At 67.2% G+C, this 101,565-nt stretch carries 95 protein-coding genes, 1 tRNA gene and 1 riboswitch; of the genes, 62 read left to right on the top strand and 34 right to left on the bottom strand.

Annotation, left to right across the window (positions count from 1 at the left end):
- The first annotated feature begins 136 nt into the window (after positions 1–136).
- The 3 genes from IAE58_RS01535 to IAE58_RS01525 all read left to right on the top strand — a co-directional run bounded on the left by IAE58_RS01535 (position 137) and on the right by IAE58_RS01525 (position 2,603).
- Entirely contained in the window at positions 137–454 is a 318-nt protein-coding gene (locus tag IAE58_RS01535; protein ID WP_087921159.1) for a DUF4156 domain-containing protein, read from the top strand.
- Between the two features lie 102 nt (positions 455–556).
- Entirely contained in the window at positions 557–1,573 is a 1,017-nt protein-coding gene (locus IAE58_RS01530) for a 3-oxoacyl-ACP synthase III (protein WP_108748081.1), read from the top strand.
- A gap of 139 nt (positions 1,574–1,712) precedes the next feature.
- Positions 1,713–2,603 (top strand): alpha/beta fold hydrolase, encoded by an 891-nt coding sequence (locus IAE58_RS01525; protein ID WP_164274184.1) that lies wholly within the window; start codon positions 1,713–1,715, stop codon positions 2,601–2,603.
- A 51-nt stretch (positions 2,604–2,654) separates the two neighbouring features.
- Here IAE58_RS01525 and IAE58_RS01520 read toward each other — a convergent pair whose 3' ends face one another.
- Positions 2,655–3,026 (bottom strand): YkgJ family cysteine cluster protein, encoded by a 372-nt coding sequence (locus IAE58_RS01520; RefSeq protein ID WP_199933841.1) that lies wholly within the window; start codon positions 3,024–3,026, stop codon positions 2,655–2,657.
- Between the two features lie 104 nt (positions 3,027–3,130).
- On the opposite strand from IAE58_RS01520, the gene oleC reads away from it, so the two are divergent.
- From oleC to IAE58_RS01505, 3 genes are all read left to right on the top strand, one after another.
- Positions 3,131–4,789 carry an olefin beta-lactone synthetase gene (gene oleC / locus IAE58_RS01515; RefSeq protein ID WP_199933842.1) on the top strand — a complete coding sequence of 553 codons (1,659 nt, stop codon included), beginning with the start codon at positions 3,131–3,133 and terminating at the stop codon, positions 4,787–4,789.
- Positions 4,786–5,772, top strand: a complete 987-nt coding sequence (oleD, locus tag IAE58_RS01510; protein ID WP_199933843.1) for a 2-alkyl-3-oxoalkanoate reductase — start codon at positions 4,786–4,788, stop codon at positions 5,770–5,772. The genes oleC and oleD overlap by 4 nt, the downstream gene beginning before the upstream one ends.
- 121 nt (positions 5,773–5,893) lie before the next feature.
- Entirely contained in the window at positions 5,894–6,049 is a 156-nt protein-coding gene (locus IAE58_RS01505; protein ID WP_107231440.1) for a DUF1328 domain-containing protein, read from the top strand.
- A gap of 139 nt (positions 6,050–6,188) precedes the next feature.
- On the opposite strand, the gene ddlA is transcribed toward IAE58_RS01505, so the two are convergent.
- The gene (gene ddlA / locus IAE58_RS01500) at positions 6,189–7,274 is read right to left on the bottom strand and encodes a D-alanine--D-alanine ligase (RefSeq protein WP_108751816.1); all 1,086 of its coding nucleotides are present in this window, start codon (positions 7,272–7,274) and stop codon (positions 6,189–6,191) included.
- Positions 7,275–7,453: 179 nt separating this feature from the next.
- Here ddlA and IAE58_RS01495 point away from each other — a divergent pair, with 179 nt between their 5' ends.
- Both IAE58_RS01495 and ubiB read left to right on the top strand, forming a co-directional pair.
- Entirely contained in the window at positions 7,454–8,089 is a 636-nt protein-coding gene (locus IAE58_RS01495) for an SCP2 sterol-binding domain-containing protein (RefSeq protein WP_199933844.1), read from the top strand.
- Positions 8,086–9,741, top strand: a complete 1,656-nt coding sequence (gene ubiB / locus IAE58_RS01490) for a ubiquinone biosynthesis regulatory protein kinase UbiB (RefSeq protein ID WP_199933845.1) — start codon at positions 8,086–8,088, stop codon at positions 9,739–9,741. Before IAE58_RS01495 ends, ubiB begins: the two co-directional genes overlap by 4 nt.
- A gap of 51 nt (positions 9,742–9,792) precedes the next feature.
- Here the strand turns inward: ubiB and IAE58_RS01485 are convergent, their stop codons facing one another.
- The 4 genes from IAE58_RS01485 to IAE58_RS01470 are packed head-to-tail and all read right to left on the bottom strand — an operon-like array spanning position 9,793 to position 12,926.
- On the bottom strand, positions 9,793–10,578 hold the full coding sequence (locus IAE58_RS01485; protein WP_199933846.1) for a YaiO family outer membrane beta-barrel protein: 786 nt from the start codon (positions 10,576–10,578) through the stop codon (positions 9,793–9,795).
- 5 nt (positions 10,579–10,583) lie between these two features.
- Positions 10,584–11,189, bottom strand: a complete 606-nt coding sequence (locus IAE58_RS01480) for an acetyltransferase (RefSeq protein ID WP_199933847.1) — start codon at positions 11,187–11,189, stop codon at positions 10,584–10,586.
- Positions 11,176–12,315 (bottom strand): glycosyltransferase family 2 protein, encoded by a 1,140-nt coding sequence (locus IAE58_RS01475; RefSeq protein WP_199933848.1) that lies wholly within the window; start codon positions 12,313–12,315, stop codon positions 11,176–11,178. The genes IAE58_RS01480 and IAE58_RS01475 overlap by 14 nt, the downstream gene beginning before the upstream one ends.
- On the bottom strand, positions 12,315–12,926 hold the full coding sequence (locus IAE58_RS01470) for a PIG-L deacetylase family protein (protein WP_199933849.1): 612 nt from the start codon (positions 12,924–12,926) through the stop codon (positions 12,315–12,317). The genes IAE58_RS01475 and IAE58_RS01470 overlap by 1 nt, the downstream gene beginning before the upstream one ends.
- 231 nt (positions 12,927–13,157) lie before the next feature.
- Here IAE58_RS01470 and IAE58_RS01465 point away from each other — a divergent pair, with 231 nt between their 5' ends.
- On the top strand, positions 13,158–13,739 hold the full coding sequence (locus tag IAE58_RS01465) for a class I SAM-dependent methyltransferase (protein WP_199933850.1): 582 nt from the start codon (positions 13,158–13,160) through the stop codon (positions 13,737–13,739).
- A gap of 89 nt (positions 13,740–13,828) precedes the next feature.
- Positions 13,829–14,554, top strand: coding sequence for a pseudouridine synthase (locus IAE58_RS01460; RefSeq protein ID WP_199933851.1), 726 nt, complete (start codon positions 13,829–13,831; stop codon positions 14,552–14,554).
- A 58-nt stretch (positions 14,555–14,612) separates the two neighbouring features.
- Here IAE58_RS01460 and IAE58_RS01455 read toward each other — a convergent pair whose 3' ends face one another.
- Entirely contained in the window at positions 14,613–15,140 is a 528-nt protein-coding gene (locus IAE58_RS01455) for a DUF2059 domain-containing protein (protein WP_199933852.1), read from the bottom strand.
- Positions 15,141–15,274: 134 nt separating this feature from the next.
- On the opposite strand from IAE58_RS01455, the gene arfB reads away from it, so the two are divergent.
- The 5 genes from arfB (at position 15,275) to IAE58_RS01430 (ending at position 20,717) form a co-directional block, all read left to right on the top strand.
- A complete protein-coding gene (gene arfB / locus IAE58_RS01450) occupies positions 15,275–15,706 on the top strand; it encodes an alternative ribosome rescue aminoacyl-tRNA hydrolase ArfB (RefSeq protein WP_108748096.1) in 432 nt (143 codons plus the stop codon).
- Between the two features lie 46 nt (positions 15,707–15,752).
- A complete protein-coding gene (locus tag IAE58_RS01445; RefSeq protein ID WP_233614934.1) occupies positions 15,753–16,313 on the top strand; it encodes a lysophospholipid acyltransferase family protein in 561 nt (186 codons plus the stop codon).
- 111 nt (positions 16,314–16,424) lie between these two features.
- A complete protein-coding gene (dcp, locus tag IAE58_RS01440; protein WP_199933853.1) occupies positions 16,425–18,581 on the top strand; it encodes a peptidyl-dipeptidase Dcp in 2,157 nt (718 codons plus the stop codon).
- 133 nt (positions 18,582–18,714) lie between these two features.
- Positions 18,715–19,341 (top strand): signal peptidase I, encoded by a 627-nt coding sequence (gene lepB, locus IAE58_RS01435; protein WP_199933854.1) that lies wholly within the window; start codon positions 18,715–18,717, stop codon positions 19,339–19,341.
- A gap of 119 nt (positions 19,342–19,460) precedes the next feature.
- Positions 19,461–20,717, top strand: a complete 1,257-nt coding sequence (locus IAE58_RS01430) for an MFS transporter (RefSeq protein ID WP_199933855.1) — start codon at positions 19,461–19,463, stop codon at positions 20,715–20,717.
- Positions 20,718–20,848: 131 nt separating this feature from the next.
- Here IAE58_RS01430 and IAE58_RS01425 read toward each other — a convergent pair whose 3' ends face one another.
- Positions 20,849–21,757 carry a LysR family transcriptional regulator gene (locus tag IAE58_RS01425; RefSeq protein ID WP_199932510.1) on the bottom strand — a complete coding sequence of 303 codons (909 nt, stop codon included), beginning with the start codon at positions 21,755–21,757 and terminating at the stop codon, positions 20,849–20,851.
- A 130-nt stretch (positions 21,758–21,887) separates the two neighbouring features.
- Positions 21,888–22,856: a LysR family transcriptional regulator gene (locus tag IAE58_RS01420; RefSeq protein ID WP_199932511.1), complete on the bottom strand. Its 969-nt coding sequence runs from the start codon at positions 22,854–22,856 to the stop codon at positions 21,888–21,890.
- A gap of 110 nt (positions 22,857–22,966) precedes the next feature.
- On the opposite strand from IAE58_RS01420, the gene aceB reads away from it, so the two are divergent.
- The 4 genes from aceB to IAE58_RS01400 all read left to right on the top strand — a co-directional run bounded on the left by aceB (position 22,967) and on the right by IAE58_RS01400 (position 29,859).
- A complete protein-coding gene (gene aceB, locus IAE58_RS01415; RefSeq protein WP_199932512.1) occupies positions 22,967–24,589 on the top strand; it encodes a malate synthase A in 1,623 nt (540 codons plus the stop codon).
- A gap of 70 nt (positions 24,590–24,659) precedes the next feature.
- Positions 24,660–25,961 (top strand): isocitrate lyase, encoded by a 1,302-nt coding sequence (gene aceA / locus IAE58_RS01410; RefSeq protein WP_108748104.1) that lies wholly within the window; start codon positions 24,660–24,662, stop codon positions 25,959–25,961.
- Between the two features lie 313 nt (positions 25,962–26,274).
- Complete coding sequence (locus tag IAE58_RS01405) at positions 26,275–27,315, top strand: GGDEF domain-containing protein (protein ID WP_199932513.1); 1,041 nt, start codon at positions 26,275–26,277, stop codon at positions 27,313–27,315.
- Between the two features lie 15 nt (positions 27,316–27,330).
- Positions 27,331–29,859 (top strand): putative peptide modification system cyclase, encoded by a 2,529-nt coding sequence (locus tag IAE58_RS01400; protein ID WP_199932514.1) that lies wholly within the window; start codon positions 27,331–27,333, stop codon positions 29,857–29,859.
- Between the two features lie 6 nt (positions 29,860–29,865).
- Here IAE58_RS01400 and IAE58_RS01395 read toward each other — a convergent pair whose 3' ends face one another.
- Complete coding sequence (locus tag IAE58_RS01395) at positions 29,866–30,177, bottom strand: NHLP-related RiPP peptide (RefSeq protein WP_199932515.1); 312 nt, start codon at positions 30,175–30,177, stop codon at positions 29,866–29,868.
- Positions 30,178–30,310: 133 nt separating this feature from the next.
- On the opposite strand from IAE58_RS01395, the gene IAE58_RS01390 reads away from it, so the two are divergent.
- Positions 30,311–31,486: a putative peptide maturation dehydrogenase gene (locus IAE58_RS01390; protein ID WP_199932516.1), complete on the top strand. Its 1,176-nt coding sequence runs from the start codon at positions 30,311–30,313 to the stop codon at positions 31,484–31,486.
- Between the two features lie 155 nt (positions 31,487–31,641).
- Complete coding sequence (locus tag IAE58_RS01385) at positions 31,642–32,799, top strand: putative peptide maturation dehydrogenase (protein WP_199932517.1); 1,158 nt, start codon at positions 31,642–31,644, stop codon at positions 32,797–32,799.
- Positions 32,800–33,846: 1,047 nt separating this feature from the next.
- Here the strand turns inward: IAE58_RS01385 and IAE58_RS01375 are convergent.
- Positions 33,847–34,185 (bottom strand): NHLP-related RiPP peptide, encoded by a 339-nt coding sequence (locus IAE58_RS01375; protein ID WP_199932519.1) that lies wholly within the window; start codon positions 34,183–34,185, stop codon positions 33,847–33,849.
- A 92-nt stretch (positions 34,186–34,277) separates the two neighbouring features.
- Here IAE58_RS01375 and IAE58_RS01370 point away from each other — a divergent pair, with 92 nt between their 5' ends.
- Entirely contained in the window at positions 34,278–35,456 is a 1,179-nt protein-coding gene (locus IAE58_RS01370; RefSeq protein WP_199932520.1) for a putative peptide maturation dehydrogenase, read from the top strand.
- Positions 35,457–35,494: 38 nt separating this feature from the next.
- Here the strand turns inward: IAE58_RS01370 and IAE58_RS01365 are convergent, their stop codons facing one another.
- The 4 genes from IAE58_RS01365 to IAE58_RS01350 all read right to left on the bottom strand — a co-directional run bounded on the left by IAE58_RS01365 (position 35,495) and on the right by IAE58_RS01350 (position 40,790).
- Positions 35,495–35,827 (bottom strand): NHLP-related RiPP peptide, encoded by a 333-nt coding sequence (locus IAE58_RS01365; protein ID WP_199932521.1) that lies wholly within the window; start codon positions 35,825–35,827, stop codon positions 35,495–35,497.
- A gap of 154 nt (positions 35,828–35,981) precedes the next feature.
- On the bottom strand, positions 35,982–37,964 hold the full coding sequence (locus IAE58_RS01360; RefSeq protein ID WP_199932522.1) for an acetyl/propionyl/methylcrotonyl-CoA carboxylase subunit alpha: 1,983 nt from the start codon (positions 37,962–37,964) through the stop codon (positions 35,982–35,984).
- 41 nt (positions 37,965–38,005) lie between these two features.
- Positions 38,006–39,616 carry a carboxyl transferase domain-containing protein gene (locus tag IAE58_RS01355; RefSeq protein WP_199932523.1) on the bottom strand — a complete coding sequence of 537 codons (1,611 nt, stop codon included), beginning with the start codon at positions 39,614–39,616 and terminating at the stop codon, positions 38,006–38,008.
- Between the two features lie 10 nt (positions 39,617–39,626).
- Positions 39,627–40,790: an isovaleryl-CoA dehydrogenase gene (locus tag IAE58_RS01350; protein ID WP_199932524.1), complete on the bottom strand. Its 1,164-nt coding sequence runs from the start codon at positions 40,788–40,790 to the stop codon at positions 39,627–39,629.
- A gap of 158 nt (positions 40,791–40,948) precedes the next feature.
- Between IAE58_RS01350 and IAE58_RS01345 the strand changes: the two genes are divergently transcribed.
- From IAE58_RS01345 to IAE58_RS01335, 3 genes are all read left to right on the top strand, one after another.
- Positions 40,949–41,563 carry a TetR/AcrR family transcriptional regulator gene (locus IAE58_RS01345; RefSeq protein WP_164274120.1) on the top strand — a complete coding sequence of 205 codons (615 nt, stop codon included), beginning with the start codon at positions 40,949–40,951 and terminating at the stop codon, positions 41,561–41,563.
- 181 nt (positions 41,564–41,744) lie between these two features.
- Positions 41,745–42,263, top strand: coding sequence for a c-type cytochrome (locus IAE58_RS01340; protein ID WP_108751833.1), 519 nt, complete (start codon positions 41,745–41,747; stop codon positions 42,261–42,263).
- Between the two features lie 269 nt (positions 42,264–42,532).
- The gene (locus IAE58_RS01335; RefSeq protein ID WP_199932525.1) at positions 42,533–43,978 is read left to right on the top strand and encodes an ExeM/NucH family extracellular endonuclease; all 1,446 of its coding nucleotides are present in this window, start codon (positions 42,533–42,535) and stop codon (positions 43,976–43,978) included.
- Between the two features lie 118 nt (positions 43,979–44,096).
- On the opposite strand, the gene IAE58_RS01330 is transcribed toward IAE58_RS01335, so the two are convergent.
- Positions 44,097–44,954, bottom strand: coding sequence for an EamA/RhaT family transporter (locus IAE58_RS01330; protein WP_199932526.1), 858 nt, complete (start codon positions 44,952–44,954; stop codon positions 44,097–44,099).
- A gap of 43 nt (positions 44,955–44,997) precedes the next feature.
- Here IAE58_RS01330 and IAE58_RS01325 point away from each other — a divergent pair, with 43 nt between their 5' ends.
- The 7 genes from IAE58_RS01325 (at position 44,998) to IAE58_RS01295 (ending at position 53,718) form a co-directional block, all read left to right on the top strand.
- On the top strand, positions 44,998–45,669 hold the full coding sequence (locus tag IAE58_RS01325; RefSeq protein WP_199932527.1) for a CocE/NonD family hydrolase: 672 nt from the start codon (positions 44,998–45,000) through the stop codon (positions 45,667–45,669).
- Positions 45,666–46,766: a cell division protein ZapE gene (gene zapE / locus IAE58_RS01320; protein ID WP_199932528.1), complete on the top strand. Its 1,101-nt coding sequence runs from the start codon at positions 45,666–45,668 to the stop codon at positions 46,764–46,766. The genes IAE58_RS01325 and zapE overlap by 4 nt, the downstream gene beginning before the upstream one ends.
- Positions 46,767–47,320: 554 nt before the next feature.
- Positions 47,321–49,705, top strand: coding sequence for a ribonucleoside-diphosphate reductase subunit alpha (locus tag IAE58_RS01315; protein ID WP_108751839.1), 2,385 nt, complete (start codon positions 47,321–47,323; stop codon positions 49,703–49,705).
- 131 nt (positions 49,706–49,836) lie between these two features.
- On the top strand, positions 49,837–50,856 hold the full coding sequence (locus tag IAE58_RS01310; protein ID WP_049433139.1) for a ribonucleotide-diphosphate reductase subunit beta: 1,020 nt from the start codon (positions 49,837–49,839) through the stop codon (positions 50,854–50,856).
- A 109-nt stretch (positions 50,857–50,965) separates the two neighbouring features.
- Positions 50,966–51,370, top strand: a complete 405-nt coding sequence (locus IAE58_RS01305) for an acyl-CoA thioesterase (protein WP_049433141.1) — start codon at positions 50,966–50,968, stop codon at positions 51,368–51,370.
- A gap of 43 nt (positions 51,371–51,413) precedes the next feature.
- A complete protein-coding gene (locus tag IAE58_RS01300; RefSeq protein WP_199932529.1) occupies positions 51,414–52,232 on the top strand; it encodes an NAD-dependent protein deacetylase in 819 nt (272 codons plus the stop codon).
- 382 nt (positions 52,233–52,614) lie between these two features.
- Complete coding sequence (locus IAE58_RS01295; RefSeq protein WP_108751842.1) at positions 52,615–53,718, top strand: NADH:flavin oxidoreductase/NADH oxidase; 1,104 nt, start codon at positions 52,615–52,617, stop codon at positions 53,716–53,718.
- Between the two features lie 6 nt (positions 53,719–53,724).
- On the opposite strand, the gene IAE58_RS01290 is transcribed toward IAE58_RS01295, so the two are convergent.
- Positions 53,725–54,636, bottom strand: coding sequence for a LysR family transcriptional regulator (locus IAE58_RS01290; RefSeq protein ID WP_199932530.1), 912 nt, complete (start codon positions 54,634–54,636; stop codon positions 53,725–53,727).
- A 122-nt stretch (positions 54,637–54,758) separates the two neighbouring features.
- On the opposite strand from IAE58_RS01290, the gene IAE58_RS01285 reads away from it, so the two are divergent.
- Complete coding sequence (locus tag IAE58_RS01285; RefSeq protein ID WP_199932531.1) at positions 54,759–55,013, top strand: DUF2798 domain-containing protein; 255 nt, start codon at positions 54,759–54,761, stop codon at positions 55,011–55,013.
- Between the two features lie 60 nt (positions 55,014–55,073).
- Positions 55,074–55,925 (top strand): formyltetrahydrofolate deformylase, encoded by an 852-nt coding sequence (purU, locus tag IAE58_RS01280; protein WP_199932532.1) that lies wholly within the window; start codon positions 55,074–55,076, stop codon positions 55,923–55,925.
- Positions 55,926–55,968: 43 nt separating this feature from the next.
- On the opposite strand, the gene pncA is transcribed toward purU, so the two are convergent.
- The 3 genes from pncA to IAE58_RS01265 form a co-directional block, all read right to left on the bottom strand.
- On the bottom strand, positions 55,969–56,595 hold the full coding sequence (gene pncA / locus IAE58_RS01275) for a bifunctional nicotinamidase/pyrazinamidase (protein WP_108751846.1): 627 nt from the start codon (positions 56,593–56,595) through the stop codon (positions 55,969–55,971).
- A 56-nt stretch (positions 56,596–56,651) separates the two neighbouring features.
- Positions 56,652–57,323 (bottom strand): epoxyqueuosine reductase QueH, encoded by a 672-nt coding sequence (locus IAE58_RS01270; protein ID WP_199932533.1) that lies wholly within the window; start codon positions 57,321–57,323, stop codon positions 56,652–56,654.
- A gap of 140 nt (positions 57,324–57,463) precedes the next feature.
- Positions 57,464–57,681, bottom strand: a riboswitch (cobalamin riboswitch).
- 135 nt (positions 57,682–57,816) lie between these two features.
- The gene (locus IAE58_RS01265; RefSeq protein WP_199932534.1) at positions 57,817–59,223 is read right to left on the bottom strand and encodes an FAD-binding oxidoreductase; all 1,407 of its coding nucleotides are present in this window, start codon (positions 59,221–59,223) and stop codon (positions 57,817–57,819) included.
- 141 nt (positions 59,224–59,364) lie between these two features.
- Here IAE58_RS01265 and IAE58_RS01260 point away from each other — a divergent pair, with 141 nt between their 5' ends.
- Both IAE58_RS01260 and IAE58_RS01255 read left to right on the top strand, forming a co-directional pair.
- Positions 59,365–61,257 (top strand): patatin-like phospholipase family protein, encoded by a 1,893-nt coding sequence (locus tag IAE58_RS01260; RefSeq protein WP_199932535.1) that lies wholly within the window; start codon positions 59,365–59,367, stop codon positions 61,255–61,257.
- Between the two features lie 43 nt (positions 61,258–61,300).
- Entirely contained in the window at positions 61,301–61,738 is a 438-nt protein-coding gene (locus tag IAE58_RS01255; RefSeq protein ID WP_199932536.1) for a hypothetical protein, read from the top strand.
- A 73-nt stretch (positions 61,739–61,811) separates the two neighbouring features.
- Here the strand turns inward: IAE58_RS01255 and IAE58_RS01250 are convergent, their stop codons facing one another.
- Positions 61,812–63,179 (bottom strand): short-chain fatty acyl-CoA regulator family protein, encoded by a 1,368-nt coding sequence (locus tag IAE58_RS01250; protein ID WP_108755121.1) that lies wholly within the window; start codon positions 63,177–63,179, stop codon positions 61,812–61,814.
- A 114-nt stretch (positions 63,180–63,293) separates the two neighbouring features.
- Between IAE58_RS01250 and IAE58_RS01245 the strand changes: the two genes are divergently transcribed.
- The 5 genes from IAE58_RS01245 to mmsB are packed head-to-tail and all read left to right on the top strand — an operon-like array spanning position 63,294 to position 68,833.
- Positions 63,294–64,799 (top strand): CoA-acylating methylmalonate-semialdehyde dehydrogenase, encoded by a 1,506-nt coding sequence (locus IAE58_RS01245; RefSeq protein WP_108751851.1) that lies wholly within the window; start codon positions 63,294–63,296, stop codon positions 64,797–64,799.
- A gap of 14 nt (positions 64,800–64,813) precedes the next feature.
- Positions 64,814–65,980 (top strand): acyl-CoA dehydrogenase family protein, encoded by a 1,167-nt coding sequence (locus IAE58_RS01240; RefSeq protein ID WP_199932537.1) that lies wholly within the window; start codon positions 64,814–64,816, stop codon positions 65,978–65,980.
- Positions 65,977–66,774: an enoyl-CoA hydratase gene (locus tag IAE58_RS01235; protein ID WP_108755123.1), complete on the top strand. Its 798-nt coding sequence runs from the start codon at positions 65,977–65,979 to the stop codon at positions 66,772–66,774. The genes IAE58_RS01240 and IAE58_RS01235 overlap by 4 nt, the downstream gene beginning before the upstream one ends.
- Positions 66,771–67,946, top strand: a complete 1,176-nt coding sequence (locus tag IAE58_RS01230) for an enoyl-CoA hydratase/isomerase family protein (protein ID WP_199932538.1) — start codon at positions 66,771–66,773, stop codon at positions 67,944–67,946. Before IAE58_RS01235 ends, IAE58_RS01230 begins: the two co-directional genes overlap by 4 nt.
- Positions 67,943–68,833, top strand: coding sequence for a 3-hydroxyisobutyrate dehydrogenase (gene mmsB / locus IAE58_RS01225; protein ID WP_108751855.1), 891 nt, complete (start codon positions 67,943–67,945; stop codon positions 68,831–68,833). The genes IAE58_RS01230 and mmsB overlap by 4 nt, the downstream gene beginning before the upstream one ends.
- A 210-nt stretch (positions 68,834–69,043) precedes the next feature.
- Here mmsB and IAE58_RS01220 read toward each other — a convergent pair whose 3' ends face one another.
- Positions 69,044–69,469 (bottom strand): organic hydroperoxide resistance protein, encoded by a 426-nt coding sequence (locus IAE58_RS01220; protein WP_004153735.1) that lies wholly within the window; start codon positions 69,467–69,469, stop codon positions 69,044–69,046.
- A gap of 109 nt (positions 69,470–69,578) precedes the next feature.
- The gene (locus IAE58_RS01215) at positions 69,579–70,559 is read right to left on the bottom strand and encodes a cation transporter (RefSeq protein WP_199932539.1); all 981 of its coding nucleotides are present in this window, start codon (positions 70,557–70,559) and stop codon (positions 69,579–69,581) included.
- 182 nt (positions 70,560–70,741) lie between these two features.
- On the opposite strand from IAE58_RS01215, the gene IAE58_RS01210 reads away from it, so the two are divergent.
- Positions 70,742–72,196 carry a SulP family inorganic anion transporter gene (locus tag IAE58_RS01210; protein ID WP_199932540.1) on the top strand — a complete coding sequence of 485 codons (1,455 nt, stop codon included), beginning with the start codon at positions 70,742–70,744 and terminating at the stop codon, positions 72,194–72,196.
- A 103-nt stretch (positions 72,197–72,299) separates the two neighbouring features.
- Complete coding sequence (locus IAE58_RS01205; protein ID WP_199932541.1) at positions 72,300–72,770, top strand: hypothetical protein; 471 nt, start codon at positions 72,300–72,302, stop codon at positions 72,768–72,770.
- Positions 72,771–72,816: 46 nt separating this feature from the next.
- Here IAE58_RS01205 and IAE58_RS01200 read toward each other — a convergent pair whose 3' ends face one another.
- Positions 72,817–73,218, bottom strand: a complete 402-nt coding sequence (locus IAE58_RS01200) for a lysozyme inhibitor LprI family protein (protein ID WP_233614576.1) — start codon at positions 73,216–73,218, stop codon at positions 72,817–72,819.
- Between the two features lie 261 nt (positions 73,219–73,479).
- Between IAE58_RS01200 and IAE58_RS01195 the strand changes: the two genes are divergently transcribed.
- Genes IAE58_RS01195 through IAE58_RS01185 form a run of 3 tightly spaced genes read left to right on the top strand, consistent with a single transcriptional unit; the run spans position 73,480 to position 77,376 of the window.
- Positions 73,480–74,319 (top strand): lysozyme inhibitor LprI family protein, encoded by an 840-nt coding sequence (locus tag IAE58_RS01195; protein WP_199932543.1) that lies wholly within the window; start codon positions 73,480–73,482, stop codon positions 74,317–74,319.
- Between the two features lie 25 nt (positions 74,320–74,344).
- Positions 74,345–74,944: a lysozyme inhibitor LprI family protein gene (locus IAE58_RS01190; RefSeq protein WP_199932544.1), complete on the top strand. Its 600-nt coding sequence runs from the start codon at positions 74,345–74,347 to the stop codon at positions 74,942–74,944.
- 41 nt (positions 74,945–74,985) lie between these two features.
- Positions 74,986–77,376, top strand: a complete 2,391-nt coding sequence (locus tag IAE58_RS01185) for a peptidoglycan-binding domain-containing protein (RefSeq protein WP_199932545.1) — start codon at positions 74,986–74,988, stop codon at positions 77,374–77,376.
- Positions 77,377–77,520: 144 nt separating this feature from the next.
- Here the strand turns inward: IAE58_RS01185 and IAE58_RS19920 are convergent, their stop codons facing one another.
- Both IAE58_RS19920 and IAE58_RS01175 read right to left on the bottom strand, forming a co-directional pair.
- A complete protein-coding gene (locus IAE58_RS19920; RefSeq protein WP_233614578.1) occupies positions 77,521–78,426 on the bottom strand; it encodes an XVIPCD domain-containing protein in 906 nt (301 codons plus the stop codon).
- 27 nt (positions 78,427–78,453) lie between these two features.
- Positions 78,454–78,774, bottom strand: coding sequence for a hypothetical protein (locus IAE58_RS01175; RefSeq protein ID WP_199932546.1), 321 nt, complete (start codon positions 78,772–78,774; stop codon positions 78,454–78,456).
- A 139-nt stretch (positions 78,775–78,913) separates the two neighbouring features.
- Between IAE58_RS01175 and IAE58_RS01170 the strand changes: the two genes are divergently transcribed.
- Positions 78,914–79,258, top strand: a complete 345-nt coding sequence (locus tag IAE58_RS01170) for a hypothetical protein (RefSeq protein WP_199932547.1) — start codon at positions 78,914–78,916, stop codon at positions 79,256–79,258.
- A 24-nt stretch (positions 79,259–79,282) separates the two neighbouring features.
- On the opposite strand, the gene IAE58_RS01165 is transcribed toward IAE58_RS01170, so the two are convergent.
- Positions 79,283–79,642 carry a hypothetical protein gene (locus tag IAE58_RS01165; protein ID WP_199932548.1) on the bottom strand — a complete coding sequence of 120 codons (360 nt, stop codon included), beginning with the start codon at positions 79,640–79,642 and terminating at the stop codon, positions 79,283–79,285.
- Positions 79,643–79,805: 163 nt separating this feature from the next.
- Between IAE58_RS01165 and dusA the strand changes: the two genes are divergently transcribed.
- The 4 genes from dusA to IAE58_RS01145 all read left to right on the top strand — a co-directional run bounded on the left by dusA (position 79,806) and on the right by IAE58_RS01145 (position 83,593).
- On the top strand, positions 79,806–80,801 hold the full coding sequence (gene dusA, locus IAE58_RS01160) for a tRNA dihydrouridine(20/20a) synthase DusA (protein WP_199932549.1): 996 nt from the start codon (positions 79,806–79,808) through the stop codon (positions 80,799–80,801).
- Positions 80,802–81,013: 212 nt separating this feature from the next.
- A complete protein-coding gene (locus IAE58_RS01155) occupies positions 81,014–81,388 on the top strand; it encodes a hypothetical protein (RefSeq protein WP_199932550.1) in 375 nt (124 codons plus the stop codon).
- A gap of 71 nt (positions 81,389–81,459) precedes the next feature.
- Positions 81,460–82,143 (top strand): response regulator transcription factor, encoded by a 684-nt coding sequence (locus IAE58_RS01150; RefSeq protein ID WP_053520384.1) that lies wholly within the window; start codon positions 81,460–81,462, stop codon positions 82,141–82,143.
- 25 nt (positions 82,144–82,168) lie between these two features.
- Positions 82,169–83,593: a sensor histidine kinase gene (locus IAE58_RS01145; RefSeq protein WP_108755135.1), complete on the top strand. Its 1,425-nt coding sequence runs from the start codon at positions 82,169–82,171 to the stop codon at positions 83,591–83,593.
- 36 nt (positions 83,594–83,629) lie between these two features.
- Here the strand turns inward: IAE58_RS01145 and IAE58_RS01140 are convergent, their stop codons facing one another.
- Both IAE58_RS01140 and IAE58_RS01135 read right to left on the bottom strand, forming a co-directional pair.
- Positions 83,630–84,382: a M90 family metallopeptidase gene (locus IAE58_RS01140; RefSeq protein WP_233614580.1), complete on the bottom strand. Its 753-nt coding sequence runs from the start codon at positions 84,380–84,382 to the stop codon at positions 83,630–83,632.
- Positions 84,383–84,390: 8 nt separating this feature from the next.
- On the bottom strand, positions 84,391–84,666 hold the full coding sequence (locus tag IAE58_RS01135; RefSeq protein WP_199932552.1) for a hypothetical protein: 276 nt from the start codon (positions 84,664–84,666) through the stop codon (positions 84,391–84,393).
- 131 nt (positions 84,667–84,797) lie between these two features.
- Between IAE58_RS01135 and birA the strand changes: the two genes are divergently transcribed.
- The 4 genes from birA (at position 84,798) to IAE58_RS01115 (ending at position 87,477) form a co-directional block, all read left to right on the top strand.
- A complete protein-coding gene (gene birA, locus IAE58_RS01130) occupies positions 84,798–85,763 on the top strand; it encodes a bifunctional biotin--[acetyl-CoA-carboxylase] ligase/biotin operon repressor BirA (protein WP_199932553.1) in 966 nt (321 codons plus the stop codon).
- The gene (locus tag IAE58_RS01125; RefSeq protein WP_199932554.1) at positions 85,760–86,491 is read left to right on the top strand and encodes a type III pantothenate kinase; all 732 of its coding nucleotides are present in this window, start codon (positions 85,760–85,762) and stop codon (positions 86,489–86,491) included. The genes birA and IAE58_RS01125 overlap by 4 nt, the downstream gene beginning before the upstream one ends.
- 9 nt (positions 86,492–86,500) lie before the next feature.
- Positions 86,501–87,349 carry an SPOR domain-containing protein gene (locus IAE58_RS01120; protein ID WP_199932555.1) on the top strand — a complete coding sequence of 283 codons (849 nt, stop codon included), beginning with the start codon at positions 86,501–86,503 and terminating at the stop codon, positions 87,347–87,349.
- A gap of 52 nt (positions 87,350–87,401) precedes the next feature.
- Positions 87,402–87,477: transfer RNA gene (locus IAE58_RS01115), tRNA-Thr, on the top strand.
- An 8-nt stretch (positions 87,478–87,485) separates the two neighbouring features.
- Here the strand turns inward: IAE58_RS01115 and IAE58_RS01110 are convergent.
- Positions 87,486–88,490 (bottom strand): PHB depolymerase family esterase, encoded by a 1,005-nt coding sequence (locus tag IAE58_RS01110; protein ID WP_199932556.1) that lies wholly within the window; start codon positions 88,488–88,490, stop codon positions 87,486–87,488.
- Between the two features lie 168 nt (positions 88,491–88,658).
- On the opposite strand from IAE58_RS01110, the gene IAE58_RS01105 reads away from it, so the two are divergent.
- The 4 genes from IAE58_RS01105 to IAE58_RS01090 are packed head-to-tail and all read left to right on the top strand — an operon-like array spanning position 88,659 to position 95,604.
- Positions 88,659–90,857: a TonB-dependent receptor gene (locus IAE58_RS01105; protein ID WP_233614582.1), complete on the top strand. Its 2,199-nt coding sequence runs from the start codon at positions 88,659–88,661 to the stop codon at positions 90,855–90,857.
- 11 nt (positions 90,858–90,868) lie between these two features.
- Positions 90,869–91,747 carry an alpha/beta hydrolase gene (locus IAE58_RS01100; RefSeq protein ID WP_199932557.1) on the top strand — a complete coding sequence of 293 codons (879 nt, stop codon included), beginning with the start codon at positions 90,869–90,871 and terminating at the stop codon, positions 91,745–91,747.
- On the top strand, positions 91,744–92,226 hold the full coding sequence (locus IAE58_RS01095; protein ID WP_199932558.1) for a MaoC/PaaZ C-terminal domain-containing protein: 483 nt from the start codon (positions 91,744–91,746) through the stop codon (positions 92,224–92,226). Before IAE58_RS01100 ends, IAE58_RS01095 begins: the two co-directional genes overlap by 4 nt.
- Positions 92,227–92,271: 45 nt before the next feature.
- A complete protein-coding gene (locus IAE58_RS01090; RefSeq protein ID WP_199932559.1) occupies positions 92,272–95,604 on the top strand; it encodes a PAS-domain containing protein in 3,333 nt (1,110 codons plus the stop codon).
- 4 nt (positions 95,605–95,608) lie between these two features.
- Here the strand turns inward: IAE58_RS01090 and IAE58_RS01085 are convergent, their stop codons facing one another.
- Complete coding sequence (locus IAE58_RS01085; RefSeq protein ID WP_199932560.1) at positions 95,609–96,283, bottom strand: response regulator transcription factor; 675 nt, start codon at positions 96,281–96,283, stop codon at positions 95,609–95,611.
- Between the two features lie 128 nt (positions 96,284–96,411).
- Between IAE58_RS01085 and IAE58_RS01080 the strand changes: the two genes are divergently transcribed.
- Positions 96,412–98,055: a fatty acid--CoA ligase gene (locus IAE58_RS01080; protein WP_199932561.1), complete on the top strand. Its 1,644-nt coding sequence runs from the start codon at positions 96,412–96,414 to the stop codon at positions 98,053–98,055.
- Positions 98,056–98,061: 6 nt separating this feature from the next.
- Here IAE58_RS01080 and IAE58_RS01075 read toward each other — a convergent pair whose 3' ends face one another.
- Entirely contained in the window at positions 98,062–98,466 is a 405-nt protein-coding gene (locus IAE58_RS01075; RefSeq protein ID WP_199932562.1) for a hypothetical protein, read from the bottom strand.
- Positions 98,467–98,702: 236 nt separating this feature from the next.
- Here IAE58_RS01075 and IAE58_RS01070 point away from each other — a divergent pair, with 236 nt between their 5' ends.
- Entirely contained in the window at positions 98,703–98,912 is a 210-nt protein-coding gene (locus IAE58_RS01070; RefSeq protein WP_199932563.1) for a hypothetical protein, read from the top strand.
- A 111-nt stretch (positions 98,913–99,023) separates the two neighbouring features.
- Here IAE58_RS01070 and IAE58_RS01065 read toward each other — a convergent pair whose 3' ends face one another.
- Both IAE58_RS01065 and IAE58_RS01060 read right to left on the bottom strand, forming a co-directional pair.
- Positions 99,024–99,197, bottom strand: coding sequence for a hypothetical protein (locus IAE58_RS01065; protein ID WP_199932564.1), 174 nt, complete (start codon positions 99,195–99,197; stop codon positions 99,024–99,026).
- 124 nt (positions 99,198–99,321) lie between these two features.
- Positions 99,322–100,272, bottom strand: a complete 951-nt coding sequence (locus tag IAE58_RS01060) for a hypothetical protein (protein WP_199932565.1) — start codon at positions 100,270–100,272, stop codon at positions 99,322–99,324.
- A 338-nt stretch (positions 100,273–100,610) separates the two neighbouring features.
- Here IAE58_RS01060 and IAE58_RS01055 point away from each other — a divergent pair, with 338 nt between their 5' ends.
- The gene (locus IAE58_RS01055; protein WP_199932566.1) at positions 100,611–101,369 is read left to right on the top strand and encodes a DUF3011 domain-containing protein; all 759 of its coding nucleotides are present in this window, start codon (positions 100,611–100,613) and stop codon (positions 101,367–101,369) included.
- Positions 101,370–101,565: the final 196 nt, after the last annotated feature.

Here is a 101,565-nt window from a genome sequence, read left to right as displayed (position 1 = left end):
CCCCCCCCGCCCCCCCCCCCCCCCCCCCCCCCCCCCCCCCCCCCCCCCCGCTACCGGGGGATCTGACCCCATCCCCGGCTACCCCCGATTCAGGCTGTTCAGGCAGAATCGCCCCATACCCTTCCAGGATCTGCCCATGCGCGTTCTGCTGCTTTCTTCCCTGCTGCTCACCGTCACCGCCTGCACCTGGGTGCCGATCGAACCGGCCGGCAAGGCGACCCGCGTGCTGCCGGCAGGCCCGGTTCCGGCCGGCTGCATCACCAAGGGCGAGGTGGTGGTAACGGTCAAGAGCAAGGTGGGCTTCTACAACCGCAACCCGCTGCGCGTGCAGGAAGAGCTGGAAACCCTGGCCCGCAACGAGGCCCCCAGTGCCGGCGCCAACGCCGTGCAGGCCGCCGCCGCCCCGGCCGATGGCAGCCAGCGCTTCGCCGCGTTCCAGTGCCCGCCACGCTGAATCCTTCACCATACGGGGAAGGCTGAATTCGTAAAGATGCGGTGAAGGCGCGGGGGTTATAGAATAGCGCCCCCTTTTGCCTGAGCCTTGGCGCTAACCTCGATGCTCTTCAAGAATGTCTCGATCGCCGGCCTCGCACACGTCGACGCGCCGCATACGTTGACGACCAAGGAAATCAACGACCGCCTGCAGCCGACCCTGGACCGCCTGGGTATCCGCACCGACGTGCTGGGAGATATCGCCGGCATCCACGCCCGCCGCCTGTGGGACACCGGCGTGCTGGCCTCGGACGCGGCCACCATGGCCGGCCGCAAGGCGCTGGAAGATGCCGGCATCACCGCCGGCCAGGTCGGCCTGCTGGTCAACACCTCGGTCAGCCGCGACTACCTGGAGCCGTCCACGGCCTCCATCGTGTCGGGCAACCTGGGCGTCAGCGACGAATGCATGACCTTCGATGTGGCCAATGCGTGTCTGGCCTTCATCAACGGCATGGATATTGCCGCGCGCATGCTCGAGCGCGGTGACATCGACTACGCGCTGGTGGTCGATGGCGAAACCGCCAATCTGGTCTACGAAAAGACCCTGGAGCGGATGACCGCCCCGGACGTCACCGCCGACGATTTCCGCAACGAACTGGCGGCCCTGACCACCGGTTCGGGCGCCGCGGCCATGGTGATGGCGCGCTCGGAACTGGTGCCCGACGCCCCACGCTACAAGGGTGGCGTGACCCGTTCGGCCACCGAGTGGAACCAGCTGTGCCTGGGCAACCTGGACCGCATGGTGACCGACACCCGCCTGCTGCTGATCGAAGGCATCAAGCTGGCGCAGAAGACCTTTGCCGCCGCCAAGATCGCCCTGGGCTGGGCCGTGGAGGAACTGGACCAGTTCGTCATCCACCAGGTCAGCCAGCCGCACACCGCCGCGTTCATCAAGAACTTCGGCATCGACCCGAAGAAGGTGATGACCATTTTCGGCGAGCACGGCAACATCGGCCCGGCCTCGGTGCCGATCGTGCTGAGCAAGCTCAAGCAGCTGGGCAAGCTGAAGAAGGGCGATCGCATCGCGCTTCTGGGCATCGGCTCGGGCCTGAACTGCTCGATGGCCGAAGTGGTCTGGTAAACAGCCTGCTGCACGATCTCCTGTAGAGCCGAGCCCTGCTCGGCTCACGCGCGCAGCGCGGCTCTTCAGCAGCGGACGAGAAAGCAGCCGAGCATGGCTCGGCTCTACAGTGCGCCGCGACTCTCCTTAGGTGCTCCGCATGCGCGATCTTCCCGGTTACCCCGCCCACCCGCAGCGTTTCGAGGTTCGCCCCGGTCTGTCGATGAACTATCTCGACGAGGGCCCGCGCGATGGCGAGGTGGTGGTGATGGTGCACGGCAACCCGTCGTGGAGCTATTACTGGCGCACGCTGGTGGCCGGCCTGTCGGACAGGTACCGCTGCATCGTGCCCGACCATATCGGCATGGGCCTGTCGGACAAGCCCGATGACAGCCGCTACGAGTACACCCTGCAGTCGCGCGTGGACGACCTGGATGCGCTGCTGAAGCACCTGGGCATCACCGGCCCGGTCACCCTGGCCGTGCACGACTGGGGCGGCATGATCGGTTTCGGCTGGGCGCTGTCGCACCACGACCAGGTGAAGCGCCTGGTGGTGCTCAACACCGCGGCCTTCCCGCTGCCGGCGGCGAAGAAGATGCCGTGGCAGATTGCGCTGGGCCGGCACTGGAAGGTCGGTGAGTGGATCATCCGCACCTTCAATGCGTTCTCGTCCGGTGCCTCGTGGCTGGGCGTGGAGCGGAAGATGCCGGCCGATGTGCGCCGCGCCTACGTGGCGCCGTACAACAGCTACGCCAACCGCATCAGCACGATCCGTTTCATGCAGGACATTCCGCTGTCGCCGGCCGACAAGGGCTGGTCGCTGCTGGAACGCGCCGGCCAGGCGCTGCCGTCCTTCGCCGATCGCCCGGCCTTCATCGGCTGGGGCCTGCGCGACATCGTGTTCGACCACCACTTCCTGAAGGGCTTCCAGGCCGCGCTGCCGGCCGCCCAGGTGCATGCGTTCGACGATGCCAACCACTACGTGCTGGAAGACAAGCACGAAGTGCTGGTGCCGAAGATCCGCGCCTTCCTGGATGCCAACCCGATCTGATCGGTGCGCGGGGTCAGAGCCGTTTCTGCGAAACGGATCCGACCCCTGGTCTCAGGCTGCGATCGGGCTGCCGTCGCTGCCTTCCCAGTCCGCCGGGGTCAGCGGGTCCAGGCCATAGGCAATGCGCGCCTTGTCGCACTGCGGGCTGGCCTTGCCGTATTCCCACGAGGCATCGACCTCGCGGCACACGCTGGGCCGGTTGGGGTGGATGGTGCAGCGTGAATACACGCCGATCTGCGCATCCAGGGCCACGCAGCGCACCGGCTTGGAATGGGTGCCGCGCATGCACAGGCGATGCGGGTCCAGCGTTTCAGTCAGCTGATGCGGTACCCCGCCGGGGGTGACCTCGTCCGATTCCATCCAGTGAAAGGCCACGCGGTACTGGGTGCAGCAGGCGCCGCAGGTCATGCAGGGATGTTGCATGGTCAGGCCGCCTCGGGCGGCAGTGGAATGGGGGGACGAGGCTGCGGATTCTCCACGAAGTCGGCCGCCGCGCAAGAAATTCCGTAAGCGGCGACAATGAACGGATGAACCGACCCTGCAATATTGCCGCGCGGCTGCCGGAACTGGCCCGTGAACGCCCCGACCAGATCGCCATCCGCTGCCCCGGCCGCAGAGGCGCTGGCAACGGCATGGCCGCCTATGACGTGACCCTGGACTACCGCCAGCTGGACGCCCGCAGCGATGCCATGGCCGCCGGCCTGGCCGGCTACGGCATCGGCCGCGGCGTGCGCACGGTGGTGATGGTGCGGCCTTCGCCGGAGTTCTTCCTGCTGATGTTCGCCCTGTTCAAGCTGGGCGCGGTGCCGGTGCTGGTCGATCCGGGCATCGACAAGCGCGCGCTGAAGCAGTGCCTGGACGAAGCGCAGCCGGAGGCGTTCATCGGCATTCCGCTGGCCCACTTGGCCCGTCTGGCGCTGCGCTGGGCACCGTCGGCCACCCGCCTGGTGACTGTGGGCCAGCGGCTGGGCTGGGGCGGCACCACCCTGGCCGCGCTGGAGCGCGCCGGCGCCGCCAGCGGCCCGATGCTGGCCGCCACCGACGGCGAGGACATGGCCGCGATCCTGTTCACCAGCGGCTCCACCGGCGTGCCCAAGGGCGTGGTCTACCGCCACCGCCATTTCGTCGGCCAGATCGACCTGCTGGGCAACGCCTTCGGCATGGAAGCGGGCGGGGTGGACCTGCCGACCTTCCCGCCGTTCGCGCTGTTCGACCCGGCGCTGGGGCTGACCTCGGTCATTCCGGACATGGACCCGACCCGGCCGGCGCAGGCCGACCCGGCGCGGCTGCACGATGCCATCCAGCGTTTCGGCGTGACCCAGCTGTTCGGTTCGCCGGCATTGATGCGCGTGCTGGCCCGCCATGGCCGGCCGCTGCCCTCGGTCACCCGGGTCACCTCGGCCGGCGCCCCGGTGCCGCCGGACGTGGTGGCCACCATCCGCCGCCTGCTGCCGGACGATGCGCAGTTCTGGACGCCCTATGGCGCTACTGAATGCCTGCCGGTGGCCGTGGTGGAAGGGCGCGAGCTGGAACGTACGCGCGCCGCCACCGAAGCCGGCGCCGGCACCTGCGTGGGCAGCGTGGTGGCCCCCAACGAAGTGCGCATCATCGCCATCGATGACGCCCCGCTTCCCGACTGGTCGCAGGTGCGCGTGCTGGGCGTGGGCGAAGTGGGCGAGATCACCGTGGCCGGACCGACCGCCACCGACAGCTACTTCAACCGCCCGCAGGCCACGGCGGCTGCAAAGATTGCCGAAGCCCTGGCCGATGGCAGCAACCGCATCGTGCACCGCATGGGCGATGTCGGCTACTTCGATGCGCAGGGCCGCCTGTGGTTCTGTGGGCGCAAGACCCACCGCGTGGAAACCGCGCGCGGGCCGCTGTACACCGAACAGGTGGAGCCGGTGTTCAACACGCTGCCCGGCGTGGCGCGCACCGCACTGGTGGGCGTGGGCCCGGCCGGTGCACAGGTGCCGGTGCTGTGCGTGGAGCTGCAGCGCGGCAGCCGCGATGGCGCGGCCCTTCAGGAGGCGCTGCGCGCCCATGCGGCCACGCACCTGCCCGCTGCCGATGTGCAGCACTTCCTGGTCCACCCGGGCTTCCCGGTGGACATTCGACACAACGCCAAGATCGGCCGCGAAAAGCTGGCCGTCTGGGCCAGCGCTGAATTGGAGAAGCGTGCATGAAGATCCTGGTTACCGGTGGTGGTGGCTTCCTCGGACAGGCCCTGTGCCGCGGCCTGCTTGAGCGCGGCCACCAGGTGCTGGCGCTCAACCGTGGCCACTACCCGGCGTTGCAGGCGATGGGTGTGGGCCAGATCCGTGGCGACCTGGCCGACCCGCAGGCTGTGCAGCATGCGGTGGCCGGGGTGGACGCGGTGTTCCACAACGGCGCCAAGGCCGGTGCCTGGGGCAGCTATGACAGCTACCACCAGGCCAACGTGGTGGGCACCGACAACGTGATTGCCGCCTGCCGCGCGCACAGCGTCGGCCGCCTGGTCTATACCTCCACGCCCAGCGTGACCCACCGCGCCACCCACCCGGTGGAAGGGCTGGGCGCCGACGAAGTGCCGTACGGCGAGAATTTCCAGGCCCCGTACGCGGCGACCAAGGCGATTGCCGAGCAGCGCGTGCTGGCCGCCAACGATGCCAGCCTGGCCACGGTGGCGCTGCGCCCGCGCTTGATCTGGGGACCGGGTGATCTGCAGCTGGTACCGCGGCTGGCCGAGCGTGCCCGCCAGGGCCGCCTGCGCCTGGTCGGTGACGGCAGCAACAAGGTCGACACCACCTACATCGACAACGCCGCATTGGCGCACTTCCTGGCGTTCGACGCGCTGGCCCCGGGTGCGGCCTGTGCCGGCAAGGCCTATTTCATTTCCAATGGCGAACCGCTGCCGATGCGCGAGCTGTTGAACAAGCTGCTGGCGGCGGTGAATGCCCCGGCCGTGGAGAAAACCCTCAGCTTCAAGACCGCCTACCGCATCGGCGCCGTCTGCGAGCGCCTGTGGCCGTTGCTGCGCCTGCCCGGCGAACCGCCGTTGACCCGGTTCCTGGCCGAACAGCTGTGCACGCCGCACTGGTACAGCATGGAACCGGCGCGCCGCGATTTCGGTTACGTGCCGCAGGTCAGCATCGAAGAAGGGCTGCGCCGCCTGCACGCGGCCTCGTGACGGCGGCATCACGGCGCTGAAGGCTTCATCGCGCGCAGAAGTTGCCGTCACCGGTTGCACACCGCCAGATCGGGAGGATGGACCCACGCCATCCACGGCCCGACCCATCGCGAGGAGCGCCATGCTGCACTACGCCGTTATTTTCTTCGTCATCGCCATCATCGCCGCCGTGCTCGGCTTCTCCGGCATTGCCGGCGCCGCCAGCAACATCGCCTGGATCCTGTTCGTCGTGTTCCTGATCCTTGCGGTGATCTCGATGTTCCGCAAGCGCGGGTAGAGTCGAGCCTGCTCGACCAACGCACCTGTGACGCACCTGTAGAGTCGAGCCATGCTCGACTGTTCCAACAGCAGTCGAGCAAGCTCGACTCTACAGAAGCGGGGCCCCGCGCGTCGCACGCGATGCGGGGCCCCCCGCACTACACCAGCGCCTTGTCGGCCGCGTGCCGTTCCAGCGCCAGTTCAATCAACCGCGTGATCAGCGCGGTGTAGCCCAGCCCACTTGCGCCCCACAGCTTGGGATACATGCTGATGCGGGTGAAGCCAGGCAAGGTGTTGATCTCGTTGATGGTGATCTTCCCATCCGCGCCCAGGAACACATCCACCCGCGCCATGCCGGCGCACTCCAGCGCCTGGTACGCCTGCAGCGCGATCTGCTGGATACGCGCCTGGCTGTCGGCATCGATCGCCGCCGGCACCACCACATCGGCCCCCGCCGCGTTCAGATACTTGGTGTCATAGGCGTAGAATTCGTCATGCACCACCACCTCGCCACACACGCTGGCCTGCGGCTGCGCGTTGCCCAGCACCGCGCATTCGATCTCGCGACCGGCCACGGCCGATTCCACCAGCACCTTGTGGTCGTGGCGCAGCGCCAGTTCCAGCGCCGCCGCGAAGCCGGCCGCATCCTTCACCTTGCTCACGCCCACCGACGAACCCTGGTTGGCCGGCTTCACGAACAGGGGCAGGCCCAACTGTGCGATCAGCGCGGCCACATCCACCTGCGCCGCCTGGTGGCGGCGGATGCACACCCACGGCGCCACCGGCAGGCCGGCATCGCGCAGCAGGCGCTTGGCCACGTCCTTGTCCATCGCCGCCGCCGAACCCAGCACCGACGAGCCCACGAACGGCAGACCGGCCATGCGCAGCAGGCCCTGCAGCGCACCGTCCTCACCCAGCGGGCCGTGCACGATCGGCAGCACCACATCGATCGGCCCCAGTGCCGCCGGTGCGTTCACCGGCTGCAGCTGCGCCTGCCCTGCACCCGGCTGTAGCGCCAGCGTGGCGCCGGACGGGCGCAGCGCGATCCGCGCCGGATCATCGGCGTTGAGCAGGAACGCATCGGGTTGCAGCAGATGCCACTGACCCTGCTTGTCGATGCCGACCAGCACCGGTTCGTAGCGCTCGCGATCCAGCGCATCGAGGATGTTCTTCGCCGACTGCAGCGAAACTTCGTGTTCGGAAGACGTGCCGCCGAAAATGATGCCAACCCGGGTACGTGCCATGGGCAATGCGATGTCCTGTGCAACAAGGCCCCACAGCATGAACCGCCCGGTGGCACGGGGAAAGGTAGAGTCGACCGTTGGTCCACTGGCAGGACGCGGAAGGTCAGTCGACCAACGGTCGACTCTACCGCGGCAACGTGCCTGCATCCGCCCACCACCCACGCAGGTAGAATGGCCACATGGCTCTTTCCCTGCTCAAGTCCCTCAAGCCGGTCGCTGGCCGCGCCCTGCAGATCGCCCTGAACCGCGCCCTGGCGCTGGATCCGGACACCCGCCACGCCCTGGCCAGCCTGCACGGCCGGCACATCGACCTGACTCTGGAAGCGCCGGCGCTGGCCATGCGCATCAGCGTGGACGGCGACCAGCTGCGCGTGGGCCCGGTGGACGCCCAGGAAGCCGACCTGGCCGTGCGCAGCAGCCTGGCCGGGGTGCTGGCGCAGTTGCCGCTGCTGGCCAACGCGCGGCGCGGCGACGATGCCGGCAAGGGCCGCGTACGCGTGGCCGGCGATGCCGAACTGGCGCGCCGCCTGCAGCAGCTGGCCAAGGGCTTCGATCCGGACTGGCAGCAGCCGTTCGTGAGCGTGTTCGGCGACGTGCTGGGCGTGCAGGTGGCCAACACCCTGCGCAGCGCCTTGCAGCACGCGCGCCAGGGCGCCATCGACCTGGCCCACAGTGCCGCCGAATTCGTCACCGAAGAATCGCGTGACGTGGTGCCGCGTGGCGAACTGGACGCCTTCCACGATGACGTGGACGTGCTGCGCGACGACGTTGAACGATTGCAGGTGCGCGTGCAGCGCCTGCGGGGTGTCGCATGAAGGCCCTGCTGCGGGCCCACCGCATCGGCCGGGTCATTCTGCGTTACCGCCTGGACGACCTGCTGCAGGGCACCGCGGCCGAGCGTTGGCTGCGCCTGGCCAAACCCTTCGTGCCGCGCGCACCGGCCGCCATTGCCGCGCAGTCGCGTGGCGCACGCCTGCGCCTGGCACTGCAGGACCTGGGCCCGATCTTCGTCAAGTTCGGCCAGATCCTGTCGACCCGTCGCGACCTGGTGCCGCCGGACGTGGCCACGGAGCTGACCCTGCTGCAGGACCGGGTCAAGCCATTCGACGGCGATACCGCACGCCGCATCGTGGAAGAAGCGCTGGGCCTGCCGGTCAGCGAGGCCTTTGCCAGCTTCGATACCGAACCGCTGGCCTCGGCCTCCATCGCGCAGGTGCACGCGGCCACCCTGGCCGATGGCCGCCAGGTTGTGGTGAAGGTGCTGCGCCCGGGCATCGAAAAGCAGATCGACGCTGACATCGCGCTGTTGAACTCGCTGGCCAGCCTGGTGGAACGCACCCATCCGCGTTCCGACAAGATCCGCCCGCGCGAAGTGGTGGCCGAGGTTGAAAACACCCTGGCCGCCGAACTGGACCTGCAGCGCGAAGGCGCCAATGCCAGCGTGCTGCGCCGGTTCTGGGAAAACAGCGACGACCTGTACGTGCCGGAGGTCATCTGGAGCCACACCGCCGAACGCGCGCTGACCCTGGAACGGGTGTGGGGCATTCCGTCCGACGACATCGTCGCCCTGGACCAGGCCGGCATCGACCGCAAGGCACTGGCCGCCAAGGGCGTGCGGGTGTTCTACACCCAGGTGTTCCGCGACAACTTCTTCCACGCCGATGCGCACGCCGGCAACATCTGGGTCGACACCGATCCGGCGCGCCGCGACAATCCGCGCTTCATCGCGCTGGACTTCGGCATCATGGGCCAGCTCTCGCAGGAAGATCAGTACTACCTGGCCGAGAACTTCATGGCCATCTTCAATCGCGACTACCGCCGCATTGCCGAGCTGCACGTGCAGGCGCGCTGGATGCCCGACAACGTGCGCATCGACGATCTGGAAGCGGCGGTGCGTTCGGTGTGCGAACCGTACTTCACCCGGCCGCTGTCGCAGATTTCGCTGGCCGAAGTGCTGCTGAAGCTGTTCCGGGTGGCCCAGCGTTACCAGCTGACCCTGCAGCCGCAGCTGATCCTGCTGCAGAAGACCCTGCTGAACATCGAAGGCGTGGGCCGCCAGCTGGACCCGCAGATCGACATCTGGGCCGTGGCCAAGCCGGTGCTGGCGAAGATCCTGCGCGAGCGTTACAGCCCGCGCCGGGTGGTGCGCGAGATCGGCAAGCGCCTGCCGGAAATCATGACCCACGCGCCGGACATGCCGCGCCTGGTGCATGCCTGGCTGAGCCAGCAGGTGGAAGGCCGCCACGAACTGGCCATGCGTTCGCGCGATCTGGTGGCGCTGGACGCCAGCCTGCAGAAGCTGCAGAAGCGCGCGGTCGGGGCGATTACCGGCGTGGGCCTGCTGGCCATTGCCGCGCTGCTGTACGTGCTGCAGCCGCCGGGCTGGTACTGGGGCGACCTGCCCATGCTGGGGCTGGGTGCGGCGGTGCTGGGCGCGGTCGCGCTGGCCCGCGCCTGGTGGCGCTGAGCGCGCACGGCTGATCGGCTGGCAGCGCCGCACGCTGCCAGCCCCCTGCGGCTACCAGTGGTAGCCCAGGCCCAGGTGCGACTGCACGCTCTGGAAGCGATCCAGACGCGTTGAATGCCAGGTCTTGCCCAGACCGGCTTCCAGCATCAGATGCTGGCCCAGCGGCTGGTTGCGGCGCAGGAAGACGCGCTTGCTGTCGTGTTCGCGCAGCAGCAGCGGGTCCGCATCGGCGGTATACCCGGAGGTACCCTGGCCCAGCCACAGCTGGGTGGAGCCGCGCCCACTGCTGTCCTTCAGCCGCAGCGACACCGTGGTGCCATGGCCATCGGGGCCGTTCGACTGGCGGTGGCGCTCATGCCGCAGCGAGGCGGTCACCCGCGGGAAGTAGTGCGACGCCCCGACCGACCAGCCGCTGACGTAGGCGCCGGCGTGGTATTCGGCGTACTTGCCGCCCACGCTCAGCACGGTCTGCGGCGCTACCTTCCATTGCAGGTCCTGCTGGATCTGCCGGTTCACGAACACCGGGTCGTCGTTGGACGCCGTGGCCGCGGTGCGGGTGGAAAACCGCGGCGACCAGGTGTGGTGCAGCGAGCCCTGCACCCGGTTGCCGCCGAAACGGGCACTGCCGTAGTCACGCTCGCCATGGGCCAGGCCCAGGTGCCAGCGGCTGTCGCCACTGCGCCCGGCCACGTCCAGGGTCTGCACATCGCGGTGGCCGAAGCCATCGGTGTAGTCGGCGTGGTCCAGTTGCAGCGCAACCCGGTCGATGCCGGCGTGGGCGCTGGACACGGCCAGCAGCAGAGCGCACGGCAGTGCGCCACGGAAGATCAATCGCATGGTGGTTACTCCAGGGGTTGGGAATGCAGCTGCTGCGCCAGCCGGTAGCGGCCCGGCGGCAGGTTTCGTTCCACGGTGATGCGTGGGCCGAACTGGCTGCCCGCAGCGACGATGCGCCCGGGCAGGATGATCACGCCGACGCCCAGCGCGGCGCGTGCGCCGATCCATGCGCCCAGCTTGTCGCGCTGGCTGTCGTGCACGTTGCCGTCCACATGCACGCAGACAGTGGCGCCATCCAGGCGATGGTTGCTTGTGCGCACCAGCGCGCCCAGGTAGGCGTGGTCGTCAATGCGGCTGTCACCGATGAAGCACTGCGGGCCGATGCTGACCTGCTGGCCGATCAGCGCGTGCTTCAGCTCGCTGGCGAAGCCGATGCGCGTGCCATCGCCGATCTGCAGCGGCCCACGCAGCAGCGCGTGGTTGCCGATCACGCAGTCGCAGCCGATCAGCACCGGGCCCTGGATATGGGCGCCATCGCAGACGCGTGTACCGGCGCCGATGCGCACCGCACCCTGCACGGTGGCCCGCGGCGAGACCTGTGCCTGCGAATCGATGGCAGGTGACATCGTGGCCAGCGCGGTGGCCATCGCCTGCAGGTCATTCCACCACATGCGGGTACCTCGTCGGCTTGTCGCGTGCTGGCTCGCGCCCGGTGCACAGCCCCTTCAGCCCGTGCATCAGCCAGATGGCGTAGGCCAGCAGCACGTACAGCATGGAAAACGCGGCAGCGGGCACCAGCCAGGCGCTGCGGTGGTGCACCGCGCTGATCATCGCCAGCGCCATCACGATGCCGATCCACACCAGCGGCATCACCGCCAGCACCAGCCCACCCGGGCCGTGCACCTGCGTGGCACCGAACCACACATGCAGCGAAGCGGCCACGCCCAGCAGCGCCAGCAGGAGCATCGGCAGGATGCTGAACACCCCGAAGCGGCTGAGCAGCAGGCCTCGGTGCAGGCGCATGCAGACGGCATAGCCCACGATCCAGCGCCGCCAGCGTCGCCATTCCTCGCGCAGCGTGTTGCATTCCTGCGGATAGACCACGCAGCGGATGCTCTGCCGCACGCGGAAGCCCTGCGCCACCAGCGACCACGACATGTCCAGGTCTTCCACGCGGGTGCGGTCGGAAAACCCCACCTTGCGCAGCACGGCGGTGCGGAACAGCCCGCACGAACCGGAGACGATGAAGGGCGCGCCGCCCAGCCACTGCTGGAAGCTGCGCTTGATCACGATCATCGGCAGCTTCAGGCTGGCGCGCACATGGGGCAGGAAGCCGGCGCCGCGCAGGCAGGAAGAAGGTACGCCGCCCACGGCATCGGCGCCGCGTTCGATCTCGGCCAGCAGGTGGCCCAGGCCATCGCCCTGGGGGTCGATGCGTGTATCGGCATCGGTCAGGAATACCTGTTCGGCAGTGACATGCTGCAGGCCGTGCATCAAGGCGCCGCCCTTGCCGGTGTTGGCCTGGTGCACCGCAAGCAGGCGCCCGGGCCACTGCGCCTGCAGGTCGTCCAGCACCTGCGCGGTGGTATCGGTGGAACCATCATTCACGCAGATCACCCGCGCCACGTAGCGGTTGTGCAGCAGGTCGGTGAGCGAGCGTGCCAGGCACGGTGCCTCGTTGTAGGCGGGCACGATTGCGTCGATGCTGTGCAGCCGCGCGCTGGGCCGGCGGGCGGCATGCACCAGCAGGCGCACGCCGATGAAGGCACACATGGCCAGGAACAGCAGCGTCTTCATCACAGCACCATCCGGTGGGCCAGGAAGCCTTCGCACGGCCCCAGGCCGATCTGCTGGCCACGGAACTGCGCGTGGCAGCGCAGATGGCTTTCCTGCATGTACTGGCGTTCGCCTTGGCTGGCATGTTCGCGCAGCGCCAGGATCTTCTGCTCCAGCTGTGCGCTGATGTCTTCGAACACCTGTGGCGCGAACTGCGGCAGCGTGCTGGGGCTTTCGTAGCACAGCACCTGACCCACGCCGCGGCAGGCAATGATCGAGCACTCATGCACGGTGCGATGGTCCTGGTGGTGGTCCTGGCCGCACATGGTGTAGACGCGCTGCGGCGCCACGGCGGCGCAGGCACGTTCGATGGTCGCGATCAGCTCGTTGCGGCAGGCCGGGAAGCAGGTATCGGGAAAGTCGCACTGCTGCACGTGCAGGGCGCCCAGCTGCTGCAGGGCGCGATGCGATTCGCCGCTGCGATCGGCGCCGTCGTGGCAGCCGCGGCCGCCACGGCTCAGCACCAGTGCATGCACGCGCGCGCCGTCGCGGGCCAGTTTGGCCAGGGTGCCACCGCAGCCCAGTTCAATGTCATCGGGGTGGGCGCCGATCGCCAGAATATCCAGGGGCATGGCGGGGTCCTTGCGGGATTCGGGAAGCAGGCGCGTGTGCCGGGGCGTGCGCCGAGCGGGCCGGGACTATCGCAGCGCAGATACGGGTGATCCATGCAACATTTCCGAAAAGCGCGCAGGATCACAGCGCGGTGGTGGAAACCGCGTGGGTTGCGCCAGTCGCTACGGCGGCGGCGTTCGCGTGACAATCATCCGAACGTGCCGAATGCGGCACGCCCTGCAGGACGAGACATGGATCTGGCAGCACTGAAGGACGAACTGGCGCGCCACGGCGCCGACAACGATGCGCGCGAAAGCGAACGGGGCCGGCGCATGCTGAACATCACCGCCGACACCGGAGAACTGCTGTCGGTGCTGGTGCGTTTCGGCCAGGCCCGGCGCGTGCTGGAAATCGGCACCTCCAACGGCTATTCCACGCTGTGGCTGGCCGAGGCTGCAGCGGCGATCGATGGTCAGGTGACCACGCTGGAATACGCTGCCGACAAGGTGGCGATGGCGCGCGCGAACTTCGCTCGCAGCGGGCTGGGCGGGCGCATCACCCTGGTGCAGGGCGATGCGGGGGTCTGGCTGGCCGCGGCGGACGACGCCAGCGTGGACCTGCTGTTCCTTGATTCGGACCGCGAACAGTACGCCGGCTGGTGGCCGCAGCTGCGCCGCGTGCTGCGCCCCGGCGGCCTGCTGGTGGTGGACAACGCCACCTCGCACGCCGCACAGATGCAGCCGCTGCGCGCGTTGCTGGATGCGGATGCGGATTTCAGTACCAGCCTGGTGCCGGTGGGCAATGGTGAACTGCTGGCGGTGCGCAACGGCTGATGGCTCTTGCCGCCGTTGTATGGGGTCAGAACCCTTTTCCGCAGGAAAAGGGCTCCGACCCCACGCGAGCGCCCCCGTATAATCCGGCGGTGAGTACCGATACCGAAACCGCCCCCGAAACCGCCCCCCTGCAGCTGCTGCATCTGGATGAACGGCTGGCCGTGGTCAACAAGCCGGCCGGGCTGATGGTCCATGACAGCAAGCTGGCCCGCGGCGAAGATGATTTCCTGGCCGACCGCCTGCGCGAGCAGCTGGGTCGCCCGATCTTCCTGGTCCATCGCCTGGACCGCGCCACCAGCGGCTGCCTGCTGCTGGCCTTCGACCGCGATACCGCCAGTGCGCTGGGCAAGGCGCTGATGGGCGGTGAAGTGAGCAAGGATTACCTGGCCATCTGCCGCGGCTGGCCGGCCGAGGAGACTTGGCAGGTGGACCACGATCTGGATGGCGGGCCTGGCAAGCCGGTGAAGAAGCCGGCGGTGACCGATTTCCAGCGCCTGGCCACCGGCGAACTCTGCGTGCCCGTGGGCGAATTCGCCAGTTCGCGCTATGCGCTGCTGCGCTGCCAGCCGCTGACCGGTCGCTTCCGGCAGATCCGCCGGCACCTGAAGCACCTGTCGCACCACCTGATTGGCGATACCAGCCACGGTGACGGCCGCCACAACCGCAACTTCCGCATGCAGGGCGTGCACCGCATGCTGCTGCACGCCGAGCGCCTGCGTTTCCCCCACCCCGATGGCGGCATGCTGGATGTGCGCGCGCCGGTGGATGCCGATTTCCAGAAGGCGCTGGACCTGTTCGGCTGGCAGGTGGAATGACGGTCGCGCCGGGGTCAGAGCCCTTTCCCGTTGGGAAAGGGATCCGACCCTGACGGGGTTATTTCTTTTCCGGCTCGTTCACGATCGCTTCCAGGTCTTTCTGCAGATCGGTGATCAACGGCTGCATGCGGGTCTGGATGGCCACCATCACGTTCTGCATCAGCGCCGGGGTCTTGTCCAGCAGGCTCTGGCCGGCCGGGCTCTCGTAGAACTCGGCCATGGCCAGCACGTCTTCCTTGCTGAAGGTCTTCTTGTAGAGATCGACATACATCGGGCGCAGCTGCTGCCACGACAGCGCCTGGCGCAGGGTCTGGTTGGTGCGCGCCTGGATGCGCTGCAGCTGTTCCTGCTGCTGGGCGGTCAGTTGGCGCTGCGCGGTGGCCTGCTGGAACTGCTGCTGCTGCATCGCCTCGATCTGCGGAAGCGCCGCGTCGAGCATGGTCTGCGCGCGCGAGGCGGCCAGCAGGCGGTTGATGTCGCTGTCGGTCGGCGGCGCGGCCCAGACCGGGCTGCTGCACGCGGCCAGGGCCAGCAGCAGGGCAACGCGGCACAGGCGCGCGGGCAGGGTGGGAACAAGGCGGGTCATGCGAAGCTTCCTGCGGTACATGGAAGGCCCAGCATACCTGCTGGGCAGGCGAAGGCGGCGTGTTCGGTACCTGATCGGCGGCATACGGCGCGCGATGGCGGCCACGGCGGCGCCGGTGCCGCTACAATGCGCGCATGGGAAGTGGACCGGTCACCATCAGCGCGCAGCTTGAAATCCCCGACGGCGAGATCGTCGAGCGGTTCGTGCGTGCCAGCGGTGCCGGCGGGCAGAACGTCAACAAGGTCTCCACCGCGGTGGAACTGCGTTTCGATGTGGCCGGCTCGCCCTCGTTGCCCGAGCCGCTGCGCGAGCGCCTGCTGGCGCGCCGCGACCGGCGCATGACCGGCGAAGGCGTGCTTGTCATCGATGCGCAACGGTTCCGCACCCAGGATCGCAATCGCGAGGATGCGCGCGAGCGGCTGGCGGCTTTCATCCAGGCCGGGCTGAACGTGCCCAAGCCGCGCAAGGCCACCAAGCCGTCCCTGGGCTCGAAACTGCGTCGTCTGGACGCCAAACGCGGGCGCGCGCAGATCAAGCGCGGGCGCTCATCACGTGACTGGGAGTGATTGCTTGAACAACCCGACGCCGTTGCTGCCGGCCGTGCCGCCGAACATGCCGCAGGTCAAACCCAACGCCTTCCTGCGCTGGCTGGCGCGCTGCACCCTGCGCCTGGGCGGCTGGAAGGTGACCGGCACGTTGCCGGACATTCCGCGCCTGGTCTTCATCATCGCCCCGCATTCGTCCAACTGGGACGGGCTGTGGGGCATGGCGGCCAAGATCGCGCTGGGCATGAAGGTGAAGGTGCTGGGCAAGGCCTCGCTGTTCTGGTGGCCGCTGGGCCCGCTGCTGCACCGTCTGGGGGTGATCCCGCTGGACCGCAGTGCGCCGCAGGGCACGGTCGGCCAGGCCGTGGACCTGCTGCGCAACAACGAAAAAATGTGGTTCGCCATCACCCCCGAAGGCACCCGCAAGGCGGTGAAGGACTGGAAGGCCGGTTTCCTGAAGATCGCGCGGATGGCCGACGTGCCGGTCCTGGCGGCGTACTTCCACTACCCGGAAAAGACCATCGGCATCGGCCCGCTGTTCACCCCCACCGGCGATGATGCCGCCGACATGGCGGCCATCCGTGAGTTCTACCGCCCGTGGATGGGCAAGACCCGCGGCACGGTCTGAAACGCCCCGCAGCGGCCGCATACACGCCACGTCCGGCACATGCCGGGCGGCCGCGACAGGAGTAGGGTGGAGGGCTGTCATTCCCTACCGCCCGCCCAAGGAGCGTTCTACATGTCGCGTACCGTAGTCCTGGCCGCCGCCATCAGCCTGGCGCTGGCGGCCTGTTCCGGCAAGGAGTCCACCCCCGTGTCCGAAGCCCAGCAGACCCCGGCCCAGCAGCCGGCCGATGCCTCCACCAACCCGCTGCTGAGCGCCAGCACGCTGCCGTTCCAGGCGCCGCAGTTCGACAAGATCAAGGACAGCGACTACCTGCCGGCCTTCGAAGAAGGCATGCGCCAACACCTGGCCGACGTGCGCAAGATCGCCGACAACCCCGAGCCGGCCACCTTCGACAACACCCTGGTGGCGATGGAGCGCAGTGGTGAAACCCTCACCCGCGTGTCGCGCATCTTCTTCGGCCTGGTCCAGGCCGATGGCACCGACGCACGCCAGAAGATCCAGGAAGAAATCGCACCGAAGCTGGCCGCGCACCAGGACGAGATCAACCTTGATCCGAAGCTGTTCGCGCGCGTGAAGTCGCTGTACGACCAGCGCGACACGCTGGAGCTGGACCCGGTGCAGAAGCGCCTAGTCGAGCATTACTACGACGGTCTGGTGCGCGCTGGCGCCCAGCTGTCCGACGCCGACAAGGCCAGCCTGCGCAAGCTGAACGTGGAAGAGACCACGCTGTCCACCCAGTTCCACACCCGCCTGGTCGCGGCCACCGCCGCCGCCGCCGTTGTGGTGGACGACAAGGCCAAGCTGGCCGGTCTGGACGAGAACGCGATCAACACCGCGGCCACCGACGCCAGCGCCCGCAAGCTGGACGGCAAGTTCCTGCTGCCGCTGCAGAACACCACGCAGCAGCCGGTGCTGGGTTCGCTGAGCGATCGCGACCAGCGCGCCGCTGTGCTGAAGGCTTCGGAAACCCGCGCCGAACGGGGCGATGCCAACGACACCCGGCAGACCGTGCAGCGCCTGGCCCAGCTGCGTGCGCAGAAGGCCAAGCTGCTGGGCTTTGACACCTACGCCGATTACAACCTGGGCGACCAGATGGCCAAGACCCCGGCCGCGGCGCTGAAGCTGCTGACCGACACCGTGCCGGCGGCCACCGCCAAGGCGCGCGAGGAAGCGGCCGACATCCAGAAGGTGATCGACGCGCAGAACGGCGGCTTCAAGCTGGCCGCTTCGGATTGGGACTTCTACGCCGAACAGGTGCGCAAGGCCAAGTACGATCTGGACGAATCGCAGATCAAGCCGTACTTCGAACTGGACAACGTGCTGCAGAACGGCGTCTTCTACGCCGCCACCCAGCTGTACGGCATCACCTTCAAGCCGCGCACCGATATTCCGACCTACAACCCGGACATGAAGGTGTACGAAGTGTTCGACAAGGACGGCACCTCGCTGGCCCTGTTCTACACCGACTACTTCAAGCGTGACACCAAGTCCGGCGGCGCCTGGATGGACGTGTTCGTTGAACAGGACGGCCTGACCGGTGCCAAGCCGGTGGTCTACAACGTCTGCAACTTCACCAAGCCGGCCGTAGGCCAGCCGGCGCTGCTCAGCTTCGACGACGTCACCACGCTGTTCCACGAGTTCGGCCACGCGCTGCACGGCATGTTCTCCAACGTGAAGTACCCGTCGATCGCCGGCACCGCCACCTCGCGCGATTTCGTCGAGTTCCCCTCGCAGTTCAACGAACACTGGGCGCTGGACCCGAAGGTGTTCGCCAACTACGCCAAGAACTACAAGACCGGCGAACCGATGCCGCAGGAACTGGTGGACAAGATCCTGAAGGCACGCAGCTTCAACCAGGGCTATGCCACCACCGAATACCTGTCGGCGGCGCTGCTGGACCTGGCCTGGCACACCCAGAAGGCCGATGCCCCGCTGCAGGATGTGGGCGCCTTCGAAGCCAGCGCGCTGAAGAAGTTCAAGGTGGACCTGCCGCAGGTGCCGCCGCGCTACCGCACCACCTACTTCGACCACATCTGGGGCGGCGGCTATTCGGCCGGCTACTACGCCTACTTCTGGGCCGAAGTGCTGGACCACGACGCGTTCCAGTGGTTTACCGAGCACGGTGGCCTGACCGCGGCCAACGGCCAGGAGTTCCGCGACAAGATCCTCTCGCGCGGCAACAGCGTGGAACTGTCGACCCTGTACCGCGATTTCCGCGGCAAGGACCCGTCGGTGGAACCGCTGCTGAAGTTCCGCGGGCTGAAATAAGAGAGCGAAAACGGCGGGCGCAACCCCGCCGTTTTTCATTATGTAGAGTCGAGCCATGCTCGACTGGCCGTACCCGGGAACCTCCCCCGCCGCCTTGTGGTCTGATCCACCTACCACCCACCCGGAGCCTGTCATGGATGCTGTCGCCCGCCCTCCCTTTTCCCAACGCGCACTGGTCTGGCTGAAGAAAGAAGCCCTGCCGCTGCTGGTGATGCTGGGCCTGCTGGCCGCCGCCCGCGATACCCTGGCCAACCACTACGTGGTGCCCAGCGGCTCGATGCAGCCCACCCTGCAGCCCGGCGACCGCGTGGTGGTGGACATGCGCGCCTACGGCCTGCGCCTGCCGTTCACCCACCAGCAACTGCTGGCCACCGGCACCCCGCAGCGTGGCGAAGTGGCCGTGTTCGATTCGCCGGCCGACGGCACCCGCCTGATCAAGCGCGTGGTGGCCGTGGCCGGTGACCATGTGCAGCTGCACGGCGGCCATCTGACCATCAACGGCCAGCCGCTGCAGATCGCCGGCCTGACCGATACCGAAGCCTTCGGCCCGCGCCAGGCGCAGCTGGACCTGGACATGGGCGGTGGCCCGGACATCGCCGACCTGCAGGTGCCGGCCGGCAAAGTGCTGGTGCTGGGCGACCACCGCGGCAACAGCTTCGACGGCCGCTTCTTCGGTTTCGTCGATGCCGATGCCCTCTACGGGCGTGCGGTGTCGGTGTACTACCGCCGCGGCGACGGCTTCGAGTGGCAGCGCCTGTAAGCTGAATTGATACGTTTCACATATCAATCCTGACCTATCAGGTTATGGATCGACTGGATCAGGCGGCCTACGCTGGCCGCTGATCCCCACCATGGCTGCCCCCACGGCCACCCGATTCCATGACTGGTGAAACCGCGGCGGCCGACAGCGCCCGCCCCCGTACCCTCGATTCCGGCACTGACACCCGCATCCAGCAGGGCACCCCGGCGTTCCGCCGTACCGCGGTGGCGCTGTTCCTGGCCGGCTTCTCCACCTTCGGCCTGCTGTACACGGTGCAGCCGCTGCTGCCCGATTTCAGCCGCCACTTCGGCGTGTCGGCCGCCGGCAGCGCGATGTCGCTGTCGCTGAGTACCGGCACGCTGGCGGTGGCGATGCTGCTGGCCGGCCTGCTGTCCGATGCGGTGGGCCGCCGGCCGTTGATGATCGCAGCGCTGATGGCCTCGGCGCTGCTGTCGCTGTGCACTGCGCTGGTGGACGACTGGACCACGATGCTGGTGCTGCGCACCCTGCTGGGCCTGGCCCTGAGCGGCGTGCCGGCGGTGGCCATGACCTACCTGGTGGAGGAGATGGACAGCCGCGCGCTGGGCCTGGCCATGGGCCTGTACATCGGCGGCAATGCCATTGGCGGCATGAGCGGGCGCCTGCTGGCCGGGATCATCGCCGACCACTGGGGCTGGCGCTGGGGCATCGGCGCGGTGTCGATCATTGCGGTGGCCAGCACCGTGCTGCTGTGGCTGCAGCTGCCGCCGTCGCGGCACTTCCAGGCCCGTCGCGGTGGCCTGCGCCAGTTGCCTTCGCGCTGGCGCACCCTGTTTGCCGACCCGGGCCTGCCGTGGCTGTTCGCCACCTCGTTCGTGCTGATGGGCGTGTTCGTCACCCTCTACAACTACCTGGGCTACCACCTGCTGGCGCCGCCGTACCACCTCAGCCAGACCGTGGTCGGGCTGATCTTCAGCGTCTACCTGGTGGGGACCTTCAGCTCGGCGTGGATGGGCCAGCTGGCGATGCGGCATGGGCGGGGCCGCATCCTGACCATTTCTTTCGGCCTGATCGGCGCCGGCATCGTGCTGCTGATGCTGCCGTGGCTGGCCACCATGGCGCTGGGCATCGCGCTGGTCACCTTCGGTTTCTTCGGTGGGCACTCGGTGGCCAGCAGCTGGGTCGGCAGCCGCGCCGGTTCGATGCGTGCCGAAGCCTCGGCGCTGTACCTGTTCGCCTACTACCTGGGCAGCAGCGTGCTGGGCGCCGTGGGCGGGCTGGCCTACGCCGCGTGGGATTGGCTGGGCGTGTGCCTGTTTACCGGCGTGTTGACCCTGCTCGGCGGCGGCATCATCTGGGCGCTGCAGCAGCGCGCCCCACAGCCGGTGACCGCCTGAACCGTCGCCGGGCATGGCCCGGCGCTATCGGTGCACGTGCGGCGCCGGGCGATGCGCGCGACGCGGTCATTCCGCTGAACGTGGCGCGGCGGTAGCGCCGGGCCATGCCCGGCGGGGGATGCGCGACGCGGTCATTCCGCCGCGAATGCGCCACGCAGCAAGCCGGCAAAATTGCGGATCAACGGCGTCACCCCTTCGCGGCGCCACGCCAGCTGTACTTCCGAATGCGCGCCGGCGTCGGCCAGCGCCACGAAGCGCGCGCCTTCCACGCGGATGTGATCGCACGACGCCGGCAGGATCGCCGCCCCCAGGCCCGCGGCGGCCAGGCTGATCAGGGTGGATGCTTCGCCCGCTTCCTGCACGATGCGCGGGGTGAACCCCGCCGCCGCGCACAGCGCGATCATGTGGTCGTGGATACCGGCACCGGCGCTGCGGCGGAACGCCACGAAGGGTACCTGGGCGAAATCGCGCAGCGACAGCGCGCCGCTGGCCGACAACCGGCGCAGGGCAGGGTGGTCGGCATGCACGATCAGCGCCAACGGATCGACGAACAGGCTGTGCGCCACCAGCTCCGGCGGCAAGGTGCGCTTGCGGATGATGCCCACGTCCAGGCTGCCGCCCAGCAGCGCATCGATCTGCTGCAGGGTGTTCATCTCACTCAGCTGCAGCCGCACCTGCGGGTACTGCTGGCGGTAATGCAGGATCGAACGCGGAATCTGCGGCGACAGCGGCGTGGCCCGGGTCAGGCCGATATGCAGTTCCCCCTGCTCGCCACGCTGCGCGCGCTGCACTTCCTCCACCGCACTTTCCACCTGCAGCACGATGGCCCGCGCGCGCTCCTGCAGCAGCTCGCCAGCAGGGGTGAGCTGCACCCGGCGATGGCTGCGCACGAACAGACGTGCCCCGATCAGTTCTTCCAGCTGCCGGATCTGCTGGCTGAGCGGCGGCTGCGACATGCCCAGCCGCTCGGCCGCCTGGCCAAAGTGCAGCGTATCGGCTACGGCCAGGAAGTAACGCAGGTGGCGGAGTTCGATGGACATTGGCCCAGTCTATACATGGGGTCAGACCCCGTCGCGCAGCGGTGGGCTCTGACCCCCGGTAGGTCAAGCGCATCCACGCATGGCGGGATCTACCGTGTCGACCAAGGTCGACACCTACCAAGAGCAGACCCTACCGCTCGGAATGCCCGCTCTGGTCGTAATCGCGCGGGCTGAACAACTCCGGCTGCACCAGATCGATGAACGCCCGCGCCTGCGGCGACAGCGCCTTGCCCCGGCGCACGATCACCCCGTAGCTGCGCTCGGGGAACCAGCGTTTCATCGACCGCGCCGCCAGCCGCTCGCCGTCGCTTTCGTGCAGGCACAGCGCCGGCACGATGGAAATGCCCATGCCCATCGCCACGTACTGCTTGATCACCTCCCAACCGCCCACTTCCAGCGCCACCGTGTACGCAATGCGGTGGCGCTGGAACACCTGGTCCACCAGCCGGTAGGTGATCTGCCGCTTCGGTGGCAGCACCAAGGGGTAGCGCGCGATGTCGGCCAGTTCCAGCTCGCCGCCGCTGGCCAGCGGATGGTCGTGCGGGGCAATCAGCACCTGCTCGAAGCGGTAGGCCGGGGCATAGGTCAGGTCGGCCGGCACGTCGGTCATCGAACCGATGGCCAGGTCGGCCGCATCCTCGCGCAGCAGGTCGGTGCCGTCGGCGCTGATCGCGTTGTGCAGGGTCAGGCGCACGTCGGGATGGTGCTGGCGGAAGCGTTCGACGATCTTCGGCAGCAGGTACAGGATGGTGGAACTGTTGGCGGCGATGTTCAGTTCGCCCGCGTCCATCCCGCGCACCTTGTCGCGGAAGCGCGCCTCCAGCCCGTCCAGGCTTTCCACCAGCGGCTGCGCCATTTCGTACAGCAGCTGGCCTTCGCGGCTGGGCACCAGGCGCCGCCCGCTGCGCTCGAACAGCGGCACCCCCAGCTCGCGTTCCAGCGCCTGCAACTGCAGGCTGATGGCCGGCTGGCTGACGAACAGCGCCTCAGCTGCCCATGAGACCGAGCCCAGGCGCACCGTCTGGCAGAACGCGCGCAGCGGCTTCAGCCGGTCGGATTTGTAGGAAAAACGAGGACTTGGCGGGCTGCGTGTGGGCATGGCGTCACAAGTATTAGCACGTTTTATGTAAAGCATTGCAAAAACTGTTTTGCCAAATAGTGGGGCGCAGCGGCACTTTGGGGGCGTTCCCCCACCGCTGGAGTTGCCCCATGTCCGCCGTCGCTTCCGCCGTTCCCTCCACCCCGGCCAAGGCCACCCCCGGCATCGCCCTGGCGACCCGCGTGGCCGGCCAGGACACCGTGCTGCCGGCGCCGCTGCTGGCCCTGCTGGTGTCGCTGCACCGCGCGGTGGAACCGGGTCGGCAGGCACGGCTGCAGGCCCGTCGCGAGCGCCAGGCGTTCTTCGACCAGGGCGGCCTGCCGGATTTCCGCACCGACACCGCCGCGATCCGCAGCGGCGACTGGACCGTGGCCCCGCTGCCGGCCGCGCTGCAGGACCGCCGCGTCGAGATCACCGGCCCGACCGACCCGAAGATGGTCATCAACGCGCTGAACTCCGGCGCCAAGGTGTTCATGGCCGACTTCGAGGATTCCACCTCGCCCACCTGGCGCAACCTGCTGGCCGGGCAGCAGTCGCTGGCCGCCGCCGTGCGCGGCGATCTGCAATTCACTGCCGCCAACGGCAAGCACTACACCCTGCGCCCCTTTGAGGAACAGGCGGTGCTGATCGTGCGCCCGCGCGGCTGGCACCTGGACGAAAAGCACGTGGCCGTGGACGGCCAGCCGCTGGCCGGTGGCCTGTTCGACGCGGCCGTGTTCGCCTTCCACAACGCCCGCGCGCTGCAGGCCAAGGATCGCGGCCCGTACTTCTACCTGCCCAAGCTGCAGAGCATGGAAGAGGCCGCGCTGTGGGAAACCGCGCTGTCGCACATTGAAGGGATGCTGGGCCTGCCGCACGGGCAGATCAAGGTGACTGTGCTGATCGAAACGCTGCCGGCCGTGTTCGAGATGGACGAGATCCTGCACGCGCTGCGTGACCGTATCGTCGGCCTGAACTGCGGCCGCTGGGATTACATCTTTTCGTACCTGAAGACCTTCCGCCGCCACGCCGACCGGGTGCTGCCCGAGCGTGGCCAGGTGACCATGACCCAGCCGTTCCTGAAGGCCTATTCGGAACTGCTGATCCAGACCTGCCACCGCCGCGGTGCGCATGCGATGGGTGGCATGGCCGCACAGATTCCGATCAACCACGATGCCGCGGCCAACGAGCAGGCCATGGCCCGCGTGCGCGCCGACAAGCTGCGCGAAGTCAGCGCCGGCCACGATGGCACCTGGGTCGCGCACCCGGCGCTGATTCCGGTGGCGCAGGCAATCTTCGACGAACACATGCCGGGCCCGAACCAGCACAGCGTGCTGCGCCAGGACGTGCGCGTGGGCCGTGATGAACTGATCGCACGGCCGCCGGGCAGCATCACCCGCGCCGGTTACGAGGGCAACGTGGAAGTCTGCGTGCGCTACCTGGCCGCCTGGCTGGACGGCAACGGCTGCGTGCCGATCCATCACCTGATGGAAGACGCGGCCACCGCCGAGATCAGCCGCAGCCAGCTGTGGCAGTGGCTGCACACGCCGGGGCAGCAGCTGGACGATGGCACCGCCATCGACCTGGGCCTGCTCGACACCACCCTGGCGCAGCTGCCGGCACGACTGGGCGACACCAGCGCGCTGCCCGGCGGCAACCGCATTGCCGAAGCCATCACCCTGCTGGGCGAACTGAGCCGCAGCAACGAGCTGACCGATTTCCTGACCCTGCCGGCCTACGCGCGCATCGACTGACCGCTGCGCGCCGTCCCACGCCGCTTCCTTCCCCGCTGCACCCGCTGCAAGAACCGAACTGGAGAAAGACATGAGCACGCTGCCCACTGCCGAACAGATCCAGCACGACTGGGACACCCACCCGCGCTGGGAAGGCATCCAGCGCAACTACAGCGCCGCCGATGTGGTGCGCCTGCGCGGCACGGTCCACATCGAACATTCGCTGGCCCGGCTGGGCGCGGAAAAGCTGTGGGCGTCGCTGCACGAGCGTGAGTTCGTCAATGCGCTGGGCGCGCTGACCGGCAACCAGGCCATGCAGCAGGTCAAGGCCGGGCTGAAGGCGATCTATCTGTCGGGCTGGCAGGTGGCCGCCGATGCCAATCTGGCCGGGCAGATGTACCCGGACCAGTCGCTGTACCCGGCCGATTCGGTGCCGGCGGTGGTCAAGCGCATCAACAACACCCTGCTGCGCGCCGACCAGCTTCACCATGCCGAAGGCAAGGACGAGATCGATTTCCTGCAGCCCATCGTGGCCGACGCCGAGGCCGGTTTCGGCGGCGTGCTCAATGCCTTCGAGCTGATGAAGGCGATGATTGAAGCCGGTGCGGCCGGTGTGCACTTCGAAGACCAGCTGGCGTCGGTGAAGAAGTGCGGGCACATGGGCGGCAAGGTGCTGGTGCCGACCCGCGAGGCGATCGAGAAGCTCAACGCCGCGCGCCTGGCCGCCGACGTGCTGGGCGTGCCGACCCTGCTGGTGGCGCGCACCGATGCCGAAGCGGCCGATCTGCTGACTAGCGACATCGATGCCAACGACCGCCCGTTCACCACCGGCGAGCGCACCGTGGAAGGCTTCTACAAGACCCGCAACGGTCTGGACCAGGCCATCAGCCGCGGCCTGGCCTATGCCCCCTATGCGGATCTGGTGTGGTGCGAGACCGGCAAGCCGGACCTGGAATTCGCGCGGAAATTCGCGGAAGCGATCCACGCGAAGTTCCCCGGCAAGCTGCTGGCCTACAACTGCTCGCCCAGCTTCAACTGGAAGAAGAACCTGGATGACGCGACCATCGCCAAGTTCCAGCGCGAACTGGGCAGCTATGGCTACAAGTTCCAGTTCATCACCCTGGCCGGCTTCCACGCGCTGAACTACGGCATGTTCAATCTGGCCCACGGCTACGCGCGCCGCCAGATGAGCGCCTTCGTGGAACTGCAGGAGGCCGAGTTCGAAGCCGCCGAGCGTGGCTTCACCGCCGTGAAGCACCAGCGCGAAGTGGGCACTGGGTATTTCGATGCAGTGACCCAGGCGATCCAGCAGGGGCAGTCCTCGACCACCGCGCTGACCGGCTCGACCGAGGAAGAACAGTTCCACGGCGGGCGCAGCGAACGCGCGGCCTGAGCCGAATCCGGCCGGCCCCGTCGAGCTTGCTCGACTGGCGCGATCCGGCCGGGGCCGAGGAGCAGTCGAGCAAGCTCGACTCTACGGGCCTACGACCCCCGATCAGGGTGGCCAGGGAAGGGCCAGACGACGCCGGCAGGTCGGGGGACCTGCCGGCGTTGTTGTAAGCGAACTGAGCACTCCGTCAGCTGAATAGGCGCTGCGCGGGGTAACCCACCGGGATCTGCGGCGATTTGACGCAAAATGAGAAGCGGCGCACAGTTTCAAGCGGTGCTATGCTCCGCTGCTCACCAGGGGACGCTGGCGGCAAGGAATGACCGGCAGGGGTTCAGCCGAGACATCAGACATGACATCCGGTATCGCCACAGCGGCGATGGCCGGGATGACGCATGCCGTGCTTTCCGACGCTGAAGTGGCCCTGTTCGCGCAGTTTGCCCAGCCGCGCCCGCTGTCGGCCGGCCAGTGGTTGTTCCTGCGCGGGCACCCGGGGCAGAGCATGTACGTCATCCTGGAAGGCCAGATTGAACTGGACTTCGGCGAGGACCTGCTGGTGAAGACCCTGGGCCGCCACGAGTTCTTCGGCGAGCTGGGCCTGCTGATGGGCAACCACGCCCGCAGCGCCGGCGCCCACGCGATGACCGACTGCACGGTGCTGGAACTGGGCCCGGATGCCTTCCAGCGCCTGGTCGATGCCGACCCCGGCCTGGTGGCGCAGTTCCTGCGCCGCACGATCATGCGCGTGCTGGCCAACGAACAGGCCCTGATCAGCCAGCTGCGGCGGCGCAACCACGACCTGGAAACCGCGCTGGACAACCTGTACATCACCACCCACCAGCTCACCCATACCCGCGAGCTGGTGCGTACCGATGAACTGACCGGACTGCACAACCGCCGCGGCCTGACCCTGTACCTGAAGGAATCGCGCGCGCACCCCGACGGCCCGCCGCAGGCGTTGCTGCTGATCGACTGCGACCACTTCAAGCAGATCAACGACCGCCATGGCCACCAGGCCGGCGACCGCGTGCTGCAGAGCATGGGCAACATCCTGCGTTCGATGGCCGGCGAGCACGATCTGGCCTGCCGCCTGGGCGGCGATGAGTTCTGCCTGATCCTGCGCCGCGCCGACCGCGAGGCCGCCCAGCACGCCGCCGAGTTCATCCTCAGCGCTGTGCACGGCCTGCTGGAACGCGGCCACGGCACCCCGCACGTCAGCCTGGCCAGCATTGGCGTCAGCCTGCTGGTACCTGAGGCTGACTGGAGCGAGTGGTATGCCGGTGCCGATCGGGCGCTGTACGAAGCCAAGCGCGCCGGCGGAAACTGCCTGCGATGGGCCCACGGCCCGGACGGACAATGAGCGGAGACCCAGGTGATGAACGGCGACACCGGAACGTCGACCCCGCACACCACGCAACTGCGGGCACTGCTGTTCACTGATCTGTGCGATTCCACCCAGCTGGTGGAGCGGATGGGCGATACCGCCGCCGCCGAATTGTTCCAGGACCACGACCGCCTGGTGATGGCCCTGCAGCAGCGCTGGAACGGCCAGCAGATCGATCGCTCCGACGGGTTGTTCATGCTGTTCGAGCGGCCGGTGGATGCGCTGGGCTTCGCCCTGGATTACCAGCGCGGGTTGCAGGCGCTGGGCGGCAAGCGCTCCATCCTGCTGCGCGCGCGCATGGGCCTGCACGTGGGCGAAGTGCTGTTGTGGAACAACAGCGCCGAGTCGATCGCCCTGGGTGCAAAGCCGGTGGAAGTGGAAGGGTTGGCCAAGCCCATGGCCGCGCGCCTGATGCAGCTGGCACGCCCCGGGCAATTGCTGCTGTCGGCCGCTGCCGAGTCGATGGCGCGCCGCGCCGTGCACGAACTGGGCGACGCCGGGCAGGGCCTCAAGTGGAAGTCGTACGGGCGCTGGCGCTTCAAGGGCGTGGCGCAGTCGATGGAAGTGTTCGGCCTGCAGGACCCGACTGCGGTGGCGCCGGGCCGCCCGCAGCAAAGTGGAAAGGCAACGCGGGACATACCGCTCTGGCGGCAGCCGCTGGTGATGACGGCGCAGGTGGGAGTGGTTGCCGCCCTGCTGGTCGGAGGCTGGTTCCTGACCCGTCCGCAGCCGGCCATCGCGTTCGCGGAGCGCGATTGGGTGGTGCTCGCTGGGCTGCGCAACCTGACCAGCAATCCAATGCTGGATGATGCGCTGGACCAAGCGTTCCGGATCAGTCTGGAGCAGTCGCGCTACGTCAATATCGTCAGTGATGACCGCATCGTACGGACGTTGGAGATGATGCGTAAGCCGCTGGAAGGCGGCGTGCGCGAGCGCAGCGATGCCGCCGCCGTAGCGATGCGTGCCGGGGCTCGGCTGCTGTTCGTACCATCAGCCACCGATGTGGGCGGGCGTACGCGCTTCAGCGTAGAAGTGGTTGAGCCGTCGACCCTCCGAACACTTACCGTAGTGTCTGCTGATGCCCGTCCGGGTGCAGTACTGGCGGCAGTGGATGACGTGTCGCGAAAGCTGCGCGACACACTGGGCGAAGAAGCGACGCTGATCCAGCGCGACAGTCATGCCCTGCCTGAAGTAACCACCGGCAGCATGGATGCATTGCGTGCGTTCGCCCTTGGGCAGAAGCGCTATGTCCGTGGCGACTACAAGGGGGCGTTGGCATTCTACCGCCAGGCAACTGACATTGATCCGCAGTTCGCACTTGCGTGGCTGGGTCAGAGTCGCAGCCATTTCGCCACTCCTGATTTTGCTTCAGCAGGCGCTGCGCTCGCAAAAGCCGCGGAACGGACGGTCCACCTGCCTGCCCGCGAAACGTTCTACGTTCGTGCTTGGATGTTGCAGATCAATGATCCAGACCGTGCAACAGATTCGTGGTTGCGCATGGCAGAGATGTACCCGGATTACCTGCCGGCCAGCAACAACGCTGCGATGAACTTGTACAACGAGAACCGACTGCAGGACGCCTTGCCTTTGGCCCAGCGGGTGGCAACCAGTCAGGTCGACCTGCTTGCAGTTGGCCAGGACCAGTACGGCCGCATCCTTCTCGGGCTTGGTCGCTACGAAGAGGCGGACCGAGCGCTCGCACTGGCGGCCGCCGGAGGGTGGCAGGGGGCGCTGACTCGGCAGGCCACCGTCGCTGCAGCGCGGGGCGACTTCCGCAAGGCAACCCAGTTGCTGGACCGAGTCGATGCGGGCAACTACCACGCCGATATCTCCCGCACATCGGTCGCCCTGGATCAGGGTGACACCGGCGCCGCATTGGCCGCCGCAGCGCGCGGCTTGGAACGAAGCCAGCAAAAGGCTGGACTCGAACGAAGCATGTACCACCTCCCGCTGGCAGTCAGCTACCTCAAGGAGGGCAAAGGCCAGCGCGCGATCCCATTGCTGGAAGAAGTCTGTCGCCTCGCGTTTGACGGCATCGATGGTCAGCCGGCGGTAGAAGTCATTGATCGCATCGTGACAGCGCAGGCTGCTGCTCTGGTCGCTCTGAGGCTGGGAAACACCTCAATTGCTCACCGCGTGCAGTCGCGCATTGCAGCAGTGAGGAATCGTCCGGACAGCTTGGTCGTGCATGAGTTCAATGCAGTGATCGCCGCAGAAGATCTGCGCCATCAGAACAAGCCGCTGGAGGCGCTGAAGGTGCTTGATCCTTTCATGGGAAAGAGTTCACGAGTGCAGACTCGAGTTGCCGCGTTGCACGCGGCGCGCGCGGCACGGCTCGATACCTTGGCGCAGCAGCAGCTGAGCTGGTTACGGGCCCGGCCTGGGCTGGCTTACGCTGAGATTGAGTGCGCGTTCTGTCTGCAGGGTCTGAACATCCTCGACGTGCGGGATGCTCAACGTGCCAAAGACATTGAAAAGCCGCAGCTTCCGAGGGCTGCGGCCTCCCCTTCTTCTGGTTGACGTCGCTCAGCGAAGCGTGCGCGGCGCTGAGCCGTTGTAGCCATTCTCAAGCATAGGCACGTTGAAGGCAGTGCCTGAAGTGAGCATGCCGACGATCTCCGGCAGCGCGTGCACGATGACATTCTTGTCTGCCAAGTGGATGTTGCAGCAGCACTCGTTGACGAATTGGGTCAGTTCCGCCGGATCTGCCGGAACATGGCCAGCTTCCAGTAGTGCCGCTTCCGGCGATGCGGTGAAGCGAGCCCGGAAATGGTCATCGGTGGCGAGCAGGTTGACGAGATGAGAAGCGACAGCAGGTTCAAGCTTCAGGGAAGGCATGTTGGATCTCGAGTGAGGAGGAGCTCCTCCATAGTGACGGCCTCCTTAAGACTTTCTTGAGGAATTTGAGACGGCCATCAAGGAATGACGGTTCTGTTCGATAACAAGGCAGATGTGTCCAACAGGGAAGTCCATGCAGATCCGGCGTTGCGCAATCGTCATGATGGAACCGCGGGAGACGACGACGTTCCATTTCGAAGACCTGATTCGTGGAGGGGACGGCCTCCGCCGTTCGCGCGCCTGGTTCGCGCTGGCGCCGCACTTGCCAGAGCCGGTCGAAATCAGTCGCGCGCAGCAGCACTGGCTCGGACAGCTGAGCCCGAACGCATGGCAGTCCCTCGATGACGACAGCGAAGATGCATCGGTTGCGCGCGAACTTGTGCAAGCGGGCCTGGCTTTCCTGCAGGACCAGCCTGAAAATGCGGTGGGTCGTGCCGACGAGGCGCTGCGCGCGACCTATTGGCACCCGCTTGCGGCCGTGATGCATGCGTTCTCGCGCTGGGATGGTGTTGATGCCGTCAGTAACATGCGTGAGTCGCGAACCGAGACCGCGATACAAATGCGACAGACCCTGGGCGCACCGCCGTCCACCACCATATCGCGATGCTTGACCGGAGCTATCCGCCTTCCCCGCGCTGAACCGGATGCATTCGACGGGCTATTGGCGCGACGAACCACCTGCCGAAACTTTGATGCAGGGCGTCTTCTTCCGCTGCAGACCCTGTCGCGCATGCTGCAGCGTGTGTTTGGCAGTACCGGAGAACAGCGTGTCAGCGACGATCTGGTGTTCCTGAAGAAGAATGTGCCGTCGGGTGGGGGACTGCACCCGGTTGAGGCCTATCTGATCGTCCAGAATGTCGAAGGCTTGCCTCCAGGCCTGTACCACTATCGTGGCGACACCCACCATCTGGAACCGATAGCAACGGACATCACCGTTGATCGGCAGTTCGTGATGGGAGTGCTCGGCCAGCAACATTGGTTCGCCGATGCTCATGTGCTGATCGCGCTGGCGCCACGCTTCGACCGTACGTTCTGGAAGTACCGCCAGCATGCCAAGAGCTACAGGGTTGTTGCTCTGGAAGCCGGCCACCTGTCGCAGACCCTCTATCTGGCCGCCACAGACGCGGGGCTGGGGGCCTTCATCACAGCGGCAATCAACGAGAAGGCAATCGAGCGTGCCTTTTCATTGGACCCCATGCGAGAAGGGGTGCTGGCGGTCTGCGGATTCGGTTGGCGTGCCTCCACGATGGAAACAACGGAACTTGATCCTGCCGGTCACATCTGGAAAGGGGCGCCGGAAGCGGACTAGGCGATCAAGCCATCGCTCGACTCGCTCTTTGCACTGTTGATCTGCAGTGGAGTCCTCCTCGCGGCACTGCTTTGTGTGGGGCCAAGGGTCATGGAACTAGTAGTCGAGGAGCTCCATACTGTCTGCATTTCCGCATGAGCTAATTGGACTCTCATATGAAGGTTCGCCGTTGCTCCATCATCATGTTCGAATCCAAGGCAGAACTGTCATTGGATATGCCGCTATTGATGAGTGGAGGCGCTGGTTTGGCGACCACAATGCAGTGGTATGCACTGCCTGGCCATCTCGACGCGCCGATTGATATCTCGTCTGAAGAATTGATTCTTCTGGGCCAATTCGAGCCCGATCGCTGGGTGGATGTGACTGAGGTGCACGTGGATCAGAGCCAAATGATGCGACTGGTCGAACTCGGGATATTGATTAGTGACGATCCAGCGTGGGAATCTCACAAGGGGCGCGATGAAGACGTTCGGTCAACCAACTGGTGGCCGTTGGCTGCACTGGCTCATCGGATGGGGCGCTGGGCTGGCGTCGACAGCGCGAAGGAGATGCACGAAAGCAAGTTGGTGACCGCAGATGATCTTCTGATGAAGTTTGGACCACCGCCACCTTCGGTAGCAGCGCCTGACGCATCGGCCATCCGGCTGCCAGATACGATCTCCGATGCGCGCGATGAACTGCTGCGTTTGCGCGTTACCTGCCGAAATTTCGATAGCAGCAGGGCATTGCCATTGCCAATGCTATCGCAGGTGATGAAGCGGACTATGAAGGCTCATGCGGTGGTTCGGCCAGGTCCGGGGATTGAATTCCTGAAGAAGAACATACCTTCCGGAGGTGGTTTGCATCCATTGGAGACCTACGTGATCTCACTGGATGTAGAAGGTCTGGCGGCTGGAGTGTATCACTATCATTCTGTGGAGCACTCATTGCGCGAAATCGCCAGCCATAGAGAAGGCCTTCGTGAATCCGTCCTCGGCTATTTGTCCGGCCAGTACTGGTTCGTCGATGCGTCAGTGCATATCGTGCAGGTCGCTCGATTCTCGCGCAGCTTCTGGAAATATCGGAACCATTCCAAGGCCTATCGTGCTGTCTTGCTTGATGCAGGTCATCTTTCGCAGCAGTGGATGCTCTCGGCCACTGAGCTTGGCTTGGCGGCTTATGTCACTGCAGGCATCAATGAGATCGATTTGGAGGAGTTGCTGGGGTTGGATGGCATCGAGTCAAGTCCCATAATGATGTGCGGCTTGGGGTGGCGTGCGCAGAGTCAGGCCACCAGTGAGTTCGACCCGCTGGCGCGGATCTGGAGCGAATGAAAATGCTGGTCCTGATACCCGCCAGGACGTCTGGTACAACAAGACGCAGTGACACAAAGAAAGGGGCCGGCATTGCCGGCCCCTTTCTTTGTGCATCGGAACTCCGAATGTCCGACGCACTGACCGCCTCTGAGTGTTTCCAGCACGGAGCGAGTGAGGACTCATGGCGACCGAGTAGCAGTTAGTAACGGCTGCTTATTGTTCGTGGACTTCAGTGAGTTCCTCCCAGGAGCGAAGACTACTGGGCAGTACCCACGCGCCTGGTGCTGCTGCGTTGTTGTCGCAACTTGGAAGCGAAAGGCAGAGACACTGATTCCGCCATTCAGGCGGCTTGTGTCGGATCCACGTTGGCCAGCAACGCCTGGCCTCGGCGAGCTTCGAAGTAGTGTGGCAAGCTGAAAATAGCCCGCTGGGATACGGCTTGCTGCAGTTGCAGGCGCATCGCAAGAAATTCTTCCTTTGATGCCAGCTCACCCGGCAGTGCGCAAGCGCCTGGGACAGTCATGTTCTACAGGCCGTACTCGGCGAGAGCAGCAGTCGGATCCGCAGCAAAGTGGGTCCGGAACGTGTCGTCAGCGCAGAGAAGGTCAAGCAATTGGACTGCACTGGTGGCGGTCAAGGGGCGCTTATGAGTCATTGGAATTTCCTGCTTTGTGGACTGAATTTGGGGTGGTCGTCACACGGATGGGATCAACATTGACGGCGCGGACATTCGACGTTGCTGTACCTCGCACTCACCAGAGGAGATAACACATGACGGCCTCGAAACCAATCGGTCATCAGGTGTGGCTTGAGGTGGCGGGCGCAGACTCGAGCGACCAACGATTCCGAGCCGCTGTAGCAGATCTGGAATGAACATAAGTCCCCACTCTGATCGATCAACCGCGCCGCCGCACGAGCAGATGGGAAACCGGGATGGGGACGGGTATCGCCCACCTCAAGTCCGGGTGGGGTTACATACGGCGCGAAATGCTTGGCGCCAACCCGCTTCCGACCTGGACGCCCGGCGACGCGCTGTCCATCGGGCACCGGCCCATTGGTGCGGAATCAGGCAGCCCGGGCCTTGGGACCCGGTGCGGGCTGCCTCAGAACGTGGACGCCTCCCAGACCGGCATCCAGAGCCGGTACCAACTGGGCCATACCGGAGGTCAGCATCAGGTTGATCTCATCGCGTGCGGCGGCGATCACTTCCTTCGACGCCAGCTCGCGCACAGCGAAGCAAACGCGCAGCACCTCCCACTCAGCCGGCTGGCGCTGCGCATCGAATCCGACTGCCAGCAGGGCTTCACCCGGGTTTGCAGAGAACTGCGCGCGGAACGTGTCATCGGTGGCCAGCAGATCGACCAAGCGACGTGCAACGCCAATGTCCAGCGAGGGTAGGGCCATGTCACCATTCCTTGTTCGAAGTTGGCCGGCAGTATAGTCACCGACCGCAGGCAATGGTAAAGAAGGGGATTGATTGCGCCTCGCTCTTGTCCATGCCACCTGTTGATCAGATCCGTCGTTGTGAAATCCTCTTCTTCGAGCCGCGCGAGGTTGTGCGCTTCGCCCTGGAGGGCTTGCTGGCTGGCGGCAATGGCTTGCTGCGCGAGCAGCACTGGGTTGCGCTGGCGCCGCACCTGGCAGAACCCACCATGGTCTCGGCCGCGGAACGGGAACTGCTCGGTACACTGAGTCCGGTGCAATGGACCGAGCACGCGCTGGATGAGCCGTTGCTGCGTGGTCTGGTAGAACGAGGGCTTGTGATCACCCGGCAGTGCTTGGATGCAACCCTGATCGAGCATCGGCAGCGCGATGAGGCCATACGCCAGAGCTACTGGCACCCGCTCAATGCCGTGATGCATGCATTCACCCGCTGGGAGGGCGTCGATGCGGTAAAGAACACCGAGGACGCCGGTGTGGGCACGGCAACGGGCATGCTGGATGTGTTGGGCCCGCCACCCATTCACCAGGCAGTAGAACCCGCTGGGTCGACCATCGATCTGCCAGCGCCGGAACGGACAGCACTGGATGATCTGCTGGCTCGACGGGCTACCTGCCGCAATTTCGACAGCGCGCGTCCCTTGACCCTGGAGGTGTTCACCCAGGTGCTGCACCGCACGTTTGGCGCGCAGGCCGTTGTGGATGTCAGCGATGAGCTGTCATTCGAGAAGCGCAACAGTCCTTCCGGTGGCGGTCTTCACCCTTGCCACGCGTATCTGGTGGTGCAGAACGTGGAAGGCATTCCCGCAGGGCTGTACCGCTACCACGGGATCCGCAACCAACTGATGCCGCTGCCCGCGCCGGGGGGTGATCTGCATGCATTCTCGATGCAATGCGTGGCCCAGCAACACTGGTTCGCGGATGCGCACTGCCTGGTACTGACCGTCGCCGATTTCGACCGCACGTTCTGGAAGTACCGGCGTCATGCCAAGGGCTACCGCGTGGTTGCGCTGGAGGCCGGGCATCTTTCGCAGATGCTGTATCTGGCGGCCACGGAGTGTGGCGCGGCCGCGTTCATTACCGGTGCGATCAATGAGCGCAGCATCGAGCAGGCACTGGGCCTGGACAGCACCCGCCAGGGGGTGTTGGCCGTATCCGGATTTGGTTGGCGCGGACCGTCCATGCAGACTGCCGAGCTGGATCCGCGTCAGTCGGTCTGGCAACGGGTCGACTGACTTCACCGTACCGGTATGTCGCGCTTCCTGCGCGACAATCAGGCGGCTCGTGTCCGGGACGACCACGGCTTCAGGACGGGCGCGCGTCCAGGGTTCGCATCCAGTGCAGGAACGATCTGGTTGATTGCAGACGTCAGCAACGCATGGATCTCGTCTCTGGCCGCAAGAATGGATTCCTTCGGCGCAAGCTCGCCAACGAGGAAGCACATGCTCAGGGCCTTCCAGTCGTCTGGGTTGCGTGCTGCATTAAACCCTACCTGTACCAGCGCACCACCCGGATCCCGCACGAACTGAGCGCGAAAGAGATCGTCATGTGACAGTCGGTCGATCAAACGACGCACGACGTCGGCTTCCAAGGCTGGCAATGACATGGGTGCGTCCATTCTGGCTGTTGATGGGAAGGTGGCCGACTGGCCGGCCGGCCAGTACGTTAGCACTGGTTACGCCGCACGCGGAGTAGCTGATCGGCGGGCACGGGAGTCGGCCCAGCTGAACCTGGCCAGCTGGGCACGCGCCCACCCAACCTCAACCCGCCTCGAAATCCACCAGCACCGCGCCATCCCCCACCTGGTCGCCCGCCTTGGCGCGGTACCCCTTCACCGTGCCATCGGCCGGTGCCTGCAGGGTGTGCTCCATCTTCATGGCTTCCAACACGACCAGCGGCGTGCCGCGCTTTACCTGGGTGCCGGCCTGGACGAGGGTGGCCACGATCCTGCCCGGCATCGGTGCCAGCAGGCTGCCGGCATCGGTGCTGGCGGTGTCCGATTCGGCAACCGGATCGTGCAGGGTGAAGCGGTGCTGGCCCGCTGCATCGAACAGGAACAGCTGGCCGCCGTCGCGCAGCAGCTGCGCCGACCGGCGCCGACCACCTACCTGCAGCGTCAACTGTTGTGCATCGGCGGTGCCGATCAGCGTTGCCGGCGCCGCGTCATCGCACTGCACGCGCCAGCCGTCGGCCTGCGCCCACACCTTCAGGGTGCGGGTGCGCTCGCCCTGCTGCAGCGGCAGCACGCGCGCTGCGGCGGCACCCAGGCGCCAGCCATCCTGCGCCTGCCAGGGTGAATGCGGATCGCGCGCATCGCTGCCCGCGCGCGTGGCGCTGGCCACGGCCGCGACGGCCGCCAGCTGCCACAGATCGTCATCGGCATCGCCCACCGCATTCAGTGCGGCCTGCTCGCGTTCGATCAGCGCGGTATCCAGCTTCGCGTTGGCGAACGAATCGGTGTTCACCAGCCGGCGCAGGAAGCCGGCATTGGTGGTCACGCCCACCACCTGGCAGTCGGCCAGGGCCTGGCTCATGCGGCGCAGCGCGGCATCGCGGTCCACGTCCCAGACGATCAGCTTGGCAATCATCGGGTCGTAGTACGGGGTGATGCTGTCGCCTTCCTCTACGCCGGTATCCACGCGCACGTTCGCCGAAGGCATCGGCAGGCGCAGGCGGCGCAGGGTACCGGTGGACGGCAGGAAGCCGCGGTCGGCATCTTCGGCGTACAGCCGCGCTTCGATGGCGTGGCCGTGGATGGCCAGTTGCTCCTGGCGCAGCGGCATCGGCTGGCCGGCCGCCACGCGCAGTTGCCATTCCACCAGGTCGGTGCCGGTGATGAACTCGGTCACCGGATGTTCCACCTGCAGGCGGGTGTTCATTTCCATGAAATAGAAATCGCCGTCCGGGCCGGCAATGAACTCCACCGTACCGGCGCCCACATAGCCCACCGCGCGCGCGGCATCGACGGCCGCCTTGCCCATGGCCGCGCGGCGCTCGGCGCTCATGCCCGGCGCCGGTGCTTCTTCCAGCACCTTCTGGTGGCGGCGCTGCACCGAGCAGTCGCGCTCGAACAGGTAGACCGCATCACCGTGGGTATCGCCGAACACCTGGATCTCGATGTGACGCGGGCGCTCGACATACTTCTCGACCAGCACATGGTCGTTGCCGAAGGCCGATGCGGCCTCGCGCTGGCAGCTGGCCAGCGCATCGACGAAATCGTCGCTGCGTTCAACCTTGCGCATGCCCTTGCCACCGCCGCCGGCGCTGGCCTTGATCAGCACCGGGTAGCCGATGGCATCGGCCTGTTCGCGCAGGAAGGCCGGTGCCTGCTGGTCGCCGTGGTAGCCCGGGGTCAGCGGTACGCCTGCCTGGGCCATCAGTGCCTTGGCCGCGCTCTTGTCGCCCATCGCGCGGATGGCGCTGGCCGGCGGGCCAATGAAGGTGATGCCCGCAGCGGCACACGCATCGGCGAAGTCCGCATTCTCGGACAGGAAGCCATAACCGGGATGGATGGCCTGCGCACCCGTGCGCCGCGCCGCGTCCAGCAGCAGGTCGCCGCGCAGGTAGCTGTCGCGGGCGGCGGCCGGGCCGATATGCACGGCCTCGTCGGCCAGGCGCACGTGGCGTGCGCTGCGGTCGGCATCGGAATACACCGCCACGGTGGCGATGCCCAGGCGACGGCAGGTGGCAATCACGCGGCAGGCGATTTCGCCACGGTTGGCGATCAGGATCTTGGTGAACATGGCAACGGGCTTCATGGGAGCGTGCTCGGTCATGGCATGGGTTACATGCGGAACACGCCGAAGCGCGTCTGCTGCGGGGCGGCGTTGAGGCTGGCTGACAGCGCCAGGGCCAGCACGCGGCGGGTATCGACCGGATCGATCACGCCGTCATCCCACAGGCGGGCACTGGCGTAGTAGGGGTGGCCCTGCTGTTCGAACTGGTCGCGGATGGGCGCCTTGAATGCATCTTCTTCTTCGGCCGGCCACTGGCCGCCCTTGGCCTCGATGCCATCGCGCTTCACCGTGGCCAGCACGCTGGCGGCCTGCTCGCCGCCCATCACGCCGATGCGGGCGTTGGGCCACATCCACAGGAAGTTGGGCGAATAGGCGCGGCCGCACATGCCGTAGTTGCCGGCGCCGAACGAGCCGCCGATCACCACGGTGAACTTGGGCACCTTGGCGCAGGCCACGGCCATCACCAGCTTGGCCCCATCCTTGGCGATGCCGCCTTGTTCGTATTTGCGGCCGACCATGAAGCCGGTGATGTTCTGCAGGAACACCAGCGGAATGTTGCGCTGGGTGCACAGTTCGATGAAGTGCGCGCCTTTCAGGGCCGATTCGGAGAACAGGATGCCGTTGTTGGCGATGATGCCGATCGGGTAACCGTTCAGATGGGCAAAGCCGGTGACCAGGGTGGCGCCATAGCGCGGCTTGAATTCATCGAAGCGCGAGCCGTCCACCAGGCGCGCGATCACTTCGCGCACGTCGTAGGGCTTGCGCGTGTCGGCGGGAATCACGCCATACAACTCCCGCGCCGGCAGCAGCGGTTCTTCGGGTGCCTGCACGGCCATCGCCGGTTCCGGCTTGCGCCAGTTCAGCTGGGCGATGATCGCGCGCACCCGCGCCAGTGCCTGCAGGTCGTTGTCGGCCATGTGGTCGGCCACGCCGGAAATGCGCGTGTGCACATCGGCGCCGCCCAGCTCTTCGGCAGTTACCACTTCGCCGGTGGCGGCCTTCACCAGCGGTGGGCCGCCCAGGAAGATCGTGCCCTGTTCGCGCACGATCACCGTTTCATCGCTCATGGCCGGCACGTAGGCGCCACCGGCGGTGCAGCTGCCCATCACGCAGGCGATCTGCGGGATGCCCTGCGCGGACAGGTTGGCCTGGTTGTAGAAGATGCGGCCGAAATGATCGCGGTCCGGGAAGACCTCGTCCTGCAGGGGCAGGAAAGCGCCGCCCGAATCGACCAGGTAGATACAGGGCAGGCGGTTCTGCTCGGCCACTTCCTGCGCGCGCAGGTGCTTCTTCACCGTGACCGGGTAGTAGGTACCGCCCTTCACCGTGGCATCGTTGGCCACGATCACGCACTCCACGCCGCTCACCCGGCCGATGCCGGCCACCACGCCGGCTGCGGGCACGGCATTGTCATACATGCCGTGCGCGGCCAGCGGCGCGATTTCCAGGAAGGCGCTGCCGGGGTCGAGCAGGGCGTCGATGCGGTCGCGCACCAGCAGCTTGCCGCGCGCGGTGTGCTTGGCGCGTGCTGCCTCGCTGCCGCCCAGCGCGGTGCGCGCCAGCGTGGCGTGCAGGTCATCGACCACGGCCTGCATGGCGGCGCGGTTGCTTTCGAAGGTGTCGCTGCCCGGTTGCAGCTGGCTGTTGAGGACGGTCATCGCGGTGGCCTTACAGGGTGCGCTGGAACAGTTCGCGGCCGATCAGCATGCGGCGGATTTCCGAGGTGCCGGCGCCGATCTCGTACAGCTTGGCGTCGCGCCACAGGCGGCCGGTCGGGTATTCGTTGATGTAGCCGTTGCCGCCCAGGATCTGGATCGCCTGGCCGGTCAGCCAGGTGGCTTTTTCGGCGGCGTACAGAATGGCGCCGGCGGCGTCCTGGCGGGTGGTGCGGCCCTGGTCGCAGGCGCGCGCCACCGCGTAGACGTAGGCGCGGCAGGCGCCCAGGCCCACGTACATATCGGCAATCTTGGCCTGGATCAGCTGGAAGCTGCCGATCGCCTCGCCGAACTGGTGGCGTTCGTGCACGTAGGGCATCACCACGTCCATGGCCGCGGCCATCAGGCCCAGCGGGCCGCCGGACAACACCACGCGCTCGTAATCTAGGCCGGACATCAGCACGCGCACGCCGCCGCCGACGGCACCCAGCACGTTTTCTTCGGGCACTTCGCAGTCCTGGAATACCAGTTCACAGGTGGGCGAGGAGCGCATGCCCAGCTTGTCCAGCTTCTGCGCGGTGGAAAAGCCCTTCATGCCCTTTTCCACCAGGAAGGCGGTGATGCCCTTGGCGCCGGCGTCCATGTCGGTCTTGGCGTAAACCACCAGCACGTCGGCGTCGGGGCCGTTGGTGATCCACATCTTGTTGCCGTTCAGTACGTAGCGGTCGCCGCGCTTGTCCGCGCGCAGTTTCATCGACACCACGTCCGAACCGGCGCCCGGCTCGCTCATCGCCAGTGCACCCACCTTGGCACCGCTGCACAGGTCGGGCAGGAAGCGCTGCTTCTGTTCCTCGCTGCCGTTCTTGCGCAGCTGGTTCACGCACAGGTTGGAGTGCGCGCCGTAGGACAGGCCGATGCCACCCGAAGCGCGCGAGATCTCTTCCATCGCCACCACGTGGGCCAGGTAGCTCATGCCGGTGCCGCCGTATTCTTCTTCCACGGTCAGGCCCAGCAGGCCCTGTTCGCCCAGCTTCGGCCACAGCGCCAGCGGGAACTGGTTGCTGGCATCGGCCTCGGCAGCGAGCGGAGCGACCTCGGCGGCGGCAAAATGGGCCACGCTCTGGCGCAGCAGGTCGATCTCTTCACCAAGATCGAAGTTCAGGGATGGCACGTGCATTGCGGTGGCTCCACGAGGGAAGGTGGGGAATGGACGCACCCGTGAAGGGGGAGCGGGGCCTGTTGAAGGCAGGCCCCGCACGGGCGATTCGGGCCCAGCGTAGCGGGGTTCGATGAAGAAGTGAATACAAATTCAAAAATTGAAACTAGAATCAGAACATGGCCTACAAACGCTCTGCATTGATGGAAGAACGCCTGGCCGGGGCCCGTGAACGGATCCTGCTGGCCACCCGTGCGCTGGTGGCCGCTGGCGGCTGGCGCAACGCCCCGGTGACCGCCGTGGCGACCCAGGCCGGCATGTCCACCGGGCTGATCTACCGGCATTTCCCGTCCAAGGCCGAGCTGTTCGTGGAAGTGCTGAACGCGGCCGTGGCCCATGAAGTGGCGATCATGGAGCGCATTGCCGCCGCGCCGGGACCGGTGGGCGAGCGCCTGCGCCTGGCCATCACCGCCTTCGTGCGCCGCGCCCTGGCTGGGCCGGGGCTGGCCCATGCCTTCATCGTCGAGCCGGTGGACCCGGACGTGGAAGCCGAGCGCATGCGCGGGCGCCGCGCCTTCGGCGATGTATTCCTGCGCTTGCTGGAAGAAGGCGTGGCCAGCGGCGAACTGCCGGCCCAGGACACCCATGCCGCCGCCGCGTGCCTGGTGGGGGCGTTCACCGAAGCGATGGTCGGCCCCACCGCGCCCAGCCGCGAAGCACACCGCGACGAAGACGCGCTGGTGGACGCGATCTGCAGCTTCTGCCTGCGCGCCGTCGGCGCCCCGCTTTCGTAGCGTCCAGCTTGCTCGACGGTGTCTGTTCGCCGGGCATGGCCCGGCGCTACCCGCGTGCGGCTGCATGTTGCGCCGCACCAGCACGGGCGCCTGTTGTCGCGCGCAAAGCGCGTTCTATACTCGCCCCTACACGCAGTCGCTCAGCCGTGGTCCCACGACTACCAGCCAGGGGTAACGAAGAGTGCGGAATTACGATCTGGAGTTCCTGAAACGCTTTTCCATGGTGATTGCCCTGTTGGCCGCCATCACCCTTGGCCTGATCCTGCTGGCCGCCTACATCCACACGCGCATTCCGCCTGAAGTGTCGCCCACGGCGGCCAAGCGCACCGAGCTGCGCATCGCGCCCACCGGTGCGGTCTACGCCGGCAGCACCGGCGCGGCCGCGCAGGCCGCGGCCAAGGCCGCCGCGCTGGCCAAGGCCGCCGCCCAGGTGGCCTATGGTGGCACCACCGATGGCAAGGTCATCTTCGACAACCTGTGCACCGCCTGCCACACCACCGGTGTCGGCCAGGCCCCCACCCTGGACCACGCGCATTGGGACCAGCGCCTGGCACAGGGCAAGGACACCCTCTACAAGCACGCCATCGAGGGCTACACCGGCCCGGATGGCGGCATCATGCCGCCCAAGGGCGGCAACCCGGCGCTGACCGAAGAGCAGATCCACGCCACTGTGGACTGGATGCTGGGCAACCTGAAATAACGGCCCGACGGGGGAACGGGCGAACGCCCGGTAGAGTCGACCGTTGGTCGACTGCTCTCCCCAATGCCACCGAAACGCCCGCGCTGCGCGCGATAGTCGACTGACAGTCGACTCTACCCGCCGGGTGCCCCGGACGGCCCCGGACCCGCCGGTTGCCCCTGTCGCGCTCCCCCGGCGGCTTTGCCGGCCAAGGCCAAAACCGCCCGCGTCGCGGGGGTTTCGCATTTCAGGGTTAGTCTGTGCGCCTCAATTCATGGAGTCGTGAGTCGATGCGCCGCCGTTCCCTCGCCCTTGCTCTGTCCCTGTTGCTGCCGGCCGCTGCGTTCGCCCAGGCCCAGCCGCAGGCCACGCCGGCCCCGGCCACCAGCCCGGCCCCGCGCAGCAGCGCCACCGTGGTGCTCACCGCGGCCCCGGCCGACTGGCGCACCCTGCAGGGCCAGCACGTGCGCATCGCCGCGCCGCTCACCCTGGCCGGCACCGACGGCCTGGAACGCTTCGGCGAGCTGACCGTGGCCTTCGATGGCCGCCTGTGGCAGCCCAGCGAAGTGGCCGTCCCGGGTACCGCTGGCAGTGAACAGGTGATGGCCGACAACCAGCGCCGCCGCCTGCTGCTGGACGACGGCAGCGACGCCCGCGACCCCGGCAGCGTGGCCTACCTGCCGGGCAACCCGGTGCTGCGCACCGGCATGCAGCTGCGCAACGTGGAAGGCACCGTGCGCGTGGACGCGCAGGGCCGTGCCCGCCTGCAGGTGGACGGCACGTTGCAGCTGCCGGAACTGCAGCGCCCGGCCGTGCCGAAGGTGCCCGGCAGCCTGCAGATCGCGGCGTTCAATCTGGAAAACTTCTTCAACGGCGACGGCCAGGGCGGCGGCTTCCCGACCCTGCGCGGCGCGCGCACGCTGGAAGAACACAAGGCACAGGTAGCCAAGCTGGTGGCCACCATCAGCGCCTTGGACACCGATATCGCCGCGCTGATGGAACTGGAAAACGACGGCTATGGTCCGCAGTCGGCCATCGCCGAACTGGTGGGCGCGCTCAATGCCGGCCTGCCCGCCACGCAGCACTGGGCGTTCGTTGACGCCGGCGAAGGCCCGGGCACCAATCCGATCCGCGTCGGCATCATCTACAAGCGCGGTGCGTTCAAGCCGCTGGGCCGGCCGCTGACCAAGCTCGACGGCCCGTTCGCCGAACACAGCCGTGCGCCGCTGGCGCAGGCCTTCCAGGGCAAGGGCGCACCGTTCATGGTGGTGGCCAACCACTTCAAGTCGAAGGGCTGCCGCGACGCCAGCGGTGCCGACGCCGACCGGAATGACGGGCAGGGCTGCTGGAATGCCACGCGCGTGGAATCGGCGCGCCAGCTCAACCAGTGGGTGAAGGCCGAAGCCGCGCGCTTGAAGGTGAAGGACATCGTGCTGCTGGGCGACTTCAATGCCTACGCGATGGAAGACCCGATCCGCACCCTGCACGACCTGGGCTGGCAGGATGCGTTCAAGGTGGCCAAGGTCGAGCACCCCTACAGCTACGTCTACAACGGCTACAGCGGCCGCCTTGACCACGCGCTGCTGAGCGCCAGCATGGCCCAGCGCCTGGCCGGCGCCGCCGAATGGCACAGCAATGCCGACGAACAGGACGCCAGCGGCTACCAGGGCCGCAACGTGCAGGGCCCGTGGCGCAGTTCCGACCACGACCCGCTGCTGCTGGGCTTCGACAAATAAGGATTCGCCGGGGCACGCCCGGCGGCTTTGCGTAGAGTCGAGCCATGCTCGACTGCTTTGGGAAGACGCCGAGGTCAGATCCCATTCCGTTGGAATGGGATCTGACCCCGGGCACGCCTCACCCCCAGGCGATCAAGCCGATCGCCAGCACCGCCAGCGCCAGGCCGGCGCGGTTCCACTTCGTGGTGGCCTCGCCGAAGGCGAACACACCCACCAGTGCGCCCAGCACCACCACGCCGATGTTCATGCCGGCGAACACGGTGGCCGGGCTGTCCGGCATCGACTGGTGCGCGTGCACGTAGAAAAGAATGTTGCCGCCGTTGAGCAGGCCCAGCAGCGCGCCGGCGCCCAGGTTGCGCCAGGCCAGCCGGCCGCGGCCGCTGAAGTGCCGCCACAGCTGCAGCACCAGCATCAGCACGAAGGCCACGCTGAAACTGGCCAGCACCGCCGCCATTGATGGCGTACCGGACAGCGCCACCTGCTTCAGCAGCACGTCCACCACCGCAAACCCGCCCCACACCCCCAGCAGCCAGCCCCAGCCGCCGGGCGAGGCGGCCACGGCCGGCCCGCGCGGGCGCAAGCTGATCGCCACCATCGCGACCAGGCCCAGCGCCAGCCCGGCCAGCTTCCACGGCGTGGCGGTCTGGCCGAAGAACAGGAAGGCCGCGGCCAGCGACAGCAGCAGCGACAGGCGCTGGGCCACATCGCTGCGCACGATGCCGGCCACCGCCACCGCGCGGCCCAGCACCAGGAAAATGGTCGGCAGCACCACCGCCAGCGCCAGCAGCGCGGCCCACGGCGCATGCGGCGCGCGCAGCGCATCCAGTGGCGGCTGCAGCACCGCGGCGGTCAGCGTGGCGGCCACCAGATAGTTCCACGTCACCATCTGCGGCACGTCCAGTGCGCGCCGCCCGGCCAGCTTCAACAGCACCGACACCAGCACGCTGCAGATCACAGCCAGGGACAGATAGAGCATGGGGCGGGCACAGAGCAGGGGCGGGGGACGGTATCATGTTGCCATGCGCAATCCCTCGTTCCCCGTTGCTCCCGGCGAAACCGCCTGTCTTGAACTGGACGGCCCGGCCGGTCCGCTGGAAGTGGTGGTCGATCTGCCCAAGGCCGATGTGCCGGCGCAGCCGATCGTGGCCATCGTCTGCCACCCGCTGTCCACCGAAGGCGGCACCCTGCACAACAAGGTGGTGACCATGACCGCCGCCACCCTGCGCGAGCAGGGCATCGCCACGGTGCGCTTCAACTTCCGCAGCGTGGGCGGCTCGGCCGGCAGCTTCGACCACGGCGTGGGCGAGCAGGACGACCTCAAGGCCGTCACCGCCTGGGTGCGCAGCCAGCGCCCGGACGACCGCCTGTGGCTGGCCGGTTTCAGCTTCGGGTCGTTCGTTTCGCTGAAGGCGGCCGCTGAACTGCAGCCGGAAGCGCTGATCTCGATCGCGCCGCCGGCCGGCCGCTGGGATTTCGACGGCGTGCAGCCGCCGGCCCGCTGGCTGGTCATCCAGGGCGAACAGGATGAAATCGTCGATCCGCAGGCGGTCTACCAGTGGCTGGACACCCTGGGCGCGCCGCACGAGCTGGTGCGCATGCCCGACACCAGCCACTTCTTCCACCGCAAGCTGATCGACCTGCGCGGCGCACTCACCCACGGCGTGAAGCACTGGCTGGGCGCGGCGGCATGAACGAGGCGGTGCAGACCCCCTCGCAGCGCTATGCCGCCGGCGTGGCCCGCGGCGACTGGCAGAACGACCCGGCCCAGCACGCGGCCCTGGCCGAGCTGGACCGCATCCACCTGGGGCTGGTGGACAGCGCCGAAGACGGCTGGCTGGACCGCCTGTCCTCGTTCTGGAAGAAGCCCGAGCCGGTGAAGGGCCTGTACTTCTGGGGCGGGGTGGGGCGCGGCAAGACCTTCCTGGTGGACCTGTTCTACGACGGCCTGCCGATCAAGCAGAAGTACCGCACCCACTTCCACCGCTTCATGCGCAGCGTGCACGAGCGCCTGCGCGAGCATCAGGGGCAGAGCGACCCGCTGGCGAAGATCGCCCAGGAATGGCGCAGCAACCTGCGCGTGCTGGTGCTGGACGAGTTCTTCGTGACCGACATCGGCGATGCCATGCTGCTGGCGCGGCTGCTGGAGCGCCTGTTCGCCGAGGGCGTGACCCTGGTCACCACCTCCAACACGGCGGTGGAAAACCTGTACCTGAACGGCCTGCAGCGCGAGAGCTTCATGCCGGCCATCGGCCTGCTGCAGCGCTTCTGCGTGGAGCTGTATGCCGAAGGCACCGAGGACTACCGCATGCGCGCGCTGACCCGTTCGCCGGTGTACCGCGCGCCGCTGGCCGCCGACAGCGACCCGTGGCTGGCCAGCCGCTGGGGCGAACTGAGCGGTGGGCAGGCGGCCAAGGCCGGCAACATCGAGATCGAGGGCCGCAAGATTCCGGTGCGGGCCCGCGGCAAGAGCATTGCCTGGTTCGATTTCGCCGCCCTGTGCGAAGGCCCGCGCGGCCCGTCGGATTACATCGAGATCGCGCACGAGTTCAACACCGTGCTGCTGGGCGGCATCCCCGCCTTCGACCGCCTGAACGAAGATGCCGCCCGCCGCTTCGTGAACCTGATCGACGAGCTGTACGACCGCCACGTCAACCTGGTCTGCACCGCCAGCACCTCGCCCATCGAGCTGTACAGCGGCCAGCGCCTGCAGGGCGCCTTCGAACGCACCGCCTCGCGCCTGATCGAAATGCAGAGCGCCGAGTACCTGGGCACCCCGCACCGGGCGTGAGGGCTTCTGCTGCCCGGCATCCGCTTTCGTAGAGTCGAGCTTGCTCGACTGCTCCTGGCACCGCGCGGAAAGCAGTCGAGCAAGCTCGACTCTACGGTTCCCGCCGCCCCCATACCGGCTTGCCCACCACCTATCCACAGGGTTGTCCCTAGCCAGCTTCATCACTGTCATGTGAAGCTGTCATTGTTCCGTTTGCGCAGCACGTTGTACCGCCCTTGTGACGCCTTTCGGTCTTGACTGCGCAGCCGGTTCCAGCAGGTCTGAAGCGTCCAAACGCGCCGCCGATGGCATGATCCTTGCGCCGCAAGGGATTACCAGATTTCACTACATTTGGCGTTGACGGCCCCCTCCACCCCCACTATCTTGTGGCCGTCGGTCGCAGCGACCCCAAGTGCCGGGGTCCCCGGCAGTACCGTTCCGCGACCGTCACCGGCAGTGGCAGGCGCAGGGTCTCAATCCCTGCGACGCCCTCCTGCCACTCTGGGGCGTCAGGTCCCAGGTCGCGTCACCCCGATGCATCGAGCACCCCCAATCACGCCAAGAGGACACACGCCGTGACCACCGAATCCAGCGCCACCATCGAAAAGGAAAGCGAATTCCTGTTGACGTCGCCGCCGACGTCCAACGCGATGAGCGTGACCAAGCGCAATGGCACGACCGAGCTGGTGGATCTGAACAAGATCGTGCGCGCGGTGCAGCGTTCCTCCGAAGGCCTGCACGCGGTCGATCCGATGCGCGTGGCCACCCGTACCATTTCCGGCCTGTACAACGGCGCCACCACCCGCGAACTGGACGAACTGTCCATCCGCACCGCCGCCCTGCTGATCGGTGAAGAGCCCGAGTACGGCCGCCTTGCGGCGCGCCTGCTGGCCAACTACATCGCCAAGGAAGTGTCGGGCCAGGAAATCTACGCCTTCTCTCAGTCGGTCAGCCGTGGCCACGAAGTGGGCCTGATCAACGACCGCCTGCTGAACTTCGTGCAGACCAACGCGCGCAAGCTCAACGATGCCATCGACATCTCGCTGGACCTGAACTTCGATTACTTCGGCCTGCGTACCCTGTACGACCGCTACCTGCTGCGCCACCCGCACACCCGCAAGGTGATCGAGACCCCGCAGCAGTTCTTCCTGCGCATCGCCAGCGCGCTGAGCGAGGACGTGTCCGAAACCCTGGCGCTGTACAAGCGCATGGGCAACCTGGACTACCTGCCGTCCAGCCCGACCCTGTTCAATTCCGGCACCACCCACGAGCAGCTGTCCTCGTGCTTCCTGCTGGATTCGCCGCAGGATTCGCTGGAATCGATCTACTCCAAGTACGGCGACATCGCCCAGCTGTCCAAGTTCTCCGGCGGCATCGGCGTCAGCTACACCCGCGTGCGTTCGCGTGGTTCGCTCATCAAGTCCACCAACGGCCATTCCAACGGCATCGTGCCGTGGCTGAAGACCATGGATTCGTCCGTGGCCGCAGTGAACCAGGGCGGCAAGCGCAAGGGCGCGGCCTGCGTGTACCTGGAAACCTGGCACGCCGACATTGAGGACTTCCTGGAGCTGCGTGACAACACCGGTGACGAAGCCCGCCGTACCCACAACCTGAACCTGGCCAACTGGGTGCCGGACCTGTTCATGAAGCGCGTCGAGGCCGACCAGGAATGGTCGCTGTTCGATCCGCGCGTCGTGCCGGAGTTCACCGACCTGTTCGGCGAAGCCTTCGAGCAGGCCTACGTGCAGGCCGAAGCGCAGGGCAAGGCCAACCGCACCATCTCGGCGCGCAAGCTGTACGCCCGCATGATGCGTACCCTGGCCGAGACCGGCAACGGCTGGATGACCTTCAAGGACAAGTGCAACCGCGCCAGCAACCAGACCCTGCGCCCGGGCAACGTGATCCACCTGTCCAACCTGTGCACGGAAATCCTGGAAGTCACCTCCAACGATGAAACCGCGGTGTGCAACCTGGGTTCGATCAACCTGGGCAACCACTTCGACGAGCACAACGAGTTCGACTTCGAGAAGCTGGCCGAGACCGTGCGCCTGGCCGTGCGCCAGCTCGACCGTGTGATCGACCTGAACTTCTACCCGATCGAAACCGCCCGCCGCGCCAACCTGCGCTGGCGTCCGGTCGGCCTGGGCTGCATGGGCCTGCAGGACGTGTTCTTCCGCAAGCGCCTGCCGTTCGACAGCGCCGAAGCCCGCGCCCTGTCGAAGAAGATCGCCGAAACGATCTACTTCCACGCCCTGGAAACGTCCTCGGAACTGGCCCAGGAACGCGGCAAGCACCCGTCCTTCAACGACACCCGTGCCGCCAGCGGCGAACTGCAGTTCGATGCCTGGAACGTGGTGCCCGAAGACACCGCCCGCTGGGACGCCCTGCGCGAGCGCATCAAGGAACACGGCCTGCGCAACTCGCTGATGATCGCGATTGCCCCGACCGCCACCATTGCCTCGATCGCCGGTTGCTACGAGTGCGTGGAACCGCAGGTCTCCAATCTGTTCAAGCGCGAAACCCTGTCCGGTGACTTCCTGCAGGTCAACCGCTACCTGGTGAACGAACTGAAGAAGCTGGGCCTGTGGACCGCCGACATGCGCGATGCCATCAAGCTGGCCGAAGGTTCCATCGCCGGCGTGGCGCAGATCCCGGAAGCCCTGCGCCAGGTCTACCGCACCGCATGGGAACTGCCGATGCGTTCGCTGATCGACATGGCCGCCGAGCGTGGCGCCTTCATCGACCAGTCGGCCTCGCTCAACCTGTTCATGGAAAGCCCGAACATCGGTGCGATGTCGTCCATGTACATGTACGCGTGGAAGCAGGGCGTCAAGACCACCTACTACCTGCGCTCGCGTCCGGCCACCAAGATCGCCAAGACCACGGTCAGCACGTACACCCCGACCGAAGCGGTGGCCTGCTCGCTGGAAAACCCGGAAGCCTGCGAGGCGTGCCAATAAGAGCGGCCGTGCCGGCTTCTGGCCGGCACTCCCCTCTGTAGCGTCGAGCCATGCTCGACTGCACCACCGAAACACCAAGGTAGCGCCGGGCCATGCCCGGCGTTTTGACCCGAGAATTCAAGGAAACACCCATGGCCGACAAGCCCAAGCAGATGCTGCTCGATCCCGGTTTTGAACTGACCCTGCGCCCGATGCGCTACCCGCAGTTCTATGACATGTACCGGAACGCGATCAAGAACACCTGGACGGTGGAAGAGATCAACTTCCAGATCGACATCACCGACCTGCACAGCAAGATGTCGCCGGGTGAGCGCCACCTGATCCACCGCCTGGTTGCGTTCTTCGCCACCGGCGATTCGATCGTGTCCAACAACTTGGTGCTGAACCTGTACCAGCACTTGAACGCGCCGGAAGCGCGCATGTACCTGTCGCGCCAGCTGTACGAAGAAGCGCTGCACGTGCAGTTCTACCTGACCCTGCTCGACAACTACCTGCCGGATCCGGAAGAGCGCGTCAAAGCCTTCGCCGCGGTGGAAAACATCGACTCGATCAAGAAGAAGGCCGACTTCTGCTTCAAGTGGATCGACTCGATCCAGGACCTCAAGCGCATCGAGACCCGTGCCGAGCGCCGCCAGTTCCTGCTGAACCAGATCTGCTTCGCCGCGTGCATCGAAGGCCTGTTCTTCTTCGCCGCCTTCGCCTACGTGTACTACTTCCGTTCGCGCGGCCTGCTGCCGGGCCTGGCCTCGGGCACCAACTGGGTGTTCCGCGACGAGAGCGCGCACATGGACTTCGCGTTCGAATCGGTGCGCGTGGTGCGTGAGGAAGAACCGGACCTGTTCGACGAGGAAATGAAGCAGCAGGTCTATGACATGCTGGCCGAAGCCATCGAATGCGAAGTGCAGTTCGCCGAGGACGTGCTGTCCGGCGGCGTGGCGGGCATTTCCACCCGCGACATGCGCCAGTACCTGCAGCATTGTGCCGACCAGCACTTCGCCAAGCTGGGCATGGAAAAGAAGTACAACGTGCGCAACCCGCTGCCGTTCATGGAACTGCAGGACGTGCAGGAGCTGACCAACTTCTTCGAACGCCGCGTCTCGGCCTACCAGGTGGGCGTGCAGGGCGAAGTCGCCTTCGACATGAACTTCTGATCGAAGCAGTCACCCCGGTTGCAACGAAAAACCCCGGCCAACGCCGGGGTTTTTCGTACAACAGCCCCCGGTCTTACAATTGCCGCACCCCCACACCCTGGCCACCGCCATGACCCCCATCGTCGAAACCGTGCCGCCCATCGAAGTGCGCATGGCCGAAATCGTCTTCCCCAACCACACCAACCACATGGGCACCCTGTTCGGTGGCCAGGCGCTGGCCTGGATGGACAAGGCCGCCTTCCTGGCCGCCGCCCGCTATTCGCGCCGCACCGTGGTGACCGCGCGCAGCGACCAGGTCGATTTCAAGCTGCCCATCCGCATCGGCCAGATGGTGGAAACCATCGGTCGCATCGTGGAAGTGGGCCGCAGTTCGATGAAGGTGGAAGTGGAGCTGATTGCCGAAGACCTGCACAGCGGCGAGCGCAAGCTGTGCACCCGCGGCCACTTCGTGATGATCGCGCTGGGCGAAGACGGCCAGCCGACCGCCGTGCCGCGCCTGCCCGAGGCCGTCTGAACCGGCGCTTGCAGGGGCGCCGCCGCGCCCCCATCTGGTCGGCATGACCCCGCCGCTGACCGACTTCATCGACCGCGCCCAGCGCCTGTTCGTGCTCACCGGCGCCGGTTGCAGCACCGCCTCGGGCATTCCTGATTACCGGGATACCGACGGCCAGTGGAAGCGCACCCCGCCGGTGACCTACCAGGCCTTCATGGGCGAGGCGGCCACCCGCCAGCGCTACTGGGCGCGCAGCCTGCTGGGCTGGCCGCGCTTCGGCCTGGCCCTGCCCAACGGCACCCACCAGGCGCTGGCCGCGCTGGAAGCACGCGGCACCCTGCAGGTGCTGCTGACCCAGAACGTGGATGGCCTGCACCAGCGTGCCGGCAGCACGAACGTGATCGATCTGCACGGGCGGCTGGACCTGGTGCGCTGCATGGGCTGCGAACGCCGCAGCGGGCGCGAGGAGTTCCAGCAGCGCCTGCTGGACGCCAACCCCGGCTGGGACGCGCTGGAGGCCGGCATCGCCCCAGATGGCGATGCCGATCTGGAGACTGATTTTTCCGCGTTCGTGGTGCCGGACTGCCCGTACTGCGGCGGCCTGCTGAAGCCAGATGTCGTCTTCTTCGGCGAAAACGTGCCGCGCGAACGGGTAGCGGCGGTGCATGAGCACCTGCAGCAGGCCGATGCGCTGCTGGTGGTGGGCTCCTCACTGATGGTCTATTCCGGCTTCCGCTTCGTGCAGGCCGCGGCCAAGGCCGGCCTGCCGGTCGCGGCGCTGAACCGCGGTCGCACCCGCGCCGACGACCTGCTGCAGTTCAAGGATGAACGCGACTGCGCCGAGGCCCTGGCCGGCTTCGTCAGCGGGTATACGGCCCGGTAGAGTCGACTGTCAGTCGACTACCGCGCGCAGCGCGGGCTGTTCAGTCGTATCGCCAACGGCAGTCGACCAACGGTCGACTCTACCGTTCACGCGCCCCCGCGAATGCGCCGAGGCCCTGGCCGCATTGCGACCTGGCAGCATCCGGCCGGGTAGAGTCGACTGTCAGTCGACTACCGCACGCAGCGCGGGGTGTTCAGCCGTATCGCAGAAAGCAGTCGACTGACAGTCGACTCTACCGTTCATCGTCCCGTGCAGCCGGTAGCGCCGGGCCATGCCCGGCGAGCGCGCAATGCGCCCCCGCGAAACAGCGATCCATCCAGACGGTTGATCCGCAGGCCGTGCAGCGGTGCAATACGCACCCCCTCCGCATGTCGCTATCGCCTTGAGCCAGTTGTTCTCGCCGGTCACCCTCGGCCCTCTTACCCTGTCCAACCGCATCGTGATCGCGCCGATGTGCCAGTACTCCGCCGAAGATGGCCGCGCCAGCGACTGGCATGCCCAGCACCTGGGCAACCTGGCGCAGTCCGGCGCCGGCCTGCTGATCCTGGAAGCGACCGCGGTGGAACCGCGCGGGCGCATCAGCTACGCCGACCTGGGGCTGTGGGACGACGGTACCGAAGCGGCGCTGGCGCAGGTGCTGGCCAGCGTGCGGCGCTGGTCGCCGATGCCGCTGGGCATCCAGCTGGGCCACGCCGGCCGCAAGGCCTCCACCGCACGCCCGTGGGACGGCGGCCGCCAGCTGCCGGCCGACGATGCCCGTGGCTGGCCCACCGTGGCGCCGTCGCCGCTGCCGTTCCATGCCAACGACCCGGCCCCGCAGGCGCTGGATGAAGCCGGCATTGCCGAGGTGGTGGCCGCCTTCGCCGCCAGCGCCGTGCGCGCCGAGCGCCTGGGCTTCGAGCTGATCGAAATCCACGCCGCCCACGGCTACCTGCTGCACCAGTTCCTGTCGCCGCTCAGCAACCGCCGCACCGACGGCTACGGCGGCTCGCTGCCGAACCGCCTGCGCCTGCTGGTGGAAGTGTTCGACGCGGTGCGTGAAGCGGTGTCGGACAAGGTGTCGGTGGGCGTGCGCATTTCCGCCAATGACTGGGTGGAAGGCGGCTGGGACGTGGTGCAGAGCGAAGCCCTGGCACAGGTGCTGGACGCGCGCGGCTGCAACTTCCTGCACGTGTCCAGCGGCGGCCTGGACGAGCGCCAGAAGATCAGCGTGGGCCCGGGCTACCAGGTGCCGTTCGCCGCGGCCATCAAGGCCAAGAAGCTGCGCATGCCGGTCATCGCGGTGGGCCTGATCACCGAGCCGGAACAGGCCGAATCGATCCTGCGCCACAACCAGGCCGATGCCATCGCCCTGGCCCGCGGCATCCTGTACGACCCGCGTTGGCCGTGGCATGCCGCTGCCGCGCTGGGCGACAGCGTGGTGCCGGCGCCGCAGTACCTGCGCTGCGAACCGCGCGAAGCACGCAACGTGTTCCGCCCGCGCTGAGGCCGGTCATACCTGCCAGGCCGGCGGCAGGCCGGCCTGCAGGTGCTCGAACAGGGCGCGGATGCGCGCGGTGAAGTCGCGTCGGTCGCTTACGCAGAAGAACACCTCCATCGGCTCCGGTTGCCACGCGCTGGCCGGGCCGAACACCGTCTGCAGCCGGCCATCGCGCAGATACGGGTCGGCCACGAAGGCGGCCAGCCGGGTGATGCCGGCACCGGCGGCGGCCAGCTCGGCCAGCGCGTCGATGTCATCGCAGACCATGCTGGGCGGCAGGGCCGCGTCCATCCGCGTATCGCCACGCCGCAGGCCCCAGCGCAGCGGCCGGCCATCGGTGGGGAAGCGGTGCAGCAGGCCACGATGCTGCTGCAGCTCGGCCGGTTCCTGCGGCATGCCGTGCGCAGCCAGGTAGGCCGGGGCGGCGCAGAACAGGAATGGAATGCGCGCCAGCGGCCGCGCCACCAGCCCATCCTCCAGCTGGGCGCCGATGCGCAGGCTGACATCCACCGTTTCCGGACCGTGCTGTACCGCGCGATCACTCAGACGCAGTTCCAGCTGCAGTTGCGGGTAGCGCTGCTGCAGCGACGGCAGCAGCGGCGCCAGCACATGGCGGCCGAAGGCGCGGCTGCTGGCGATGCGCAGTGGCCCACTGGGCACGATGTCGTCGGCGGTCACCAGCGCCTGCGCACGAGCCAGGTCGGCCTCGATGTGCTGCACTTGGGCCAAGTACAGCGCCCCGGCCTCGCTCAAGGCCAGTTGTCGCGTGCTGCGGTTGAGCAGGCGCACGCCCAGGTGGGTTTCCAGGCGTTGGATGTTCTGGCCCACGGCGGTGGCACTGATACCCAGGCTGCGCGCGGCCGCGGCAATGCTGCCGGTCTGCGCGGTGCGGGTGAAGCTGCGGATGAGCTGCAACAGGTTCATGACCGGCCAGCTTGCCACGGAAACCGGCAAGCGTGGCTTGGGTCTGCCCCAAGCGCGACGGGGCTGTGCACAGGCCGTCGCACCGCTAGCCTGCCGGCCCACTTCACCCGATGCGATGTGCGATGGCCCACCCCCGAACTTTCCGCTGGAAGCTGCACGCCCGCAGTACGCCGTTCGTGTTCGCCTTCTTCATGGCCAGCCTGATGGCGCTGCTGATGTGCCTGGTCATGACGGCGGCCAACGCCGGGCTGGGCAGCGGCTACCTGGCGCGGGTGCTGGCGGCCTACCAGATGGCCATGCCGGTGGCGTTCTGTGGTGTGCTGGTGGTGCGCCCGCTGGTGGTGCGCCTGGTGGCGTTGACGGTGCATCCGCACTGAAGATCGGTTGCATCTGACAGCATTGTGCACCGCCGCAGGGTGCTGCCCTAAACTTGGGCCATGCGACCCGATTCCATTCTTACCCTGTCCTGTCCCGACCGCACCGGCATCGTCTACCGCGTGTCGGGGTTGCTGTTCGACCACGGCTGCAACATCCTCGACGCCCAGCAGTTCGGCGATGAAGAGAGCGGTCGTTTCTTCCTGCGCGTGCATTTCGATCGCGACGCCGGCCTGCCGCTGGACACGGTGCATGGCGCCATGGCCGCGCTCGCCGCCGATTTCGGCATGGACTGGCAGCTGCACGACGGCCGCCGCCGCGCGCGCCTGCTGGTGCTGGTCAGCAAGCAGGGGCATTGCCTGAACGACCTGCTGTTCCGCGCGCACAGCGGGCAGCTGAAGGTGGATATTGCCGCGGTGGCGTCCAACCACGCCGACTTCGCGCCGTTGGCCGCGTCCTACCAGGTGCCGTTCCACCACCTGCCGGTGAAGGCGGAAACGCGCGCGGTGCAGGAACAGCAGATCATCGATCTGGTCGACCGCGAGCGCATCGATCTGGTGGTGCTGGCGCGCTACATGCAGATTCTGTCGCCCACCCTGTGCCGCGCACTGGCCGGCCGTGCGATCAACATCCACCACAGCTTCCTGCCCAGCTTCAAGGGCGCGCAGCCGTACCACCAGGCGCACGCGCGTGGGGTCAAGATCATCGGCGCCACCGCGCACTACGTGACCGAAGACCTGGACGAAGGCCCGATCATCGAACAGGACGTGGCCCGCGTGGACCACGCCATGACCCCGCGCGACCTGGTGCGGCTGGGCAGCGATACCGAATCGCAGGTGCTGGCGCGTGCCGTGCGCCGCCATGTCGAACACCGCATCCTGCTCAACGGGCACCGCACGGTGGTGTTCCGCTGACAGCCGGTTGCGTGGTCGCCGGGCCATGCCCGGCGGGCGCACCTCAGATGACCGCAATCCCTGCCTTGCCCAAGGCCTCGCGCACCATCGCGTCGTTGGCATCGGTCACCGGCTGGGTCAGCTCCCACAGGAACTTCACCCGGAATCCGGCCTTGGCCGCGTCCTGCGCGCTCCACAGCACGCAGTAGTCGCGCGCCAGGCCGCACACGTGCACTTCGCGGATGCGCCGCTCATGCAGCCAGCCGGCCAGGCCTGTGGCCGGGCGATCGCCATCCGGCCCGTGGTTTTCGCGGAAGGCGCTGTACGAATCCACCTGCGGGCGGGTGCCCTTGCGCAGGATCAGGTCGGCCACGTTCCAGTCCACGCCCGGGTGCAGTGCGGCGCCGTCGCTGCCCTGTACGCAGTGGTCGGGCCACAGGGTCTGCGGTTGCGCGTGCAGCAGGATGGTCTCGAACGGGCGCGTGCCCGGGTGCTGGCTGGCAAACGAGGCATGGCCGGCCGGGTGCCAGTCCTGGGTGGCCACCACCGTGCGATAGCGGCGCTGGGCCAGCAGTTCGGCAATCGGTGCCACCAGCGCATCGCCGTCGGCGCAGGCCAGCGCACCACCGGGCATGAAGTCCGGCTGCAGGTCGATCACCAGCAGGGCGACATCGGCGGGCAGGACGGTCATGGCAGATCCACTACAACAGAAGGGGGCGACCAGCGTGGCCGCCCCGTACGCGTGCGTCAATCGCCCTTGGGCGTTTCCGCATCCTGGCCGTAATACAGCAGGCCGATCTTGATGCGCTCGCGCCCGGTTTCGCGGCGGTGGCGGTTGGCATCGCGCAGCGAGTACACGCAGCCGCAGTACTCCTGCTGGTAGAACTGCTCGCGCTTGCTGATCTCCACCATGCGGCTGGCGCCGCCGCCCTTGCGCCAGTTGTAGTCCCAGTACTGCAGGCCCTCGTAGCGCGACGCGGCGCGAATGCCGCAGTCATTGATCTGCGCCATGTTCTTCCAGCGCGAAATGCCCAGCGACGAACTGATGGTGTCGTAGCCATGCTCGTGCGCGTACAGCGCGGTGCGTTCGAAGCGCATGTCGAAGCACATGGTGCAGCGGATACCGCGCTCGGGCTCGTTTTCCATGCCGCGCGCGCGGCTGAACCAGTTGTCGGTGTCGTAGTCGCAGTCGATGAACGGAATGCCATGCTGCTCGGCGAAGCGGATGTTTTCCTGCTTGCGCAGCTCGTATTCCTTCACCGGGTGGATGTTGGGGTTGTAGAAGAAGATCGCGTAATCGATCCCGGAGGCGGTGATCGCCTCCATCACTTCACCCGAACACGGGGCACAGCAGGAATGCAGCAGCAGGCGCTTGCCGTCGGCGGGCAGGGTCAGGGTGGGGCGTTGAAGCTCGGTCATCGTCGGGTGCGTGGCAGCGTGGGGAACGGATCGGGCCGGACACCGTGAACAGGACGCACGCGGCCACAGCGCCCGCGCGCGCAGGACGACGATGGCCCCGGCACCCTCCCCGCGGAGAGTCCAGGTCGAATCAGGGGACGGTCATGTCCCCCGGCCGGGGCCGGTATTCGGGCTGATGGACACGGGCCGCAGCCCACCTACTCCCTGCCGCTTCCCAGGCATGCGCCCAGTGCTGTTGGCAGGCTTCGTTTCCATTCACCGCTGCGGGGCAGCTCCGGAATGGGCGCGCCAGGCGCCTTCACCGGATTCCCGTTTAAATCCCTCCCTGCGCGTGAACGCCTGGAGGGATACCTTCGGCGCGCCCACGGTGGACGCGTTGGCCGCGCCGGTCAAGGGGGTTGGGGTCAGAGCCCGTTGCGCTGCAACGGGATCCGACCCCTTCATTCCACCGGGGTCAGATCCCGTAGCCAGACAACGGGCTCTGACGCCATTGCTACGGCGCCGCCAGGTAGCGTTGCCAAAGATGGTTCACCAGCTGCATCTGCGGGTCGTACTGGCGCTTGGCTTCAACGAACCGCTGCCACTGCGGGTAGGCGCGGCGGAACTGTTCGCGGGTGGCATGCGGGCGATAGGGCAGGTAGTAGCTGCCGCCGCAGTCCAGCGCGGCATCGATCAGCGCCCGCGTCCAGCCGGTGGCCAGGGTGTCGCTCCACGGGAAGCGCCGCTGCTTGTGGTACAGCACGAAGCAGAACACGTCCTGGCGCGCCCACGCCAGCAGCGAAGTGGTATCGGCCGGCGCGTGCCGGATCGAAACGTTCAGTGCGTCCACATGGTGGTGCTGCAGGATCGCCGCCATGCGCGTGGCGAACGCCTGGAACTGCCGCACCGGAATGAAGTACTCCTGCAGCAGGTAGGTGGACATCGCGCGCGTGCGCGGCTCCAGCGAGGCCACGTCCAGGCTCGCTTCCAGGTTGCGGTGGATCACCCGCGGCTGCTGCAGTTGCTTCTGCACCACCGAACTGTCGCGCAGCTGTGCGCCGCCCGGCAGTTCGGACACCGCCCAGATCATGTTCTGTTCGTAGGCGTAGCGGTCGCCCACCGGCACCAGCCGGCGGGTGTCGGTCAGCGCGGCGCTGCTGCGGTGCCAGGTCACCGTTACCGGGGCATCGAAACGCGGCGGCAGCAGATCGGCGTTGTGCATCAGGGCATCGCCGCGCGACGGCACGTGGTCGGCGAACCACTGCGGGTAGTCCGCCAGCGCAACGCGCTGCATGTGCCGCGCCATGCGTGCGTTGTCGGCCAGGTCCAGTTCCACTTCGCTCACCACGGCCAGCAGCCCGTAGCCGCCGATCACCGCCGCGAACAGGTCCGGGTGCTGGCTGCGCGATGTTTCCAGTACCTCGCCCGAACGCAGTACCACCTGCAATGCGCGGATCGTCGCGGCCAGGCTGCCGTTGCCGACATAGCGGCCATGGCAGTTCACGCCGACCGAGCCGCCTATGGTGAAGCTGCTGAAACTCTGCATCACCTTCACTGACAGGTCGTGCGGGTCCAGCAGCGCCTGCAGGTCGCGCCAGCGCATGCCGGCCTGCACGCGCGCCACCTTGCCCGGCACATCCAGCCGCAGCAGCCGGTTGTGGCCGGTCATGTCCAGTTGCAGGGCGCCGCTGGCAGTGGTCTGCCCGCCCATGCTGAAGCGGCCACCGGCCACGCAGACCGGGCCACGGTGGCGCTGCAGAACGTCTACCAGGCGGACCTGGCCGTCGATACGGGTGATGCCCGCCAACGGGGTGGGCTCGAGCTGGCTGATGTCGTTGCCGGTGGGGGCCTGCCCGGGTGAACAGGCGGCGGCCGTCGCAGCGGCGCCGCAGCCGGCAATGAAGGCGCGTCGGGTGGTCATGGGCAGTCCCTGCAGTCCGCTTCCTGGCCGCAGTGTGCATGCGGCACGGCGCCCGGCCAAGGGGGAATCGCGCTGACTGCGCAGCGGTTCTCAGGCCCTGAGAAGCCCCTGCGCCATACTGGAACCCACGCGGTGGACGGCATGCACGGGGGTAGGGCAGTGGCGGACAAATATTGCGATCTGGTCATGAAAGGCGGCATCACCAGCGGCATCGTGTATCCCAACGCGGTGTTGGCGCTGGCCCAGCAGTACCGCTTCAAGAGCATCGGTGGAACCTCGGCCGGGGCCATCGCCGCGGCGGTGGCTGCGGCGGCCGCGTATGGCGACCGTCGCCAGCAGGCCGGCGAAACATTGGCCGGTGAGGCGGGCTACGGTGGGCTGTCGGCGGTGTCGGCGCAGCTGTCGCGGCGCGGTTTCATCTACGGGTTGTTCCAGCCCGCGCGCGGCGCGCGTTCGGCGTACCGGTTGCTGGTGGTGCTGACCGGCAAGGCGCGCTGGCCGCGCAAGCTGCTGTGCCTGGCCGTGGCCGTGTTCACCATCGCGCCGCTGGAAGTGCTGGTGTCGCTGGCCCTGCTGCTGGCGCTGGGCGGCTGGGGCGGCGGCTGGAGCGGTGTGGCGGCCACCCTGCTGCCGTCGCTGCTGTGCGCCTATGGCGCCGGTGTGGCCGGTGCAGCGCTGCGCGTGGCCCGTGTCGCCCGGCGCAATCTGCTGGGCCTGTGCAGCGGGCTGGGCCGCGATCCACAGACTCCGGCGCTGACCGACTGGCTGCACGCGCGCCTGCAGCAGTTGGCGGGCAAGCCGCTGGACGCCCCGCTCACCTTCGCCGATCTGCACGATGCCCCGCGTTATGCCGGCGAACCGCACAGCCCGCAGGCCATCAGCCTGCAGATGATCACCACCTGTGTATCCCACAACGAACCGCGCACCCTGCCGCTGGGCGGGGCGCAGTTCTGGTTTCTGCGCGAGGAATTCGCCCAGTTGTTCCCGGCCAGCATGGTGGACTGGCTGGTGCAGCAGGCCGGTGCGCCGCTGCAGGTGGACGGGCGCCAGTACTACCATCTGCCGCAGGGCGCGCAGTTGCCGGTGCTGGTGGCCACGCGCATGAGCCTCAGCTTCCCGCTGCTGATCAGCGCCGTGCCGCTGCACGAACCCGCCCGCCGCGAGCGCCGCTGCGAACCGGCGGCGGCGCCGGCCACGCAGGAGCACAACGTGGCCGACAGCATGGAAGGGCTGACCAGCGCCGGCCAGGCGTGCGGCCCGGTGATCACCGCCTTCCGCGTGTGCTGGTTCTCCGACGGCGGCATCAGCAGCAACTTCCCCATCCACCTGTTCGACGCGGCAATGCCGCGCTGGCCCACGTTCGCCATCAATCTGGTGTACCCGCAGCACGCCGAAGAAGTGAACCACGGCAGCAGTACGCGCGCGGCCCTGGAAAAGTCGGTGTTCCTGCCCACCGGCAACCGCCATGGTTGGCAGCGCCACTACCAGTCCATCGCCACGCCGCTGGCTGCCGGTGAACTGGGGCGTTTCCTGTTCGCCGTGGTGGCCACCATGCAGAACTGGCGCGACCTGCTACAGGCGCGCGCGCCCGGCTACCGCGACCGCATCGTGCACGTCAGCCTGCAGGGAGACGAAGGCGGCATGAACCTGGACATGCCGCAGGACGTGCTGACCCGCATTGCCGACAAGGGCAGCCTGGCTGGCGCGCGCTTCTGTGCGTTCTCGTTCGAGAACCACTACTGGATCCGCTGGCGCAATCTGGCTTCGGCCTACCAGCGCTACACGCTGGAAGTGGCGCGCACCGACGACCCGGCGCAGCAGGTGCTGGCCTACCGCGCCGCGTATTCCACCGTTGCCGTGGGTGAGCCGGTGCCGCCGTCGTACAAGCTGGGTTCGGAAGACAAGCGCCAGGCGTCGCAGCAGTTGTGGGGGCTGATGGTGGAACAGGGCCGCACCTGGGAAGACCTGGGCCCGGACCTGACCGACGGCGCACCGCGCCCGCTGCCGCAGATGAAGGTGACACCGATCTACTGAGCGCGATCGATACAATCGTGCTTCATGCTGCAAGGAGCATTGGATGTCTGCCCGCCAGGAACTGCTGGAACTGCTTGAACGCCTTGATGCCCGCGACCCGGAGCACCTGCCGGTGGTGCCACTGGCCGCGTACTTCGAAGGGAATGATTTCGAAGAATGCATCGCGCCCAACCAATGGGGTTTCGGTCGCCCGCCGATTGCCGAGCTGTACGCGCGCCTGGCCGCGATTGCCGAAAAGCCCGAAGTGGAAGGCGTGTACGTCGGCTTGCACCAGGACTGGGGCAGCGCATTGGAAGACGACAGCGAATGGCCTGCCGCCGAGAACGTGCACCTGCTCACCCGCGCCGACGTCGATACCGTGAAAGGCTGGCTGCAGGGTCTGGAATGCGACGGTGTGGGCGAAGGCTGGCCCTACGGCCAGCACATCGACGCCCCCGTACCCTCGCAAGGCCACCGCGTGCTGACCGTGTATTGGGATTAGTAGATCCACGCCACGCGTGGATGCATTTCGCGCACGGCCAGAGCGTGCCCACCAAGGTGGGCACCTGCCAACTTCACCTCCCCGGCAGCTGCACGAACGCGCGCTGCATGCAGTCCTCGCGCGGACACACCCGGCAACCCGGCCCGATCGACACCGAATTTCCCGGGCTCTGCACATCCAACCCCAGGGAATACACCAGCCGCTCGGCATGCTGCAGGTCGCAGCCCAGCGCCACCGCGAAGGTCTTGCGCGGCTGGCCATGCCCCACCGGCCCGCTGCTGACCTGCCGTGCCAGCCAGAAATGGCGACGCCCATCGGGCATGCGCGCGGTCTGCGTAAGGATGCGCCCGGGCTGGTTGAACGCCTCGTAGACGATCCATAGCGGGCACGAGCCGCCTACCTGCGAGAAGTGGAAATCGGTGGCCGAATGGCGCTTGGACACATTGCCGGCACGGTCCACGCGGATGAAGAAGAACGGCAGCCCGGGCGCACTGCGCCGCGCCAGCGTGCTCAGCCGGTGGCAGACCGCTTCGAACCCGACGCCGAACTGGTGTGCCAGCAGTTCAATGTCGTAACTGCTGGCCTCTGCCGCGCGCAGGAAGCGCATGTAGGGCATCACCAGCGCACCGGCGAAGTAGTTGGAAAGGCCGATCCGCGCCTGCGCGATACGCGCGTCATCGTGGAAGCCTGCGCGCGCCACCACCGCATCGATCTGCGGCAGGTAGCCGCGCAGGGCCAGCTCGGCCGCCATCTGGAACGCCTGCTGGCCCGGTTCCAGATAATCCGGCAGCCACAGCGTGCGGCTGCCGGCGTCGTACTGGCGCTTCTCGCGCCCGGCCTGCAGCGCGGCCACTTCCACCAGCACGCCGTGGCGGTCGGCCAGCAGCTGGCGCAGGCGCGGCGCCACGTGGCCCGGTGCCAGCCCCCATTCGGCGAACAGGCGCTCGGCCAGTTCGTCCAGTTCGGGAATGTGGTTGTGCATGCGGTTGAAGAACTCGCGCACCTGGTCACCGGCCGGCAGAGTGCTGCCGGCGCCGGGCTCACCCAGCTGGAATTCCAGTGCGGCGGCATGTTCGCGCAGGGCCAGGTGGCGGCGGTGCAGGTCCAGCAGGGCGCGGCTGACCTGCGGCAGATTGCCGGCCAGCGCCCGCAGCTCGGTGGCACTGACATCGGCCAGACCCAGGTCGCGCAAGGTCTCGCCTAGCGACTCCTGCAACGCAGCGGGCTCATCGTCGTCGAACAGGGCGGAAACATCGCCCAATACCTCGCCCAGCTTCTGTTGTACGGCCGGCGTCAGCGGGCGCTTGTTGCGCTCGATCTGGTTCAGGTAGCTGGCCGACAGGCCCAAGGCGCGGGCCAGATCCACCTGGCTGTAGCCGCGCTGCTCGCGCAGCCGCAGCAGGCGCAGGCCCAATTGGCGCTGGGAGGGCTGGAAATTCACAGAATTAACAGGAATCGTCTGGCGTGTTGGCCAGATTAAGCGGATTCAGGCCGGAAATCGAGGTGGGTGCTGTGAATAATGCCAAGCATCTTTCGAGCCCGTGGGATTGTCGTCATGACTGTTGCAGCGCCCCGTATCCGCATGCTGATCGATGGCCAGTTCATCGAATCGGCCACCTCCCACTGGCAGGACGTGGTCAACCCGGCCACCCAGGACGTGTTGGCGCAGGTGCCGTTCGCCACCACCAGCGAAGTGGATGCCGCCGTCGCCGCCGCCAAGGAAGCCTTCAAGACCTGGCGCAAGACCCCGATCGGTACCCGCGCGCGCATCTTCCTGAAGTACCAGCAGCTGATCCGCGAAAACATGAGCGAGCTGGCCCACATCCTCACCGCCGAACAGGGCAAGACCCTGCCGGACGCTGAAGGCGATGTGTTCCGCGGCCTGGAAGTGGTCGAGCACGCTGCCGCCATCGGCAACCTGCAGCTGGGCGAGCTGGCCAACAACGTGGCCAATGGCGTGGATACCTACACGATCATGCAGCCGCTGGGCGTGTGCGCCGGCATCACCCCGTTCAACTTCCCGGCGATGATTCCGCTGTGGATGTTCCCGATGGCCATTGCCACCGGCAACACCTTCATTCTCAAGCCGTCCGAACAGGACCCGATGGTGACCATGCGCCTGGTCGAACTGGCGCTGGAAGCCGGCATTCCCAAGGGCGTGCTGAACGTGGTGCACGGTGGCGAAGAAGTGGTCAATGCGATCTGCGACCACCCGGACATCAAGGCCGTGTCGTTCGTTGGTTCCACCCGCGTCGGCACCCACGTCTACAACCGTGCCTCGCTGGCCGGCAAGCGCGTGCAGTGCATGATGGGCGCCAAGAACCACGCCGTGGTGCTGCCGGACGCCAACAAGGAACAGACCCTCAACGCGATGGTCGGCGCCGCCTTCGGTGCGGCCGGCCAGCGCTGCATGGCCGCCTCCACCCTGGTGCTGGTGGGTGAGGCGCGCGGCTGGGTGCAGGATCTGGTGGCCAAGGCGCAGACCCTGAAGGTCAGCGGCGGCACCGTGGCCGGCACCGATGTCGGTCCGGTCATTTCCTGCAGCGCCCGCGAGCGCGTGGAAGGCCTGATCGCCTCGGGCGTGGAGCAGGGTGCCAAGCTGGTGCTCGACGGCCGCAAGCCGCAGGTGGATGGCTTCGAGAAGGGCAACTTCGTCGGCCCGACCATCTTTGCCGGTGTCACCACCGACATGCGCATCTACCAGGAAGAAATCTTCGGGCCGGTGCTGGTGATCCTGGAAGCGGAAACGCTGGAAGACGCCATCGCGATGGTCAACGGCAACCCCAACGGCAACGGCACCGCACTGTTCACCCAGTCCGGCGCGGCCGCGCGCAAGTTCCAGGAAGACATCGACGTGGGCCAGGTCGGCATCAACGTGCCGATTCCGGTGCCGGTGCCGCTGTTCTCGTTCACCGGTTCGCGCGCGTCCAAGCTGGGCGACCTGGGCCCGTACGGCAAGCAGGTGGTGCTGTTCTACACCCAGACCAAGACCGTCACCGCACGCTGGTTCGATGACGAGACGCTGAGCCACGGCGTCAACACCACCATCAGCCTGAAGTAAGGGCGGGAGCAGCCATGAGCCACTCGATGACGACGGACCAGGAAGAAGCGCAGCAGGCGTACCGCGAAGCCGCGCGTGACTTCGCACAGGCCGAACTGGCGCCGCACGCCGCGCGATGGGATGCGGAGGGCATCTTTCCGCGCGAGGCGATCGCCAAGGCCGGTGAACTGGGCTTCTGCGGTCTGTACATGGACCCGGAAGTGGGCGGCAGCGGCCTCAGCCGTCTGGACGCCGCCGTCGTCATCGAGGAGCTCGCCAACGTCGATCCGTCGACCGCGGCGTACATCAGCATCCACAACATGGCCTCGTGGATGGTGTCCAAGTGGGGCCAGGACGCACTGCGCGACGCGTGGGGCACCGATCTGTCGTCGGGCAGCAAGCTGGCCTCGTACTGCCTGACCGAGCCGGGCGCCGGCTCCGACGCCGCCTCGCTGAAGACCACGGCGGTGCGCGATGGCGACGACTATGTGCTGAACGGTTCCAAGGCCTTCATTTCAGGCGCCGGTGCCACCGAACTGCTGGTGGTGATGGCGCGTACCGGCGGTGCCGGTGCCGGCGGCGTCAGTGCCATCGCGGTGCCGGCCGACCTGCCGGGCATCAGCTATGGCCGCAAGGAAGAGAAGATGGGCTGGAACAGCCAGCCCACCCGCGGCATCACCTTCGAAAACGTGCGCGTGCCGGTCAGCCACCTTCTGGGAGAGGAGGGCGGCGGCTTCAAGCTGGCGATGAAGGGGCTGGACGGCGGCCGCATCAACATCGCCGCCTGCTCGCTGGGTGCGGCGCAGGGCGCGCTGGATGCCGCACGCCGCTACATGGGCGAGCGCCGCCAGTTCGGCAAGGCGCTGGCCGACTTCCAGGCCCTGCAGTTCAAGCTGGCCGACATGGCCATTGAACTGGTGGCCGCGCGGCAGATGGTGCATTCGGCCGCGCGCAAGCTCGATGCCGGCGCCAGCGATGCCAACGTGTGGTGTGCGATGGCCAAGCGCTTCGCCACCGATGCCGGTTTCAGGATCTGCAACGAAGCGCTGCAGATCCACGGCGGCTACGGCTACATCCGCGAATACCCGATCGAGCGCCTGCTGCGCGACAGCCGCGTGCACCAGATCCTGGAAGGCACCAACGAGATCATGCGGGTGATCGTGGCCCGCCACCTGCTCAACACCGAAGAGGAACTGCGATGAAGGATTGGCGTACCCAGGAACACGTGGGCCTGAAGGTCGAGGCAGACGGCCACACCGCGGTGGTGACCCTGCACAACCCGCCGGCGCACACCTGGACCGTGCACAGCCTGGCTGCGCTGCGCGACCTGGTGGGCGCGCTCAACGCAGACCGCGACATCTACGCCCTAGTGATCACCGGTGACGGCGAGAAGTTCTTCTCCGCCGGCGCCGACCTCAACCAGTTCGCATCGGGCGACAAGGCCGCTGCACGCGAAGCCGCGCGTCGTTTTGGCGAAGCCTTCGAAGCGCTGTCGGCCTTCCGTGGCGTGTCCATCGCTGCCATCAACGGCTACGCCATGGGCGGCGGCCTGGAATGCGCGCTGGCCTGCGATCTGCGCATCATCGAAGACCACGCCCAGGTCGCACTGCCGGAGGCCACCGTCGGCCTGCTGCCGTGCGCTGGTGGCACCCAGAACCTGCCGCGCCTGGTCGGCGAGGGCTGGGCCAAGCGCATGATCCTGCTGGGCGAACGCATCAACGCCGACACCGCACTGCGCATTGGCCTGGCCGAAGAAAAGGTCGGCAAGGGCGAATCCAAGGCATTGGCGCTGGAATGGGCGAAGAAGGCCGGCAAGCAGAGCCCGACCAGCATCGCCGCCTGCAAGACCCTGGTGCAGTCCACCCGCACCGGCACCCACGCCGCGGCACTGGTGGCCGAGCGCGAAGCCTTCGTCGACCTGTTCGACACGGCGGACCAGGTCGAGGGCGTTACCGCCTTCCTGGAAAAGCGCGCCGCGCAGTGGAAGAACGCATGAGCACCGACACCGTTGCCGACGAAGCACCGGTGCTGTTCGAAGCGCGCGTGGCCGGCAACGGCACGCGCATCGGCATCGCCACGCTGAACGCGCCGCGCACGCTCAACGGCTTCTCGCTGCCGATGGCGCACCTGCTGCTGAAGCAGCTCAACGCCTGGGCCGAGGATGACAGTATCGCGATGGTGGTGCTGCAGGGCGCTGGCGAAAAGGCCTTCTGCGCCGGTGGTGACCTGCACAGCCTGCACAAGGCCATGGTCGCCTTCCGCGACGCCGGCCACCGCGATATCCGCGACAACGCCTACGCCGCCGAATTCTTCGACGTCGAATACCGCGTCGATTACCTCATCCACACCTATCCCAAGCCGATCCTGTGCTGGGGCCATGGCATCGTGATGGGCGGGGGCATCGGCCTGATGTCCGGCGCCAGCCACCGCGTGGTCAGCGAGCGATCCAAGCTGGCCTTCCCGGAAATCACCGTGGGCCTGTTCCCCGATGTGGGTGGCAGCTGGCTGCTGCCGCGCGTGCCGGGCAGGGCCGGCCTGTTCCTGGCCCTGACCGGTGCGCTGTTGAACCCGGGCGATGCCATCTATGCCGGCCTGGCCGATCTGCACGTGGCCGAGGAGCGTCGCAGTGCGGTGTTCGACGCGCTGCTGCAGGTGGCATGGTCGAGCGATGCCGCACACAACCACGAACGCCTGAGCCAGCTGCTGCAGTCGCATGCCAGCGATGCCGCCACCGGCCCGCTGCTGGCCAATGCCGCGACGGTCGATGCGCTGTGCGAAGGCGATGATCTGCTCGTGATCATCAATCGCATCAGCACGCTGCAGACCGACGATGCCTGGTTGCAGACGGCGCAGAAGACGCTCGCCGCCGGTGCACCCGGTTCGGCGCGGCTGGCCTTCGAACTGCAGCGGCACAGCGCCGGCCAGGACCTGGCCAGCGTCTATCGCCTGGAATACATCACCGCACTGCACTGCGCCGCCCATGGCGATTTCGCCGAAGGCATCCGCGCGCTGCTGATCGACAAGGACCGCAACCCGCAGTGGAACCCGGCCACCCTGGCCGAGGCCACCACCGCCTGGGCCGACACCTTCTTCGTTTCCCCCTGGGCCGACGCCGCGCATCCGCTGGCCGACCTGGGTACCCCTATGGCTGAAAGGAGCCTTGCATGAGCCGCATTGCATTCATCGGGTTGGGCAACATGGGGGGCCCGATGGCCGCCAACCTGGTCAAGAACGGCCACAGCGTACGCGTATTCGATCTGGTGCCGGCCGCCGTGCAGGCGGCGGTCGATGCCGGTGCCAGTGCCGCCGCGTCGGCGCGCGAGACCCTGGCCGATGCCGAGGTCGTGATCTCGATGCTGCCGGCCAGCCGCCATGTCGAGGGCGTGTACCTGGGTGACGATGGCATCCTGGCCGCCATTCCGGCCGGCGCGCTGGTCATCGACTGCAGCACGATCGCCCCGGCCAGTGCGCGCAAGGTGTCCGAAGCCGCCGCCGCACGCGGCCTGCAGATGATCGATGCGCCGGTTTCCGGCGGTACCGCCGGTGCCCAGGCCGGCACCCTTACCTTCATCGTCGGTGGCGAAGAGGACGCGCTGGAGCGCGCCCGCCCGGTGCTGCAGGCGATGGGCAAGAACATCTTCCACGTGGGCGCCAGCGGTGCCGGCCAGGTCGCCAAGCTGTGCAACAACATGGCGCTGGGCGTGATCATGGCGGTGACCGGCGAAGCTATTGCGCTGGGCGTGGCGCACGGTCTGGACCCGAAGGTGCTGTCGCAGATGATGGCGGTCAGCACCGGCCGCAGCTGGGCCACCGAAGTGTGCAACCCGTGGCCGGGCGTGCTGGAAAATGCGCCGGCGTCGCGCGGTTACAGCGGCGGCTTCGGCAGCGACCTGATGCTGAAGGACATGGGCCTGGCCGTGGAAGCGGCGATGAGCGTTGGCGCCTCGATCCCGCTGGGCGAAGTGGCCCGCAACCTGTACTCGATGAACCACCAGGCCGGCCGCGGCAAGCTGGATTTCTCCAGCGTGGTGCAGCTCATTACCAGCGATAAATAAGCGAATGCGTCCCCGGCCCTGTGCCGGGGCCCACCCGAGGTGGGATGGGCGGATGCCCGGTTTCGACCGGCATCCGCCCATTTTTTTGGGGTCGGATCCCTTTCGCACAGCGAAAGGGCTCTGACCCCGATCCTGTGCAGGGGAGGCAGTGGAGTCAGAGCCCTTTGCCAGTTGGCAAAGGGATCCGACCCCACCGACCCCTTGGCTGCATCAGGCAACGATCAGGGTCACGTCGATGTTGCCGCGGGTGGCGTTGGAGTACGGGCAGACGATGTGGGCCTTCTGCACCAGTTCTTCCACCTGCTCGCGCGGCACGCCCGGCACGTTGATGGTCAGTTCGGCTTCAATGCCGAAACCGGTCGGGATCTGGCCGATACCGACCTTGCCGGTCACGGTGGTGTCGGCGGGCAGGGCGACCTTGGCCTGGCCGGCCACGAACTTCAGCGCGCCCAGGAAGCAGGCCGAGTAGCCGGCTGCGAACAGCTGCTCCGGGTTGGTGCCCGGGCCGCCGGCGCCGCCCAGCTCGCGCGGGGTGGACAGCTGGATGTCCAGCACGTTGTCGGATGAGACCGAACGGCCTTCACGGCCGCCGGTGGAGGTGGCCTGGGCGGTGTACAGAACCTTTTCGATGGACATGGGATGCTCCTGGTCAGTGGGTGGGTGTTTCGATGGAGCTACTTTGCCCGCTTTTCATGGACGATGGGTGACAGATCGTCCTTAAATATTGATGAATCGTCCGGTGGTGCTAGATCGTCCATTCGCGGTCGGTGGTGAACATGATGGTCAGCCAGCGGTCCGGCGAGGCATCGCCCAGCGCATCGCCGATCTCGTCACGCAGCCGGTCCCATTCCAGCAGCGCCCGCGGCGGGTCGTCCTCGCGCACCACGAAGAACAGCTCGATCTGCTCGCCACGCCCCACCTGGGCCACGTAGCTGCGGTGTTCGACGAAGCCATGCCGGGCCACCACATCGCGCGCCACTGCATCCACGTGCGCCTGCAGCTCCGGCGGGGTGACCAGCAGGATGCCGGCCAGCGCCCGGCGTACCGTGCCCAGCGGGGCGATCATCACCAGCACGCAGACGAAGGCCAGGATGGCCGGGTCGATATACGGCCCCACCCACGCCAGCGAGGTGCCGCGTACCAGCACACCGCCCAGAAACGCGACCAGGTAGCAGGCCGACATGCTGGCGGCGATCACCCAGTTCTTTGCGTCCAGCGCAATGAATTCCGAGCCGATGCGGCGGTTGGCGCGCACGATGAACCACGCCAGCGTGCCCTCGGCCACGATGGACAGGCCGGCGAAGATGATGGCCGGGCCCAGCGCGATATGCCGCCCACCGGACATCAGCGCATCCACCGCATTGACCAGTGCATACAGCGCCGCGCCGATCATCAGCGTGCCGCTGACCCCCAGCACGATCGGCTCCAGGTGCCAGAAACCCATGGTGAAGCGCTGGTTCAACCGCGACTGCAGCGCATCGGTATTGGTGGACAGGGCGATCAGCCGGGTCACCAGCAGTGACAGCCAGGTCATCACCACGTCGATCAGGCCGTAGATGCCGTCGAAGATGATCAGCGAGGAATTGGCCAGCAGCCCGAACACCACGGCGGCGGCGGCCAGCAGCAGCGAGGCGGCGATGGACAGGCGCAGCACGCCCTGTTCACTGCTGGGATCGAAGAAACGGGGGCGATCGGCGGCCATGCTTCCATTGTAGAGCCGGGCCATGCCCGCGCTATCCCCGCCGGGCCGCTTCCCGTAGACTGCGCCCCTCCCACGTACCGACCCCCGGTAGAGTCGACCGTTGGTCGACTGCCAGTGATTGACTGGTTGTGATTGACTGGTTGTGATTGACCGCTCCCGATCGACAGCGCCACGTGGCCACGCCCGCGTGCGCGCGGAGTTTTCCCATGCAAACGTCCTATCCCCTGCGCCAGCAATGGCTCGGCAACATCCGTGGTGACCTGCTGTCCGGCATGGTCGTCGCCCTGGCCCTGATTCCCGAGGCCATCGCTTTCTCGCTCATTGCCGGCGTCGACCCCAAGGTGGGCCTGTACGCGGCGTTCTCCATCGCCGTGGTCACCGCCATTGCCGGTGGTCGCCCGGGCATGATCTCCGCCGCCACCGGCGCCATGGCCCTGGTCATGGTCGATCTGGTGAAGGACCACGGCCTGCAGTACCTGTTCGCCGCCAGCATCCTGGCCGGCCTGCTGCAGGTGCTGGCCGGCGTGTTCAAGCTGGGCTCGCTGATGCGCTTCGTATCGCGCTCGGTCATCACCGGCTTCGTCAACGCACTGGCCATCCTGATCTTCCTGGCGCAGATGCCGGAACTGATCGGTCGTGGCCCCACCGTGTACGTGCTGTGCGCCGCGGCGCTGGCCATCATCTACCTGCTGCCGCACATCACCCGCGCGGTGCCCTCGCCGCTGGTGGCGATCGTGGTGCTTACCGCAGCGGTCATCGGCTTCGGCATCGACGTGCGCAGCGTGGGCGACATGGGCCAGCTGCCCGACAGCCTGCCGCACTTCCTCATGCCCGATGTGCCCTTCACCTGGGAAACCCTGCGCATCCTGCTGCCGGTGTCGGCCACCCTGGCGGTGGTCGGGCTGCTGGAATCGATGATGACCCTGCAGATCGTCGAGGACATCACCGAAACGCCCAGCGAGCGCAACCGCGAATGCGTCGGCCAGGGCGTGGCCAACACGCTCACCGGTTTCCTCGGCGGCATGGCCGGCTGCGCGATGATCGGCCAGTCGGTCATCAACGTGACCTCGGGCGGGCGCGGCCGTTTGTCGTGCCTGGTGGCCGGCGTGCTGTTGCTGCTGCTGGTGGTGTACGGCAGCGATCTGGTGCGGCAGATTCCGATGGCCGCGCTGGTGGCGGTGATGATCATGGTCAGCATCGGCACCTTCAGCTGGCGCTCGCTGCGCGACCTGCGCACCCATCCGCGCAGTTCGTCGGCGGTGATGCTGCTCACCGTGGTGGTCACCGTGGCCACGCATGACCTGGCCAAGGGCGTGATCAGCGGCGTGCTGCTGTCGGCGCTGTTCTTCGCACGCAAGGTCGGCCGCATGCTGGACGTGCAGCACGAAACCGTGGGCGACGAACAGGTCTACCGGGTGCGCGGCCAAGTGTTCTTCGCCTCGGCCGGCCAGCTGGGCGCGGCCTTCGATTACCAGCACGTTGCGCCGAAGGTGCAGATCGACCTGCGCGAGGCCCACCTGTGGGATCTGACCGCGGTGGCGGCGCTGGAACGCGCGCAGGAAAAGCTGGCCGCGCATGGCGCGCAGGTGACGGTGGTGGGCCTCAATGCCGCCAGCCAGACCCTGATCGAACAGGTGGGCGGTCGCGGCGGCGCGCACTGACCGCAGCCCGGGCGGCGGGAACCTGCAACCTTCCTGATTGAAACCCGCCGCTGCTCGGGCCATGATCGGTCTGTGCCATCACGCACACGCTCAAGGACGACCCATGACTGCACGCAAGGTATACGCCGGTTCGTTGCCACTGCTGTTGGCCCTCGGCCTGGCCGCACTGCCGGCCACGGTTGCCGCCGCGCCCGACGCCGCCATCACGACCACCATCGTCGAACACGTTTCCCACCATCGTGCGGGAACGCCCGAGGCGAAGGCGATTCTTGACTGGCTGGACCGTGTGCCCGACGCCAATCGCCGCATGATGGACCCGGAAACGCTGACCCTGCGCCAGCGCCAGGATGGGGCGACCTACACGGCACGGTGGGTGGAAGGCGCGCGGTTTCCGCTGCCCGCGTCGGGTGCGCCTGGCGAGCAGGTCACGCTGACCCATGAACGGCCGGGGGGGCAGGTCGAAACCTGGACCGTGCAGTGGGTGGCGACCGAGGGTGGCCGCTGGAAGCAGACCCACTACGAGTGGCACGGGCGCGCGCGCGCGGGCGAGTCCGGGCCTCTGCGGGCACGCTGAGGGATTGAAGGCCGGGCGTTGCAGTGGGCGCCCGGCCCCTGCCGGCTCAGTCCAGCAGTTGCAGGTACTTCTGCAGCTGGTCGGCACGCGCGCTCAGGCGCAGCACATCGTCCAGCCCACCCTGCAGGTTGCCCACCTGCGAGTTGTCATACAGCGCGGTATCCAGCTCGCTGTCGCGGCTGCGCGACTGCAGCCATGCGCGCTGTGCATTCACCAGCCTGGTGCGCTTGTCGCCGCTCAGGCGGGCCTGCAGCTGCGTGTAGGCCTGGTTCAAGCGCTGGTCCTGGCGGGTGCTTTCCGCCGACAGGCACGCCGCCTGTTCAATCGCACCCTGCGCGCTGTCGCGGCAGGCGCTGAAGGTCGGGCTCAGGGCGGTGGCGGCCGGTGCCGCGCTTGCCGTGCCGATGGCCAGGGCGGCCATGGCCAGCAGGGCCAGGGGCATGCTCATACGCTTGTGCTGCATCATCTGCTCCACGCATCCAATCCATTGCGAGCGCTGGACTATATCGGCGTCGATATCCCGCCGTCGTCAACGACACGCGACACCTGTGACCGGTTTCCGCTTGGGCAGGCTTCTGCGACGGCCTTCACGCAACATGAATCCAGTCAGGCACCGGCCGCCGGGGCTGTCTTAGCATGGCCGGGTGAAGGGGCCGATGGACGGCCCCGCCTGGGCCGGCCCCTGCCGGCCACTCGCATGGAGACGCACGTGATGCAGGCAACGGGCCATTCCATACCCCCTGCTGGCCACCGCTGGGTGGCGTTGCTGCTGTGCACGGCCCTGGCCGCCTGCCAACCCGCTGCGCCCACGGCGTCGGCTGCAGCGTCCGCGACGCCCGCCGCGCAGGCCCCCGCCGCCGCCCGGTATCCCGATGCGTCCTACAGCACGGGGCGCCTGCGGCCGGCCTACTTCCGCTGCGTGGAAGGCGTGCAGGACGCGGGCACCCTGCAGGCCTGTGGCAGGCAAGAACTGGCCTACCATCAGAAGCATCTGCAGGAGGCGACCGGCACCCTCGTGGCGGGGCTGGATGACGGAGCCAGAGCGGCCTTCGCGGCCACCGAAGCGGCGTGGCGCCGCGATACCGACCACTATTGCACCGCGGCCGCCAACGCCGCAGTGGATGCGCTGCAGGCCGCGCAGGAGTGCCGGCTGTCCCGCGTGGCCTATCGCGCCGATGCCCTGCTGGCGCATCTTCGCCCACGCGATACCTCCTTCACCCAGGCCTCGCTGCGCCCGCAGCACACCCGCTGTGTGCAGGATGCCCGAGGCAGGGATGACACGCTCGAGGCGTGCGATGCCGCCGAGTTTTCGTACCAACAGAAGCAGTTGGACCTGCAGGTGGCGCGCCTGATGGCCAGCCCGCACAGCCTGGCCAAGGACCGCTGGATGAACGAGCAGGCCTATTGGGCCAAAGACACCGACAAGCGCTGCGCACCCATCAGTGACCATGTGGGTGCGCTGCTGGACGCGCAGTCGTGCCGCATCAATCGATACGCCAACCGTGCTGTCGAGCTGCAGGCGCACACGCTGGCACCGGGTCTTCAGTGATTCCGTTTTCAAGGAGAAATGAGCAATGAAGGCAATGACGCTTTTCCCGTTCATCGGTCGCGCGCTGTCCGCCAATGCCGGTGCGCTCGTGCTCGTCCTGGCGGTCGGCACGGGCCTGGCCGCGTGCAAGGACACCAGTGCGGACGCGGCCGTGCCGGCTGCCCCCGTGGCCGCGGCTGCGACAACCAGCGCACCCGCCACGGCCCCGCAGTCAGCGCCCGCTGCACCCGGCACCACCACGTCGGCGGATGCCGATGATGATGACTTCCCGGCCGCGCGCCCGGATGACTCGTACAACAAGGCCACGCTGCGTCCGCAGTACACCGCCTGCGTGGATGCCTCCGACGGCGTGACGCCCGCCCTGCAGGCCTGCGGCGATGAAGAACTGCGCTACCAGGAAGACCGGTTGGCGCAGATCGTTGCAACGAAGGTGGCCAGCCCGGACAGCAAGGAAAAAGACGACTGGATGGACGCGCAGGCCGCCTGGTGGTCCGACACCGATCGCCACTGCAGCTGGGACCCGCGTACCGACGGCCAGGGCCAGATGCTGGACGCACAGTCCTGCCGCATCAACCGCGTGGCCAACCGCGTGGACCAGTTGAACGCTGCGACCCACCAGCCCTGAGCTGATCCCATCGAACCGCTTACCGTAAGGAGACCTGCAGCATGGACGTGGTGACCGACGCAAAGAAGGCGATCGACGGCTGGCATCGCGGCCAGACCTCTGCCAGCTATGAAACCAGCAATCGCGGGCCCGGCTGGATTTCCTCCGGCAGGGGCGACCACGGCGGCGTGTCCTATGGCACCTACCAGTTCGCAAGCGCGGTGGGCGGGGTGGACGAATACCTGGCGGGCTCGCGCTACGGTGCCGAGTTCCGTGGCCTGACGCCGGCCACCCAGGCCTTCAACGATCGCTGGAAAGAGGTCGCCGAGCGCGACAAGGGGGCCTTCGCCAGTGACCAGCACGACTTCATCCAGCACCAGTACTACGACAAGCAGCTGGGTCGCCTGAAGGACGCGGGCGTGGATCTGCAGGGCCGTGGCCCGGCGGTGCAGGACGCCCTGTGGAGCACCTCGGTGCAGTACCGCAACATGACACGCGGTGTGTTCGTCAACGGCCTGAAGGCGGCCTATGGCGCCGATTACAAGCTGTCCGAGCTGAGCGACGAACAGATCGTGCGCGCGGTGCAGGACTACAAGCACGACAACGTGCAGAGGCACTTCGAAAGCTCACCCACGCAATGGCCTGCGCTGCGCGAACGCACGCTCAATGAAAAGGCGGATCTGGTCGGGCTGGCGCGGTACGAGCAGGTCAATCGCCACCCGCAGGACTACCAGGGCAAGACCTACGAGCAGGCGTTCGGCGAGCCGCTGCATCGCCCACGTGGCGGCCATGCCGCGCGCGCAGCCATGGCCGACGGCGTGCTGGTGCAGGGCGAGCGTGGTGCCGAAGTGCAGGCCCTGCAGCAGAAGCTGGCGCAGGCCGGCTACACCGGCAAGGACGGCAAGGCGCTGAACCCCGATGGCGATTTCGGCGGCAACACCGAACATGCGGTGCGCCAGTTCCAGAAGGCGCACGGGCTTGAGGAAGATGGCAAGGCCGGCCGCGATACGCTGGCCGCGCTGGGCGCGGGAACGCAGGCGCGTGCGCCGGCGGCCGAGCGCAGCCACGCGCAGGCACCGGCCCCTGCTGCTGTGGCCGCTGCCCCTGGGGGCGGCCGCATCACGGTGGTCGAGCCGTACGGCAATGTCACCAGCAATCGCACGCTGGACCATGGCATGAGCGGGGAGGCGGCCTATCGCCTGCTGAAGATCCACCATCCCAACACCAATGCCGAAGCCGTGCGTACCGGCGATGCCAGCAAGGCCGACCGCCAGTCGGGCATGGTGGAAGGCGAAATGGAGAACATCCGCACCAGCGGCGACAGGAACGGCATTCCGCTGGTGCGCAAGGACCTGATCCTGACCGACCGCCTGGCCAACCGCGACGTGATGATCCCCACGCCGGTGGCCGGTTACGTGCAGTTCCTGAAGGACCCGACCAACGGCATCGCCATCTACAGCCACCCCGCCGGCGATCCACGGCGCGAACTGGTTGGCCAGGTGCTGCACGGCGCAGTGGGTTCCTCGCCGTACAAGAACGGCGACTTCGTCGAATACGGCGCGCCGCTGGTGAAGCAGTCGAACGCAGGCACCAAGGCCGTGCACGCGCACATCGAAGTGGAACCCGAGCAGTTCCGCCGCTACCTGGGCGACATGCTCAACGACCGTATCACCCTGGGCGGCAAGGTGCATGCGCAGGGCCCCGACGCCGCGCAGGCCGCACGCAGCGCAGCGCCGGCGCCGATGGCCGACGGCATGCTGGTGAAGGGCGAGCGCGGCGATGAGGTCAAGGCGCTGCAGGGCAAGCTGGCGGCGCTGGGCTACACCGCGGCCGACGGCACGGCACTGGGCGTGGATGGCATCTTCGGCAAGGACACCCTGGCGGCGGTGAAGCAGTTCCAGGCTAGCAACGGCCTGGACGACGACGGCAAGGCAGGGCGCCTGACCCTGGCCCGCCTGGCCGACCCGGCTGCGGTGAAGGCGGGGGCGCACGCCGCCACCGATCCGGCGCGCAGCGAACCGGCACGTACCGAACCTGCCAGTGCGGCGGCCGCGCCCAGCATGCGCGACGCTGGCCATGCCGAGAACCCGCGTTTCAGCCAGGCCCTGGAAAAGTTGCAGGCGCTGCAGCAGCAACGCGCCCAGGCCGGGCTGTGCCCGCTGTTTGGCAGCGCACAGGAAACCGAACGCGCCGCCGGCCAGCTGGCCTACGAGAGCAAGGTGGCCGGCATGCGCCAGATCGACCATGTGGTCGCGCGCCCCGATGGCAGCGGCCTGTTCGCGGTGCAGGGCGCATTGGGCGACCCGGCCGCACAGCGCGCCTTCGTGGACCGCCAGCAGGCCGTTTCCCAGTCGGTGGAAGCCAGCACCCGGCAGAGCGCGGAACTGGACAGCCAGTTCAACCAGCGCACACCGGACCAGCAGCAGGAGCAGGTGAAGGGTCGCGCGCAGTAGGGCAGAGGGGCCCGCAGCGAATGCTGGACACGGCCGGTTGGCGCCGGCCATTGGCCGCCATCGGCCGGCGCCGCGAACCAGGCTGCTGCCGTAATCGCAGAAAGCAGGGAAAGGATGGCCATCTGCATGAGCGGTGGACTACTCCTACCCCATGCGCATCGCGGCTCGCGTCTGCTCTTGGGCGTGGTCTTGCTGGGCAATCTGTTGCTGTACCTGCGAAATCTGCTCGGCCTTGGCGAGCGACTGCTCCACGGGTGTGTTGATCGCTTCGCTGATCGCAACCGATGCGCGCTGATGTGCCGGGTTGTCGAGCTCGCCCTGCACGACGAACATGCGCTGCCCAGAGCCGTTGGTAGGCGGATTACCCAGCACGACGTGATCGACGCGTTCCAGGCCGTTGCTCTTGGCCGTTGCCAGCAGACTGGCGGAGAGGCGTTCGCTGGTTGGATCAAACTCACGGCCGTGCTGCTGGTCGATACCAGCAACGCCCTTGCGGATGGACTGCAGCATCTCCCGATCTCCTTCCATGGAAAGTGAGCTGGATGACGAGCCACGTTCCTTCGGTGCGTCGACAGGTTCACGGGGGGCATCGCGGGACGTGTTCTGCTGTCGCTCAAGTGCGTCGATGCTTTCGCGGATTTCCCGTGGGGTGTCGGTCAGCCCACCAATCTCGGACGCGATCACGCGTTCGCCGGTAACGCGATACACCGTATCGCTGGCGCATGATGCACAGGTATTCGAATAACCCCAGGTTACCTTTTCACGCGATGCTGCCTCGAACTCGCGCAACTGTTCGGAGGACAAAGCGTAATATCGGCTTGCCGTTGCGTCGAAGTTGTTCTCGATGCCGCGACGGATGTCGGTGGCGGGCGGCGTCGTCTCCTTGCCGAAGCGCGGATGGTTTGCGGGCCACAGCCCGTAGGCCTCGGTCTTGCCGTCACGGGTGATGGTGAGCCAGGCGTGCCCATCAATCAGGGGCGCACCGGGCTTCGTGTTCGTATGGATGCCCAGTACCACGCGCTCTTGGGGCTGCTTCTCTTGATCAGACATCCGTATCCTCCTGCGTGTGCACGGTGATCAGGGATAGACCTGTTTCTCACCGTCGGAATGCACAACGACCACCCGTGATCCATCCCGTGATCCATCGTAGGGGAGGTGTACTTCCGCCTGCCACGTGTCATCCAGTGGGATCACCGATCTGGCCATGGGTTCGCAGGGGGCACCCACTGCGCAGCGTCCAATGACCACGCGTAACGTGTCGCCGACGCGTTCGTAATCCACGCCGCCGGAGTAGTGGCTGCTTTCAGGCCGGACCTTGTAACGCAGTGCGATCTCGGTTGCTGAGCGCACTTGAACGCTGATGGGCTCGACCATCGATTGCGGATAAACCGGATTCATCCTTGCTCCTGAGCATGCGGGAAGGGTGATGACGAAGAGAGCTGCCATTGCCATTGCATTGAATGCAGGTTGGCGTGGCTTCCTGAGTGACATGTCCACAACGAGTCTCTTGTGTCCATCCATGAGACACGATCTAACCATGTTGAGCATTTTTCGCGCAAGAACAGACGAAATTCATCAAGTCAAGGTGGATATGTCTGAGTGCATCGGCCGCCGTTTCCCTCTGACGGTGGCCGGCGGTGATTGTGGTCAGGACGAAGCCGGAAAGTACGAAAAAGAGATCCGCGCCGGCATCGGCGTACAGGGCAATTCTGTCAAGCAGCGCTGGCCCCGGCAGATACTGGATCTCGACCACCCTCAAACAAAAAGCCACAACGGCCATGGCCGCCAGGCCGCGCAGGATCTGCAGCGAGTAGTACCGGTCCCGTTCCATGCGATGCCCTCTTTGAGGGCGCGCATGCTACTGAGCTGGGCGGTGCGCTGAAGACTCAGACGCGACACTGGGCACTCAAGCAATTGGCTCTACAGAGTCCTCGGGCGATTTCTCAGGTTGCAGTACCGCGCGGTGCAACGACTCGGGCCGAGCCTCGGGGACGGGGTCCGTAAGCAGCTTCGCGCCTTTCTTGTGGGCAGCCCGTTTCAGCAGCTCCGACAGGTAGCCCAGCGCGACGTTCATGGTTGCGGGCGAACAAGCAGGGATAATGACCCTTTGCCGGAATGTGGTCGCCGCCGATGCGCTGCCTGGCCGGGATGTGGCAAAGGCTCTCCTGCAGGCGCGTTCCCGCTCCACGCGGTCCGCCCAGGTCTTGGCGGCCGTCTTGGTAGGGAAGGTCCAGGTTTGGCCTTTGTGGCCCTTGCGGCGCACCATAGCGCGTCACCGGCCTGTGCGGTTCTGCGGTGTCGCCATCGGTGTGCCAGCCCGTGCTGTGCCAAGGCGTGCCTGGCACACCAATGGTGCAGACGAGCGGGAAAACACGGGAAGTATCGGGAAATTTGAGGCGCTTCCGGGTGCCAGTATTGATGGTAAGTATATGAAATCGTTGAATTTGAGTGACATCCGCCTGTCCGTTGCCCCCATGATGGACTGGACCGATCGCCATTGCCGCGTGTTCCACCGCGTGCTGGCGCCCGGCGCGCGGCTGTACACGGAAATGGTGCACGCCAACGCCGTCATCCACGGCGATCGTGAGCGCCTGCTCGGCTTCGACGGCAGCGAACAGCCGCTGGCCCTGCAGTTGGGCGGCAGCGACCCGGCCCTGCTGGCGCAGGCCGCGCGCATCGCCGCCGACTGGGGCTACGACGAAGTGAACCTCAACTGCGGCTGCCCGTCCGACCGCGTGCAGGCCGGCCGTTTCGGTGCCTGCCTGATGCGCGAACCGGAGCTGGTGGCCGAGTGCGTGGCGGCCATGGTCGCGGCGGTGGACATTCCGGTGACGGTGAAGTGCCGGCTGGGCGTGGACGAGGACAACGATTACGCGGTGTTCGCCGCGTTTGTCGATCGCCAGGTGCAGGCCGGTGCGGCCATGGTGGTGGTGCACGCGCGCAACGCCTGGTTGAAGGGCCTTTCGCCGAAGGAAAACCGCGAAGTGCCGCCGCTGAAGTACGACTGGGCCTACCGCCTGAAGCAGGAGCGCCCGGCGCTGCCGGTAGTCATCAACGGCGGGCTGGCAACGGTGGACGCGGTGCAGGCCCAGGCCGCACACGTTGATGGCGTGATGCTGGGCCGCGCGGCCTACCACGATCCCTACCTGCTGCATCAGCTGGAGGCGCTGCACACCGGCGCGCCGCTGCGCCCGCGTGGCGAACTGCTGCGCGCGCTGCGCCCCTACGTGCAGGCCCGCCTGGACGAAGGCCTGGCGTTGAAGCACATCACCCGCCACCTGCTGGGCCTGTTCCACGGCCAGGCCGGTGGCCGCGCGTTCCGCCAAGTGCTGAGCGAGGGCGCCCACCGCCCCGGCGCCGACTGGGCGCTGATCGAGCAGGCGCTGGCGGTGACCGAGCGCGAGGCCGACCGCGCCGCAGCGTGATTCCAGTCACATTCCTGACTTGACAAGCGCAGTTGATTCGTCCCGAATGTTCACTTAGATGAACAAAGCGGGGGCGGTCCCGGAAAAGTTCAGACCGGATTCACTGCGCAAAACCAAGAATTTGCAAAAGATTTGTAAAGGTCGGGCCTGGCGCCCGATCCCCGGATTTACGACTTTTGAACAAATTGCCGTGCTCGGCTAGGATCGCTTCGATGTCTTCCGCTCCCTTCCACCGCCGTTTTGCCCTGGCCACCTTCGTGGTGCTGGCTGCTGCGCCGCTGTCTTCGGCGCTGGCACAACAGCCGCTGCGCGGCGACCAGGGGCGGGCGGAGATGATGGACCGCAGCGACCGCGGTGGCCGTGGCGACGAACGCTCGTTGTCCGACGCCGTGCGCCGGGTGCAGCGCACCACCGGCGGCCACATCCTGGGCGCCGAGCGGGTGCCGTTCGATGGTCGTGACATCAACCGGGTGAAATACATGGACGACCGGGGCCGGGTCCGCTACATGGACGACCCCGCCCCGGCACGTTCACAGCCGCGCACGCCGCGGTCGGATATGTCATCACTACGCGGCGATAACCCCTGAACAGGGATAGTTGCCGCATCACCCCGTACCCACAGGCCTGCGGGCCACACCCAGCACACTAGGGAGAGTTCATGCGTATCCTTCTGGTCGAAGACGAAGCCCCGCTGCGTGAGACCCTGGCAGCCCGGCTCAAGCGCGAAGGTTTTGCCGTCGATGCAGCACAGGACGGCGAAGAAGGCCTCTATATGGGCCGCGAAGTGCCGTTCGACGTCGGCATCATCGACCTGGGCCTGCCCAAGATGTCGGGCATGGAGCTGATCAAGGCCCTGCGCGATGAAGGCAAGAAGTTCCCGGTCCTGATCCTGACCGCCCGTTCCAGCTGGCAGGACAAGGTCGAAGGCCTGAAGCAGGGTGCCGACGATTACCTGGTCAAGCCGTTCCATGTGGAAGAGCTGCTGGCCCGCGTCAACGCGCTGCTGCGCCGCGCCGCTGGCTGGAGCAAGCCCACCCTGGAATGCGGCCCGGTGGCCCTGGACCTGGCCGCGCAGACGGTCAGCGTGAGCGGCAGCAACGTGGACCTGACCAGCTACGAGTACAAGGTGCTGGAATACCTGATGATGCATGCTGGTGAACTGGTCTCCAAGGCCGACCTCACCGAACACATCTACCAGCAGGATTTCGACCGCGACTCCAACGTGCTGGAAGTGTTCATCGGCCGCCTGCGCAAGAAGCTGGACCCGGACGGCGAACTGAAGCCGATCGAGACCGTGCGCGGCCGCGGCTACCGTTTCGCCATTCCGCGCAACGAGGGCTGAGCCGGCTCACCCTGGCGATAGCATGATGTCCGGCCGTCTGTGGTTCTTCCGACGCTGGCGGCCGCGCTCACTGCAGGCGCGCCAGACGTTTGCCGCGTCCGTGGGCCTGGTCGCGTTCCTGGCCCTGGCCGGTTACGCGCTCGACGCCGCCTTCGCCGATACGGCGAAGGCGAACCTGCGTGAGCGCCTGAAGAACTACGCCACCGCCTATGCGGCCGGCATCGACTTCACCCGCGACCGTTCGCTGTACATCCGCGAACAGCCGCCGGATCCGCGCTTCGACGTGCCCGGCAGTGGTCTGTACCTGCAGGTGGTGATGCCTGACGGCAAGGGCAATTCCATGTCCGCCGAAGGCCCCATGCTGCCCACCGTGGGCGGTGGTCTGCTGGCGCCGCGCCAGGAAGTGTTCGAAGGCCCGCTGCCGATGATCCAGATCGATGGCAGCCAGGGTTCGGTGTACCGCTATGGGCTGGGCCTGGTGTGGGACGCCGACGCCGACCCGGCCACCGAATTCCCGTACACCATCTACGTGATGGAAGACTCGCGCGCGCTGGGTGCGCAGCTGCGCGTGTTCCGCAGCCGCGTCTGGTTCTACCTGGGCGGCATCGGCCTGATCCTGCTGCTGCTGCAGACGGTCATCCTGCAGTGGAGCCTGCGCCCGCTGCGGCGGGTGATCACCGAGCTGACCAAGGTGCAGCGCGGCGAAACCGAGCGCATGAGCGAACGCCACCCGCGCGAGCTGGAGCCGCTGACCGACAGCATCAACGCCTTCATTGAAAGTGAGCGCGAGAACCTGGAGCGCCAGCGCAATACCCTGGCCGATCTGGCGCACAGCCTGAAGACGCCCATTGCCGTGCTGCGCACGCAGATGGACAGTGGTGCCGGCGACAATGCGCTGCGTGAGGAACTGGACGTACAGCTGCAGCGTATGAACAACCTGGTGTCCTACCAGCTTGCGCGTGCGGCATCGTCGGGGCACAAGCTGTTCTCTGCACCGCTGCCGATCGAACCCAACGCCGAAGAGATCGTGCGTGGCCTGGAAAAGGTCTACGCCGCCAAGGGCGTGCTGTGCGAATTCGATATCGACCCGGCGGCGCGCTTCCACGGCGAACCGGGCGACCTGCAGGAACTGCTGGGCAATCTGCTGGAAAACGCCTTCAAGTGGGCCAAGCGCCGCGTGCTGCTGACCGCCCAGCCGTTGCCGGCGCCGAACGCGCGCCGCGCCGGCCTGCTGCTGGCGGTGGACGACGATGGCCCCGGCATCGCCCCGGATGACATCGGCAAGGTGCTGCAGCGTGGCGTGCGCGGCGATGAGCGCGTGCAGGGCCACGGCATCGGCCTGTCGATCGTGCAGGACCTGATCAAGGATTACCGTGGCGAACTGCTGGTGGCCCGTTCCAGCGAACTGGGCGGCGCCCGCTTCGAAGTACGCCTGCCGCCGGGCCCGTGATCCCCGCCGCCGGGCATTGCCCGGCGAACACATGAATCACCCGACCATCGCCGGCGGCGCACCATACAACCGCCGCAGATGCGCGGCGACCTCGGGCAGTGCCTCGGCCAACAGATCCGGCGCGGAAAAATGGTACTCACTGGCCACCGCGAAGAACTCTTCCGGGGCCTCGGCCGCATACGGGTCGATCAACGTTTCCGCACCCGCATCCACCTGCGCGCAGAAGGCATCGTAGGCCTGCTGGAACGTGGCTGCCCAATCGCGCTGCCAGTCGCGCGGCAACGGCGGGGTGCCATCCATCGCCCCGTCCAGCGCATCCAGCTTGTGCACCATCTCGTGCACGGCTACGCAGAAGCCGTCGTGCGGCGCGGCCAGGTCGGCCTGCACATCGGCCCACGACAGGATCAGCGGACCGCTGTCCCAGGCTTCGCCAATCAGCTCGTCATCCCATTCGTGCAGCACGCCGGCCGCATCCATGTGGCTGCGGTGCACGCGGAACGCATCGGGGTAGATGATCAGCTGCGACCAGCCCTGCAGCCCCACCTCGCCAAATTCCAGCAGCGGCAGGCAGCACAGCGCCGCCAGCAGCACGCCGTCGGCCACCTGCAGCTGCAGCCCGCCCACCGGGGTCAGGGTCTTTTCGTGCAGGAAACGCGTGGCCAGTACGCGCAGGCGCGCGCGCCGCGCATCATCCAGGCCGCGCAGCCATGCCGCGCGCTGGCAGGCATCATCCCAATGGGCATCTTCGATCGGCCGCGGCGTCGGCCGCAGCCGCAGCCACTGCAACAACGACCTGATCAGCGGAACATGCCCGGCAGGTAGCTGTGCCACTTCGGTGCGCGGATGCGCGGCAGCACATCGTCATCGCCGCCGCCACCGGTGGTGGTGCTGGCCGCAGGGCGTACCGGCGCCGACTTGGCCGCCGCGCTGGTGGGGGCGGCGCTGGGCGCGCGCTGCGAAGCGGCATCCCCTGCCGAATACACACAGGCACCCCGGCTGTCATCGAGCGCTGCCGTTGCAGACGCCGCGAAGGGCATCGTCAGCAGGATCAGGCAATGGGCATAACGGCGCATTGACGACATCCACGTTAAGGGGAGGTGAGTTCCCGATCATAGCCCGAACCCGGCCCCGCCGTGGAAGCCCCCCGGCGGGCGCCTGCCCGGCCTTTCCCGCATAATTCCTGCCTGACCTGACGGAAACTGCCGTGGACGATCGCCAACTGCTGGCCAAACTCGCTGCCGGTCGCCTGTCCGGCGATGCCCTGGCCCGTGAGCTGGGCCAGACCCGGGCCGCCATTTGGAAGCGGATTCAAGGACTTAGGGCCGCTGGTGTGGATATCCAGGGGCGCGCGGGCGAGGGCTACGGCCTGACCCGGGCGCTGGAGCTGCTCGACCCCCAGGCCATCCGCAGCCGCCTGCCCGCCGATGCCCAGGCCCTGCTGCACGACCTGCAGGTGGCCTGGTCGGTGGATTCCACCAACGCCGAATTGCTGCGCTGCAGCGCGCCAGTGCGCGGGGTCAGCGTGCTGCTGGCCGAGCGCCAGACCGGTGGCCGCGGCCGTCGTGGCCGCAGCTGGGCTTCGCCGCTGGCCGCGCATGTCTACCTGTCGGTGCTGCGCCTGTTCGAAGGCGGCCTGGGCCGTCTGGCCGGGTTGAGCCTGGTGGCCGGCGTGGCCGTGGCCGAAGCGCTGCACGATATGGGCTTCACCCAGGCGCAGCTGAAGTGGCCCAACGATGTGCTGGTGGACGGCCGCAAGCTGGTCGGCCTGCTGGCCGAAGGCGGTGGCGAGTACGCCGGCCCGGCGCGCGCGGTCATCGGCATCGGCATCAACGTGCATATGCCGCCTGCCTTCGGTGAGGAGATCACCCAGCCGTGGGTGGACCTGGATGCGCTGGCCGGCACCGTGGTGGACCGCAACCAGGTGGTGGCCGCCGTGCTGGCGCGCCTGCTGCCGGCGCTGGAAACCTTCGACCGCGATGGTCTGGCGCCGTTCCTGCCGCGCTATGCCGCGCTGGACATGCTGGCCGGCCAGGAAGTGCGTGTGGAACTGGATGGCCAATGGCAGTACGGCACCGCGCTGGGCCTGGCCGACGATGGCGCCCTGCGCGTGCGCATCGATGGCCGCGAGCGCCTGCTGCACGCCGGCGAAGTCAGCGTGAGGGCGGCATGAGCGATTGGTTGTTCGATCTGGGCAATTCGCGTTTCAAGTTCGCGCCGCTGCAGGGCAACCGTGCCGGCGATGTGCAGGCCTGGGCGCACGGCGCCGAAGGCATGGCCGCGCAACCCGAGCACAGCCTGCCCAGCGGGCGCGTCGCCTTCGTTGCCAGCGTGGCCGCACCGTCGCTCACCGCTGCGATGCTTGACCAGCTGCAGCGCCGCTTCGATGAAGTGCGCGTGGTGCGCACCAGCGCCGAATGCGCGGGCGTGCGCATTGCCTATGCGAAGCCGGAAAAGTTCGGCGTGGACCGCTTCCTGGCTCTGCTGGCAGCGGCCTGCGCGCAGCGTCCGGTGCTGGTGGTCGGCGTAGGCACCGCGCTTACTCTGGACCTGCTGGATGGCAACGGCCAGCACCACGGTGGGCGCATTTCCGCATCACCCACCACCATGCGCGAAGCCCTGCATGCGCGGGCCGTGCAGTTGCCGGCCACGGGCGGCGACTACAGCGAATTCGCCAACGACACCGCCGATGCGCTGGCGTCGGGCTGCGATGGCGCAGCGGTTGCGCTTATCGAACGCAGTGCGCAGCAGGCACAGGCGCTGCTGGGCACGCCGCCGGCGCTGCTCGTGCATGGCGGCGGCGCACCGGCACTGATGCCGTTGCTGCCGGGCGCCGATTACCACCCGTCGCTGGTGCTCGATGGCCTGGCCCGCTGGGCGGTGCACCCGGCAGCAGGCTAGTATCGGCGCATGCTGACCCGTGCCCTGATTGTCGTACTGGCCATCCTCAACCTGGGGGTCGCCAGCTGGTGGCTGCTGCGAACCGAACCCACGCGCGCACCTGCGCCAACGCCGCCCAGCGGCGTGGCCGAACTGCGCTGGCTGCCCGGCGGCACCGACGCGGTGGCCGTGGCACAGACTGCCGCCGCGCCGACCGAAGCGCTGGTAGCGCGCGAAGCCGCGCCGGGCGCCGCGCTGGCGCCTGCCGACGCACCGGTTGTTGCGCCCACCGCCACGCCGCAGCCGCAGCCCACCGCCGCCGCGCCGCTGGCCGCCGTGGCCAAGCCCGCCGCACCGACCCCGCCGGTCGCCGCCCCCCCCGCGCCGGAAAAGCCTGCGCCTGAAACGCCGGCCGCGCCGCCACGCTGCATCGCGCTGGGGCCGTTTGCCGACCGCGCCGCCGCCGTGGCCGCGCAGGGCCGCGCCGGTTCCTTGCTGGCGCCGGCCCGCCTGCGCGAACAGCCGGCCGCCAGCGGCAGTGCCCGTTACCGGGTGCTGCTGCCTGCCGCAGCCAGCCGCGATGACGCACAGGCCACGGTCAAGCGCATCGTTGCCGCCGGGCTGAGCGACTACTACATCATCGGCCAGGGCGAAGAGGCCAATGCCATTGCCTTGGGCCAGTACCGCAACCGCGAAGGCGCCGAACGGCGCATGGCTGCCGTGCAGGCCGCCGGCTTCCAGCCGCGCCTGGTGGCCAGTGGCGAAGCCGGGCAGTGGTGGCTGGAAGGGCAGTTGGCCGCCGGCAGCGAACCGGCGCAGGCGCAGCAGCGCAGCGGTGCCGCACAGCAGCGGTCGCTGGAATGCACGCGACTGCGCTAGAATCGGGTCCCGGCCGCGCCAGGCGCCGCCGGCGCAGCACCCAGCACCCCATGCCGCTTTAGCTCAGTTGGTAGAGCAACTGTCTTGTAAACAGTAGGTCATCCGTTCGATTCGGATAAGCGGCACCACTGTCCCCTCAACGCTGCTGATCCCTCAGGAACAACCAGGTGATCAGCGTTGCATCCGGTCCCTGCGGATCGGTGAACGGCAGCCCCGACGTGCTGCCGCTCCACGCATGCCCCATGCCCTGCACCACGTAGTGCTGCATCAGCGTGCGGCCACCGTACTGGTAGCTGTAGACCGTATAGGCATGCCCGCCCGGCACCTGCCCATTGAAGACGCTGGTTGGCGCGGTGCCCACCGAATCGTTGTCCAGGCCGTCGTCGGCCAGATCGTTGGTCTGCAGGAACTGGCGTACCGCCTGCTGGCCGTTCACCGGGTTCACCGTGGTATCGGCGCTGCCATGGAATACCAGCACCGGCAGTGGCCGTGGCGAGGGCGATCCCGAACACTGCCAGGCCAGCCGCCCGTTGCTGTCAGGTGAGTAGATGCTGCCGGCCAGCAGCGCATAGGCGCTGCCCGATACCGTGGTCGCGCCCTTGTACATGCCACCGGCATGCACCGCACCGGCGGCGAACACATCGGAATAGCAGGCCAGCATGATCGAGGTCATCGCTCCGCCGGCGGAAATACCGGTCACATACACCCGGCGCGGGTCGACGCTGTAAGCGGATTTCACCGCGCCCACAATGCCGGCCAGGATCGACGCCTCGCCGCTGCCGCGCGCCTGGTTCACTGGCAACTGCCAGTTCCAGCAGCGCCCGCCATTGGCGGTGACGTTCTGCCGCGGGTACACCACGATGAAACCCTCGCTGTCGGCCACTTCGTTGAAGCCCGATGCCTCGCCCATCAGGTTGGGCCCGGTCACGCAGCCGTGCAGCACCAGCAGCACGGGCAGCGGCTGGCTGGCCTGGTAGCCGGCAGGCACCCACACCTGGTACTCGCGGCTGCCGAACAGGTTGCCGTACACACCGGCATCCCAACGGCCCTCGGCGCCCGCCGCTGCAGCGCTTGCGCCCATGGCCAGGCACAGGCACAACGCCCGCCCTGCCGCTCTGATCGAATCGATGACAGCGTTCATGCCAGCTCCTGGTGCGTGCGCGATGGCCGCCGGTGACGGCGCGCCCAGTATCCCGATCCGGCCCGGGCTGCCGACTGGACCTAGGTCCACTCGCCGGGCCCCGGCCGCACGGCTAGCCTTGGCACGATGGGCGGCGTGGGCCACCCGCGTGGCACTGGGGAGGAGCGAATGAAACGGAATTGTTTGAGCCTGATGATCGGCGCGCTGGTGGTGTCCGGACCGGTACTGGCCCAGCAGGCGGCAGCGCCTGCGCCCAGCGCGGGCAAGGCGGCCACCGCCACCAACCTGGACAGCATCATGGTCACCGCGCGCAAGCGCGAAGAGACCCTGCAGGAAGTGCCGGTGGCCGTCACCGCGTTCACCTCCGAAGCGCTGGACAAGATGAACGTGCAGGACATCAGCGATCTGGACGCGCAGGTGCCCAACCTGACCATCTACGCGGCGCGCGGCGCCAGCAGCACGGTCACCGCCTACATCCGCGGCGTCGGCCAGTCCGATCCCACCTGGGGCGCCGATCCGGGCGTGGGCATCTACCTGGACGATGTCTACATCGCGCGCCCGCAGGGTGCGCTGCTGGACGTGTTCGACGTCTCGCGCATCGAAGTGCTGCGCGGCCCGCAGGGCACGCTGTACGGCAAGAACACCATTGGCGGCGCGATCAAATACATCTCGCGCGGCCTGCCCACCCAGACCGAAGGTTTCGCACAGATCACCGTGGGCAACTACAGCCAGCTGGACGCCAAGGCGGCCATCGGCGGCCCGATCGGCGGCGCCGACAGCGGCCTGCGCGCGCGCGTGGCGGTGGCCAGCATGAACCAGGATGGCTTCGGCGAAAACACCTTCAACGGCCAGCCGGTCAGCGACAAGCAGATCAACGCGGCGCGCTTCAACCTGGGTGCCTACGCCGGCGATGATTTCGATGTGCAGTTCGCGCTGGACTGGATTGATGACAAATCCGGCATGCGCGGTTCGAAGATGCTGGCGCCCAATCCGTTCCTGCCGGCCTTCCAGCCGATGGACAGCCGCTACGACATCCGCTCGGGCATGCGCAACCTCAACAACGTGGAAAGCAAGGGTGCATCAGCCACGGTGAACTGGCGGCCCAGCGAGGACGTTGCGCTGAAGTACGTGGTGGCCAAGCGCGAATCGGACAGCGATGGCAACGTCGATTTCGATACCACGCCGGTGAAGCTGGCCGACGTGAGCGGTACCTACCACGACGACCAGATCAGCAACGAACTGCAGTTGAACTACGATGCCGGCGGCCGCGTGCGCGGCGTGGTCGGCCTGTACCAGTTTAGCGGCGAGGCCGGTGGCCAGATCCAGAACAACTATTTCAGCGCGCAGTTCGCCGACAACCAGGGCAAGGTACTGACCGACAGCATCGCCCTGTATGCCGACTGGACTTTCGACCTGACCAACAAGCTGAAGCTTGACCTGGGCGCGCGCTACACCGACGAGGACAAGCGCGCGATCGTGCTCAACCGCCTGTATGCCGACCCTGGCTTCAGCCGGCCGGTGGCGGTCACCGCCGACTTCGACAAGAAGACCAACTTCAGCAACGTCTCGCCCAAGGTCTCGCTGGATTACCAGATCACCCCGGACGTGATGGTCTATGGCTTGGCCACGCGCGGTTTCAAATCCGGCGGCTACAACATCCGCGCCAATGCGGTGGCGGTGCCGCGCTCGGCCGAGCCGTTCGACGATGAAAGCGTGGACAGCTTCGAGATCGGCAGCAAGATGGGTTTCTTCGACCAGCGCCTGTTCCTGAACCTGTCGGCGTTCCACAACAAGTACAAGGACATCCAGCTGTCGGTGTTCACCGGCATCGATACCAATGGCGATGGCGTGGCCGATGGCTTCTTCGGTGACTTCACCAACGCCGGCAAGGGCACGGTGAACGGCCTGGAAATCGAGTACCAGTACCTGCCCACCCAGCACTGGCTGATTTCCGGCAACCTGGCTTGGCTGGACACCCAGTACGACGAATACATGGACCGCGGCGTCAACGTGGCCGACCAGATGAAGTTCACCAACGCTCCGGATTTCTCCGGCGCGGTGATCGTGGAATACCGCACCGATCTGGCCAACGGCGGCAATCTGTCCGCACGGGTGACCTACAGCTACCAGAGCGAGGTGTGGCCGACCACCGACCTGAGCCCAGTGATCCGCCAGGACGGCTACGGGCTGGTCAATGCCGGTGTCATCTGGCGGCTGGATGATGCCTGGACGTTCTCGCTGCAGGGCACCAACCTGACCGACAAGGAATACCGCACCACCGGCTACAACATTCCGGCGGTCGGTACGCTCATTGGCTTCTACGGCCCGCCGCGGCAGTACAGTCTGAGCGTCCGTTACGATTTCTAGGAGTGAACTGCATGACGCCGTCTTACCAGGATCTGTACTGGAACAGTGACGATGGCCTGCGCCTGCACGCGCGCGAGCATGCACCGGCAACCGGGGCCGCGCCACGCGGCACCGTGGTCTGCATTCCAGGCCTGACCCGCAACGCGGCCGACTTCGATGCGCTGGCCGCCTCGTTGTCGGCGGCCGGCTGGCGCGTGCTGGCGGTGGACCTGCGCGGGCGCGCCGGTTCGCAGCGCGCCGCCGACCCGGCCAGCTACAACGCGCGCACCTACGCCGACGACATGGTGGCGCTGCTGCGCACGCAGGGCATCGACAAGGCGGTGTTCATCGGCACCTCGCTGGGCGTGCTGGTCACCCTTACCGTGGCCTCGCGCGCACCGCAGCGCGTGGCAGCAGCCGTACTGAACGATGCCGGCCCGAAGGTGCCGCGCGAAGCGCTGGCGCGGATCGGCAAGTACGCCGGCAAGCCGCTGCCTGCGATGGACCTGGCCCAGGCCACCGCGTACGTGGAATCGATCGGCAAGGCCGCGTTCCCGCGCTACGGCAGCGACGATTGGCGGGCGATGGCGCAGCGCACCTTCCGCGTGCGTGACGACGGCCTGCTGGAACTGGACTACGACCCGGCGGTGATCCGTACCACCCGGCCGTGGCTGCTGTGGTTGCTGCGCCCGGTGCTGTGGCGGGCGGTACGTGGGCTGACGTCGCGCGTGCCGGTGCTGGTGGTGCGTGGCGCGCTGTCGGACATCCTGCCGGCCGATGTGGCGCGGCAGATGGTGGCCACCTCCGACCAGGCCCGCCTGGTGGAAGTGCCGGCGGTCGGCCACGCACCGATGTTGAACGAGCCCGAGGCGCGCGATGCGATCCTGGCCCTGCTGGAGCGTGTGCGGTGACCACCGCGCATGCCGAGGCCTTGCCGGTGGCCCTGCAGGATCTGTGGCGCTGGGCGGCCAGTGAACGCCTGGGCCCACGCAGGCAAATCGACCAGGCCCGCATTGATGTCTTCGCCGATGCCACCGGCGACCACAACTGGATCCACGTCGATCCGCAGCGTGCCCGCAGCGACCTGCCGGGTGGGCAGACCATCGCCCATGGCTTCCTGCTGCTGGCGTTGACCGTGGAAGACGATGTGGCCGCGCTGGCCGGCTTTGCCGGCATCGCCCACGTGCTGAACTACGGCTTGAACAAGGTGCGCTTCCTGGCCCCGGTGCCCAGCGCCAGCGAGGTGCAGGTGCGCTCGCGGCTGGTCAGCCTGGAACCGCGGCAGCCCGGGCAGTGGCTGCTGACCCAGCACAAGACCGTGGAAGTGGCGCCGGGCGGGCAGGTGGCCGTGGTGGCCGAACAGCTGTCGCTGGTGGTGGTTGCCGCCTAGCGCGGGTCGCTGCACGACGGCACGGGTTCTCTCTACACTGGAGCGATGTTGACGCCCTCGATCGTCCTGTTGGCCTGCATCGCGTGGACCGTGCTGCTGTTCGGCGTTGCGCTGTGGGGCGAACGCAAGGGGCACCGCCTGGCGCGGGCATGGCCGGTCATCTACGCCCTGTCACTGGCGGTGCACTGCACCGCGTGGACCTATTACGGCGCGGCATCGCAGGGTGTGCAGTGGGGCTTCCCGGTGCCGCCCACGCTGATCGGCATGGCCCTGATCTTTGCTTTCGGCCTGCCGTTCCTGCTGCGGCTGGGGCGGTTGGCCAAGCAGCACAACAGTGCCACCCTGGCCGACCTAGTGGTGGCGCGCCTGCGCAGTGACCAGGGGCTGGCCATCACCATCACCGTGGTGGCGCTGTTCGGCATCATTCCCTACATCGCGCTGCAGCTCAAAGCGGTCAGCCAGGGCCTGGGTGCCTTGCTGGGCGATCACTTCGCCGCCAATGGCTGGCGGCTGGACATGTCGTTCTGGTTCGCCCTGACCATGGCCGCGTTCACCCTGCTGTTCGGCGCGCGCAAGGCCTCGGCCACCGAACACAACCGCGGCATCGTGGTGGCGCTGGGGCTGGAATCGGTGCTGAAGCTGGCGGCGCTGCTGGCGATCGGCCTGTATGCCGCGCTGTCGGTGCAGCAGTCCGGCACGCCGCTGCTGCAGAAGATGGCCACCCTGCCGCCGCCGGCGGTCATCCCCGATTTCCTGACCATGGTGCTGCTGGGCGCGCTGGCTGCGTTCACCCTGCCGCACCAGTTCCACGTGGGCGTGGTCGAGCTGCGCCAGTCGTCCGATCTGAAGACGGCGCGCTGGCTGTTCCCGCTGTATCTGCTGCTGATCGGCCTGCCGTCGGTGCCGATGGCGCTGTACGGCGCGGCGCAGTTGCCGCCGTCGGTATCGCCAGACCTGTACGTGCTGGGCCTGCCACTGGCCGGTGGCCACCATCTGTTGGCCCTGGTGGCCTACCTGGGCAGCCTGAGCGCGGCCACCGGCATGATGATCCTGTCCGGCCTGACCCTGTCGATCATGCTGGGCAACCACGGTGTGGGGTCGCGCCTGCTGGGCGGCATGCAGGGCGGCGACGCCGGTGCCGACCTGCGCCCGCGCGTGCTGGCCCTGCGCCGCGCCGGCATCGTCGCGGTGTTCCTGGTGTCCTGGCTGTACAGCCGCGCGATGAGCGATACCGAAGCGCTCAGCGATTTCGGCCTGATGTCCTTCACCGCACTCTCGCAGCTGGCACCGGCGGTCCTGCTGGCGGTGTACCGCCCGCGCACGCCGGCGCAGGCCATCATGGCCGGCATCGTGGTGGGTTCGCTGGTGTGGCTGTGGCTGGTGCTGCTGCCGATGGTGGTGCCGGCGCCGCAGCCGGGCGCCGGCGACGGTCTGCACTGGCTGGCCCTGTTGTCGGTGCGGCTGCAACCGGGGCACATCGCCATCAGCATGTGCGCCAGCCTGGCCGCGAACCTGGTGGCGATCGTGCTGGTGGCGCGGGCGGTCCGCCCGTCGCTGCCTCGCCAGCGCAATGCGGTGGCTGCGGCCACCATGCGCCGCACCGCAGGGCGCTTCCTGGGCCAGGAACGCGCACGGCAGCTGATGGAAGGGCATGCCGGGCAGATGCTGGAAGGCGAGCGTGTGACCGCCATCGAACGCGAACTGACCGCCGTGGTCGGGGCCGGCATGGCGCGCCTGCTGGTGGAGGCCGCGCGCGATGGCGGCGCGGCGCCGCTGGATGCGGTCACCCGCGCAGTAGGCGAGGCGACCCAGGCGCTGCGCTTCAACCAGCGCCTGCTGGAAGCCGCGCTGGAAAACATGAGCCAGGGCATCAGCGTGGTCGATGCGCAGCTGCAGCTGGTGGCCTGGAACAGTCGCTATGCCGCGCTGTTCCGCTTCCCGCCGGAACTGCTGCAGGTGGGCCGGCCGGTGGTGGACCTGACTGCGTGGGCGCTGGACCAGCTGCAGATCGGCCAGCGTGCCGGCGACAGCCCCGACCACGCGTTGCAGCGCCGCGTGGCCCACATGCGGCGCGGCACCCCGCATCTGTCCGAGCGCATCTTCCCGGACAACACCATTGTCGAAATCCGCGGCAACCCGATGCCCGGCGGTGGTTACGTGGCCACCTTCACCGACGTCACCGCCTTCCGCCGTGCCGAGGATGCGCTCAAGCGCAGCAATGAAACGCTGGAACGGCGGGTGCAGGACCGCACCGCGCGGCTGGAACAGGCGGTGCACGAGGCCGAACGGGCCAACGTGGCCAAAACCCGCTTCCTGACCGCAGTGGGCCATGACCTGATTCAACCATTGCACGCGGCGCAGCTGCTGGCCGACGCCATGTCCCAGCACATCGATTCGGAATTCCTCGGCAGCTTCCTGCGACAGATCCGCGGGGCGCTCGATTCCACCGACGATCTGCTGTCGGGCCTGTTGGACATCTCGCGCTTGGAAGCCGGTGGGCTGGTACCCGACCCGCGCCCGTTCGCGCTGGGCACCGTGCTGGACCCGCTTGCGCAGGAATTCGCCGTGCTGGCCGCCGCGCGTGGCCTGCAGTTCCGTTACGTGCGCACGGCGGCCTGGGTCCACAGCGATCCGCTGCTGCTGCGACGGGTGCTGCAGAACTTCCTGGCCAATGCGATCCGCTACACCCGCCAGGGCGGGGTGTTGCTGGGCGTGCGCCGTCGCGGCCGGGCGCTGCTGATCGGGGTGCATGACAGCGGCCCCGGCATCGCCCCGGAACAGCAGTCCATCGTGTTCGAGGAATTCCACCGCGGCGACCGCAGCCACGGCCAGGGCCTGGGCCTGGGGCTGACCATCGCCCACCGTATTGCCCACCTGCTGCATGCACCGTTGCAGTTGCACAGCGTGCTCGACCACGGTTCGGCGTTCTCCATCAGCGTGGCGCGCGCCACACCGCCGGTGGTCCAGCGCCCGCAGGCCGCGAGCGGCGGCAGCAGTGCCATCAAGGGCACCCGTGTGCTGGTGGTCGACAACGATCCGGACGCCCTGCACGCCATGCAGCAGATGCTGCTGGCCTGGGGCTGCGATGTGGTGGCCGTTGCCGATGCGGGCGCCGTGGGCAAAGCCGCGGCCGATGCCGCGCTGTGGCTGTTCGACTACCACCTGGACGCGGGCGATACCGGGGTGGCGTTGTGGCAGCGGCTGGTGGCCGCGCATGGTCTGCGGCCGACCGTGGTGCTCAGTGCCGACACCGGCAGCGAGGTGCGCGAGGCCGTGCGTGCGGTAGGGCTGTCACTGCTCAACAAACCCTTCAAGCCGCTGGCCCTGCGCTGGGCGATCAACCACCTGCTGGCCACGCCCACCACCGTGGCGGATTGAGGCCTCAGGCGTCCTGGGTGTCTTCAATCTGTCGTGCGGGATCGGTCAGGCCCATTTCGTGCAGCACGCGGATTGCCTGCGCGCGGTTGCGCACCCCAAGCCGTTCCATGATGCGGGTCATGTGCGCTTTCACCGTGCGCAGCTGCACCCCCAGGCGGTCGGCAATCTGCTTGTTCAACAAGCCCTCGGCCACCAGGCTCAGCACCTTGTACTGGTGTGCCGACAGGCTGGACAGGCGTGCGGCCAGGTCGGCGTCCTTGTTGAACGGTGTGACCCGCGCCACCGCTTCGCGCAGCAACGCCGGAATCCAGCGTTCGCCTTCCAGCACGGTCCGCAGCGCGTGCTGCAGGTCGTTCAAGCCGGAACTCTTGGGCAGGTAGCCGGCCGCGCCCAGGTCGATCGCGCGGCGGATCACGTGCGGTTCTTCGTTGGCCGACACGATGATGATCGCCAGCCCCGGCTGCAACGCGCGGATGGTGGCCAGCCCGGCCAGGCCGTGGTTGCCCGGCATGTGCAGGTCCAGCAGCATCAGGTCGATCGGCTGGCTTTCCAGCGCTTCCAGCACGGTTTCCAGTGAATCCGCTTCGCTGATCTGCAGGTCGGCCACGGCGTCCTCGGCCGCGCGGTGCAGGGCGGCGCGGAACAAGGGGTGGTCGTCGGCGATCAGCAGGCTGGGCATGTTCTGGCGAGGTTAGCAAAACCGCTACGGCCGGGCACAGGTACCTAGGTACGCTGGCGTGGCCTGCGTGGATCGCTAGTGTGGCCGATGAACCCGGCCGCCCTGATGCGGCCCACAAGGAGCGCACCATGCCAACGGAACACGCCGCCGCGCCGGCCTACCCGCTGCTGATCAAGCAGCTGCTGCATACGCCGCTGGCGACACGGCCGCAGCAGGAAATCGTCTACGGCGACCGCGTGCGCTTCGACTACCGCACCCTGCAGGCGCGCATCGGCCAACTGGCCGGCCTGCTGGCGTCGCTGGGAGTGAAGCACGGCGATACCGTGGCGGTGATGGACTGGGACAGCAACCGTTACCTGGAAAGCTACTTCGCCGTGCCGATGCTGGGCGCGGTGCTGATGATGGTGAACATCCGCCTGGCACCGGAACAGATTGCCTACACGCTGAACCACAGCGGCGCTCGGGTGATCCTGGCCAACCGCGATTTCCTGCCGGTGCTGGACGCGCTGCACGAGCAGCTGCCCGACCTGCAGACCCGCATCCTGCTGGACGATGAGGACGGTCCGCTGCCGCCTGGCTTCACCTGCGAATACGAGGCCGGCCTGCGCGCGGCCACACCGGTCACCTGCTTCCCCGATTTCGACGAGAACACGCGCGCCACCGTGTTCTACACCACCGGCACCACCGGCCTGCCCAAGGGGGTGTGCTTCAGCCACCGGCAACTGGTGCTGCATTCGCTGGCGGCCATGGCCGCGCTGGGCAGTGCCGCCAGCCAGGGCCGCCTGCATCGCGACGATGTCTACATGCCGATCACGCCCATGTTCCATGTACACGCCTGGGGCGTGCCCTATGTGGCCACGTTGATGGGCATCAAGCAGGTCTACCCGGGGCGCTACCTGCCAGCACGGCTGCTGCAGCTGATCGCCCGCGAACAGGTGACGTTCTCGCATTGCGTGCCCACCATCCTGCACATGCTGCTGGAGCACCCCGATGCGGCACAGGTCGATCTGCGCGGCTGGAAGGTGATCATCGGCGGTGCGGCGCTGCCGCGTGCGCTGGCCCAGCAGGCGCTGGCACGCGGCATCGATGTCTTCGGCGGCTATGGCATGTCTGAAACCTGCCCGCTGCTGACCCTGGCGCAGATCGACCCCGACGCAGTGGCCGACGCGGAACAGGAACTGTCACTGCGCACCAAGGCCGGCATTCCGGTGCCGCTGGTCGAACTGCGCATCGTCGATGGGCAGATGCAGGACGTCGCCCACGACGGCAGTGCCACCGGCGAAGTGGTGGTGCGCGCGCCCTGGCTGACCCCGGGCTACCTGCATAACCCCGAGGCATCGGCGGCGCTGTGGGGAGGCGGCTACCTGCATACCGGCGATATCGGCAACATCGACAGCGGCGGTTACCTGCGGGTGACCGACCGCATCAAGGATGTGATCAAGACCGGCGGCGAGTGGATCTCGTCGCTGGCACTGGAAGACATCATTGCGCTGCACCCGGCGGTGAGCGAAGTGGCGGTCATCGGCATTGCCGATGACAAATGGGGCGAACGGCCGCTGCCGCTGGTGGTGCGGCAGGCCGGCAGCGAAGTGAGCGAAGCGGAGATCATCGAACTGGTGGCGGCGCGCAGCCGCACCGGCGATATCTCCCGCTACGCCATTCCGCAGCGGGTGCGCTTCGTCGATGCGCTGGAACGCACCAGCGTGGGCAAGATCAACAAGAAGAAGCTACGCAGCCTGCACGATCCGCAGGGGGTCGCACCACCGGCGTGATCCGGCTCAGGCGGCCTGCAGCTGCTGCCCCACGTATTCGGCCAGTCCGCGGCAGGCCAGCAGCAGGCCTTTGCGCGTGGCGTCGCCGATATCGTCCTTGGCGGCCCCATCCACGCGCACGCGTTCGGCGGCGTGCAGCAGTTCCAGCAGCGTGCCCAGGCCGGCATTGGCGCGGTCGGCGCGGGCCAGCGCCTGGCCCTGCGCCGGCGAGCAGACCGGTCGCCGCCACGGTTGGCCATCGGCCGCTTCACCGGCGCGCAGGCGCTGCAGGCAGGCGGGCAGGGTGAGCGGATCGGGCACTTCGTTGGCGGCGGCAAAGGCGGCCTCCAGCGGGCGTGCCAGTTCCGGCGGCAGCTGCGCGGCAGCATCGCCCAGGGTGGCGGTCAGGAACGGGTGCGGCGGTCGGGTCATGCGGGCATCCTCGAAGCGGGGCAGACCGCCACCGGCTGCGGGTGGCGGGCGATGCGTGGCTTCCAAGACCGAGTCGATGAACCGGCGGGCACAGGGCCCCCACGCAGCGCCCGCCGTAAAGCCGCGGACGGATTGCCAGTCGGCGTCGTGCAAGAGGCGACGACGCCGACTGGCAAGCGTAAACATCATCGAGCATCGGGCTTGGAAGTCCCGGCCACCGAATGAGGTGGCGATTCATGATTGGCACGCGGGAAGAGGCTGCGCCAATTGATTCTCGCGATGCATTCGCACTTTTTGATCAGAAAGTTGAATTGCCGTTTTTGGCTCAAAGCGCTGATTTCAAGGCAAAAACGACAGAATGCGCGCTGCTGAGGAATGCGTTGAATGGCGTGCAGTTTCAAGCGCCTGATGCGCATCGCACACGGGGGCGTGTAAAGAACACTTAACCCTGCGGGCGTTCCTTCATCCCACCACATGCAGGCCCGCGCGTCCAATGATGGACGCGCGGGCACCCATGATCGATGGCCCGACTTCTTCTCCGGTCTCAGAAGCCAGGGTCACTTGGCTACGATGGCTGCCACGCCGCCCACCGCGCAGGCCATCCAGGACAGCGTGAGCAGCCGCGTCGCATAGGACTGGTTGGTGAAAGGCGGTGCTCTGCGAAGCCGTGACCTGTAGCAGAGAATGGCGGCGATGAACGCCAGCGACAGCAGCAGGTAGGAAGCGGCCACCCAGCCTTCCAATCGCGCGGGGCTGCGAAGGCCTGCCATCATCCAAACCCCGCTGGACCACGCGAAAATAAGTAGCGTGGCTAGAAGTACCCGATTTCCGTGCATGGTCTGTCGTCCGCATTTCTCACGGATTCAACGAGATGATCTGGCACCGCACGCCTGTTGGCGTGTAGGTACAGCCGATCCGGTAGCCCCGATGAATCGGCGGCGAGTTTGGCCCATCCCAGCCCACGCCCAAACGATCAAGGTGTCTGACCATCTCTTCGCCCGACCCGTAACCTGCCGGGGAGTTCGGGAACTCGTAGTTCTGTGTGGCTTGGTCCTGGTTTGCAACGTCTTTCTGCGAGTCAGGAATGATGTTGCCCACCGCATCCCGTGCAGAGCCTGGAATGTAGCTGTAGTCCCGCACGTTCCAGTTGTAGTTCACCAGGATGTACGACCCGTCGGGAAATGGGACACGATTGATGATCGATATAGGCGTGGGCAGAAGAGTGGATTGAATGGCCTGCGAGAACGCAGATATGGATGCTCGCGTAGATTCGAGGGTGTACCAGAATGGACCGAGATTCGAGTAGCTGAATGTTTTCTGGATCGCCTCCTGACGGAGTTGTGGGGTAGTCACCGCATCCATGGCATTCATCGGAACTGTTGGACCGTCATTGGCCGGGTAGGCTGCGGGCTCGGCCAGTGTCGAGTTGCCTGCCCGCCCGAGCTGAACCGGGATGTCGATCACTGGCAGCGTGTGGGTTACTACTGGAGAGCCACCATTGACGTCGTACAACTGCAGGCCGGCGTTGAACATCGCGTGTTCCTCGGCTGTCAACATGACTTCCTTGACGACGGGCAGGCCCGCTGCAGAGAGTGGTCCGCCGCCCTCGCCTTTGACGTTCATGTGGTACAGGCGGCGATTCCTGAAATCCCAGAAGTAGTAGTCACCCTCGCCGCGCTCCCGTGAGAGCGTCTGGCGCTTTCCAAGGTTGCAGTCGTCGCAGTGAAAGGCCTCAGTAGCCTGCGCTGAAAACCCACAGGCTGTCATCGCGCCTGCAAGCAGTAGATGCAATAGCGGATTCTTCATGATGCTTCGTCCTTCTCTGGAGAAATGATGGCATCTCGGGACACCTTTCACGTGCGCCGTAGCTGCCGTGAGCGGGACGATCACGCGGCGATGCAAGGCCTGTAAGAGGGAAAGTCGACATGCACGAGAATTGAGTCGCACAACGCCGCTTCTCCTCTAAAAGAATCAGCTTTCCCCTACACCGCAGCGATGGCGAACGGTGGCCCCGCCAGCAGGCGAGACACGTCAGCGCCGGCGGGTGACGCCGCAGGCTGCAACCCTAGCACTCACACCCGCACCGACACCTGCACCGCATACTCCGGCCATCTGCCCGTTACGGGCCCGTTCGGGAACCGACCATGCGCCTGAAGACGCTGTCTGTTGTTGCCGCTGTGCTGGGTGTTGCGCTCACGACGCCGGCGCCGGCCGCCGTGCCTTTCCTCAATGCCCGCTGCCCCGGTGGCATCGACGTGCACGCCGACGCGGGCGGGACGGTCTATGTGCAGGGGCGGCAGACCACCCTGAAGCATGTGAATGACCGCTACGCCGAAGCGCGCGATGCGCAGAGCGGGCTGACGGTGTCCATCAGCACCGGCGACGATGGCACGCCGCAGGTCAGCTACACCGGCCGCAATGGGGCCAACGGCATCTGCCAGGTCAGCGACAGCGCGGCAGCGGCGCCGCCGTCGCCCGCGCACCGGCACGACAACGACGGTGATGCCGCGTTGCCCAACAAGGTCACCTGCGAATCCACCGACCAGCGCCAGGTGTCGTGCGACATGAACACCCGTGGCGCCGTGGAAGTGACCCGTCAGCTCAGCCGCACCCGCTGCGAGCAGGGCGTGAACTGGGGCCTGTCGCGGCATTCGGTCTGGGTAAGTGGCGGCTGCCGGGCGGTGTTCCGCAACACATCCAGCGCACCCCGCGCCGCACCCGCCGGTGATACCGCGCTGGGATCGTGCAATGCGCGCAAGGGCGACCAGGGCACGCTGGTCACCCAGGTGCCGGTGGGCAGCGATTACCAGGAACTGATCATCGATTATGCCGATGGCCGCTTCCTGTGCATGCTGCGCAACAACGGCCAGGTGCAGAGCCTGACGCCGGTGCGCCGCCGCTGACCCCCGCTGCTGCACCGCCGCGTGTCGATCGGCCAGAATCTAAACTAGGCCTTCGCACTTCTGCCCGAGCTGTTTGACACGGAAACGTGAATCCCCACTTCACGTCGCGCCCATCGTGATCTTGCCGCAGTTGCCGAAGCAACCGCCAATAATATCGACGCCGCCCCCCGTGGATGCCCCACCACCGCCGCCACCG

It is taken from the genome of Stenotrophomonas sp. S49 (genome assembly GCF_016624905.1).
GTDB lineage: Bacteria > Pseudomonadota > Gammaproteobacteria > Xanthomonadales > Xanthomonadaceae > Stenotrophomonas.
The sequence above is the reverse complement of the archived record's forward strand: the minus strand, read 5'-3'. Positions and strand labels throughout refer to the sequence as shown.

Bases quoted from the DNA above. Each gene is read 5' to 3' on its own strand.
- IAE58_RS01535 (WP_087921159.1), top strand. From the start codon at position 137: ATGCGCGTTCTGCTGCTTTCTTCCCTGCTGCTCACCGTCACCGCCTGC.
- IAE58_RS01530 (WP_108748081.1), top strand. From the start codon at position 557: ATGCTCTTCAAGAATGTCTCGATCGCCGGCCTCGCACACGTCGACGCG.
- IAE58_RS01525 (WP_164274184.1), top strand. From the start codon at position 1,713: ATGCGCGATCTTCCCGGTTACCCCGCCCACCCGCAGCGTTTCGAGGTT.
- IAE58_RS01520 (WP_199933841.1), bottom strand. From the start codon at position 3,026: ATGCAACATCCCTGCATGACCTGCGGCGCCTGCTGCACCCAGTACCGC.
- oleC (WP_199933842.1), top strand. From the start codon at position 3,131: ATGAACCGACCCTGCAATATTGCCGCGCGGCTGCCGGAACTGGCCCGT.
- oleD (WP_199933843.1), top strand. From the start codon at position 4,786: ATGAAGATCCTGGTTACCGGTGGTGGTGGCTTCCTCGGACAGGCCCTG.
- IAE58_RS01505 (WP_107231440.1), top strand. From the start codon at position 5,894: ATGCTGCACTACGCCGTTATTTTCTTCGTCATCGCCATCATCGCCGCC.
- ddlA (WP_108751816.1), bottom strand. From the start codon at position 7,274: ATGGCACGTACCCGGGTTGGCATCATTTTCGGCGGCACGTCTTCCGAA.
- IAE58_RS01495 (WP_199933844.1), top strand. From the start codon at position 7,454: ATGGCTCTTTCCCTGCTCAAGTCCCTCAAGCCGGTCGCTGGCCGCGCC.
- ubiB (WP_199933845.1), top strand. From the start codon at position 8,086: ATGAAGGCCCTGCTGCGGGCCCACCGCATCGGCCGGGTCATTCTGCGT.
- IAE58_RS01485 (WP_199933846.1), bottom strand. From the start codon at position 10,578: ATGCGATTGATCTTCCGTGGCGCACTGCCGTGCGCTCTGCTGCTGGCC.
- IAE58_RS01480 (WP_199933847.1), bottom strand. From the start codon at position 11,189: ATGTGGTGGAATGACCTGCAGGCGATGGCCACCGCGCTGGCCACGATG.
- IAE58_RS01475 (WP_199933848.1), bottom strand. From the start codon at position 12,315: ATGAAGACGCTGCTGTTCCTGGCCATGTGTGCCTTCATCGGCGTGCGC.
- IAE58_RS01470 (WP_199933849.1), bottom strand. From the start codon at position 12,926: ATGCCCCTGGATATTCTGGCGATCGGCGCCCACCCCGATGACATTGAA.
- IAE58_RS01465 (WP_199933850.1), top strand. From the start codon at position 13,158: ATGGATCTGGCAGCACTGAAGGACGAACTGGCGCGCCACGGCGCCGAC.
- IAE58_RS01455 (WP_199933852.1), bottom strand. From the start codon at position 15,140: ATGACCCGCCTTGTTCCCACCCTGCCCGCGCGCCTGTGCCGCGTTGCC.
- arfB (WP_108748096.1), top strand. From the start codon at position 15,275: ATGGGAAGTGGACCGGTCACCATCAGCGCGCAGCTTGAAATCCCCGAC.
- IAE58_RS01445 (WP_233614934.1), top strand. From the start codon at position 15,753: ATGCCGCAGGTCAAACCCAACGCCTTCCTGCGCTGGCTGGCGCGCTGC.
- dcp (WP_199933853.1), top strand. From the start codon at position 16,425: ATGTCGCGTACCGTAGTCCTGGCCGCCGCCATCAGCCTGGCGCTGGCG.
- lepB (WP_199933854.1), top strand. From the start codon at position 18,715: ATGGATGCTGTCGCCCGCCCTCCCTTTTCCCAACGCGCACTGGTCTGG.
- IAE58_RS01430 (WP_199933855.1), top strand. From the start codon at position 19,461: ATGACTGGTGAAACCGCGGCGGCCGACAGCGCCCGCCCCCGTACCCTC.
- IAE58_RS01425 (WP_199932510.1), bottom strand. From the start codon at position 21,757: ATGTCCATCGAACTCCGCCACCTGCGTTACTTCCTGGCCGTAGCCGAT.
- IAE58_RS01420 (WP_199932511.1), bottom strand. From the start codon at position 22,856: ATGCCCACACGCAGCCCGCCAAGTCCTCGTTTTTCCTACAAATCCGAC.
- aceB (WP_199932512.1), top strand. From the start codon at position 22,967: ATGTCCGCCGTCGCTTCCGCCGTTCCCTCCACCCCGGCCAAGGCCACC.
- aceA (WP_108748104.1), top strand. From the start codon at position 24,660: ATGAGCACGCTGCCCACTGCCGAACAGATCCAGCACGACTGGGACACC.
- IAE58_RS01405 (WP_199932513.1), top strand. From the start codon at position 26,275: ATGACCGGCAGGGGTTCAGCCGAGACATCAGACATGACATCCGGTATC.
- IAE58_RS01400 (WP_199932514.1), top strand. From the start codon at position 27,331: ATGAACGGCGACACCGGAACGTCGACCCCGCACACCACGCAACTGCGG.
- IAE58_RS01395 (WP_199932515.1), bottom strand. From the start codon at position 30,177: ATGCCTTCCCTGAAGCTTGAACCTGCTGTCGCTTCTCATCTCGTCAAC.
- IAE58_RS01390 (WP_199932516.1), top strand. From the start codon at position 30,311: ATGCAGATCCGGCGTTGCGCAATCGTCATGATGGAACCGCGGGAGACG.
- IAE58_RS01385 (WP_199932517.1), top strand. From the start codon at position 31,642: ATGAAGGTTCGCCGTTGCTCCATCATCATGTTCGAATCCAAGGCAGAA.
- IAE58_RS01375 (WP_199932519.1), bottom strand. From the start codon at position 34,185: ATGGCCCTACCCTCGCTGGACATTGGCGTTGCACGTCGCTTGGTCGAT.
- IAE58_RS01370 (WP_199932520.1), top strand. From the start codon at position 34,278: ATGCCACCTGTTGATCAGATCCGTCGTTGTGAAATCCTCTTCTTCGAG.
- IAE58_RS01365 (WP_199932521.1), bottom strand. From the start codon at position 35,827: ATGTCATTGCCAGCCTTGGAAGCCGACGTCGTGCGTCGTTTGATCGAC.
- IAE58_RS01360 (WP_199932522.1), bottom strand. From the start codon at position 37,964: ATGTTCACCAAGATCCTGATCGCCAACCGTGGCGAAATCGCCTGCCGC.
- IAE58_RS01355 (WP_199932523.1), bottom strand. From the start codon at position 39,616: ATGACCGTCCTCAACAGCCAGCTGCAACCGGGCAGCGACACCTTCGAA.
- IAE58_RS01350 (WP_199932524.1), bottom strand. From the start codon at position 40,790: ATGCACGTGCCATCCCTGAACTTCGATCTTGGTGAAGAGATCGACCTG.
- IAE58_RS01345 (WP_164274120.1), top strand. From the start codon at position 40,949: ATGGCCTACAAACGCTCTGCATTGATGGAAGAACGCCTGGCCGGGGCC.
- IAE58_RS01335 (WP_199932525.1), top strand. From the start codon at position 42,533: ATGCGCCGCCGTTCCCTCGCCCTTGCTCTGTCCCTGTTGCTGCCGGCC.
- IAE58_RS01330 (WP_199932526.1), bottom strand. From the start codon at position 44,954: ATGCTCTATCTGTCCCTGGCTGTGATCTGCAGCGTGCTGGTGTCGGTG.
- IAE58_RS01325 (WP_199932527.1), top strand. From the start codon at position 44,998: ATGCGCAATCCCTCGTTCCCCGTTGCTCCCGGCGAAACCGCCTGTCTT.
- zapE (WP_199932528.1), top strand. From the start codon at position 45,666: ATGAACGAGGCGGTGCAGACCCCCTCGCAGCGCTATGCCGCCGGCGTG.
- IAE58_RS01310 (WP_049433139.1), top strand. From the start codon at position 49,837: ATGGCCGACAAGCCCAAGCAGATGCTGCTCGATCCCGGTTTTGAACTG.
- IAE58_RS01305 (WP_049433141.1), top strand. From the start codon at position 50,966: ATGACCCCCATCGTCGAAACCGTGCCGCCCATCGAAGTGCGCATGGCC.
- IAE58_RS01300 (WP_199932529.1), top strand. From the start codon at position 51,414: ATGACCCCGCCGCTGACCGACTTCATCGACCGCGCCCAGCGCCTGTTC.
- IAE58_RS01290 (WP_199932530.1), bottom strand. From the start codon at position 54,636: ATGAACCTGTTGCAGCTCATCCGCAGCTTCACCCGCACCGCGCAGACC.
- IAE58_RS01285 (WP_199932531.1), top strand. From the start codon at position 54,759: ATGGCCCACCCCCGAACTTTCCGCTGGAAGCTGCACGCCCGCAGTACG.
- purU (WP_199932532.1), top strand. From the start codon at position 55,074: ATGCGACCCGATTCCATTCTTACCCTGTCCTGTCCCGACCGCACCGGC.
- pncA (WP_108751846.1), bottom strand. From the start codon at position 56,595: ATGACCGTCCTGCCCGCCGATGTCGCCCTGCTGGTGATCGACCTGCAG.
- IAE58_RS01270 (WP_199932533.1), bottom strand. From the start codon at position 57,323: ATGACCGAGCTTCAACGCCCCACCCTGACCCTGCCCGCCGACGGCAAG.
- IAE58_RS01265 (WP_199932534.1), bottom strand. From the start codon at position 59,223: ATGACCACCCGACGCGCCTTCATTGCCGGCTGCGGCGCCGCTGCGACG.
- IAE58_RS01260 (WP_199932535.1), top strand. From the start codon at position 59,365: ATGCACGGGGGTAGGGCAGTGGCGGACAAATATTGCGATCTGGTCATG.
- IAE58_RS01255 (WP_199932536.1), top strand. From the start codon at position 61,301: ATGTCTGCCCGCCAGGAACTGCTGGAACTGCTTGAACGCCTTGATGCC.
- IAE58_RS01245 (WP_108751851.1), top strand. From the start codon at position 63,294: ATGACTGTTGCAGCGCCCCGTATCCGCATGCTGATCGATGGCCAGTTC.
- IAE58_RS01240 (WP_199932537.1), top strand. From the start codon at position 64,814: ATGAGCCACTCGATGACGACGGACCAGGAAGAAGCGCAGCAGGCGTAC.
- IAE58_RS01235 (WP_108755123.1), top strand. From the start codon at position 65,977: ATGAAGGATTGGCGTACCCAGGAACACGTGGGCCTGAAGGTCGAGGCA.
- IAE58_RS01230 (WP_199932538.1), top strand. From the start codon at position 66,771: ATGAGCACCGACACCGTTGCCGACGAAGCACCGGTGCTGTTCGAAGCG.
- mmsB (WP_108751855.1), top strand. From the start codon at position 67,943: ATGAGCCGCATTGCATTCATCGGGTTGGGCAACATGGGGGGCCCGATG.
- IAE58_RS01220 (WP_004153735.1), bottom strand. From the start codon at position 69,469: ATGTCCATCGAAAAGGTTCTGTACACCGCCCAGGCCACCTCCACCGGC.
- IAE58_RS01215 (WP_199932539.1), bottom strand. From the start codon at position 70,559: ATGGCCCGGCTCTACAATGGAAGCATGGCCGCCGATCGCCCCCGTTTC.
- IAE58_RS01210 (WP_199932540.1), top strand. From the start codon at position 70,742: ATGCAAACGTCCTATCCCCTGCGCCAGCAATGGCTCGGCAACATCCGT.
- IAE58_RS01205 (WP_199932541.1), top strand. From the start codon at position 72,300: ATGACTGCACGCAAGGTATACGCCGGTTCGTTGCCACTGCTGTTGGCC.
- IAE58_RS01200 (WP_233614576.1), bottom strand. From the start codon at position 73,218: ATGAGCATGCCCCTGGCCCTGCTGGCCATGGCCGCCCTGGCCATCGGC.
- IAE58_RS01190 (WP_199932544.1), top strand. From the start codon at position 74,345: ATGAAGGCAATGACGCTTTTCCCGTTCATCGGTCGCGCGCTGTCCGCC.
- IAE58_RS01185 (WP_199932545.1), top strand. From the start codon at position 74,986: ATGGACGTGGTGACCGACGCAAAGAAGGCGATCGACGGCTGGCATCGC.
- IAE58_RS19920 (WP_233614578.1), bottom strand. From the start codon at position 78,426: ATGTCTGATCAAGAGAAGCAGCCCCAAGAGCGCGTGGTACTGGGCATC.
- IAE58_RS01175 (WP_199932546.1), bottom strand. From the start codon at position 78,774: ATGAATCCGGTTTATCCGCAATCGATGGTCGAGCCCATCAGCGTTCAA.
- IAE58_RS01170 (WP_199932547.1), top strand. From the start codon at position 78,914: ATGTTGAGCATTTTTCGCGCAAGAACAGACGAAATTCATCAAGTCAAG.
- IAE58_RS01165 (WP_199932548.1), bottom strand. From the start codon at position 79,642: ATGGTGCGCCGCAAGGGCCACAAAGGCCAAACCTGGACCTTCCCTACC.
- dusA (WP_199932549.1), top strand. From the start codon at position 79,806: ATGAAATCGTTGAATTTGAGTGACATCCGCCTGTCCGTTGCCCCCATG.
- IAE58_RS01155 (WP_199932550.1), top strand. From the start codon at position 81,014: ATGTCTTCCGCTCCCTTCCACCGCCGTTTTGCCCTGGCCACCTTCGTG.
- IAE58_RS01150 (WP_053520384.1), top strand. From the start codon at position 81,460: ATGCGTATCCTTCTGGTCGAAGACGAAGCCCCGCTGCGTGAGACCCTG.
- IAE58_RS01145 (WP_108755135.1), top strand. From the start codon at position 82,169: ATGTCCGGCCGTCTGTGGTTCTTCCGACGCTGGCGGCCGCGCTCACTG.
- IAE58_RS01135 (WP_199932552.1), bottom strand. From the start codon at position 84,666: ATGCGCCGTTATGCCCATTGCCTGATCCTGCTGACGATGCCCTTCGCG.
- IAE58_RS01125 (WP_199932554.1), top strand. From the start codon at position 85,760: ATGAGCGATTGGTTGTTCGATCTGGGCAATTCGCGTTTCAAGTTCGCG.
- IAE58_RS01120 (WP_199932555.1), top strand. From the start codon at position 86,501: ATGCTGACCCGTGCCCTGATTGTCGTACTGGCCATCCTCAACCTGGGG.
- IAE58_RS01110 (WP_199932556.1), bottom strand. From the start codon at position 88,490: ATGAACGCTGTCATCGATTCGATCAGAGCGGCAGGGCGGGCGTTGTGC.
- IAE58_RS01105 (WP_233614582.1), top strand. From the start codon at position 88,659: ATGAAACGGAATTGTTTGAGCCTGATGATCGGCGCGCTGGTGGTGTCC.
- IAE58_RS01100 (WP_199932557.1), top strand. From the start codon at position 90,869: ATGACGCCGTCTTACCAGGATCTGTACTGGAACAGTGACGATGGCCTG.
- IAE58_RS01090 (WP_199932559.1), top strand. From the start codon at position 92,272: ATGTTGACGCCCTCGATCGTCCTGTTGGCCTGCATCGCGTGGACCGTG.
- IAE58_RS01085 (WP_199932560.1), bottom strand. From the start codon at position 96,283: ATGCCCAGCCTGCTGATCGCCGACGACCACCCCTTGTTCCGCGCCGCC.
- IAE58_RS01080 (WP_199932561.1), top strand. From the start codon at position 96,412: ATGCCAACGGAACACGCCGCCGCGCCGGCCTACCCGCTGCTGATCAAG.
- IAE58_RS01075 (WP_199932562.1), bottom strand. From the start codon at position 98,466: ATGACCCGACCGCCGCACCCGTTCCTGACCGCCACCCTGGGCGATGCT.
- IAE58_RS01070 (WP_199932563.1), top strand. From the start codon at position 98,703: ATGATTGGCACGCGGGAAGAGGCTGCGCCAATTGATTCTCGCGATGCA.
- IAE58_RS01060 (WP_199932565.1), bottom strand. From the start codon at position 100,272: ATGAAGAATCCGCTATTGCATCTACTGCTTGCAGGCGCGATGACAGCC.
- IAE58_RS01055 (WP_199932566.1), top strand. From the start codon at position 100,611: ATGCGCCTGAAGACGCTGTCTGTTGTTGCCGCTGTGCTGGGTGTTGCG.